Source organism: Solirhodobacter olei (assembly GCF_004010155.1).
Classification (GTDB): domain Bacteria; phylum Pseudomonadota; class Alphaproteobacteria; order Rhodobacterales; family Rhodobacteraceae; genus Solirhodobacter; species Solirhodobacter olei.
Genome location: NZ_RRYH01000003.1, coordinates 166,970 through 278,135, shown reverse-complemented (window position 1 = coordinate 278,135; position 111,166 = coordinate 166,970). Strand labels below are relative to the sequence as shown.

Here is a 111,166-nt window from a genome sequence, read left to right as displayed (position 1 = left end):
GAGGTCGAGCGGATCCATGTATTGCGCGTCGATCGAGGTCTCGACATAGGCGGTGATGCCGTCATAGGCGGTCATGTAATCATGGTCATCGCCCGACATGATCACGTCGAAGGCGTGCGAGGCCATCAGCTCGAAATCCTGGGTGTGCGGCGTCTGCGCCACCGCGATCACCAGGTCCGCCCCCTCCTTGCGCGCCGCCTTCGCCGCGGCGATGCCGGTGGGGACCGAGGGCAGGAACTTCAGGTCGCCCGGGCTCGACACGGTAGGCGTGTCATCCTCCGAGATCGGAATCAGCGCGATCTTCAGCCCGGCGATCGTCTTCCACATCACCCGGGAAAGGCCGGGAGGCTGCGACCCGTCAGGTTCGGTGATCGTGACCGTGGCCCAGGGGTATTTCGAGTCCTTCACCTTGGCGAAGAAATTGGCCGGACCGAAGTCGAACTCGTGGTTGCCGGGCACGGCGATGTCGAAGGGCACGATATTGGTCAGCGTGATCGTATTCTCGCCCTTGTCGAGGCCCGAAAGCAGCGAGGGCGACAGCATGTCCCCGTCAAAAACATAAAGGAAATTCGGGTTCTTCGCTTTCTCCGCCTTGGCCAGCGCATTCAGCCGGGCAAAACCGCCCCGCACCTTGCCGGCATCAAAATTGTAGAGGTCGCCGACGCCGAGAATGGTCAGCTTCACATGGCTGTCTGCGGCAAGCACGGGCGGTGCTGCGAGGCCGGAAAGCGCCGTGGCCGCGACCAGCGCCACGGCGATTCTGCTTCTACTGCGTTGCATTCCGAGTCTCCCCTCGTTGAACATCCGGTGAGCTTGCCGAGAGCGGCACCCCAAGTCAAAGCCGATCCGGGCACCGGCCCCACCCCCTCCTGACAGCGCAGGGTGACAGGGCGATGACGGCGGCACCAGGGGGCGCCGCACGCGGCGGCCGCCCATTCTTTCAGCACCTTCCGCCTGGGCGCGGCCGCTCCGCCCGGCGGGCCAATATTGACCCGGCCCCCCGGATCGGGCATCCAAACCGGGCACATTCGGCCGGCCGGGCCGCGAAGAGAAGGGCCGCCATGATCGTGAGCATCAGAAAAGAGCTGCCGGGCCGTCGGGTCGCGGGCATCCCCGGCCTGTGGCGCCGCGCAGCGCCGCCGTCGCACAGCGGGGTGAAGTGGCAGCCAGCGGAGGGGCCGGCATGCTGATCTACAAGATCTTTCGCCGCCCGGAATGGGACGATTTCCGCGACGCGGGCGAGACTGCGGGCGCCCCGATCGACCTGGCCGACGGCTTCATCCACTTCTCCACCCTTGGCCAGGTGGCCGAGACGGCGGCGAAGCATTTCGCCACCGAAAGCGACCTCGTCCTCGTCGCGGTGGAGGCCGACGGCCTTGGCCCGATGCTGAAATGGGAACCCTCGCGCGGCGGCGCGCTCTTCCCCCATCTCTACCGGACGCTGCGGATCACCGAGGTGGTCTGGGACAAATCGCTGCCGCTGGGCGCGACCGGCCATATCTTCCCGGCGGGCATGCCGTGAGCCTGATCGAATGCGCGGGCCTCGCGCTTCTGCACCGGGTCGACCCGGAGCGGGCCCATACGCTTTCGCTTATGGCCCTGCGCTCGGGCCTCGCCCCGCTGCCGAAGCCCTACGTCTCGCCCCGGCTGGCGACGACGGTCGCGGGGCTGCACCTGGCCAACCCGATCGGCCTCGCCGCGGGCTATGACAAGAACGCCGTCGCCCTCGCCCCCCTCGCCCGGGCGGGCTTCGGCTTTCTGGAGGTCGGCGCCGCCACGCCCCGGCCGCAGCCCGGCAATCCGCGCCCCCGGCTCTTCCGGCTGACCGAGGACCGTGCCGCCATCAACCGCTTCGGCTTCAACAACGACGGCGCCGCCGTCATCGCCTCCCGGCTTGCCCGGAAACCCGCGGGACTTCCGATCGGTCTCAACCTCGGCGCCAACAAGGACAGTGAGAACCGCGCCCGCGACTTCGCCGAGGTGCTGGCGACCTGCGGCCCTCATATCGATTTCGCCACCGTCAATGTCTCCTCGCCCAACACCGAGCGGCTGCGCGACCTGCAGGGCAAGGCAGCGCTCGCCGCACTCCTCGCCGGCGTGGTCGAGGCCCGCGCCGCCCTGCCCCGCGCCATCCCGATCTTCCTGAAGATCGCCCCCGACCTGGACCCGCAGGGGCTGGAGGACGTGGCCGAGGTCGCGCTGGCCTCGGGCATCGACGCGATCATCGCGACAAACACCACCTTGGCGCGTGAAGGTTTGAAAAGTGCAAATTTTGGTGAGAAGGGTGGGTTATCCGGGGCGCCATTGTTCGAAAAGTCCACGCGGATTCTCGCCCGGCTTTCCCAGCTGACGGCAGGCAAGCTGCCGCTGATCGGGGTCGGCGGCATCGCCTCCGCCGATCAGGCCTATGCCAAGATCCGTGCCGGGGCCTCTGCCGTACAGCTCTACACCGCGATGGCCTATGAGGGGCTCGGCCTCGTCCCGCGCATCGCCCGCGACCTCGACGCGCTCCTCGCCCTGGAAGGGTTCGACACCGTGGAGGAGGCTGTCGGCACCGGCCGGAGCGACTGGCTCTAGCGCCGCCTCGCCCCGCTTCAGTTTACCTGCACCACCACCTGGTTCTGGTCGCCCGGCAGCTTGTTGCGGTCGAGGATGATCTTGGAGATCGCCTGCACCCGGTCCGGCGCCATCTGCGCCATGATCTGCGCCGCATTGCGGGCCTTCATCGTTGCCAGCACCATCACCGCCACCTGCAGATCGACCGAATCCAGCATCCCCGCCGCAGCGGCGGGTTTCATCGCCTGATAGAGCTTCACCAGCCGGTCGACATCGGCGCTATGCGCCTGCTTGGCTTTGTCGAGCAGCCCCTGCACCGTCGTCTTCAGCTCGCCCAGTCGCTGTGTCTCGGCGTCGATGCCCTGCTTGGCGAGGTCCAGCTTGGCCGAGCGGGCGTCGAGAGCGGACTTCTCCTTGGCCAGAAGCGCCCGTTCCTGCCGCACCGATTGCAGCAGGCTTTCAGGGGTGTCGCAGCCGCCGGGCGCGGCCGCCGCCGGGCTGGCCGCGGGCTTGGCCGCGCCCCCCGCCGCCCCGCCCGCCGGGACGGTCGCCGAGGCCAGGATCAGCCGCGCGCGGGGCGCCGCCGCATCGGGCGCGGCGAACCCGGTCGCCGCCTTGGCCGCACCGGCCAGCGCCAGAAGCCAGAACAGCGTCCGGACTGTCGGCAGCCTCACCATTGCCGCGCGGTCTCCACCGCCCGGCCGCGCTCGAAGAAGCTCTTCACCAGCTCCGACTTGCCGGTCAGCCGCGTCATACCGGCAATCGGCTGCCGGCGGATCGAGGTGAAGGCCGCCGCCGCCGCGCTCTCGCGCAGCGCCTCGGCCTCGCGGGCCACGCCCTGCCCGGCTTCCACCGCCGCCGCCTTCATCGCGGTCACCGACTGCTCGGATTTCTCCACCGCGTCAGAGAAGGCCTTCACCGCCGGCCCCAGTTCGGCCAGCGCCGCCATCAGCCGGTTCACCCGTCGGCTGAGCAGGACGCCATAGCCCATCACGACCGCCAGAAGCACGAGGAACAGGAGGTTAATCAGGGTCGACAACATGGCTCAGTTCATCCCTTCCGTTGAGATCTTCGGTCACCCGCAGTGCGGACGACCCGTTCTGTTTCTTGCCCAGGACACCCTTGAACATCGGCACCCCGGAACAGAGCACCGTGGCCGGATGGTCTTCCTCCAGGCGCAGGTCGATCGTGTCACCCACCGCCCAGCAGAGCACCTCTGCCATCGGGTAACTGCGCTCGTGCAGCAGCGCCGTCAGCGTGACGGTGGAGGTCTCGATCCGCTCCGATAGATGCTTGCGCCAGGCGTCGTCGCCGTACCGTTCGCCGTAGAACACCTTGGTCAGCAGCGGCCGGATCGGGTCCAGAGTGCCATAGGGAATGATGATCGCCACGCTGCCCTTGGTGCCTTCGAAATCGACATCCAGCGACATCAGGACGGCGGCGCTGTTCGGCTGGGCGATGGTCGCGAAATGTGGATTGCTTTCCATGCGTTCCACGACGAAGTTCACGTCCGAGACCTGCTGCATCCCCTCGCGCAGCTCGGCCAGCGTCAGCTCCGCAAGCTTCTGGCCCATCCGCCGCTCGATCGTGGTGAAGGTATGCCCGCCGGGCTTGGTCGCGGCCTTGCCGGTGGATTTGTTCAGCTGCCCGCCCAGCATCAGCTCCAGCGCGGCGAAGAGGAACCGCGAATCCATCGCCATCAGCAGCGAATTGTCCCACGGTTCGGCATTGCAGACCGCGATCAGCCCCTGCCCGGGCAGCTCCGCCATCGCCGCGGCATAGGACATGTAATCGAAGCGGGAGAGCTTCACGTCGACGACCGAGGCCGTCTGCGTCTTCAGTGAGCTGGTGAGCGACAGCACGAAGCGCTCCGCGATCACCTCCAGCATCGGCAGCGGCTCGTAATTGAGCATCGACATCTGGATGATCTGTTCCTCGACGGGAACCACCCGATCCGTCACTGCCGCCTCTCCTTCAGATCCTGCCTTTGTCATTGCATCACCAGATCGCCGACGAGGAATTCCTGCGGCGCGTCGCTGCCGACCACCGCGCGCGCCCGCTTCAACAGCTCCGCCTTCAGCAGCAGCAGCCCGTCCGTCCCGCGCAGGTCATCCTCGGAAAGCTGCCGCAGGTAGCCCACGATCGCGTCGCGCAGATAGGGCTGCTTCTTCTCCATCAGCGCCTTGTTGGCCGCCGAGGCGGCATAGACCATGTCGAGGTCGATCTTCAGGAAGCGGGTCGTCGTCGCCCCCGTCGCCGTGCTGCCGGAGATGTTCACCACGATATCCTTGAAGGGCAGGATCTCCGTCTCCGTCGGCTGGGCCGCACCCTGCGCATCGCCACCGGCGACGCCGGCCGGGGCGTGGGCCTGGGCCTTCGCGGCGGGCTTGACGCCCACCAGCGCGGTGACCCCACGCGTGCCCATCGCCATCCAGAGGCCGCCGCCCGCCGCAAGCAGAAACAGCAGCACCGCGATGATGATGACCAGCTTCTTGCGCGCCAGAAGACGGCCCAGAAAGCCCTTGGGGGCCTCGGCTTCTGCTGTGGCGACATCACTGGTTGCGTCCGTCATGGCGCGAAACCCTGTTCTTCCATCCACGCCACCTCGGGGCGGCGTTCATCCTTCGTGAGACAAGTATATCGATACGTCCTTTACTTGCAACACAAGAATAGACTAGAGTGATCTGCAACTAATACATGAATTGGGCGCAGCAGTCGTGAAACAGATCCTGGACAATCTCCTGGCTCTCGGCCGGACGAGGCTGATAATTCTTGGTGCCGTCGGGCTCGCAGGGGTCGCGGCCCTGCTCTTCGGCCTCTCGGTGGTGACCACGCCGAACTACGCCATGCTCTACAGCCAGCTTTCGCCCGGCAGCGCCGCCAGCATGGTCGACGCGCTGCAGAAGGCCGGCATCTCCACCAAGGTCAGCCCCGACGGCAGCTCCGTCAGCGTGCCCATGCCTGACATGGCCCGCGCCCGCATGGCGCTGGCGCAGAAGGGGCTGCCGCAGGACGGCTCTCCGGGCTGGGAGCTGTTCGACAAGACCTCCGGCTTCGGCATGGATACCTTCATGCAGAAGATCAATCGCCTGCGCGCGATGGAGGGGGAACTCGCCCGCTCGATCGAGACGCTCGACGGGGTGCAGACCGCCCGCGTCCACCTCGTGCTGCCGGACCGGCAGGCGTTTTCCACCCAGGTGCCGGACCCGAGCGCCTCGGTCATCGTCCGCGCTACGCCGAATCATCAGATCTCGCGGGTCCAGGCGGTGGCGATCCGAAACCTGATCGCGGCGGCCGTCGCCAACATGTCGCCCACCCGCGTCGCCGTCCTTTCGGCCCGGGGCGACACGATCCTTGCCGAGAACTCCGGCAACGGCGGCGCCGATTCCGGCTCGCTCGACGGCACGAGGGCGGCGCTGGAAGACCGGATGTCACAGAACCTGCAGCAGATCCTGATGGCCCGCGTTGGCGCTGGCAACGCGCGGGTGCAGGTGACGGTGCAGCTCGACCATTCCAGCCAGGTCGTGGTGCAGCAGAGCTTCAACCCCGATCAGCAGGTCGTCCGCTCGACCTCCACCCGCTCCGACAAGACCCAGAACAGCCAGGCCAACGGCCAGGTCGGCGTCACCGCGAACCTGCCGCCGGCCCTGCAATCGCCGAACTCGAACAGTCCGACCAATACGAAGTCGAGCAACAGCAACAACGAATCCACCACTTACGACATCGGCAACACCCGCAGTCAGACGACCACGCAGCCCGGTGCGATCAAGCGGCTCTCGGTCGCGGTGCTGGTCAACGGCATCTACGCGAAGGGCAAGGACGGCGCCTATCACTACGAGCCCCGCACCAAGGCGGAGCTGGACCAGCTCACCAACCTGGTGAAATCGGCGATCGGCTTCGACAAAGCCCGGGGCGACGAGGTGACTGTCGAAAGCCTGCGCTTCATGGATTACTCGATGGACCTCGGCGCGCCCTCCGGGCCAACGCTGGTGCAGCGTCTGGAAAACAACGTCATCAGCATCGTGCAATGGCTCATCGGCCTTGCCATCGTCGCCATCGCCATGATCTTCGGCGTCCGCCCGGTGCTGAACCGCGTCTTCGACGCGCCGCCCGCCCTGCCCCCGGCAGAGCCGCAGGGCACCCTCGAGGGCCCCGGTGCGCCCGGGGAGGACGGCGATGCGATCTCGGCGATCTCCGGCCCCGAACCGCGCGGCACGGTGCCAAGCGCGATGCGCACACTGCCGGCCGGCCGCATGGCCGGGGGCGGCGGCGGCTATGCCGCCGGGGGCGCGGGTGGCCAGGCACCGATGCACTTCAACCCCGGCGACGAGGGGATACTGGAGGCGATCTCGGTCCAGAGCAGCGCGCTCAAGCGCCGGGTGGAGGCGGTCCGCGGCCTCGTCGACTCCGACCCGAACGAGGCGATGAAGGTGCTGCGCGGCTGGCTCAGCCATGAGGTGGAGATGCAATGACGACGCTCTACCACCGCGACTTCGACGCCGAGATCGCAGAGGAGGCCCGCGCCGCCGCCCGCGCACGTGCCTGCAAGTTCACCCAGGAAGACGTGGACGAGGCGGTGGCCGCCGCCGAGATGCGCGGCCATGCCGCCGGCCGCGCCGCGGGCCATGCCGAGGGGCTGGCCGAGGCGCGCGGCGAGATCGGCGCGCGTCAGGCCGAGGCGCTGCAGGCCATCGCGCCGCAGCTCGACCGGATGATCGAGGACCGCCTGGCCCATCACGCCGCGCTCGAACGCCAGATGGTCGGCTTCGCGCTTACGGTGGCCGAAAAGGTCTTTCCGGAATTCGTCGCCACCCGCTCCGCCACCGCCGCGGCCGAGGAAGTCCGCCGCACGCTGGCACTGGCGCTGCACAGCCCGCGCCTGCGCGTCCAGCTGTCCGCCGCCACCCGAGACCTTATCGCGCCGGAGATCGAGGCGATGGCCCGCAACCGCCTCGACGCCGGCGCGATCGAGGTCGCCGTCGATCCCGCGCTGGCCGAGGGCGAGGCCCGGGTCATCTGGGAGGACGGCTTCATGGAATACAGTTTCGAGAAGATCTGCAACGGCATCCTCGATGCCCTGCGCGCAACGGCGGGCCGCCCGGCCGCGCCGATCAGGAAGGCGATGTGATGGCTGAGAACGATACCCCCACCCCGCAGGACACCCCGCAGGCCGCCGAGCCCGGGTCCCCGTCCGCACCCCAGTCCGCGCCCACCCCCGCGCCCAGGGCGGAGACGGTGATCGAGTCCATGGTCGGCGAACAGACCGGCGAGGATGGCGCCGAGGGCCAGGGCAGCGGCCATAACATCAACGCCATGCTGAACGTGGCGCTGAACGTGCAGATCGTGCTCGGCCAAAGCCGGATGCCGATCTCGCAGCTGCTCGGCCTCTCCCGCGGCTCGGTGATCGAGCTCGACAAGAAGATCGGCGAGCCGATCGACGTGATGATCAACGACCGCCTCGTCGCCCGCGGCGATCTCGTCAAGGTCGGCGAGAACCGCGTCGGCGTCACGCTGACCGAGATCGTCAAGGATTACGTCACAAAGCGCAGCTGACCGCAGATGAGCCTGAAATCCACCGCCCGCCTCCTGCTGATCCCGGCCCTCGCCGGGGTCGTGGTGCTGGCCGTGGCGGGCGCAGTCCAGGCGCAATCGGCGGGCGATGTTCTGGGCGGGCTGTCCCAGACCTTCGGCGGCGGCGCGCCGGGCAGCGCCGGGGGGGCCACGCTCTCGGGCCGGATCATCCAGCTCATCGCGCTGATGACGGTGCTTTCGATCGCGCCGGGGCTGCTGGTCGTCATGACCAGCTTCACCCGCTTCGTCATCGTCTTCTCCATGCTGCGCTCGGCGCTCGGCCTCAACCAGACGCCGCCGAATATGGTTCTGAACGCGATGGCGCTCTTCATGACGTTCTTCGTCATGCAGCCGGTCTTCAACGATGCCTGGACCAAGGGCCTCGACCCGCTGCTGCAGAACCAGATCACCGATCAGCAGGCGCTCACCCGGATGGGGACGCCGTTCAAGGACTTCATGTTCGTCAACACCAGGCCGATCGACGTCAGCCTGTTCCAGAACCTCACCCAGCCCAAGCCCGCCACCGCCACGACCCCGGCCCCCGCGCCAGCCACGCCCAAGACCGCCCCGAAGACGCCCGACGAGGTCAGCTGGCGCGTCCTCATCCCCGCCTTCATGATTTCCGAGCTGCGCCGCGCCTTCACCATCGGCTTCCTGATCTACCTGCCCTTCCTCGCCATCGACCTGATCGTCGCCTCGGTGATGATGAGCGCGGGCATGATGATGCTGCCACCGGTGATGATCTCGCTGCCCTGCAAGGTGATCTTCTTCGTGCTGATCGACGGCTGGTATATGCTCGCCGGCAGCCTCATGCACTCCTACCTCAGCTACACAGGCGGAGGCTGAGCCCGCCATGGCCCAACCCGGAACCAGACTTGAACGAGACCCTGCCATGAAGCCCGTCAAGGACCACCGAAAGCTGCGCGGCCCGGAGAAGGCCGCCGTCCTCTTCCTCTGCCTCGGCGAGGAACGCGGCGCCGAGCTGATGAAACGTCTCGACGAATTCGACATCCACGAGATCACCCGCGCCATCTCCGGCCTCGGCACGATCCCGCAGCCGGTGATCGAGGGCGTCATCAACGAGTTTCTCGAAACCGCCAGCCACGGCGGCAGCGTCGTGGGCTCGATGGGCATGGCCGAGGCGATGCTGATGAACTTCCTGCCCGCCAACCGGGTCTCGGAGATCATGGACGATATCCAGGGTCCCCTGATGGGCCGGAACATGTGGGAGAACTTCTCCAAGCTCGACGCCCAGGTGATCGCGAACGCGGTGAAGGACGAACACGACCAGACCATCGCCGCGATCCTGTCGAAGGTCCGCCCCGAGGTCTCCGCCAAGGTCCTGCCGCTCCTCGGCAACGAGCGGATGATGGACGTGATCGAACGGATGATCGGCATCGAATCCGTACCGCGCCAGGTCCTCCAGCAGATCGAGGAGACGCTGCAGCAGGAGTTCATGACCGCCTCCGCCCGCTCTGCCGGGCCGGACCCGACCCAGCGCATGGCCGATCTCTTCAACAAGCTCGACCGGACCCTTTTCGAGGAGGTCTCCGAAACCCTCGAGGCCCGCATCCCCGAGGCCTTCGGCGCCATCAAGCAGCGCATGTTCATCTTCGACGACCTCATCAAGCTCGACCAGCAGGGCCTCGCCCGCGTCATGCGCACCGCCGAGGGCAACACCCTGCCGCTTGCACTGCGCGGCGCCCGCAAGGAGGTGCGCGACGCCTTTCTCGGCGCGCTCCCCGCCCGGTCGCGCGAGATGCTGCTGGAGGAGATGTCCTCCATGGGCCCGGTCCGCGGCCGCGACGTGCAGGCCGCGCAATCGGCCCTGGTCGACGCTGCGCTCGACCTGGCGGCCGAGGAGGTCATCCGCCTGCCCATCGACGACGACGACGTGATCATAGAATGAACCTGGACGGCCCCTCCGGCCCCGGGACGCCGCGGGTTGCGCCGGCCGGCGGCGACGGAGCGGTTCGTCAGCTTCTGGCACAGGGCGCATTGGAGGGGCGGGTAACGGCGGATCTCGGCCCCGGCGGGCTGCGCGTTGCCACCGCCTTCGGCATCCTGACGGTGACGGAAGCCGCGCTGCCCTTCCTGCCGGGCGACCTCGTCCGCCTCCGGCTCGACGTGAAGAACGGCCGCATCAAGGCCGACCCGCCGGGCAGCGCGCCAACCGCCGCAGCCCCGGGCGCCGCGGCGGCAGAGGAGGCCCTGCCGCCCCCGGTGCTTTCCACGCCGCTCGGTCGCAACCTCGCCCTGTCGTCTGCCGTTCTCGCGGGTCTGCAGCCTCTCCTGCCCGGCGCGGGCGGGCATCCGGGCCTCGCTCCCCCGCCGGGCCTGTCGCCCGAATCCCCCGCCTTCGCCTTCCTCGCGGCCCTCTTCCCCGGCGCTCAGCCGGACCGCCGCCCCGCCCGCCCCTCGCGCGCCTTGCGCCGCCAGGCCTGGCGCGCCTATCACCCCGACGAGGAGGAGGACGAACGCCCTCCGCCCGGCGCCGAGGACGGCCCGCCACCGGCCGGGACGGACGCGGACCCCGAGACGGCAGAGCTCGACCTGACCGAGATCGTCGACCCGGCAGAGCTTCTCGCCGTAACCTGGCTCGACCCGGCGCCGGGACCCGGCCTTGACGGCGAGCCAACCGAGGACGATCCAGGCAGCCGCGCAGCGGTGGAATTCCTGCTTGCGGGCGCCGGGCGCCTGAAGATCGAGGCCCATCTCGCCCCCGACCGCATCCGGCTGAGCCTCAGCGCCGCCGCGCCGCTGCCCGCGGCACTCCTCGACCGCATCCGCGCCCGCGCCGAAACGCTGGCCCGCGACTGGGCCCGTCCGCTGGAAATCGTGCTGGAAGACGGCGCCGCCCTGCCGCTGGACCCCACTGCCCCGGTTCCGTATCCGCCCGAAGAAGACCCGCTCCGTCCGGCTCAGCCGTAAAGGTTAGAGGCCGACAGCGCCGAGAAGTTGATCGAGGTAATATCCAGCGTCGCCGGGATATATTGCCCTTTTCCGCTGCCGGCAGAGACGGCGCTGCTGATCAGGGTGAGGATGGAGCTTTGCGTGCCGCTCATCGTGCCGTTCTGCGCATCCGACAGCACCGCGAACTTCTGTACCAGTGACGAGACCACCTTCGGATCCGACAGCGTGGTGATGTCGAATTTCGAGCTCAGCTCCTTGATCTGCTGATCCAGCGGCTGCCCCGACATCGCCGAGGGCAGCCCCAGCGCGGTCTGGAAGAACTGGGTCAGATTCGCATTGTCCAGCACGTCGTACCAGCTCTTGATCGACGAGGCCTTCTGCTCGAACTCCAGCGCCGTCCCGACAGCGCTGTTCTGCGAGGATTCGTCGTTGATGAACTGCTGGCTGACGTATTTCTGGACGATCGTGTTCTGCCAGTTGGTATCGGCGAAATTGCCGCCAGTGCCGCCCACCGCGAAGCCCACCGAGTTGAAGAGCGCGGTGATATTGGGGTTGCTGGTGGCCGAGATCAGCGAGCCGGTCTTGTTCGGATCGCTTTCCAGCGTCTTCTGGATCAGCGCCTTGCCGGGCGCCTCGGCCTGCAGATTGAAGGCGTCCATGACGAAATTGTAGACGTCGTAATTGTTCACGAAGTCCTTCGCCGAGGTGATCGACGCCGCTTCCTTCTTGAAATTCGTGATCGCCCGCGCGTTGGCAGGATCGTTCTGCGTCAGTGACAGCTGCTGGCTCTTGGTGGCGTCGATCAGCTGCAGCGCCAGCGTAGTGCTCATCCCGGAGATCGAGATCGACATGCGCCCCTCCCCTACCGTTCGCCCGTGGCGGCCTCTGCCGGCTCCGGCGCCGTGGCCTCGGCCGCCACCCCGGGCCCGTTGGCCGGCGGCGCGCCGTTACCGGCGGCGTAGTCGAGCACAGTCTGCTCGTAGCGCATCAGCGGGCGCAGCGCAGCCATCGCCTTGTAGTAATCCTGGGTCGCGACGAAATTTGCCGCATCAAAGACGCAGCCGGTGCGTTCGCGGCTGAACACGCCGATGATCTTCACCAGCATATCGTTGATCACCGGCATCAGCTTCTCGCGCGTCTCGGGGCTGATCAGCGCCGTCTGGATCAGGAAATAGGCCTGCTTCACCGGCGTCGCGACCGAGGCCTCCAGAAGAAGGTCCTCGCCGCGCACCACGTCGGCACGGTTCTCGATGGTCAGAACGTGACGCTTGTTGGAATTGCGGATCACGCAGCCGTTGACCACCACCCGCTCATTCGGCTTCAGCGTCAGCTTCAGGCCCATCTCACCCTCCGTGCAGCTCTTGACCCTGGGCAGCGCCCTGACCGACCGAAGGCGCCGGGCGGATCTCGCCGGCAAGCCCGCGTTCGATGTTGCGGTTGACCTCGACCAGAGCCTCGAGATTGGCCATGCCGCCGACGACCGCCCGCGTGTGACGCTCCACCCAGGCCCCGATCGACAGCAGGCCCGCCCGAAGCTCGGGCGGCAGCTGGTTGCCGGGTTCGGCCAGGTCCAACATCAAGGCCTGCCAGAACTGCTGGTTCTCCCAAAGAACCGCGTTCAGTTCGCCGGCGAGGATCGCCAGCCGGTCCGTGGGCGGCAGCCCGTCGAAATAGATCTGGTGCTGTTCCAGGTTTGCGGTGATCCGGGCCAGGATGCGGCGTTCGATCTGGCGCGGGCTCTCGGTCTGCTCGAGGATTCGCTTGTAGGCGGAAAAGCTCATTCAGTGTCTCCCAGGGGCGCCTCGGCCGCGATCTCTGCCCGGACGCCTGTGCCCGGCAACCCCGATCTTCGTGGGTCGGGCGGGCCCCGGTGAGGGGCCCGCCCTGTTCGTCATGCCGTGCCTTAGCGGAACAGAGACAGGATGCTCTGCGGCGCGTTGTTGGCGATCGACAGCGATTGCGTCGCCAGCTGCTGCTGCACCTGCAGCGACTGAAGCTTGGCGGCTTCCTGCTGCATGTTGGCATCCACCATGGCCCCAACGCCGGTATCGATCTGGTTGGTCAGCTTGCCCAGGAAGTCCTGCTGCGCAGTGATCTGGGTCTGGGCCACACCGATCGAGGTCGAGGCAGTGATAGCGGCCGTTAGCTGCGTGTTTGCGTTGCTCAACGCAAGGCTCAGAGCCGAGGAGGTCATGCCAGTAGCAGTAAACGTGCCGGCAACGGAGCTCAGCGCCGACCCGATTGCGCTCAGGTTCACCGAGTTGAAGCTCATGGTGGTGACGCTGAAGGCGCCCGTGGCCCGGCTGATGCCAGTCACAACGTTTTGCGTCGCGCTTGCGTTCACAAGGCTCACGCCGTTGAACGTGGCCTGCTGGATCGCCGTCTTGATCTGGGTCACGTAGCTTTTCAGCGTGTCCTTGACCTTGGCCAAATCAACGCCCTGACCCTGGGCAAAGGCAACCTGCGACGCGAAGCTCTGCGCGAGGTTGTTCACCGAGGACGCCCCCAGAGCGGCAGTCGCGAGCGCGTTGCCGGTCATGGTGAGCGAGTCGTTGATCTGCTTGTACATCGCGCTGTCGCCCTTCATCGACTGCGAGATGGAGAAGTAGGACGCGTTGTCCTGAGCCGACTGGATCTTCAGGCCGGTCGAGATCTGGTTCTGCGTCTTGGTGAGGTTGGTGTTGATCGATTGCAGGGTCTGAAGGGCCTGCATCGCGGAAGTGTTGGTAAGAATGGAGGACATGCGTCGCTCTCCCTATGCGTGTTCTGGACATATACTTCCGTCTTCTGACGAAAGGCGACGAATGCCGCAGAGAGGCAAATTGCGGGAATGGTTAAGGGCTGGTTAAAAATCAGATCGTTTTATCGATCCGCCGCCGCTTGTCCTCGGGTCCTGTGACCCTTTTGCCGCTCTTGCCGTAAAGCCCCTTCAGGCTGTGGCGATCGCGGATCTTTTCCAGGTCGCCCACGATCTGCGACGTGGCGGAAGACATGCGCTCCAGCAGCGCGCTGTCTTCCTGCACCGCGGCGTTGAGCGCTGCAAGCCTCTCGCGCAGCGCCTCGTCCTCGGCAAGCCGCACCTTCAGGAAGGGCTCGACCACCGGCATCAGCACTTCCATCCGCTTCAGCAGCGCGGTCTTCTGCTCGTAGAGCTCGGTCACCGCATCGAGCTTGCCGGCCTGGATCGCCGCGACTTCACGCCTGAGAAGCGCGGTCACCGCCCCGGCGTCGGCCTCGAAATTCGCGATGTTGCGGCGGTCCTCCTCGGTCATCACCGCGGTGGGCAACGCGCCCGCCTCCGGCCCCAATGCGCGCCGGGCCGCGATCCGGCGCGAGAAACGCGACATCTCACCCATTCTCAGTCCCTCCAGGGCGCCCGCCATAGGCCTTCAGCATATGCTCGACGGATTGCGCGATCCCCGTCGTACCGGTCTTGGCGATCTGGTCGGCCATCGCCTTGGCCATGAAGAAGCGCCAGGTCTCCTCGGCGTGGCCGCCGTCGAGATTGCCGACCTTCACCGTGCTCATCATCTGGTTCACCATCTCGGTGAGAAAGACAGCCTCGAACTTCTCGCCGACCTGCTTGGCCTGCGCAGATGACGGCGCGGGCGGGGTGACGGGCAGGGGCTGGGATTTTCCGATCGGATCCATTGCGCGGCCTCAGATGATTTCCAGATCGGCATGAAGCGCGCCCGCCGCCTTGATCGCCTGCAGGATCGCGATGGTCTGGCGCGCCGTCACCCCGATGGCGTTCAGCCCGTCGACCAGGTCCTGCAGGCTCACGTCCCCATCGAGCACGGTGAACTTCGTGTTCTTCTCGGTCACCTTCAGCTTGGTCTGCGGCACCACCACCGTGTTACCGACCGAGAACGGCTTCGGCTGGCTCACCTTGGCGCTTTCCTGCACCCGCACCGTCAGCCCACCCTGGCTGATCGCCACCCGGTCGATCCTGACATGTTCGCCGATCACGATCGTGCCGGTCTTCTCGTCGATCACCACCTTGGCCGGCTCGTCCGCCTTGACCGTAAGGTTCTCGATCGAGGCCATAAGCCCGGGAATATCCTCCTTGCCGCGCCGCTCGACCTCGACGGTGCCGGAATCGAGAACCCGCGAGGAGCCCGACCCGAGCTTGCCGTTGATCACGTCATGGATCCGCTCGGCCGTCGTGAAATCGGGCGTGCGCAGTGCAAGGCGCACCGAGCGCAGGCTGTTGAGGTCGAACTTGATCTCGCGTTCCACCGTGGCGCCGTTATCGATCCGCGCCACCGTCGGCACGCCACTGACCTGGCTCGCAGCCTTGCCCTGCGCCGAATAGCCCGCGACGGCCACCGGCCCCTGCGCCACCGCATAGACCTCGCCATCCGCGCCGGTCAGCGGCGTCACGATCAGCGTCCCGCCCCTCAGGCTCGACGCGTCCCCCAGAGACGACACGGTTACATCGATCGCCGAGCCCCGCCGCGCAAAGGGCGGCAGGTTCGCGGTCACCATCACCGCCGCCGTGTTCTTGGTCTTCAACGTGTCGGCAGAGAGGTTACCGACGCCCAGCCGCTCCAGCATCCCCTCCATCGACTTGCGGGTGAAGGGGCTGTTCTGCAGCGTGTCCCCGGTGCCGTCGAGCCCGACCACAAGGCCGTATCCTACAAGCTGGTTCTTGCGCACCCCCTCGAAGCTGACGAGATCCTTGATCCGCACTTCCGCCGTCGCAACCGCCGGCAGAACAACCAGCAGCGCTGCCAGCACCACCAGCACCCGGCGATAGATCCGATGGATATCCGTCATCCCGCTGCTCCCGGGCTGCATAGAACAGCCCATATCAATCTTTGTATGTCCATGTATAAATCCAGAGCAGCAGTATGTCTACTTGCTTTTCCGTTTCTGATTGACAACTATTCTTGCAGTCCTTAGCCTATCCTTACTTCGCGACTGTCGGGGCAACCTGGAGGATCCCATGTACATCTACGTCTTTGAGCCGCGGGCCGGGCGACGGGATGCGCTGCTGGCCGAGCTTCGGGGCGTCAGGATGTCTCCGATCGTGGTGGAGGAGGCATTCTTCGCCTCCGACCTCTCGATCCTGAACCGCAAGGGCAGCGATACCCGCGCGATCCTGATCGGCGAAACCCCGCACCTGGCCGAACATATCCGCGCCATCCGCGCCGCCGGCTGCCGGAACCCGGTTCTGGTGATGCGCGATTTCAAGAATTCCCGCGATGCCTCGGAGTCGCTCAACCAGGGCGCGGATGACGTGATGGTCAGCCCGATCAAGGGCATCGAGATCATCAGCCGCGTCAACTCGATCATCCGCCGCAGCTACGGCCATGCCGCCGAAAGCGTGACGGTGGGCGAGGTCACCGCCTATTTCGACGGCCGCGACCCGCAGGTCTGCGGCGAGCGGCTGCGGCTTTCGCGCCGCGAACACGCGATCTTCCAGCACCTGGCGCTGAACGCCAACCGGGTGATCTCGAAGGCGGCAATCTACGATGCGGTCTATGGCATGGACGACACCCAGCCCTTCGACAAGGTGATCGACGTCTATATCTGCAAGCTGCGCAAGAAGATCGGCACCGCCGCCGACAGCGGCCACCAGTATATCGAGACGGTCTACGGCCGCGGCTACAAGTTCGGAACCGCAGATGACGACCATGCCGAAGACCCGGCCGGCGATATCGTCGAGATGCCCCGGGGCCGCCAGGCCGAACACGCCGCGTCTGCCCGCGCCTGACGCGGGCAAACCCTAGGCGATCCGCGCCCGACGCGGATCCTCAGGCCGGGCGGAACCTCAGAGATAGTTCAGGATCGACAGCTTCGACAGCTGCGAGGTCGCGGCATAGGTCGCCTGCAGCTGGGTCTGCAGCGCCGACAGCGTGCTCGCCGCCTTGTAGGGGTCGACCGCCTCGTAGCCGAGGATGCGGGTGTTGTAGACCTTCTGCATGTCGCCCTGCCGCGTCGCCGTGTCGGCGACCAGCTGCTGCTGGCTCCCCAGCGCCGCCTGCGCGGCAGTCACCCCGGTCACCCCGCCCGACAGCAGCGAGACCGCGCTCTTCATCCAGGACTGGTAGGCCCCGCTGTCGGAGATCTTGCTGACATCGGTGGAGGCGAGCATCGACAGCCCCTGCATCACCTTCCGGATTTCCGAATCGTTGGCCTGCACGCCGTAGCTGATCACCTGCCCCTGCGCGATCTGCGCGGTCACCCTCGGGCTCGGGTTGCCGGAGGCGTCGGTCGCCGGCGTGCCGTTGTAGAAGGTGCCCTGGAAATTCTGCGTCGGATCGGTGGCGGTGGAGCTGAACATGGCGTTGAGCTGCGCGATCATGGTGCTGGCGTCCGCGGCGCTGGCCGGCCCGCTGCCGACGACGGCGTTCACCGCCTGCTCGGGCGACTTGCCGGTCGCGGCGCTGACCTGCGAGTAGCCCTGCACCGCCGGCTTGTCGGTCGCCGTGCCCGAGAAGAGATAGGACCCGGCATAGCTGGTGTTGAGCGCCTGCGTCAGCGTCGCCAGCGCCGCCTTCGCGGTCTGCTGCAACGTCGCCGCCGTGGGGGTGGGCGAGTTCACGTTGCTCACCGCGGCCGACAGCACGCTTTGCGCCGTCGTCTCGATGCTGCCAAGCGCGGTGGACATCACGTCCATCTTGTTGCCCAGAAGCGTGTTCGACGTCGACAGCGCATCGGCCTGGTCCATCTGCGAGCGCAGTTCCAGCGTGATCGAGGCGGTCTGGCCCAGGTCGGCATAGACATTCGCCCTCAGCCCGGTGGAGACCTCCTGGTTCGCCTGCTGCAGCTGCGAGTTCAGCTTCTCGGCATTGAGCTGCTGCTGCTGCAGCACGCCCAGCGTCGATGCCGGCCCAAAGATCGTCGAGGTCATCTTCGCTCTCCCGTCATACCGCCTGGATCAGCGAATCCATCATGCTGGAGATGGTGCTCATCATCTTGGCGTTGGCCGCGTAGGAATGCTGGATCACGATCAGCTTCTGCAGTTCGTTGTCCAGATTGACGCCCTCGATCCCCTGGCGCGAACTGTTGATCGTCTGGGCCGAGGTCTGCAGGGCGTTGTACTTGGCCTGCGCATTTGTCCCGGCGACCTGCTGATAGGTCACCATGTTGGAGGCGTAATCCGTCAGCGTCATCGCCCCCGAAAGCGCCGTGTTCGCCCCCGGCGTCACCGTGCCGGAAAAGGCGTTGAGGAAGGCGTTTACCTGCGTCGCGTCGCCCGCGGCCAGCGGCGTCGTGGCCCCCAGCCCGTCCTTGATGAGCGACAGCGAACCGCCCTGCGTCGGATCGGCGGCGGCGTTTACGGTGATCCGCCCCGCCAGCCCCTGCTCGTTTGCGGCGTTGTAGGCAGAGCCCGCATCGGTGAACAGCCCCGCCTGCCCCGGCGCAAGCGAGGCGTCGGCGGATTGGAAGCTCTTCATCAGGTTGCCGGCGAAATTGTCGAGCTGCGACTGGAAGGTCGGCAGGATCGAGTCCTTCAGCTGGAAGAGCCCGGCCAGGCTGCCGCTCTCGAAACCGCGCACTCCGGTGGTGCCCGGCGTGATCTCCTGCGTGCCGGAGTATAGCTTGCCGGTGCTCTCGTTATAGCTGACGTCGTTGACCGTCTGCCCATCGACCAGCGCGGTCCCGCCCGGGGTGAAGAGCGAGATCTGCCCGTTCGAGCCGGTGCTCACCTGCACGTCCATCGCCTGCGACACGCTCTGCACCGCCTGCTGCATCTGGTCCTGCAGATTGGCCGCCGCCGCCGATCCCGGCTGCGCCGCCACGATCTGCTTGTTCAGCCCGGCGATCTGGTAAAGCGAGGTGTTGAGATCGGTGACGTTGTACTTGATCTCCGTCGTCACCTCGCCCTTCACCTCGCTCAGGGTGGAATTGGCCTGGTTGAGCGAACTTGTCACCTGCTGCGCCGCGGTCAGCACCCCCTGCTGCGCCGCAGGGTCGCCGGGCGAGTTGGCCAGCGTGCCGAAGGCCGTCTGCAGGTTGGTCAGCTTCGCCACCACTGAGGTGCCATCGCTCGGCTGACCGATGATCGCGGTATAGGCCTGCACCCCTTCGTAGATCGCCTGCTGGGTCGACATCTGGCTCGACTGCAGCCGGTACATCGCATCGAGCGAGGCGTCGACCTCGCGCTTGATGTCGCTGACCTGCACCCCCCCGCTGTCGCCAGAGGCCGTGGTGGAGAATGCTACCTCCTTGGCGTTGTAACCCTGGGTGTTGACGTTGGCGATGTTGTTCGAGGTGACATCCGACCACACCTGGGTGGCCTGAAGGCCACTCTGTGCGGTGGCAAGCGCGCTTGTCAGCGACATTCAGTCAGTCCTCAGTATCCCGCCGGATTACTGCTTCAGCTGCGTGGTGACGCTCAGCATCTGGTCCATGGTGGTGACGATCTTCGCATCCGTCGAATAGGCCCGCTGCACGACGATCAGGTTGCTCAGCTCCTGGGCGATATCGACGTTCGAAGCCTCAAGCGACTTCGAGGCGATCGTGCCGACCGAACCGGTGCCCGCGGGCTGGTTCGAATAGGCGCCCGAGTCGGTCGACAGCTTGTAGGCGTTACCGTTGTTCAGCGTCAGCCCGTCGGGGTTGGTCACGTTGCCGAGCGGGATCTGGTAGAGCTTCTTCTGGTCGCCGTTGTCGAAGACGCCGATCAGGTTGCCGCTGCTGTCCACCTCGACCCGGCTGAGGTTGCTGGAGGGCGAGCCGTCCTTGTCGAAGGTCTGCGGCGTGAAGTCCCCGGCAAACTGGGTGATGCCGGAGGAGCTGTTCGGCGCGCCGAGCTTCAGCGTCACCGACTGCGGCGTGGCGCCGTTGTTGATCGAGAGCGTCGCGATCCCGGTGGTCGGGTCCAGGCTGAAGGCCGCGGGCGCCGTCGCCAGGTTCTGCACGTTGGAATAGCTCACCGGCGAGCCGGCATTGGCGCCCGAGTCGTTGAAGGCGATATCGACGCTGCCGTAGGTGTTGCCGCTGTTGTCCGAGACGGTCATCGTCCATTTGTTCGCGGTGCTCGTCGGCTGCCAGGAGAATTGCAGCTGCCCGCTCTGGCCCAGCGGCGAAAAGAAGGCGGTGGACGAGGTGAAGGGCGCGCCGGGCGTGGTGAGGCCCGTCTGCTGCGACGGCAGGTTGCCCTGCACCGAGATCGTCGTCGTCGCCGCCGGCGGCAGCGATGCGTTCCGCACGTTCACCGTACTCATCCCGCTGAAGCCGCTGCGGTCGACCGGGCCCAGCGTGCCGTCCGACTTGTAGGCGTAACCGGCGAGGTAATAGCCCGCCGCGTTCACCAGGTTGCCGTTCGCGTCCGGCTTGAAGCTGCCCGCGCGCGTCAGCATGTAATCCGATTCGACCGCGTCGTTCGCCGAAGGCGTGACGACGAAGAAACCGTTGCCGTTCACCGCCAGGTCGGTCGGCGAGCTGGTCGATTGCATGGTGCCGCCCAGCGAGACGTCGGCCGTGTTCACCGCCTCCACGCCCGAGGGCGCGTTGCCGTTGGCCCCCGAGGCCGTCGTCGTCACCATCTGCGAGAACTGACGCTTGTAGCCGTCGGTATTCGCGTTGGCGATATTTTCAGAAATCTTGCCGACGGCGGTCGAGTTCGCATAGAGGCCGCTCACCCCGGTCTGCATCGCGCTCGATATGCTCATGCCAGAAGTCCTTCCCACGCAAAGACGGATGTCGTTCGAGCAAGAAATACGTTCGGCTTCTTTAGCCTGAGTTAAAGAATTCGCACTTTTCGGTGCTAGCCCATGCGAATCACAAGGAAAACGCGAGCGCATTTTCCTTCGCGGCTGGCAAAATTACTTCTTCGCGGCCCCGCCGAGATCCGCCGCAGCGGCCCCGAGACCCTGGATCAGTCCTTGTGCATTGTTCAGCCGCGCATCTGCGGCAGAGAGCTTCAGCGGGTCGATCGACGCCGGCGCCTTCACCAGCCCCGCCGCCAGCCGCGTCCATTCCGGCGAGTTGCCGAGCTTGGGAAAGGCCGCCGCCACCTTGTCGGCCGTGGCCCCGTCGCCGGCCTTGAAGGCCGCAATCAGCAGCCGGATCGCGTCCACTCCGCCGAAATCCTTGGCATGGGCGGCCCAGAGCTTCCGATAGGCCGCGTCCGCGCCCTGCCAGTCCTTGCGGTCGAAATGCGCCTCGGCGACCAGCCGCAGATAGGCCGGGCCCGGATCCGCCACGCTCAGGTCCAGCACCTTGGCCTGATCGCCCAGCGCCGCGTAGATCTGCGCCTTCAGCGTGCCGAGCTTGTCTTTCTGGGCCGGCGTCATCCCGTCGATCCCGGCCAGCGCCTGCGCCGCCGCCTTCATCTGCCCGCCCTGCGCCAGCGCGCCCGCCTCCTTCAGCCGCAACCGCGCCAGACGCTCCAGCGCGACTTTCCAGAGGCCAAGATCCTTGACCACGCCCAGCGTCTCGGCGATCCGGCGGTATTCCTGCGCCGCCATCCCGGTCGCCCCCAGCGCCAGAAGGTGATCGGCCAGCGCCTCGGCCTGGGTCTCGAACACGTCGTCGAAGCGGAAGTAGGGGGTGATGGCGTGATGCGTGGCCAGAAGCTGCGCCAGCGGCACCTTGTCGGAAATCGCGAAGGGATAGTAGCCCGCGATCAGGCTTTCGGCCTGCCGCTTCGCGGGCGCCGCATCGGGGCTTTTCGGAAAGTCCCGCAGGATCCGCCCGAGCACCTTCAGCAGCCCCGGCCAGTCCCCCAGCTCGCGGTCGACCACCGCCAGCCGCCGCAGGGCACCCAGCTCGATCTCGCCCCCCGACCAATGGGCCAGCCCCGCCTCCAGCATCTTGCGCGCCTGCGCCGGGGTGACCGAATGATCCTGCTGGCCGAGATCGACCAGCGCCAGCATCGCCCGCATTGCGTAGGGCCCCGTGCCCGCGGCCGCCTCCGACAGCGCCTGATGCGCCTGCTCGGGTCGGTTCACCCCCAGCGCCGCCTGGCCGAGAAGGTATTTGTAGACCGGCTTCGCTTTCAGCTCCGGATAGGCGTCGAAGCGCATCGCGATGTGCTTGGCCAGCGTCCAGTCCTGAATGTCGATCGCGGCGGCCAGGAACAGCGGCAGGCAGGTCCTGCCATAGACCCGCGGATAGGCAGAGAGCCGCGCGAAGGCGCCGGGCAGATCCGTCTTGATCCCCTTGGCGTCCTGCGCGCGGATCGCCTGCATGGCGGCCCAGAAGTCGTAATCCGGCCAACCCTTGTTGGCCGGCGTCAGGGGCGAGCCCGCCGCATCCGGCGCCAGCGCCTTGCCCCCCATCAGCGTGAAGCCCGCCGAAAGCGCCCCCCAGCGCGCCTTGCCCGCCGCGTCCAGATCCCCCTTCGAGACAGCGTTCAGGACAGACCGCCCCTCCGGCAGCATCAGATGCGCCAGGTAAAGCTCCGCCAGGTCCATCCGCGCCGCCTGCAGCTGCGGCCGCGTCTGCGCCGCCGAGAGCGTCTGGATTCCGTCGCGCAGATCCTCGCTGAAGCGGGCGTCGGTATGGCGCGCGAAGTCGAAGGCCCTCAGCGGGGCGGCGGGTGCCTCGGCTTTCGGCGCGGCAGGCGTCGCCGTCGCGGAAGAGGCGGCGGGTGCCGCCGGCGCGGGCGTGGCAGCGGCGGGCACGGGGGCAGCGGGCGCGGCGGCCGCCGCGCCGGTCAGGGCCAGCACCATAAGCCCCGCCGCAGCGCCAGTGATGCGCCCTCTTCCCGCCATCGCCCGTCTGTGACCTCGAATTCACTTGATCTTTGCCGACTATCAAGGATATTAAGGATAAAAGCAAGGACAGTAAGATCATCCGTCGCAACACCTCAAGCAAAGCGAAAAAACAGGCACCAAGGACAGTCAGGCAGACCAAAGATGGACAACTCGACCTTCGTCGCCCTGTCGCTGGCTCGCACCATGGAGCAGAGCCTCGACATCACCGCGAACAATATCGCCAACGCGAATACCGCGGGCTTCAAGGCCGAGCGTGCCGATTTCCAGAGCCTCGTCTCCAAGAGCCTCGGTAACAACGGCACGACTGACGTGAACTTCGTCCTGAACTCCGGCTTCCACCTCGACACCAGCTCCGGCCCGCTCCTGAAGACCGGCAACCCGCTCGACGTGGCGATCACCGGCGACGGCTGGTTCGGCTACCAGACCGCGACCGGCCAGACCGCCTATGGCCGCGACGGCCGCCTCGCCGTCGACGCCAACGGGATGCTGGTGACGACGACCGGCGCCCGCATCCTCGACGCCTCCGGCTCGGCGATCGCGATCCCGCCCAATGCCGGCCGGCTCGACATCGCGTCCGACGGCACGATCACCGACGCGCGGAACCAGACGCTGGGGCAGATCGGCGTCTTCTCGGTGCCCGACATCGCCACCTACCAGCGCATCGGCGACGGCATGATGCAGCCGCCTGCGGGCACCGGCGCCTCCACCGCGCTCGCGACGGACGCCAAGGTCTCACAGGGCTTCATCGAGCAATCCAACGTCCAGCCCGTGCTCGAACTCACCCGCATGATGCAGATCCAGCGGGCCTACGAACGGGCGATGTCGCTGATGACCGACCAGAACACGCTGAGCCAGCAGACGCTGACCCAACTCGGCCAGACGCCCGCCTGAAGGAGTTAAGTGATGAGAGCGCTCGGAATCGCCGCGACCGGCATGCTGGCCCAGCAGACCAACGTGGACGTCATCTCGAACAATATCGCCAACGCCAACACGACCGGCTTCAAGGCCGGCCGCGCGGCGTTCGAGGACCTCGTCTACCAGTCCGAGCACCGCGAGGGCGCGACCACATCGCAGGCCGGCACGACCCGCCCGGTGGGCCTCGACATCGGCCTCGGCGTGCAGGCGACCGGCGTGGTGCGGCTCAACACCCAGGGCGGGCTGACCCAGACCGGCAACGACCTCGACCTCGCCATCGACGGGCAGGGCTATTTCACCGTCAACATGCCCGACGGCAGCCAGGCCTACACCCGCGCAGGCAACTTCCAGATCAGCTCGACCGGCCAGATCGTTACGCTGGAGGGCTACGAGGTCTCCCCCGGCATCAACGTGCCCGCCAACACCACGAAGGTCGAGATCAACCAGCAGGGCCTGGTGCAGGCCTATGTCGGCTCCTCCACCACGCCGGTGAACCTCGGCCAGATTACCATGGCCACCTTCATCAACGAGGCGGGCATGAACCCGATCGGCAACAACCTGCTGCAGGCCACCACCGCCTCCGGCCCCGCCACCACCGCCAACCCGGGCGATCCCGGCGTGGGCGTGCTGCGGCAGGGCTATCTCGAAAGCTCCAACGTCAACATCATCCAGCAGATCACCGATCTGATCTCCGCCCAGCGCGCCTACGAGATGAACTCCAAGGCCGTGCAGACCGCCGATCAGATGATGAGCAGCACCAACCAGATGAAGTAACCCCGAACAGGTGACGCCATGTCCCGTCTCGTCCTCGCCACGCTGCTGAGCCTCTGCCTCGCGCCACTCGCGCCCCGCGCCGAGGCCACTCAGGTGACAACGCTCATCGCCGAGAAGGCCGCGGCCAACGCCGACGGCGCGATGCCGGCCAACGCCAGCTACGACGTGACGCTGCAGACCACCTCGCCCACCCAGGCAGAGTTGGTCAGCGCCTTCTGGATGGATCCCGCCACTGGCCAGTTCGCCGCCAACGTGGTGACCTCGGACGGCGAGACCCGGCGCGTCTATGGCATGGCGGTCCTGACCGTGCCGGTACCGATCCCGACCCATCGCCTGATGCCCGACACGATCCTCAACAAGGCCGACTTCCGCGTCGTGCCCCTGCCTTACCAGAGGCTCAGCCGCTTCACGATCACCGATATCAAGCAGCTGGCCGGCATGCAGGTGCGCCAGGTCCTGTCCGCCGACCGGCCGGTGCTGACCCAGCAGGTCTCGCCCCCGCTCGTCGTCGACCGCGGCGCGCGGGTTTCGATCAGCTACAACCACGGCCGGCTGACGCTGACCGCGCCGGGCCGCGCCATCACCGGGGCCGAGGCCGGCCAGACGGTCCGCGTCGTAAATCTCGCCTCCAACCGCACCGTCACCGGCATCGCCCGGCCCGGTGGCATCGTCGAGGTCACGCAATGAACCGCGCCCCCCTCCTCCGCTCCGCCGCGCTGGCGGGCCTCGCCGCCGTCGTGGCGCTGGCCGGCTGCGCCCAGATCCGCGACGCCCGCAACCCGCAGATGGAGGGCATGGACCTCAACGCCAAGACCATGCCCGAGACCGCCAACGTCCAGGTCCCGATGCCGCCACCGCAGGCCAGGCACCGGCCGGTCCGGGCCGAGGCTGCCTCGCTCTGGCAGAACGGCTCGCGCGGGTTCTTCGGCGACCAGCGCGCCTCCAAGGTCGGCGACCTGCTGACGGTGGACATCGACATCGCCGACAACGCCAAGCTCTCCAACGAAAGCAAGCGCTCGCGCAGCGGCAGCCAGCAGCTCGGCAACCCGACCTTCTTCGGCTACGGCAAGAAGCTCTACAAGCTGCTGCCCGGCATCGGCAAGAACGACTACCCGACCGGCAGCAATGCCGTCGATCTCGGCTCGAACTCTTCCTATGACGGCTCCGGCTCGATCGCGCGGGGGGAGACGATCAACCTCAAGGTCGCCGCGATGGTGATCCGAAAGCTTCCCAACGGCGAGATGGTGATCGCCGGCCGGCAGGAGGTGAAGGTCAACCAGGAGCTGCGCGAGCTGCGCGTGGCCGGCATCATCCGGCCCTCCGACATCACCACCGACAACACGATCCCCTACCAGAAGATCGCCGAGGCCCGCATCACCTACGGCGGCAAGGGCCAGATCAGCTCGGTGCAGGAGGCGCCCTACGGCCAGGACTTCCTGAACGTCGTGCTGCCCTACTGATGAAGCTTGCGCCGATCCTGCTGGTGGTGCTGCCGCTGCTGGGCGGCGGGGCCGGCTATGGCGCCGGCGTGATGCTGAAGGCCCAGAGCGGCGCCAAGGCGGCGCAGGCCGCGGTCCCGCAGGAGGTGAGCCTCGGCAAGCTGGTGGTTCAGATCTACCACGTCCGCCAGATCGGCACGTTGATCACCGAGGTCTCGCTGAAGGTCAAGAACGCGGATGCTGCGGCGAGCCTCGAAAGCCCCGAGGGCAAGGCCAGGGTCCGCGACGCCGCCTACCGCGTGCTCCTCGCCGCGGCCGAGACGCCGCTTTTCCACGCCGGCCCGGTGACCGCCGACCAGGTCGCCGCCGCCCTGCAATCCGGCCTTACGGGCCAGGTCCCCGGGCTACTCGCCGTCCAGGTCAAATCCGCCCTCACCCAGACCTCCCCCCGCACCTGAGCCGCCAAGCCGCCCCTTTGGGGCGAAGCCCCGCCCGATGCGCGGCACGCAGTGACGCCGGGCAGCGCCCCGCCCTACTGGATCGAGACGATCTGCGACACCGGCACCTGGTCGCCATTAGCCAGCTCCACTGTGTCACCGGTGGCGGAGAAATCCACCTTGCTCACCGTGGTGGTGGGATAGGTGCTGTAGCTCACCGTCTGGCCGCTGGCGTCCTTTGCGTTGATGGCGACGTGATAGGTCCCCCCCGCCACTTTCTGGCCATTGTCGTCGATACCGTCCCAGCTCAGCGGCGTGTTCACCCCGCCGGTGGTCGGCAACCCCGTCAGGGTCTTGATCACGTTGCCGCTGCCATCGGTGATCGTCGCCGACACACTTGAGGCGTCCGAGGACAGCTTGTAGCTCGTCGCGGCCGACCCGTTCGCCAGCACCATCTTGTCAGAGGCCACCGTGACCGTCCGCCCCACCAGCCCCAGGCTCACCAGGCCCGAGATCGAGCCCGCCGTGGTCTTCAGCGACTCCAGGTTGGAGTTGGTCTGCACCGCCTGCTCCACCTGGCTCAGCTGCGCCAGCTGCGACACGAACTGGGTGGAGTCCATTGGCTGCAGCGGATCCTGGTTCTGGATCTGCGCCGTCAGGAGCGTCAGAAAGTTGTTGTAGTCGACGCCCAGCTGGTTTGCCGCAGTCTGCGCATTCGAACTCGAGGACCCGCTGGAGGACGTGCCCGAGGTCTGTCCCGTCGTCCCTGCCGCCGCCTGGCTGGCTGCCGTGGTATCGATCGTCATCGTCCCCTCACGTCTTGATGTCGAGCCGGCCCGACCCGATGGTTTGCTGCCAATCCGCCGCGGCCTCGGCCTCGTCGAGGCCGGCCGCGGCATCGATCGCCCCGGCCCGCCCGCGCTGCTGCTGGCGCGCGGCGGCGCCGTCGCCGTTACCCATGTCCTGGAAGTCGAGCGTGCTGCCCGCCGCCGCGAAGCCATTGCTGGCAAGGATATTGGCCAGCGTCGACTGGTCGTTGCGCAGAGCGGCGAGAACCATCGGATTCGCCGCCCGCACCACGACCTGCAGATGCCCGCTGTCGTCGCGCTTCATGTCGATCTGCACCTCGCCCAGGCCCGCGGGCTTCAGCGCGATCACGGTCTGGTCGCCGGTAAAGCTCGCGCTGCGGATCTGGCCCGTCACCATGGCCGAGAACCGCGCCGCATCCTGCGCCGCCGCCCCCGCCCCCCCGGCCGCGCCCGCGCTGGCCGAGGCACCGGAGGCGGTGGAGGATCCCCCATGCAGGCCCGGGGACGGCTGCGCCGCCATCAGCCCGAAGAAATCGATCGCATCGGCGGCCGGCCGCCCGCTGCCGTCGCCCCGCCCCGTGCCCGCCGCGCCAGCCTGGGTCCCGGCCGCCGCCGCCCCTGCCAGAAGCGCCCCGGCCAGCGCCGGCAGCGCCGGAGGGGCCGCCACCGCGTTATCGGAGCTCTGCGCCGGCTGTCCCGCCGCCTGCGTCGCGGCACCGGCGGTCGCGCCCGCCCCTCCGCCGCGCCGCCCAAGGGCCAGCCCCGGCGCGATGAAGCCCTTTGCCGAAAGCGCCGCCGCCTCTGCCGCAAGCGGCAGGGATGGGGCCGCGGCCGGCGCCGTGCCCGATGCCCGGGACTGCGCCTGATCCGTTGCGGCCGCGCCCCGCGTCGCCGCCTGCGCGCCGGTCTCTGCCCCGCGCCCGGCCGTCGCCGCCAGCGCACGCAGCACCGCCGCCAGACCGCCCGCAGTGGGGGGCATGTCGGCCGCCCCGCCAATGGCCCCTCCGGCGGATCCCGCCGCCGCACCGCCCGGAGCGCCGTTGCCGGTGCCCGCACCCTGCGCCTCGTCGGCCGCCGCCCCGCCGGTCGCCGCCAGGGCCCGCAGAACCGCCGCCAGCCCGCCCGCCGTCGGCCCCTGGCTCGCTGCCCCAGCCGCCGCGCCCGGATGGGCCACCAGCGCCTGAGAGCTTTGCTCCGCCAGCGTGCTCAGCATCTGCACCAGATCGGCGGCAGGCCCCGTCGCGCGGCCGGCCCCGGCCCCGGTCGCGGCGCCCGCGCTGCCGCCCGCCGTCCCATGACCCTCCAGCCCCGGAACCCCGCCCTCGGCCGAGGCCATGGCCTGCAGCGCCGCCGCCAGCCCGCCGGCCAACGCCACCGCGGCCTGGCTGCCCTCCGCGCCCTGGGCCCCAGCCACGCCGCCCGATGCGCTGATCGCCTGCAGCGCCCGGGTAAGCCCGGCCACATCCACCGGCGCGTTCGGATCCGTGGAGGCCGCGGCCCCTGTGGCGCCAAGCTGACCGGGATCGGCCGACGCCAGCAGCACCTGGCTGCCGGTCATCTGCAGCTTCGGCGCCGGCCGGTCGATCCCCAGCACATTCGCCATCCAGCCGAAAAGCGCCTCGAGCTGTTGCAGGGCCGCGCCGCCGGACCCGTCCGCGCCCGTCGCATTGCCCGAACCCCCAGCCGAACCCGCCGCCGCGCCGGAGCCCGGGCCCTTGACGCCCGCAACACCCTGGCCGTCCGCCTGCAACTGCGCCACCACCGCCTGCCTGAGGGCTGCGATGGTGTTGGTGCCGGCCACCGCGTCGGCCTCCGACAGCAGCGCGCCGACGGCCTTCGCCGCCCCGGCCACGATCGCCTGCGCCCCGGCGCTGTCGCCCCGGGCATTGGCCGCCTGCACCGCGGCCTTCACCTCAGCCTCGACCTGCCGCAGCCCGGCGGCGAAGCGCACCCTGGTGAAAAGAAGCTGCTGCCCGCTCGCCCCCGCCTGGCTCAGCCCCGAGGCCACCTTTGCCCCGTCGCCCGAAACCGTGCCCGGGTTCCCCGCCGTCCCCGGCGCGGTCGCGGCCAGCGCGCTCAGAAGCGAGGCGAACCCGTCCGCCGCACCATCGGCGCCCCCGGCTGCCGCCGAACGCGCGGCCGAAAGGCCCACTGCCGAGACACCATCGGTCTGGCTCGAAACTGGCGTAATCGTCATCGGGTCCTTGGCCATCTCGTCTCTCACCGGCCAGGGGAGGTCGCCTGCGGCGCCTCCCGGCCGGTCCCGTTTTCCCCACCCCGGCGGCGCCCCGCGGCGCCCGCCGCACTCAATGCAGCATGGCCGGCGTGAAGCCGAGCCGCTGCAGCGACAGCTTCAGCCGCGCCATCGCCCGCCGCTCGATCATCCGCACACGGTCGCGGGTGATGCCCAGCGAACTGGCCACCTCCTCCGCCGTCTCGGGCGTGGCCTGCAGCTTGCGGCGCACCAGCACCTCGCGGTCCGGCTCGGCCAGATCCTCCAGCGCCTCGGCAATGGTCCGGCGCAGCAGCTCATGCGCGGAATCCGCCGCGAAGCGTTCCTCCGGCGTCATATCCGGGCTCTCCAGCTCCTGTCCGCGTGGGCTGTCCTGGTCGCCTGCCATCGCGTCGATGTTCACGTAGCCCCGGATCGCCTGCAGCGCGAAATCCTTGTCCGCCCCCGACAACCGCCCCATCCGCGCGTCGAGGTAGGTCCTGGGCGGCATGTCGACGAGCGACCGGATCCGCGCCACGGCGGTGGAGACCGAGGTCATCACCCACCAATGCGCATAGGTCGAGAAGCGAACTTTGTGGGCCAGATCGAACTGGTCGGCGGCGCGCATCAGCCCGATCATCCCCTCGGCCACCAGATCCTCCAGCTCAACCGGGTTCGAGGTCCAGCGCTGCGCCTGGGAATAGACCTGCCGGGCATGGGTGCGCACCAGCAGCTCCAGCGCGGCCCGGTCGCCCTTGCGCTGCCAGTTCTGGATCGCCTCGCGTTCGGCCTGCTCATCCAGAAGGGGTGCATTCAGCGCTTCTCTGTAGTTGAGCGCCATGTCGACCTGCCTCGAGTTGTTCTTTGCTGTTGCAAGAACCAAAGCATATATCGGCCAACCGGGAAAGATTTACTTGATTAACACAAAGTAAAAGTTGGGTTTTCCTTTTGGGCCGCCCGAGGACAGTCCCCGAAACGCGAAAGCGGCCGCACGGATGTGCGGCCGCCTCATTCAACCTGCCGGAGAGCGGGCGGGCTCAGCCTGCCGCGCGGTGTCTTTCCGCGTCCCGGGGCTGTCCCTTCGGCCGCTGGAAGAACCGCGCGTTCAGCCCCGGGTCGCGAAACAGCCCGCGCGGGGTGAAAAGCTGCCCCTCGCCCGCTTCCGCCGCGCTGCGCGCCGCGCCCGCCTCTGGGCTGACCACGAAATGCTGCATCGCCCGGTCGATCAGCGCCTCGATCTCGCGCAGGTCCATCCGCCCGGCCGCGGCGCCCTCCGTGGCCTCGACCACCACCAGCGCGCCGTAGGGCACATCGAGGCCAAGCTCCTCGGCCAGAACGTCGCCCAGGGTGACCCCCGGCATCAGCTCCAGCGCCTCCGGCCAGACCCGCAGATCGCCCATCGGCCGCGAGGCCCCCAAACTCAGCACCGGCACCCGCACCAGACGCGTGATCTCGCGAGCGATCCGGCAGTCGGCCCCGGCCGGCAGCGCCGTGATCGACCCGTCCCAAATGCTCTCGAGCAAACTTTTTCTGACCATGACCCGCCACATCCTCGCCTCATTCCCCTCTCAAAATCTAGCGGTTCTCCGCCCATCCGATAACAATATGTTTGTTAAACATTGACCGAGCGCCGGAACCGCCACGAGGCAGGTTTCGCTCTGGTTGTGTGGATTCCGGCGAAAGCGCCGGCGAGGCGAGGCCGTTAACTATTCCTGAAATTTAAGGCGAAATCGTATGTACGCCCACAATGGGTGGCGTGTCGCGAAGGGGGCCCCACTAGGTATGGGGGATAACTTTGCGCCTTCTGTGGATAAGATTCGTAAACGATTTCTTAACAAACGCCAGCTTGACTCAATCGGGTCCAGAGGCACTCCGGGCTGTCCGGGAGTCGTCCACAGCCCGCCCGCCGCGCGGCCCCGCCGGGTCAGCCCTTCGGGTTCGAATCGCGCGGAGCGGAGGCTGCAGGGGCCGCATCAGGCAGCTCGCAGAAGGCATAGCCCTCGGCCCGGATCGTGCGCACGACATAGCGCCCGCCGAAGGCGCGCTTCAGCTTCTTGCGGATGTTGGTGACATGCACGTCGAACTTGCGGTCGCCATAGCTCCACTCGCAATTGTCGATCGCCTGTGAAAGCTCGTCTCGCGTGACCAGCGCGCCGCCGCGGCGGATCAGCACCGTCATCACCTCGGCCTCGGCCCGCGTCAGGCTGGCATGCGCGCTGGTGCCCGCCGCCATCAGCCGGTTCTCCCCGTCCAGCATGACCAGGGGCACCGGCTGGCTCGCGCCCCGGGCCGTCAGCGCCAGGCGCGTACCGCGCCCGTCGCGCTTGCGCAGCCGAAGCCCGAATTCGCGCATGGTGAAGGGCAGCCGGATCACGTCGTCGGCCCCTGCCGCGAAGGCGTCGCCCGCCTCGTCGGGATGGCCGTTGCGGTCGAGGTAAAGCACGAAGGTCTCCAGCCCCCGCTCGCGGATCAGCCGGATCAGCCGCAGCCCGGCGCCGTCCTCTTCCGCGAAGCCCGAGGTCACCACCAGCTTCGGCGCGGCCCCCGGCTGCGGATCGAACCCCCGCACCAGCGCGCGCTCGGCCACGTCGATACCGTAATGGCGGACGAGGAAGATCTCGATGTCCCGCCGCAACCCGGCATCGGGATCCAGCACGACGGCCTCGGGCCCAGAGTTTCCCTTGTGTTGCATGCGCCCCGCCGCCCTGCCCCATTCAAGCCGAAGCTTGCCCATCCCCGGGTCCGGCACGCTCCCCAGCGCAGCCAGGCCCGGCCCATTCGAAAAAAGACACCAAGTTTCCGCGCGCATCAACACGTTATCGCCCCGGCGAGGACCGATTCACCTCGCCGCCCACGGCCTGGGCGGGTAGAATTCGGGCGATCTGCGGCAGGAAACCGGCGGCACACGAAACTTTGGCAGGAAAAAGACAGGAATGTCCGTTTCTTTGGTGATCCTTTAACCACCAAGCACAATCTTGTTACGTGAACCTTGGTAACCGTGGCCGTTCATGTCCCGCTTCCCGACGCCATCGACCCAGCCGGACAAGGCGTTCCGGGCCCTTCGCCGGAAGCTCCTGCTTCTTGTGGAGGCCGCAGGCCGCTGGGGCGGGCCGCGGTCGGGCGCGCCGGTCAGCTTCGCCACCGCGGAAACCAGCGTTCATCCCGATTATCTGGTCTGCCTCGAAACCGGCCAGAGGGTCGTGCTCCTGATCCGGCATCTGCAGGGACTGGGGCTGACCTTCGAGGATTATCGCCTGAAATGGGGCCTCGGCCCCGATTACCCCTCCGCGGCGCCCCGCTACCTGGCTGCCCGCGACAGGGTTCGGGCTGGGACAGGGGCGGACGATGCGCCAATCCTTGCCCATCGGGAAGTCCAGGGTAGCGCCCGCGAAGAATCCGGGCCAAGATCAATCCAACAACAGGCAAAGAAAAAGCCTGCGGGTCGCGCAAGACAATCCTAGGATTTCTTGACGCAACATGAGGCATTCCTTAGTATTTCTCCAGAGTTGGAGAGCGTAACGAGTGCAGAGCACAGGACGTCAACAATGACAAAAACGCCTAACACCACCGCGTTCGACGCGATTGCCCATATCGCCGCGGCCTATGCCGCGCGCCCCGACGTCACCCAGGACGACATTCTCCGCCTCGTCGCCCGGCTCTCGGCCGAACTGAAGGTTCCGAACAACCCCGCCCTCGCCGGCCTGCCGGCAACGGCAGAGGGTGAAACGGGCGAGGGCCTGGCCACGGCCGCCGCGGCGCCCGCTGGAACCGGCATCCGCCCGACCCCGGCGCTGCCCATCGACCGGGCGGTGGCCGATGACAAGGTCTACTGCCTGTGCTGCGGCAAGGGCTTCAAGATGCTCAAGCGCCATCTCGGCGCCGAGCACGGGCTGACCGAGGACGAGTACCGCGCCCTCTTCGACCTGCCAGCCGAAATGCCCCTCGTCGCGCCCAGCTATTCCGAGCGCAAGGCAGCCTATGCCCGCAAGGTTGGCCTTGGAAAATACAGCCGCGAGGGCGCCAACGCCTAGGCGCACGCCTGTGAAACAAGGCCGCGCCGGCAAGGCGCGGCTCAAAACTTCCCGCAATATGAACCAAACGCGCCGCATTCCGGGCGGGTTTGACGGCGATACCGGCTCCAATTGGGGGCCGCCGCCGAAGAATCGAGCGGGCGTCGCACGTTCTCCGGAACCGGTCGCAGAATGCGGATCCGTCCCCCCCGAATATCCGGCCGCGAAGCGGTCGGGGGTGGGAGTTGAAGATGCCTCGTTCGAACGCACCGGCGATCATTATCCGCAAGGTCGAGGACGGCCATGACCACGGCCATCACGGGGGCGCCTGGAAGGTTGCCTACGCCGACTTCATGACCGCGATGATGGCCTTCTTCCTTCTGATGTGGATCGTCTCCAACGCCAGCAAGGCCCAGCTGAACGGCATCTCGGACTATTTCGCGCCGGCCAAGATCTCGATGACGGCCAAGGGCGGAACCGGCGCGCTCGGCGGCACCACGCTGGGCCCGAAGGGCACGATGAGCGCCTCCAACGGTATCAACAAGCCCAAGGGGATGGACAGCGGCAAGCCGGTGAAGCCGGTGCCCGACACCCATCCGCTGCCGCAGATGACAATGCAGAAATCCCCCGCCGCCGCGGTGACCCCGATGAAGACCGCCGCACTCACCCCCGGCAAGGATGCCGGAAAGAACCCGGCAACCAGGGTCGTCACCAAGCTGGTGTCCGATCACGCGCTCGACAAGGCCCGCTTCAAGGCGGTCGAGAAGGAGATCGTCGACACCATGAAGGCCGACAAGGGTCTGCGCCCGCTCCTGAAGAACGTCCTCTTCAAGCAGACGCCCGAGGGCCTCAAGATCGAGGTGGTCGACCAGAAGGGCCGCGCCATGTTCGCCTCTGGCAGCTCCAAGGTCGAAGGGCCGACGCTGCTGCTGATGCAGCGGCTGGCAAAGGCGATCTCGACGCTGCCGAACAAGATCCGCATCTCCGGCCATACCGACTCGGTGCCCTATGCCGAGGGCGCGAACCGCGACAACTGGAGCCTTTCGTCCGACCGCGCCAACGCCACCCGCCGGGTCTTCACGGCATCGGGCGTGGCGGCGGACCGGATCACCTCGATCTCCGGCGTGGCCGATACCGAACCGCTGAAGCCCGCCGATCCGACCGATCCCTCCAACCGCCGGATCACCGTGCTGCTGGCCTATGGCCCTGATGCCCCGGCGGCGGCGACCCAGTCGGCGGTGAAGGTCCTCAACAAGGCCGCCCAGGCGGCCGAGGCCGGGGTCAGCGTCCGCGCCGTGCCCGACGCCAGCGGCACCGCCCCGGCCGGCGCCGCGGCGGCCAGCACCCCCGGCCGGTCGGCCGAGGCGAGCCCAGCCCCGGCGGCCAAGCCGCTCTCGCCGCTGGAACAGCAATATTCGCTGATCACCGCGGCCGATCTTATGAAGAAGCGCTAAGCCCGCTCGAGGGATTGGCGGGGGCTTATCCCCCCGCCCGCAGCACCGGCGGCGGCAGCGCCCCGATCTCTTCCAGCGGGCGCACCCAGTCCCCCACGACCGCCTGGCGGTGCAGGTGGAGGCAGCCGTACCACGGATCGAGCGTGGGCTCGCGCCGCCAGAACCACATGCAATCGGCCCCCCTCGGCAGCAGCACATGCGCGTCTTCGTGGCCAAGCGCGCCGCAGGCATGGGCGGTGGTGTTGTCGATCGTCACCACCCGATCCATCGCCGCAACCTGCGCCAGCATCGCCGAGAGATCGGCAACATGGTCCACCTCCGGGTCGCTGAAGAGCGTCAGATCCGGCCGCAGCGCCGCCGCCTCCGCGATCTCCTCTTTCGTCGCGCGATATTGCAGGTTCACCACGAAGCTGCCCTCGGGCAGCCGCGCCACCAGCTCGCTTAGCGCGACCGAGCGGCCCTTGCCGTTCAGGTGGTTACCGCTGCGCCAGGCGACGCCGGTCACCGGCCGCCCCTCCGAAAGCGCACGGTAGCGCGCCCGCAGCGCAGCCACCCGCCCGGGGTCGGCGCTCAGATAGCCGCCGAAGCCCGGCAGCGGATCGGACAGGTAACGGACAAGATCGGCCATGTAGACCAGCTCGTCGCTCATCAGCCCGACGGCCTTCGGGTCGAAATCGGCCTGCGAGCGGTGGCTGATGCCCAGAGTATTGCCTTCCAGCGCTGGCCCCAACCGCGGCCCGGCGAGCAGCACCACCTCGGCGTCTTCGGCCAGTGGAGCCAGCCGGATCAGCGGCAGGAAGGCGAAATGATCGCCAACCCCCTGCTCGCCAATCAAGAACAACCGCTTGCGCCCTGCCAGCGCCTCTGGCGCGGAATTTTCGTAGGGCGCACGCCGACGATCCTTTGGCTCGACCCGGCCGGCATAGGCTGGCGCCCCCTCGGTGTAACGGCCAAGACTGAGGCAGAAGGTGCCATAGACCTTGCCGCCCCAGGTCCCATCCTGGTCGGTCAGGAAATAGGCGGTACGCAGCAGTTTCCGCGCCGCCTCGTAATTGCCGCGGTCGATCTCCATCTGGCCGATCATTCCCAAAGCACGCTGGTAGAAGACAGCGTGCTGGAACGGCCTTTCGAATAGCGCCATGGCCTCGTCGTAGCGGCCAAGTTTCTTCAGCGCGCCGATCCGCAGGTAGGTCATCTCCTCCAGCTCGGGATGCTCGGCGATCAGCTCCCCCGCAAGCTCGGCGACCTTCGCGTAATCCTGGCGGAATTGATAGGCCCGCACTCGGGCCGAGCGGGTCTCCAGCTGGTCCGGCGCCAAAGCGTAGGCGGCCTCGAAACACGCGATCGCCCGGTCATAGCGCTCGATGCCTGAACAGATGTTGCCGATGGTGAGGTAAAGAGGCACCTCCTCCATCCGCCGCGCGGCGGGCTCCAGAACCTCGACCGCCTCGTCGCCGCGATCCATCTCCAGCATCAGATCCTTGTAGAGCCCAATCATCGACAGGTCTTCGCTGCCCCCCTCGATCGCCTTGCCCAGAAACTCCACCCCGCCGAAGGGATCGTTCTGCAGCACCAGTGCCTTGCCCACGCCCGAGAGCGCATCCGCCGCCCCCGGCGCGACCCGTAGCGCCTCGCGGAAGAACGTCTCGGCGGTCTGCCCCTCCAGCCGGTCGAGCGCGATCATCCCGAGGATCTGCCAGGGATGCGGGTTCGCCGGCAAGCGCTGGGTCAGGTCCTGCGCCAGGCTCGCCGCCCGCGCCACGTCCTGCGCACGCAGCGCCTGATAGGCCTCGTAGATCTGAAGCGCCTCCGCCTCCGGCGCGCCGAAGACCTGCGCCGACCGGGCAGCGCGCAGCGCCAGGGCGGCCGGATCCGTGGTCTCGATATTCATGCGCGCTCCATCGGCAGGACGAAGTAGTCCATGGTGTTCACATAGGCCACGCTGTCGGCGATGCAGTAGTCGTTTCTACGGCACCAGCCTTGGGCAAAAGGCACGATGTTTTCACGCCGGGCCTCCACCCAGATCACGGGTCGCTCGCGCGCGATCAGGGCCGAGGCCCCATCGAGCACGTCAAGTTCCATCCCCTCGGCGTCAATCTTGATAAAGTCGACCCGCTCCTCGCCCACCAGGTCGTCGAGCGCGACCACCGTCAGCCCGCCCCCCGGATCCTCGACCAGCCGGGTCGCGCCAAGGTTGTCGCGATCGTCCAGAACCGCCCGGAACCGCCCCTGTGCGCGCCCCGCGCCAAGGCCGATCCCGCGCCTGTCGACCACGCCCTCCAGCCGGTTCTCGGCGATATTCGCGTCGAGGATCGCGATCGCCTCGGGGTTCGGCTCCACCGGCAGGATCACCTCGGGCGCCAGGTGCTGGGCGTACCAGACCACGTGATTTCCGACATTCGCGCCGACCTCGACGATCCGCGCGCCTTCCGGCACTAACGTCTTCAGCCGCGCCAGCGATCCCGCCTCGAAGAACCGCCCCGCCAGATGCTCGGCCTGGATCAGGTCTCGTGGGTTGGTCACCCGCATCCGCGCCGGGATGCCTGCGTCCGAGACCTCGGCCCAGAGCGGATGCGCCGCCACCTGCTCCGCCCAGAGACGGCCGACGACCGCGCTCCAGTCGCTGCCGCTGGCGCTCCGCGGCCCCGAGGAGGACTGAAACCGCCGGATCACGTAGAAGATCTCGGGCCGCTTCACGCAGCGAAACCGCTGCCAGAGCGCGTAGTAATAGGTGTAGTCCTCGCCGGTATCCATCGTCTCGTCGAAGCCGATTTGGGCGGCGGCCTCGGTGCGGACGAAATGTCCCATCTCCAGCGCCACGAACGGGTCCCAGGCAATCAGTTCGCCGTAGCTGTCCAGCCGTTCCGGCTGCCCCTCGCGCAGGCCGGGGTTGCCGTCCTCGTCGAAATGACAGAGCAGGCCGAAAGCCGCGTCGAGATCCGGCGTCTCGGCCAGCACGCGGCCGAAGGCTTCGAAGGCGTTCGGGGTCAGCTCGTCGTCGGCGTCGAGGAAGAAGAGCCAGTCCACACCCTCCTCCGCCGCCTGACGGATCGCGGCATTACGGCGGTTGGACCGGCCGTGCCGCCCCTCGCCGTCATCCATCCGGTAAAGCGTGATCTCCTCGAACGGCCCCTTCGAATAGGCCACGGCGCGCTCGACAGAGGGCAGGCAGCGGTCCTCGAACAGCGTGCGATGGCCCGGCCCGATGGGCGTGATAACTCCGCATTTCATGCGTCTTGTCTCTTCCCTTCGATCACGGCTTGCTTGGCGCCGGCGTGAAGATCGCGGCACGGAGCGCGCCGCTGTCGGTATGCGCGTCGGCCGAGCCGAACGTCGGCGCGAAGCCGATCTTCAGCGCCAGCAGCACGGCAAGCGCCAGAACCCCGCCGCTGACACCCGTGCGCAGCGCACGCAGAACACCCCGCGGCCGCACCGGGGGCACTGCCGGTCCGGGCGCCGGGACCGTCGCCGATGCCGGCGGCATGTCGGATTTCGCGGGCGCGGCCAGCACCGGATAGCGCGCCTGGTTCAGCGTGACGTAAAGGAACTCGCCGCTCGCCGTCACCTGCGCGCCCTGCCCGGCCTCTTCCAGCGCCACAAGCATCGAGGCCGGGAACAGCCCCGCCTCGAAGATCAGCCGCCCCGGCATCCCGCCAAACCCCTCCGGCGGCGTCCAGGGCACCGCGAAGGCCAGAAGATCGTCGCGAAAATAGGCCTGCTCGGCGCCCAGCGCGAAGCCGTCGCCCGTCGCATCGCCGATGGTCAGAACCACCCGGCCCGCCTGCCCGAGCGACAGCACGCCCGCCGCGAAAAGCCCGCCGCGCCGCTCCGTCTCCGACAGCTGCCGAAAGCCGATCGGCCCCGCCCCCGCCGGTACCCGCAGCGGCACCGAAGGCGCCTCCGCCGGAAGCGGCAGGAACCTGCGCCGCGCCTCGTAAGGCGCCTCGTCCAGCGGCCCCAGCGCACCCTCCGTCGCCGCCAGCGCCCGGGCCATCACCCGCGCGCCGATCTCGTCCTCCGCCTCGGCCCCGCCCGGGCCCGCGATCGCGTACCCCTCCGGCTGCGCCTCGGCCAGCCGCCGCGCGGCAGAGGCCACCGCACTGCCCACCGGCCCCGGCAGGTGGCGTTCTGGCTGTGCCCCGGCCGGCGCCTCTGATCGCCGGCCGGGGCTGACCGCCGTGGGGGAACCCGTCGTCAGAAACTCCGGATCGAGTCCCTCCTCGGCCGCAAAGGAATAGTTGATCGCGTAATCTTCCGCCGTCTCCAGCAGCCCCTCGGAAGAGGCCACCAGCGCCAGCAGCCGCTGCTCCTCGGAAAACAGCATCCGCCGCGTCGGGCAGCCCGGCTGTCCCGGCACCACGCAGAACGTGCCCACCGGCTGCTGAATCGCCTCGGCGATCCGCTCCAGGATTCGCCCCGCCTCATCGGCATGATGCACCAGCATCATGCAGCCGCCGTCCTGATCGAGGCAGACGGCCAGGCGCAGACGCGCCGGCCAGCCCGGAACGATCTGGCCCAGTTCGGCCTCTTCCAGAAGGAAGGCGAGGGCATCTGGTTGCGACATCATGACTGTGACCCGGAATAGCAGGATGACCTACCGTAACTATCCATGATTTTCGTGTCAATTAATCCTTGTATTTTTTGCACCCGATGGATGGGTCCGCGGGAAACAGCAAGGAGTTTGCGCGGGGTCCTTGACTTTGGCCATGAATATTTCGAAGATTTGCCGCGCCGGGATCTGCCCGGCAGACTACAGGGTGCGGGGAATAATGACGGTTCTGATCGGCTTCGGCCTGGTGATCTCGCTGGTCTTCGGCGGGTTCGTTCTTTCCGGCGGCAAGTTCGGGGTCCTGATCCATGCGGTTCCCTTCGAAGGCATGATGATCGTCGGCGCCGCCGTCGGCTCCTTCGTCATTGCCAACTCCTTCGGGCTGATCCGCCGTTCCGGCAAATCCGTGATGCGCGTCTTCAAGGGCACCAAGTGGAAGGAGAAGGATTACAACGACATCCTCGCTCTGATGTTCGAGCTGACGCGCCTCTACCGCGTCAAGGGCATCCTCGCGCTCGACGACCATGTCGAGAAGCCCGAGGACAGCGACATCTTCCAGAAGTATCCCAAGCTCATGAAGGATCACTTCGTGATCGAGCTTATTACCGATTCATTCCGCATGCTCGCCATGCAGTTCGACGACCAGTACCAGACCGAGGACGTGATCAACCGGAAGCTCAAGAAGCACCACCACGAGGCGCTGGCTCCGGCCAACTCGATCCAGACCGTGGCCGACGCCCTGCCCGCCATCGGCATCGTCGTCGCGGTTCTTGGCGTCATCAAGACCATGGGCGCCATCAACGAGAAGCCGGAAATCCTGGGCGAGATGATCGGCGGCGCGCTCGCCGGCACCATGCTCGGCGTGTTCCTGGCCTATTGCCTCGTCGCCCCGATCGCCGCCCGCCTGCGCCAGATCGAGGAGGAGGACGCCTCGCTCTATTCCGTCATCCGCGACATCTTCGTCGCCATGGTCGCGGGCCACCCGCCGAACATCTGCATCGAGATCGGCCGCGGCAACATCCCCACCGCGATGCAGCCGAACTTCTACGAGGTCGAAGAGGCCCAGAAGGCACTGCAGGCGGCCTGAGCCATGCCCAGCCGCAAGGTCCAGGCCCTGACGCTGATCGGCCGGATCACCCAGCAGGCGCTGGAGGAGGAGGCCGCGGCCCTCGGCCGCCTCCACGCCCGGATGCGGGAACTGGCGGCCGAGAAGGCCGCCCTCCGCGCCGACCTGCAGGCGCAGGCCGAGGTCCGCAGCCTCGAAGCCAGCGCCTACCTGCCCGGCTACATCCGCGCCGTCCGGGGCGAAGAGGGGCGCATCGACGCCGAACTCGTGAAGCTGGCAGAGGAGGCCCGGGCCCTGGAAGAGGCGCTCCGCGCCCGGTTCCTGGAAAAGAAGCGGACCGAGAAGGTACTCGACGACGCCACCGCCGCAGAAGCCGCCGAGGCCGCGCGGGCAGAGGCCAGGGCGCTCGACGATCTCGCCGTCATGCGTCACGCCCGGGGCCGGCCCGGACCCGGGTGAGAGCCAGTGGCCGTGGAGGGCCAGCGCCCGTCCGCGGGTGGGCGCTAGCGGCGCTGCGGATCTGTCCGTTTACGGTTTAAGGAACCACGTCGGCTTGCCGGGATCCGGACTCACCGAAAAGCGCCCGCTCACCAAAAGCGCCCGCCCCCCGGGGGCGGACAGGCACTGGCCCGGCGGCACTGCGTGCCGCTGTTTCGGGCCGAAGAAGGGGAGCGTAGGGTGCGCATTCATTGCGCACCACCGCCCCGGACGCCCGGCCGGATCACACCAGCCGGCTGGCCTCCACCGCGGCCCGCACGAAATCGGCGAACAGCGGATGCGGCGCGAAGGGCTTGGACTTCAGCTCCGGATGGAACTGCACGCCGATGAACCAGGGATGCTCCGGGATCTCCACGATCTCCGGCAGCCGCCCGTCCGGGCTCATGCCCGAGAACTTCAGCCCGCAGGTCTCCAGCTTGTCGCGGTATTTCAGGTCGACTTCGTAGCGGTGCCGGTGGCGCTCCTCGATCGAGGTCGCCCCGTAGATCTGCGCCACCCGGCTGCCCTCGGCCAGCACGGCGGTATAGGCGCCAAGCCGCATCGTGCCGCCCTTGTCGTCAGAGACCTTGCGCTCCACCATCCGGTTGCCCTGCACCCATTCCTTCAGGTGGTAGACGACCGGCGTGAAACGCCGCTTGCCGGCCTCGTGGTCGAATTCCTCGGACCCCGCGTCGGCCACGCCCGCCAGATCCCGCGCCGCCTCGATCACCGCCATCTGCATGCCCAGGCAGATGCCGAGATAGGGCACGCCCTTCTCGCGCGCGAATTGCGCCGCCTTGATCTTGCCCTCGGTCCCGCGCTCGCCGAAGCCGCCGGGGACGAGGATCGCGTCATAGGGTTCCAGATAGGCCGCCGGATCCTCCTGCTCGAAGATCTCGGCATCGATCCATTCCGCCTTCACCCGCGTCCGGTTCGCCATGCCGCCATGGGTCAGCGCCTCGGCGATCGACTTGTAGGCGTCTTCCAGCTGCGTGTACTTGCCGACAATGGCGACCCGCACCTCGCCCTCGGCATTCTCCATCCGGTCCATCACGTCGGTCCAGCGGTCGAGGTTCGGCCGCGGCGCCGGGCTGATCTGGAACGCATCGAGCACCGCCCGGTCCAGCCCCTCGCGATGATAGGCCAGCGGCGCCTCGTAGATCGTCTTGAGGTCCGGCGCCGCGATCACCGCATCGGGGCGCACGTTGCAGAACAGCGCGATCTTCTCGCGCTCCTTCTCCGGCACCGCCCGGTCGGAGCGCAAGAGCAGCACGTCGGGCGCGATCCCGATGGCGCGCAGCTCCTTCACCGAATGCTGCGTCGGCTTGGTCTTCAGCTCGCCCGAGGCCGAGATGTAGGGAACCAGCGTCAGGTGCATGAAGATGCATTCGCCCCGCGGCCGTTCCTGCGCGAACTGGCGGATCGCCTCGAAGAACGGCAGGCCCTCGATGTCGCCCACCGTGCCGCCGATCTCGCACAGCATGAAATCGACCTCGTCATCGCCGATGCCGATGAAATCCTTGATCTCGTTGGTGACGTGCGGGATCACCTGGATCGTCTTTCCTAGGTAGTCGCCGCGGCGTTCCTTCTCCAGCACGTTCGAATAGATCCGCCCGGAGGAGACCGAATCCGTCCGCCGCGCGGAAACGCCCGTGAAACGCTCGTAATGGCCGAGGTCGAGGTCCGTCTCCGCCCCGTCGTCGGTCACGAAGACCTCGCCATGCTCGAACGGGCTCATCGTGCCGGGGTCGACGTTCAGGTAGGGGTCGAGCTTTCTCAGCCGCACCGTGTAGCCGCGGGCCTGCAGAAGCGCGCCCAGAGCGGCCGAGGCAAGGCCCTTTCCAAGCGAAGACACCACCCCGCCGGTGATGAAGACATAGCGCGCCATGCAGGAACTCCCGTGATTTCCGTCGTCTTGATTTCGCGTCTTGATTTCGGCGATTCGAGAGCTCTGACGAGCCCCATCACGGGATTTGAGAAATAGCGCAAATCCCGCCGGCCCGCAAGCCGACCGCTAGATGCAGTTGTAATTAGTCGCAAACCTGCAACCGATTGTGGGTTGATGGGGGGCGCGGATCCGCGGGCCGGCCTCATGCGCCCGGCCCATGACCGTCCTTGCGGGGCCCGCCCTGCGCGGGCCGGCTCAGTTCCCCGCGCGCGGCGGCGCGGTGGGCGCGGCCGGGGCAGAGGTGCCGCCCGAGGTCGTGCCCGGGGTCCCGGTGGTCCCCGATGTCCCGGTAGAGCCCGTCGGGCTCGGCGGCAGCAGATCCTTGGCCGAGGGCAGCGTGGACTTCGACACCGGCGCCGGGCCGGTGCCGGAGGTGGAGGAGTTCGTGGTCTGGTCCATCACCGAGGTGGTCGAGGCGTTGCGCGCCGCGATGATCGTCAGCGCCAGCGAGGTGCAGAAGAAGCCCGCCGCGAAAACCCAGGTCAGCTTGGCCAGCGCCGTTGCCGCCTGCCGCCCGGTCATCACCGATCCGCCCCCGCCGATGCCGAGGCCGCCGCCCTCCGAGCGCTGCAGCAGCACGACACCGATCAGGCAGAGCGCCAGGATCAGATGAATGATGAGGACGACATTTTCCATACGGTGGGCTCCGGCTTCGGACGGGGCTATTTAGGCCCACGGGCGGGCTGTCGCAACCCCTGACTTGTGCCCGGCCCCGCCCTGACTTGTGCCCGCCCCCGCCCGGCCGGCCCATCCCCCGCGCCAATCCGCCGCGCCACTGGCATCATATATGGCCCACCCGCGCGCCGCCCTCCGCCCGCGCGCCCGATTTAGCGGTTTCGCACACCCGCGCCGCCCGCTATACCGCACCCGTTTGCGAACGGAGCGAGGCTCGAAGACCGATGGCCAATGTGGTGGTGGTAGGCGCCCAATGGGGCGACGAGGGCAAGGGCAAGATCGTCGACTGGCTGTCCGAGCGGGCCGATGTCATCGCCCGCTTCCAGGGCGGCCATAACGCCGGCCACACGCTGGTGATCGACGGCGTCACCTACAAGCTTTCGCTGCTGCCCTCCGGCATCGTGCGCGAAGGCAAGCTCTCCGTCATCGGCAACGGTGTCGTGCTCGATCCCTGGGCGCTCATGGCGGAAATCGAGCGCCTCGCCGAGCTTGGCGTCTCCGTCACGCCCGAGAACCTGATGATCGCAGAGAACACGCCGCTCATCCTGCCGATCCACGGAGAGCTCGACCGCGCCCGCGAAATCCAGAACTCGCTGGCCAAGATCGGCACCACCGGCCGCGGCATCGGCCCGGCCTACGAAGACAAGGTCGGCCGCCGCGTCGTCCGCGTCGCCGACCTCGCCGACGCCCCGACGCTCGATCTGCGCCTCGACCGGCTGATGACCCACCACAACGCGCTGCGCAGCGGCCTCGGCCTCGGCCCGATCGACCGCGAGGCGCTGAAGGCCCAGCTACTGGAGATCGCACCCAAGGTCCTGCCTTTCGCCGCCCCGGTCTGGAAGCACCTGACCGAGGCGCGCCGCGCCGGCCGACGCATCCTGTTCGAGGGCGCCCAGGGCGCGCTGCTCGACGTCGACTTCGGCACCTACCCCTTCGTGACCTCCTCGAACACCACGGCGGGGATGGCGGCCTCCGGCACCGGCCTCGGGCCGACGGCGATCGATTTCGTCCTCGGCATCGTGAAGGCCTATACCACCCGCGTCGGCGAAGGCCCCTTCCCGACCGAGCTTTTCGACGAGGACGGCACGCGGCTCGGTGAGCGCGGGCACGAGTTCGGCACCGTGACGGGCCGCAAGCGCCGCTGCGGCTGGTTCGACGCGGTTCTGGTGCGCCAGACCTGCGCCACCTCCGGCGTCTCCGGCATCGCGCTGACCAAGCTCGACGTGCTCGACGGCTTCGAGGAGCTGAAGATCTGCACGGGCTACGAGCTCGACGGTCAGCCCTATGACTACCTGCCGACCGCCGCCGACCTTCAGGGCCGGATCAAGCCGGTCTACGAGACTCACGAGGGCTGGCAGGAAAGTACCGCCGGCGCGCGCAGCTGGGCCGACCTGCCGGCGGCGGCGATCAAGTACGTCCGCCGGATCGAGGAGCTGATCCAGTGCCCGGTGGCGCTGCTCTCCACCTCGCCCGAGCGCGACGACACGATCCTCGTCACCGATCCTTTCGCGGATTGATGCAATGGCGCTGAGCTACCGCGCCCGGAAACGCTGGTCTCTGCTGATCCTGCTGGTCGGCCTGCCGGTCTATATCATCCTGGCGGTGACGCTCATCGACCTCTTCGACCGGCCCGAGGTCTGGGTGGAGATGGTGATCTACATCGGCCTCGGCGTGGTCTGGGCGCTGCCGCTGCGTTTCGTCTTCACCGGCATCGGCCAGCCGGATCCCGACGCGCCGAGCGAAGACGACCGCAACCGCTGACCCGGCCCGGAACAGCGTCGCGCAGCCCCCCGTAGGGTGCGCATTCATTGCGCACCGTTCACCCACACCCGCGGCCGGTCCCTGCCCCCCTCCGCTCGCAACCGCCCCCCGGAAATGAAGAAAGGCGCTCCCGATCTGGGCAGCGCCTTTCCCCCTTTCCCGTCGACCGGCCGCCCTCTCGGTTGGCCCCGGGAACCGTGCCCGGCCCTTAGTGGCCGATCTTGCGCGCCTCCGGCAGGTAGCGGGAGGTTTCGGCGATGGCGAACTGGCCGCGCTTCACCTTGGTGATCTTGCCCTGGCGCAGCAGCATCCCGAAGCTGCGCAGCGACTGCTCGCGGCTCACCGGCATCTCGGCCGCCTCGACCGCGGATTTCAGGATCTGCGGGCGGGAGAAATGCGGCCGGCCCTCGACGCAGGCGGCATAGGCGGCGGCGGCTTCCAGCAGGTCCGGCAGCTCGGTCGCCCCGATCCGCTCGGCGAACTCGGCGAAGCTCTTCGAATTGGCGAAGATGCTCTGCGTGTCGTCGATCTGTTCCATCTCGTCCGCTTCCTCGATGGCCAGCGCGTTGCTGGTCACCCGGCGCGGGCGGATCACCACCCGGTCGGAATGCGAGGGCGCGTCGACCCGCTGTTCAGAGACCAGCATCAGCGGCGCCGGGCGGTCCTGGGTCATCGGCCGGGCGGTGCCGGCCTGGCCCGCCACCGGGCGGCGCGGCCGCACGACATGGGCCAGATCGTCGCGGTAGCGGTCGAGGTCGGCGGCTTCCTTGCGCGCAGCTTCGGCGCCCGCGTCCTTGTCGGCCTGGGTCGCGACCACAGCGGCCTTGAGATGGGCAAGCGTGGCCTGGCGGCGCTTCGCCGCCGGCTCGTCCAGCTCGTTGGCGGTCTGCCGCATCAGCCGCTCCAGCGCGGCCTCGTCGTCGACCCGGTCGGTCAGCGTCAGCCGCGAGCGGTCCGTGCCGGCCACCGGCGCGAAGAGATCTTCATCCTCCGCGGCGGTCCCCTGCGCTTCGGCCTCATCCTCTTCCTCGGCTTCGGCGACGGTCTCTTCCCCGGCCTCCTCGGCGGCCAGCACCGGCTCGTCTTCGGGCGCCCAGTCCTCGGCTTCCTCAGCCTCCTCGGCAAGCTCGGCTTCCGGCTGCCAGTCTTCCTCGGCGGCCGCCTCGATCTCTTCGGCCTCCGCCTCGGGGATCTCTTCGGCCTCGGCCTCGGGGGCCTCCGCTTCCAGGTCCTCGGTCCCGGCACCCTCGGCCGCCGCCATCTCGCGTTCGACCTCGGCCAGTTCCGCCTGCAGTTCGGCCTCGGCCTCCGGTGCCAGGGTCGACGCGGGGGCCTCGGCCTCCGCCGCATCCTCTTCGTCGGAGTCGTAGGAGGTCTCGAAGACGGTCTTGCCGCCCGGCTCCACCGGCTCGATCCGGCGCACCTTGATGACCCGGCCGGTGCCGCGCGGGGCGGGCAGGTCCTCGGCCGGCTCGGCCTCGGCGGTCTCTTCCGCTTCGGCTTCCGCTTCGGTTTCGACCTCGGCTTCAGCTTCAGCTTCGACCTCGTCCCCGGCCGGCTCTTCGGCGTGCCCGGCAGAGACCGCCTGGATCAGCGCGGCCAGCGCGCCGTCGTCCCCGGCCACCTCTTCCGCAACCTCTTCCTCGGTCTCGTCCGCAGCCATCTCCGGCGCGGCCATTTCTTCTTCGGCCGGCTCCTCGGCCCCGGCTTCCGCCGCGGCCTCTTCCTCGGACGCCAGCTCCGCCGGCTCTTCCTCGGCATCCTCGAAGACGGCGGGCATCGCCGCGGCGGGAACCAGGTCGCCAGCGTTCTCGCCGTCGTCGTAGTTCTCCGCCTCCTCGGCCTCTTCGGCCACCGGCACCTCGGCCACGGCGGCCTCGCTGCGGGCGTTCTCTACGGCCGCACGGATCCGCTTCAGCTTCGCCGCGATGCTTTCCGGCGCGGCCGAGGCCGCCACCGCGGCAGCCGCCGCCGGGGCCACGGCCGGGGCGGGTTTCGCCGCCGGAGCCTCCGCCGCCGGGGCGGGCGCTGCCTCGGGCGCCGCCGCCGGGGCTGTCACGGGCGCCCCCTCGGGGGCCGCCAGCGCGCCGGCCTTCAACACCACGCCATTGTCCTGTACCTTGGCCTCGACCCGGCGCTGGATCTCGCGCTCGGCGATCCGGTGGAGCATCTCCGCATCCGGCTGCGGAGGTTCGGCACCGAAGTACCTGTCGTCCGCGGCCAGATCCCGGAAGTACTCCGCGATCGCCTTCATCGTCGAGAACGGCTCGTCGAACCCTTCGAGGGTACACGAGAACGTCCCGTAGGACACCGTGAGGATCTTGCTAGCACCGACCATGAGGTTGCCTGCCTTTTGTCAAACCCTTTGACCGGACCATGACTACCTGCCAGTTCAATTCCGTGCACAGATGCAGGTAATTTCAAGGATTGATTGTGGCCGTGGTTAAGGGCATGTGCCTTATTCGAGAACAATGATTCCATGAATCGCGCGATTGTCCAATCCCAGTCTGGCGTAACGCTTGTGGGCGGCGGCCCTGCCGGCCCTACGGTCCTGCGCCGCGCGTTAACGCTGGCGCCGCGGCTCGTCGCGGCCGACGGCGGTGCGAACCGGGCGCTGGTCGCCGGTCACCCCCCGGACTGCGTGATCGGCGATCTCGATTCGCTCAGCCCCGCCGCCGCCGCGCGCCTGCCGGCCGCCAGCCTGCACCATATCGCCGAGCAGGAAACTACGGATTTCGACAAGGCGCTGAGGAATATCGACGCGCCCTTCATCCTGGCCGTCGGCTTCACCGGGGCCCGGCTCGATCACGCGCTCGGGGTGATGAACGTGCTGGCCCGGCACCCGCAGAAGCGCTGCCTGCTGGTCTCGCCCCATGATGTCTGCTTCCTCGCCCCCCGCGCGCTGACGCTGTCGCTCCGCCCCGGCACGCGGCTGTCACTCTTCCCGATGGCGCCGGTCACCGGAACCTCCTCGGGCCTGCGCTGGCCGATCGACGGGCTGGACTTCGCGCCCGACGGCAGGACAGGCACCTCCAACGAGGTTAGCGCGCCCGAGGTCCGCCTCAGTTTCTCTGCGCCGTCGATGCTGGTGATGCTTCCGCCGGCAGCGCTGCCTCGGGCAATAGAGTCGCTGGTCCCGGGATCGGCCGGCGCGCGATGACCCGCTCGCGGTGAATGATGTAGAGGCCGGAGGCGCAGATCACCGCAATCCCGGCCCAGGTCAGAAGATCCGGGAAATTGCCGAAGACGAGGTAGCCGAAGGTCGTGGCCGTCACCAGCTCCAGGTAATGCAGCGGCGCAAGCGCGGTCGCCGGGGCGAGTCGCAACCCGAAGCTCATCGACATATGCGAGATCGTGGCCATCAGCCCGACGCCGAACAGCCAGACCCAGACCACGCCCGACGGCCAGCCGAAGGCCATCGAGGGGATACGGAGCGGCCCGACCAGCAGCATCGCCGGAAGCCAGATCAGTGCCGCGACGATGGCGGTATGGGCCTGCATCGCCACCGGGTGCTGCAGCGGCGCCAGCTGGCGGGTGACGAGGATATAGAGCGCGAAGCCCAGCGCCGTGCCGAGCGGGAACAGCGCCACCGGCCCGAAGGCGCTGAAGCTCGGCTGGATGACGAGGAGCGAGCCGAGGAACCCCACGGCCGCCGCCCCCAGCCGCCGCGGCCCGACCGGCTCGCCGTAGAAGGTCCAGCCGAGCAGCAGGATGATGAAGGGCTCGACGAAGACGATCGCCAGCGCATCGGCCAGCGGCATCACGTGAATCGCCGCGACGAAGCAGTAGGTGGAGAGAAGCGAGACCACGGCCCGCACGACCGTCAGCCAGAGCGCGCGGCCGGTCAGCCGGAAGCTCTGCCCCATCAGGGCGACCATGGGGATCATCAGCGCCGCCTGCACGATATATCGCGCCAGCGTCACCTCGCCGACCGAAAGGGTCTCGGCGGCAAGCTTCGAGAAGACGTCGATCAGCGGGGCAAGCGCACAGAACCCCAGCATGAAGGCGACGCCGAGGGGGATGCGATCGGCGGGCTTGGACATGGACCAGCCCTAGCTTGGCGCCCGTCCCCCGGTCCATCCCGTTCGCGACATGAAGAAGGACGGCGCGACACGAGGGCCGGCCCGTAGGGTGCGCATTCATTGCGCACCGTTCACCCGCACCCGCGGCGATCCCTGCCCCTCCTCACCGCAAAAAAATCTGGCCTCCTGCCCCCCCGTTGCGCAAACCCGCCCCCCACCGTCCCGATTTACGGTATGTTGCGGTGCGAAAGCGGTGCCAAAACGGTGCTGAATCGGTACCCGGATTTTCCAGCCCGACCAAAGCCTTGCGGGCATAAGCCCGCCCTCGCCCCGGCACAGCCGGACCGCCCCGCTAACCTCCAGCTAATCGAAAAAAGCGGCCGCTCAGCCCTCGCGCGGCTGCGGCCTGACGGGGATTTCCTTCAGAAGCCCCCCAACGCCCATCGCCGCCATATCGGCGGCCGAGATCTCGATCCCGCAGGCGATCCGCTCCAGTACCCAATCCGCCCCGTTGAGCGCCGGCGAGCGCGCGCACCCCGGCAGGCCGATCACCGGCCGCTCTCCCAACCGCCCGAGAAACAACAGGTTTCCCGGATCGACCGGGATCCCGAAACGGATCACCTCGCCCCCCGCCTGCCGCACTCCCTGCGGCCCGACGTCAAGCGGGTCCGACGTGGCCGATCCGGTCAGGATCAGCGCGATGTCGCCCGGCAGGGCCTCCAGCGCCGCGGCGATGGCCCCCGCCTCGTGCGGCACGACGACCGAGTCCGCCAGTTCCATTCCAAGGGCCCGGAGCCGCCGCCCCGTCACCTCCCGCGCTTTGGCGTTCAGCTTCTCGGTCTGCCCCTCGACCTCGGTCAGTATCAGCCCCGCCGAGCGCCGCATCACCGGCCTCACCCGTATCGCCCCGCGCGCCACCGCCTCGGCCTCGGAAAGCCGTTTTTCGTCAACGCCATAGGCGATGATCTTGACGGTCCCGACCAGGGTTCCCCGGGCCACCCGGACAAGCGGCGCCACCGTCGCCAGCGTGATCGCCGGGTCGACTGCGTTCAGCGCATTGATGGCCGACGCGTCGATATCCACGACCCCCGGCCCGGTGGCATGGAGGTTGACCCGCCCCGTGAACGCCTCCGCGATCCGAAGCCGCGCAACCGCGGGATCGGGCACCAGCGCCGCCGCCAGCCGGCCCGCCGCCGCATCCTCGCCCACGTCGCCGGGGCCAAGCCGCGCGATCACCAGCCGCTCCACCCCGGCCGCCCGGAGCGCCGCGACATCTCCCGCAGCCAGCACATGCCCCTTCCCGAGCTTACGCCCGCCAACCTTATGGGAATGCGCGAGAATCCCGCCCTCCGCCTCGGCAATCGCCACCGGGCCGAAGAACATCTAGCCCTGCCTCAGCACTTGGGTAATCTGCGCCAGCACCGAAACGGCAATCTCCGCCGGGCTCTTGGCACCGATGTCGAGACCGACCGGCGCGTGGATCCGTGCGATCTCGCCTTCGGTGAACCCGGCCGCCGCGAGCCGTTCCACCCGCTTTCCGTGGGTCCGCTTGGAGCCGAGGCAGCCTAGATAGAACACCTCCGAACGCAGCGCAGCGACGATCGCCGGATCGTCGATCTTCGGGTCATGCGTCAGCGTCACCACGGCCGTCCGGGCATCCAGCCCGAAGGCCGCAATCGCCTCGTCGGGCCAGTCGTTGCTGATCGTCTCGCCCGGGAACCGCTCGGCGGCGCCGAAGGCCTCGCGCGGATCGATCAGCAGCGGGTCGTAGCCCGTCAGGCGCGCCATCTGCAGCAGCGGCTGGGCGATATGCACCGCCCCCACCACCACCATCCGAAGCGGCGGGTTGTGGATCGCGACGAACCAGCCGCCCTCCTCCATCCCCGAGCGGTCAGAGCGGAAACGGGCCTGCAGCGCTTCCCCAAGCGGGTCGCCCGCGCCGGAGGCCAGCCGGCTTTCCCAACTCTCGAGGTTCACCAGATGCGCCACCTGCCGCCGCGCCGCACGGGCCTCGACCAACTCCTCTAGCAGCACCAGCGGCAGGGCGCCGCCTATCGGCTGGACCAGAACCCGGATCGTGCCGCCGCAGGCGAGGCCCACTGCGAAGGCCTCGTCATCCGAAACTCCGAAGGTCAGAAGCCGCGCCTTGCCGTCCTCCAGCGCATCGATCGCCTCGGCCACCACCGCGCCCTCGACACAGCCGCCGGAGACGGAGCCCATGATCTGCGCGTCGCCCGAGATGGCAAGCTGGCTGCCCGCCTGTCGCGGCGCGGAGCCCCAGGTCTCCACCACCGTGGCGAGCGCCGCGCCGCGCCCCTCCCGGGCCCAGCGAAGGGCGATTTCGGGGATCTGGTCATGCTGAGCTGTCGTGTTTGTCATGCCGGGGAATATGGAGCGCCAATAGCCCGCCCGCCAGTCCCTTCGCACGGGAAGCGGCGGGCGGGGGCGGCGGCCCGGACGTCAGTTCTGCACCGTGCCCCGCGTCGCCCTCGGCAGCAGCGGCGTGATCCGCCGAACGATGACGCGGCGGTTGATCTGGTCAGGGCCTTGCACCGGCACCTTCAGATCAGCCTCGCCGTAGCCCTGCACGATCAGGTTCTGGGGCGGCACGCCGTAGTTTTCGGTCAGCGCCAGCGCCGTCGCCTCTGCCCGGGCGTCGGACAGCGCGAGGTTCTGCGCCGCACCGCCGGTGGTGTCGGTATGCCCCTCGATCAGGAAGACCTCGGCGGGGTTGCGGGCGATCATCCGATGCATCGCGCGACCGAGCGGCGCCAGCGAGCGCGCCCGCGCCGGCGTCACCGCAGCGGAACCGGAGGCGAAATTCAGCGTCCCCAACTCGACCTCGGGCACGAGGTCCCGTACCGCGCGGTTCTGCAGGATCTGGCCCAGCGAGAAGTGCCGCCCCGGCCGCTGGAGCGGCCGGATCTCGAAGGTCCGTTTCAGCACCGCGGGGCCGGTCTGGGCGCTCAGGACCAGGTCCACCGGCGAGGGCGGTGGCAGACGGCCTATCGTTTGTGCAGGGGCTGCGTTGGCCCCACCGAAGAGGATCCACGGCCGCTGCCCCGGCCGATAGAAGCGGCGGCTGAGGATGCGGCCATAAGGGTTCGTTCGGGTCAGGATGACAAGGCCGTCCGGCTCCTCAACCCGGGTCAGCACCGTGCCGTCGCGGGCGCGCCGGGTCGTGACCGTGGCGCCGGGCCGGCGCAGCAGCGTATTCGGGTCGTGGTAGAGGCCGTAAGTCCCGCGCGGCGTGCGGTAGACCACGCGGTTGCCGTAGTTATGCACCACCCGGTCGCCATGGTTGAGAACCTGACCGATCACCGCGCCGGCCAGGAGAGCGAGGCCAAATTTCGCGAAATCCTCGCCGCCGCCGGACTGGCCGAGATGGTGGCGGTAGCTGTAATCGCTGCTCCGCGGCACGTCTGAACGGCCAATATGATGGACCCGGCGTTCCGCCTGCGGCTGGGCCTGGATCTGTTGGGCTTGGGCGTGGTCAGCACGGGTCTGGTTGGCATGGGTCTGATCGGTATGGGTCCGCGTGCTCGGTTGAGGGGCGGGGCGCGGCTGGGCCAAGGGCATTTGTTGCTGCGGCCGGGCCTGGGGCCGTTGCCGCGATTGTGGCTGCGCCTGATGCTGGGGCCGGGCCTGGGGTTGCGTCTCCGACCGGCGCTTGTGCTGGGACTGGTCCTGATGCTCGGCCTGGTGATGCGGGGGATGGTCCTTGTGATGCTGCGGCGGGGCGTGCTGCGGCGGCCGGGCGCGATCATGCCGCGCCTGCGGATGGCGGTGATCTGCCTTTTTCGCGCCGGACCTCCGCGGCGGTGGCTTGCAGCTCGGGTCGTGGGGATCGCAGCTCGTCTGGGGCGCGGCGACGGCTGGAACGGGCGGAAGCTGCACGACCGCGAGGGTCATGCACAGGGCGGTTGAGATGCGCAGTGCGCGATTGGTCATGATCTCTCCTCCAAATCCGGGCCCGGGCACGAAACGACCCCTGGGCGGGACGAGCAGCCTTGCGGCCCTGATCCCGATATGGGTGGCCGCGCGGCGCGCTGCCGGCGGCCGGGATCACGCGCACTCACCTCTGCGTCAGTGGCAAAAGCCGGCCGGGCCAGATCGGCGGAAAATGGAAAACGCCGCGGGAGGGAGACCCGCGGCGTTCCACTAGGCCCGCGAAAGGGAGATGCATCGGGCCAGAGCTGCCGCAACGGAAGGGGAGTTCGCTTTGCGGCGCTTGAAAAGACCCTACGCCATGCTGCACCGCGGCAGTTTGATCCAGGTCAAACCGGGTGCGCGGCGTTCCGACGCAACCCCCCGGAAAGCGCCGCCATCAGGCGGGCCTTCTCGCCGCCATCCTCCGCCGTGCCGAGCGCGTGGGCCAGATCCTCCAGCGAGGCGATGTTGTGGCCGGCGCGGAAGCTGTCGACATGCGGCAGCATCGCTGCGATGCCACGGGCGCGCGGCGCGAAGCCCTCCCAGCGCAGAAGCGGGTTGATCCAGACGAGGCGGCGGGCCGAGAGATGCAGCCGCTCCATCTCGCGCGCCAGATCCTCTGGCGCGCCGCGGTCGAGCCCGTCTGTGATCAACAGCACCACCGCGCCCTGCCCAAGGACCCGGCGCGACCAGTCGCGGTTGAAGCGGTGCAGGCAGTCACCGATGCGGGTGCCGCCTTCCCAGTCCTGCGCCTCCGCCCCCGCGCCGGCGAGGGCCGCATCGACATCACGGGCGGCCATCTGGCGGGTGATGTTGGTCAGCCTTGTGCCGAAGGTGAAGGCGTGAACCCGGGCCCAGCCCGCGCCCTTGTGGTTCGTAACCGCATGCACGAACTGCAGCACGATCCGCGAATAGGCCGACATCGAACCCGAGATATCGCAGAGCACGACGAGGTTCGGCCAGCGGGTCCGCCGGGCACGCCGGGCCACGGCGCGGATCTCGCCGCCGCTGCGCAGGCTCGCACGAAGCGTGCGCCGCCAGTCGGCCCGCGCCCCGCGCGCGGCCGGCCCCGTCCGGCGCGACAGCATTGGCCGCACTGGGAGGGAGAGCCGCGCCAGCATTCGGCGCGCCTCGGCCATCTCGGCCAGCGACATCTGCTCGAAATCGAGGCTCTTCAGCCGTTCGTCGGCCGCCGCCGTGAGGCTCGCGTCTATCTCGACCTCGGGCGCATCCTCCGCCTCCGGGCGCTCAGGGGCCTCGCGCGCGACCTCGCCCAGAAGCGCCTCGGCCGCGCGCCGCTCCGCCGCCCCTGGGCGGCGCTCGTCCTGCAGCCCGCGCATGGCCGGGACGAGAAGGCCCATCATCTCCTCCAGGACCCGCGGATCGCGCCAGTAGAGCTGGAAGAGCTGGGCGAAGATCGCCCCGTGCTCGGGCCGGGAGACGAAGCAGGCGTGAAGCGTCCAGTAGAAATCCTGTCGCTCCGAAAACCCGGCCGCCGCTACTGCCCGGATTGCCTCGACCACCCGGCCGGGGCCGATCGGCAGGCCCGCCCGGCGCAGCGCACGGGCGAAATGGGTGATGTTGACAGTGAGCTTGCCGTTTTCCGGAAGCGCCAGGGCGGAGAGGTCGATCATCGGCGGGACCGGGGGCGCTGCCCCCGAAACCCCGGGATATTCGGGCCAGGATGAAATGGGGCCACGGAACGGGTCATGCTGTCGCGAGCTCTCTTCGGACCTCTTCGAGCAGTCTCTTGGCCTCTTCGCCCTGAATGCGGGCGATGTCGTCCTGGTATTTCAGCAACGCGCCCAGGGTGTCGGCGATCACCTCGGGGGTGAGGTCGATCACGTCGAGCGCAAGGAGGCATTTCGCCCAGTCGATCGTCTCGGCCACGCCGGGGCGCTTGAAGAGATCCTCGGAGCGCAGGCGCTGGACGAAAGCCACCACTTCGCGCGACAGCGCTTCCGCCGCTTCGGGGGCGCGGGCGTGAAGAATCTCCGTCTCGCGCGCGAAGCTCGGGTAATCGACCCAATGGTAGAGGCAGCGGCGCTTCAGCGCGTCGTGGACCTCCCGGGTGCGGTTTGAGGTAAGGATGACGATCGGCGGCTCCGGCGCTCGGATGGTGCCGAGCTCGGGGATGGTGACCTGGAAATCCGACAGCGCCTCCAGCAGGAAGGCCTCGAAGGGTTCATCGGTGCGGTCGATCTCGTCGATCAGCAGCACCGGGGGGCCGCCGGACTGGGGGCGCATCGCCTCCAGCAGCGGGCGGGCGATCAGGTAGCGCTCGGAGAACAGCTCCGACTCCAGCGCCTCGCGATTGGCAGTGCCACCGGCCTCGGCGGTGCGGATGGCGATCATCTGCGCGGCGAAGTTCCAGTCGCAGACGGCCGAGGCGGCATCGAGCCCCTCGTAGCATTGCAGCCGGATCAGCCGGCGGCCGAGTGCCATGGCCAGCGCCTTCGCGATCTCGGTCTTGCCGGTGCCGGCCTCGCCCTCGAGGAAAAGCGGACGGCCGAGCTTCAGCGCAAGGAAGACGACGGTGGCAAGCGGCCGGCCGCAGACGTAATCCTCGCCCGCCAGCAGCGATTGCACGGCATCGATTGATGCTGGGATCTCGGTCACGATGTGCTCCTCCCCGACGGGATGCTCTGCGGGCGGGGCCGAGCCGTCAAGGCACCCGTTGGTCGTGGTTGACGCCTGACGCCCCTGCCCCCGCCTCCACCGTCGCCCAGGCCCGGAAGGAGGCGAGCGGTGCGCGCTCCGGCCGCTGCTTCGGCCAGACGAGGTAATAGCTGCCGAGCGCGCGGACCGGCCCGCCGAAGGCCGGGACCAGCCGTCCCTCGGCGAGTTCCCGGCCGATCAGGAACATCGGCAGCAGCGCGAGGCCAAGGCCATGGATCGCCCCCTGCATCATCGTCGCGAACTGGTCGAACAGCATTCCCGGCGGCCGCAGCCCGGTAAGCCCGTGCTGCGCAAGCCATCGCCCCCAGTCCCCGGTGCGGCTGTCGAGTTGGAGGAGGGGCAGCCCCATCACTTCCTCTGCCCGCGAGAGCGGCTTCGGCAGCAGCCCCGGCGCACCGACGGCCAGGATCTCCTCGTCCATCAGCCTGAGGTAATCGACGCCGGGCCAGTCCTGCCGGCCGTAATGGATCGCCGCGTCGAACCGGCTTTCGGCGAAATCGAAGGGGCGCAGGCGGGTGGAGAGGTTCACCGTCACCTCCGGATGTGCCTCGGCAAAGCGAGAAAGGCGCGGGGCGAGCCAGTGCATCCCGAAGGCCGGCAGGATGGCGAGCGAGAGGCTGCCGCCGGTCGGGTTGGCGCGCAGCGTAAGGGAGGCCGCCGAGAGGATGGAAAGCGCATGGCGGGCCTCGCGAACATAATCCTGCGCCGCTGGGGTCAGCCGCAGCCGCTGGCGCTCGCGGATCAGGAGGGGAATGCCGAGCTGCTCCTCCAGCACCTTCAACTGGCGACTGACGGCGCCCTGGGTCAGCGCAAGCTCCGCCGCGGCGGCAGAGGCGGTGCCGAGCCGGTCGACGGCCTCCAGCGCCAGGAGCGAGGGCAGAGAAGGCAGGTAGCGGCGGGCGAAGGTCATGAGTTTTCCTCATGAAATACGGATGGAGTTTCGATAGCCCCGGGGCGGCTTTCATGCAATACCGCGGGCCAGTTTCACCCTGCCCCGACCAGCCACCGAAGGAGGATGCGATGACCGATCGCCCCGCGCTGAAGCCCAAGGACGCCCCCGACCTCGCGCGCTTCGACTGGGAGGATCCGTTCCGGCTGGAAGACCAGCTTTCCGAGGACGAGCGGATGATGCGCGATGCGGCGCGCGCCTATGCGGCCGAGAAGCTCGCTCCCCGCGTCACCGCCGCCTTCCGCGATGAGGCGACCGACCCCGCGATCTTCCGCGAGATGGGCGAGATGGGGCTTCTGGGCGTGACCGTGCCCGAGGAATACGGCGGGCTCGGCGCGGGCTACGTGGCCTACGGCCTGATAGCGCGCGAGATCGAGCGGATCGATTCCGGTTATCGCTCGATGATGTCGGTGCAGAGCTCGCTGGTGATGTACCCGATCTACGCCTACGGATCGGAGGAGCAGCGCCGGCGATACCTGCCGAAGCTCGCGTCCGGCGAATGGATCGGCTGCTTCGGGCTGACCGAACCCGATGCCGGATCGGACCCCGCCGGGATGAAGACGAAGGCGGAGAAGACCGCCACCGGCTACCGGCTGAACGGCGCAAAGATGTGGATCTCCAACGCGCCGATCGCCGATGTCTTCGTAGTCTGGGCGAAGTCCGACGCGCATGGCGGCAAGATCCGGGGCTTCGTGCTCGAAAAGGGGATGAAGGGTCTCTCGGCGCCGAAGATCGGCGGCAAGCTCTCGCTTCGCGCCTCGATCACCGGGGAGATCGTGCTGAAGGACGTGGAGGTGGGCGAGGACGCCCTGCTGCCCCATGTCGAGGGGTTGAAGGGGCCGTTCGGCTGCCTCAACCGCGCGCGCTTCGGCATCTCCTGGGGTGTCATGGGCGCGGCGGAGGCCTGCTTTCATGCCGCCCGTCAGTACGGCCTCGACCGCAAGCAGTTCAGCCGGCCGCTCGCCAATACCCAGCTGTTCCAGAAGAAGCTTGCCGACATGATGACCGAGATCTCGCTGGGTCTTCAGGCCAGCCTGCAGGTCGGGCGTCTGATGGATGCCGGACAGGCCGCGCCGGAGATGATCTCCATCGTCAAGCGCAACAACTGCGGCAAGGCGCTCGATATCGCCAGGACGGCGCGCGACATGCACGGCGGCAACGGCATTCAGGAAGATTTCCAGGTCTTCCGCCACATGGCGAACCTCGAGACGGTGAACACCTACGAGGGGACGCACGATGTCCACGCCCTGATCCTCGGCCGGGCGATCACCGGGCTGCAGGCGTTCTTCTAAGGCGCCTCAGACAGCCGTGCGCAGCCGGTAGCCCGGCGCGTAGGAAAGCCGGACCCAGGTGACCGGCGCCGCGCCGAGCCAGGTCGCCCGCTCGATGACGAAGAGCGCGGCGCCTTCCGGCACGGCGAGGCGGCGGGCTTCCTCCGTCCCGGCGCTGGCGGCGGAAAAGGAAATCTCGCCCGCAGTGTAGGCGACGGTCTTCACCAACCACTCGTTGACCGACAGCTCTGGCCCCGGCAGATCCTCGGGCAGCACGTCAGGGTTCAGCCAGCGGTCCTCGTAGAGGAACGGCTGCCCGTCGGCGAAATGAAGCGTGGTGAGGTGAAGAAGCTGCGCCCCCTCCGCCAGCCCAAGATGCGAGGCGATGACGGGCGGCGGCTCGGCCTCGCTCCGCCCAAGCAGGCGGAAGGAATAGGACTGGCCGCGGCCCTCGACCTCCAGCCGGATGACGGAAATGTCGAGCGTCGCCTTGCGAACCGGATGCGTGGCGACCCGGGTACCGGCGCGACGGCGGCGTTCCAGCACCCCGGCGCGGGCCAGTTCGGACAGCGCGCGATTCACGGTGGCCCGGGCGCAGCCGAATTCGGCAGCGAGTTCGGCCTCCGTCGGGATCACCGCGCCCGGCGCCCAGTCCCGCCGCTCGATCCGGCGGAGGACCTCGGCGCGGATATCCTCCCAGCCCTGAGGCGCGGTCACAACCGATCCCTCAACCGCGCGAGGGTCGTGCGGTAACGCGCGGTGATCGCATCATGTTTCGCGTGCCGCCCGTCGCGGACGAGCGCCCGGCCCGCGGACCAGACAAAACGCACCATCCGGTCATCACCCGCAAAGATCCAGGCGTCGAGGAGGGCGTCCCCAATCCGCCCCTCAAGATCGACATGTCCGCCGTCGAGGGCCAGCAGATCCGCCCATTGGCCTGGCGCGATCGCACCCGATGGACGGCCCGCAGCCTGCGCCCCGCCTGCCACGGCGCCTTCGAAAAGTAGCCGGCCGGTGGAGCGTGCCGGCTCTGCCAGCATTGCCCGCCCCCGGTCGCGCAGGCGCTGCGAATATTCCAGGCTGCGAAGCTCCTCGGCAAGGGAGATGCGGATGTTGCTGTCAGAGCCCACGCCGAACCGCCCGCCCGCGGCAAGGAAGCGGATGCCATCGAAAATGCCGTCGCCCAGGCTCGCCTCGGTGATCGGGCAGAGGCCCGCGACCGCGCCGGTCGCGGCCAGTCGCGCGGTCTCCCCGGGCAGCATCTGGGTGCAATGGATCAGGCACCAGCGCGCATCGACCTCTGCATGGTCCAGAAGCCAGTCGACCGGTCGCGCGCCCCAGGCGGCGGAGACCTCATCGACCTCGGCCACCTGCTCGGCCAGATGCATGTGGATCGGCGCGCCCGGGCGAAGGTGGGCGGTGCCGGCCAGCCCCTCGCGGCTGACCGCGCGCAGGGAGTGGGGGGCGAGGCCCAGCGCCGTATCCTCCGGCAGGCCGGCAAGCGCCCGCTCCGCCCCCTCAAGAAGCGTCGAGAAGCGGTTGAGGTCATTTCCGAATCTCACCTGCCCCGGCGCAAGCGCCCGGCCGTCGCATCCTCCATGCTGGTAGAGGACGGGCAGCAGCGTCAGCCCGATCCCCGTCTCGGCCGCCGCCGCGGCGATTCGCGCCGACATCTCCGCCAGGTCGTCATAGGCCGCACCGCCGGGGCGGTGGTGAAGGTAGTGGAACTCCGCCACCCCGGCGTATCCGGCCTCCAGCATCTCCATCTGCACGAAGGCCGCGATCGCCTCCACATCCTCCGGCGTCAGGCGGTCGAGGAAGCGGAACATAAGCTGCCGCCAGGTCCAGAAGCTGTCGCGCGGATCGGGGCCGCGGCGCTCCGTCATCCCGGCCATGGCACGCTGGAAGGCGTGGGAGTGCAGGTTCACCGGCGCGGGCAGAAGCACCGCCACCCGCTCGCCCTCGGGCGCCGCGCCTGCCGCGACGGAGGTGATCCGCCCCTGATCAATCCCCACCGCGACATCCGAGGCCCACCCCTCGGGTAGCAGCGCCTGGGCGGCATGAATGAGATGGGGCATCGGGAACTCCGCTTGACAGGCGCCATTATGTATAGACATATTACTCAAAAGCACAGACATAAGCAAGCGAAATGCCGACGATTCTCCACAATGCAGTGCTGGCCACGATGCGCGGCGGCTACAGCCTGATCGACCGCGGCGCGCTCGTGATCGAGGGCGGGCGGATCCTTTGGGCCGGGCCGGAGGCAGAGCTTTCGGCGACGGGCGAGCGCCATGACCTAGGCGGACGCCTCGTGACCCCGGCGCTGATCGACTGCCACACCCATGTCGTCTTCGGCGGCGAGCGGGCGCGCGAGTTCGAGATGCGTCTGAACGGCGCCTCCTATGAAGAGGTCGCCCGCGCCGGCGGCGGCATCGTCTCCACCGTCGCGGCCACCCGCGCGGCGAGTGAGGATGACCTGGTGGCGCAGGCGCTGCCTCGGGTCGACCGGATGCTGGCCGAGGGCGTCGGCACGGTGGAGATCAAATCGGGCTACGGCCTCGACGTGGAGACCGAGCTGCGGATGCTCCGCGCTGCCCGGCGCATCGCATCTGCGCGAGGGATCACGGTGCGCACCAGCTTCCTCGGCGCCCATGCGGTGCCGCCGGAATACAAGGGTCGGGCCGACGATTACATCGCCGAGCAGGTTCTCCCCGCCCTGCGCGCGGCGGCGGACGAAGGCCTCGTCGATGCGGTCGATGGCTTCTGCGAGGGCATCGCCTTTTCGCCCACGCAGATCGAGCGCGTCTTTGCCGAGGCTAAAGCCCTCGGCCTGCCCGTGAAACTCCATGCCGAACAGCTCTCGAACCTCGGTGGTGCGGCGCTCGCGGCGCGCTATGGCGCCCTCTCGGCCGACCACCTGGAATATCTGGACGAAGCCGGTGTTGGCGCCATGGCGAAGGCCGGCAGCGTCGCGGTCATCCTGCCGGGTGCCTTTTACACGCTGCGCGAAACCCAGGCCCCGCCGATCGAGCTGTTCCGCAAGGCCAGGGTGCCGATGGCGGTCGCGACCGACTGCAACCCCGGCTCCGCGCCGATGACCTCGCTGACGCTGGCGATGAACATGGCCTGCACCTTCTTCCGGATGACGCCGGAGGAGGCCCTTATGGGCGCCACCGCCCATGCCGCCCGCGCGCTCGGGCTTACGGATCGCGGCGCGATCGCCCCGGGCCTCGTCGCCGACCTCGCCGTCTGGGAGGCGGCGCATCCGGCCGAACTCTCCTACCGGATCGGGGCCACCCCCCTTCACACCCGCATCATCGGAGGCCGGTTTGACGCCTGAGACCCTCACCCCCGGCGCCACCCCCCTGGCCCAACTTGAACGCCTCTGGCGAGAGGGCCGGCCCGCCCGTCTCGACCGCACCTGCCGCCCGGCCGTCGAGGCCGCCGCCGGCGCCATCGCCGCCGCCGCGGCGGGCTCGGCCGCCGTGTACGGCGTCAACACCGGCTTCGGCAAGCTTGCGAGCCTGAAGATCGCCGCCGAGGACACCGCAACGCTGCAGCGCAATCTGATCCTGTCGCATTGCTGCGGCGTGGGAGAGGCCTGCCCGACCGCGATCACCCGCCTGATGATGGCGTTGAAGCTGCTGTCCCTCGGCCGCGGCGCCTCCGGCGTGCGCTGGGAGTTGGTCGAGCTGCTGGAGGAGATGCTCGCCCGCGGCGTCACACCCGTCGTGCCCGCGCAGGGCTCCGTCGGCGCCTCGGGCGACCTCGCCCCCCTCGCCCATATGACCGCCGTGATGATCGGCGCGGGAGAGGCGGAAATCGGGGGGCGGATCCTGCCGGGCACAGAGGCGCTCGCCGCCGCCGGTCTTGTCCCGGTCGATTTCGGCCCGAAGGAGGGTCTCGCCTTCATCAACGGCACTCAGTTCTCCACGGCCTGGGCGCTTGCCGGGCTCTTCGGCGCTTGGCGTGCGGCGCAGGCGGCGCTGGTGACCTCGGCGCTTTCGACCGACGCGATCATGGGGTCTACCGCGCCCTTGCAGCCCGAGATTCACGCGCTGCGCGGTCATGCCGGCCAGATCGAGGCGGCGGCGGTCATGCGCGCGCTTCTCGACGGTTCCGAGATTCGCGAGAGCCACCGCGAGGGCGATACCCGCGTTCAGGATCCCTACTGCATCCGCTGCCAGCCGCAGGTCACAGGCGCCGCGATGGACGTGCTGCGCATGGCCGCCCGCACGCTGGAGACGGAGGCCAATGCCGCCACCGACAATCCGCTGGTGCTGACCGGCGCGGGGATGATCGTCTCCGGCGGCAATTTCCATGCCGAGCCAGTGGGCTTCGCCGCCGACATGACGGCGCTCGCCATCTCCGAGATCGGCGCGATCGCGCAGCGCCGCGTGGCGCTGATGGTGGACCCGACGCTCAGTTTCGACCTGCCGCCGTTCCTCACCCCCGATCCCGGCCTCAACTCCGGCCTGATGATCGCGGAGGTGACGACTGCCGCGCTGATGAGCGAGAACAAGCACCTCGCCCATCCGACGGTGACGGACTCGACGCCCACCTCCGCCAACCAGGAGGATCACGTCTCCATGGCCGCCCACGGCGCCCGGCGGCTGACGAAGATGGTCGAGAACCTGAACGTGATCCTCGGGGTGGAAGCGCTCTGCGCCGCTCAGGGCATCGCCTTCCGCGCGCCGCTCGCGACCTCCGCCCCCCTCGCCCGCACCGTCGCGCGCCTGCGGGAGCATGTCCCCGCCCTCGGCCCGGACCGCTACCTCGCCCCTGATATCGCCAAGGCATCCGCCCTCGTCGCCTCCGGCGCGCTCTCCGACGCTGCCGCCCTACCCCTCCCCGTTCTTCTGTCCTGAAATATCCCGGGGTCCGGGGCAGCGCCCTGGCCTCGCGCCCATCCGAAAGGCCCGCCCATGACCAACCCGCGCCACAACCTCCGCGACGTCTTCCCCGCCACCGGCACCGAGATCACCGCCAAGTCCTGGCTGACCGAGGCACCGATGCGGATGCTGATGAACAACCTTCACCCCGATGTGGCCGAGAACCCGCACGAGCTGGTGGTCTATGGCGGCATCGGCCGCGCCGCCCGTACCTGGGAGGATTTCGACCGCATCGTCGCAAGCCTGAGGTCGCTGGAAGAGGATGAAACGCTGCTGGTCCAATCCGGCAAGCCGGTGGGTATCTTCCGCACCCACAAGGACGCGCCGCGGGTGCTGATCGCCAACTCTAACCTTGTGCCGCACTGGGCCAACTGGGACCATTTCAACGAGCTCGATAAGAAGGGCCTTGCGATGTATGGCCAGATGACGGCCGGCTCCTGGATCTACATCGGAACGCAGGGCATCGTTCAGGGCACCTACGAGACCTTCGCCGAGGCCGGCCGCCAGCACTACGGCGGTGATCTCAAGGGCAAATGGATCCTCACCGGTGGCCTCGGCGGCATGGGCGGCGCGCAACCGCTCGCGGCGGTCATGGCCGGGGCCTGCTGCCTCGCCGTCGAATGCGACGAGACGCGCATCGATTTCCGCCTGCGCACCCGCTACCTCGACGAAAAGGCCACGACGCTGGACGAGGCCCTGGAAAAGATCGCCGAGTGGACCGCGAAGGACGAAGCGAAATCCGTGGGCCTTCTCGGCAACGCGGCCGAGATCTTCCCCGAGCTTGTCGCCCGCATGAAGGCCGGCGGCCCCCGCCCCAATATCGTGACAGACCAGACCTCCGCCCACGATCCGCTGCACGGGTACCTGCCCGCCGGCTGGTCCGTCGCCGAATGGCGCGCGAAGCAGGAGAGCGATCCCAAGGCGGTAGAAAAGGCCGCCCGCGCCGCGATGAAGATCCATGTCGCCGCGATGGTCGATTTCTGGAACGCCGGCGTGCCGACGCTCGATTACGGCAACAACATCCGCCAGGTCGCGAAGGACGAGGGGCTGGAGAACGCCTTCGCCTTCCCGGGCTTCGTGCCCGCCTACATCCGCCCGTTGTTCTGCCGGGGTGTGGGGCCGTTCCGCTGGGCCGCGCTCTCGGGCGACCCGCAGGACATCTACGCGACCGACGCGGCAATGAAGAAGCTGTTCCCCGACAACGCCCACCTCCACCGCTGGCTCGACATGGCGCGCGAACGCATTGCCTTTCAGGGCCTGCCGGCGCGGATCTGCTGGATCGGCCTTGGCGAGCGCCACAAGGCGGGGCTGATGTTCAACGAGATGGTTCGCTCGGGCGAGCTGAAGGCCCCCGTCGTGATCGGCCGGGACCACCTCGATTCCGGCTCTGTCGCCTCCCCCAACCGCGAGACCGAGGCCATGAAGGACGGCTCTGACGCGGTCTCCGACTGGCCGCTTCTCAATGCGCTTCTGAACACCGCCTCGGGTGCGACCTGGGTCAGCCTGCACCATGGCGGCGGCGTCGGCATGGGCTTCTCGCAGCATTCAGGCATGGTCGTGGTCTGCGACGGCTCGGAGGATGCCGACCGCCGCCTCGCCCGCGTTCTGTGGAATGATCCGGCGACCGGCGTCATGCGCCATGCCGATGCGGGCTACGAGATCGCGCTCGACTGCGCCCGCGAGAATGGCCTGCGCCTGCCGGGCATCCTCGGAAGCTAAAAGGAAGGCGGCCGAAGCCGCCTCCCTCTGCGTCATTAGGCATCCCGGGGCGCCAGTCCCGGCCGGCCTCAGCCGGCGTGGCTGCCCCAGGGCCCATGGTGGCTGTCCGCGCCGTCGAGCCGGTCGAAGCCATGCGCGCCGAAGAAATCGCGCTGGCCCTGGATCAGGTTCGCGGTGGAGCGCGCCGTCCGCATCATGTCGAAATACGAAAGCCCCGCCCCGAGCGCCGGCATCGGCAGCCCGTTGAGCGCCGCGACGGAGACCGCCTTGCGCAGCGCCCCATGCGTCGTCTTGAGCTTCTCGGCAAAGGCCGGCGCGAACATCAGGTTCTGGTCGGGATTGCCGGTCAGTGCCGTCGCCATGTCGTTGAGCATCGACGAACGGATGATACAGCCCTCCCGCCAGACCCGCGCGATTTCCGGCAGCGGTAGCGGCCAGTCGAAGGCATTGGCCGCTGCGCCGATCATCGTGAAGCCCTGCGCGTAGCAGAGGATCTTGCCGCAGATCAGTGCTTTTTCCAGCGTGTCGACATCCAGTGCGGCGGGCTCCAGCCGCCGCGGCGCCGCACCGAAGAGCGCCTCGCCCGCCTTCCTCTCTTCGAGTCGGGCAGAGACGTTGCGCGCCGCCACCGCGGCTTCGATCACCGTGATCGGCGCGGCCAGGTGCTGCGCCTCGATCGCAGTCCAGCGGCCGGTGCCCTTCTGGCCCGCCTGGTCCAGGATCGCATCGAGCATCGGCCCGCCACCGATCGGATCCTTGGCGGCAGCCACCTCGGCCGAGATCTCGATCAGGTAGGATTGCAGCGGCCCCTCGTTCCAGCTCTTGAACACTTCGGCGATCTCGCTCGCGGCCATGCCCATGCCGTCGCGCATCACGCCATAGACCTCGGCGATCATCTGCATGTCGGCATATTCAATGCCATTGTGGACGGCCTTGACGAAATGGCCCGCCCCGCCCGGCCCCATGTAGGTCGCGCAGGGTGTGCCCTCGTACTTTGCGGAGATCGCCTTGAGGATGTGCGCGACGCGGTCCCAATCCTGCTTTTCGCCGCCGCCCATGATCGAGGGGCCGTGGCGCGCGCCCTCCTCGCCGCCCGAGACGCCGATCCCGAGGAAGCGCGGCCCGCCCTTGGCGGCATCCGCCGCACGGCGGTCGGTGTCGTGGAAGTTCGCGTTGCCCGCGTCGATGATCAGGTCGCCCGGCTCCAGAAACGGGGTCAGGTTCGCGATCTGCTGGTCGACGATGGGCCCGGCGGGCACCATCAGGATGATCGCGCGCGGCGGACGGATAGCGGCGACGAAGGCCTCCAGCGTCTCGGTCGGCACGATCTTCTCGGCCAGCTTGCTCGCACCCGCAGCGGCGTAGAAGGCGTGGGTGGTCTCCGCGGTGCGGTTCCACACCGCGATTCCGAATCCCTTTTCGGCGATATTGAGCGCGAGGTTCGCGCCCATGGTTCCAAGCCCGATAAGGCCGATTTCGGCTTCGCTCATGGCATCCCCCTTGGCTCTTGCGTGCGGCAATTTGGCCGGAAGCGGCGGCGGGCGCAACGTCTAAGCCCCAAACGGCTGGGCGGGAACTCGCGGGTCAGGTCACGAAATATCGCGCACGACGCTGCGGATGGCGCGCAAAGCTCACCCTTTTCCATCCCCTCAACTCCCCGTTACACTCGCCGCGCCCATCGGGGAGAGATCGGTGACGCCCGCCCATCCAGCAGACCCAGCCAGCCCGACCTCGCCGCGCCCCCACCGGGCTCGGGGCCGACGTCGCGCGATCAGCTTCGGCCTCTATATCCTCGTCGTCGCGGCCGTCGCCGGTGCGGTCGGCTGGTACGCCTTTCGCGCCGGACTCGACAAGATCGCCGAGGGCGCGCGGGCCGAGCTGTCTCAGGCGTCCGACCAGCTTACCGGCCAGCTGCAGCGGTTCCGCGAGCTGGCGGTGCTCCTGACCGACCACCCGGCCCTCGCCCATCTGGCCGAAACCGGCCAGGGCGACCGCGCGGCGGCGAATGCCCTGCTCCTGCGCGCCGCCGACCGGACGGCGTCAGAGGAGATCCTGCTCCTCGACCGCGACGGCCGGGTACTGGCAAGCTCGCTCGGCTCCGATGCGGGGCGAAACGACCCTGCAGACACACCTGCCTTCGTCGCAGCGATGCATGGCACGCTCGGCTTCTCCCATGCGGTCGAGGGCGGGCGGCGAATCTTCACCTATGCCGCCCCGGTCTATTCCCCCGGCGGGCCGGTCGCCGGCGCCGTCGTCGTCCGGCTCGACGCGGCGCGGATCGAGGCGCCGAGCCGAGGCGAGGCGCAGAGCGTCTTCTTCTCCGACGCGCGCGGCGTCGTCTTCGTCTCCAACCGCTCGGAACTTCTTTTCCGCCGTCGCGCGCCGGTGCCCCGGCCCTACCCGAGCTTCGGCCTGGCCTATCCGAAGGGACTGGCCAAGCCCTTCCCCGCCTTCACCCGCTACCGGACCGGCGGGCATGACCTCTGGTGGGTCGACGGCGGGCCCTACCTGCCGCGGCTGGCGCTGCACCTCACCCAACCGCTGCCCGTGGTGGAAATGCAGGGCGAGATTCTCGTCAACGCCCTTCCGACGCTGGAGGTCGCGGGGCTGCAAGCCGCCGTCACTGCCGCCGTGGGTCTGATCTTCGGTGCGATCCTCTTCGCCCTTGGCGAGCGCCGCCGCGCCCTCACCGCCCGGCTGGAGACGGAAGCACGGCTGACCGCGCAGCTCGAACGCCGCGTCTCAGAACGCACGCGCGAGTTGTCCGAGGCCGTTGATCGTCTGCAGAGCGAGGTCGCCGAGCGGATGGAGGCCGAGGCCGCGCTGAAACGGGCGCAGGCAGAGCTTCTGCGCGCCGGCAAACTCTCCGCCCTCGGGCAGATGTCGGCCGGGATCAGCCACGAGCTGAACCAGCCGCTGATGGCAATCCGATCCTATGCCGAGAACGGCGCTGCCTTTCTCGCCCGCGGGCGGCCGGACGAGGCCGCGACGAACCTCACGCGGATCGGCGATCTCGCCCACAGGATGGGGCGCATCATCCGAAACCTGCGCGCCTTCACCCGGCCCGATGCCGAGGGCACCTCGGATGTCGACCTCGCCGCCGTCACCAGCGCGGCCTTGGAGATCACCGAGCCGCGGTTGCGCCAGGAGGACGTGAGCCTCGACTACGTCCCGCCCACCCTTCCGGTTCACGTCCGCGGCGGCGAGGTGCGGCTCCAGCAGGTGATCATCAACCTTGTCGCCAATGCGCTCGACGCCATGGCCGGGCGGGCGCAGCGCCGCCTGACGATCCGTATCGAGGCCGGGCGCACCGTCCGCCTCACCGTGCAGGACACCGGCCCCGGCATCGCCGAGCCCGAGCGCGTCTTCGACCCGTTCTACTCCACCAAGGAGGTCGGCCAGGCCGAGGGCATGGGCCTTGGCCTTGCGATCTCCGACCGCATCATCCAGAGCTTTGGCGGCACCATCGCCGCCCGCAACCTCGCCTCGGGCGGCGCAGAATTCACGGTGGAACTGCCCGCCGCCCCGGCACGGGAGGCCGCATGAGCCGCACCATCCTCCTTGTCGACGATGACCGCGCGGTGCGCGAGGCGCTTGGCCAGACCCTGGAACTCGCAGAGCTGCGGCCGATCCTCGCCGGCTCCTATATCGAGGCGAAGGACCATATCTCGCGCGATTTCCCCGGCGTCGTCGTCTCCGATATCCGCATGCCCGGCAAGGACGGCTTCGCGCTTCTGGAACATGCCCGCAGCATCGACTCCGAACTGCCGGTGATCCTGCTGACCGGCGAAGGCGACATCCCGATGGCGGTGCGCGGTATCGCGTCAGGCGCCTTCGATTTTCTTGAAAAGCCCTGCGCACCGGCGGACCTGCTTGCGGTGATCGACAAGGCGCTGAAGACCCGTGCGCTGGTGCTGGAGAACCGCCAGCTCAAGCGCCAGCTGCAATCGGGCGATGCCGCCGCACGGATGATCTTCGGCCTCTCCCGCCAGTCAGAGGAGCTGCGCGAACGTGCCCGAATGACCGCGCGCACCTCCGCCGAGGTGCTGATCACCGGAGAGCCGGGCACCGGCATCCCCAAGGTGGCCGAGGTGATCCACCTGCTCTCCGGCGCCGCTGCGCGGCCGTTCCAGAAGCTCGCCGGTCCCTCCGCCGGGCCCGAAAGCCTGGCCCAGGCCTTCGAGCATGCCGAGGGCGGCACGATCTTCATCGACGAGGTCGCGGGCCTGTCTCCGGCTGCGCAATTCGCGCTTCTCGACCTGCTCGACGGCACCGGCGGCGCCCGCGTCATCGCCGGCACCTACCGCGACCTCGCCGCCGAGGCCCGCGCCGGGCGGTTCCATGCGGATCTCTACTACAAGCTCGACGCGATGCCGATCCGGATGCCGGCGCTGCGCGAGCACCCCGAGGACATCCCGGTGATGTTCCGCCATTACCTCAGCCAGGCCTGCGAACAGGCCGGCCTGCCGGAGCCGGAGGTGACCCCTGCCGTCACTGCCCGGCTGATGGCGCAGGACTGGCCGGGCAACGCGCGGGCGCTGATGAACGCGGCCATGCGCTTTGCCATGGGTCTGCCCGACGGCGAGGAGGACACGGGCACGGGGCTGGCCGAGCAGATGGCACAGGTCGAGCGCTCGCTCCTGCAGGACGCGCTTCGGCGGCAAAACGGCAATGCGACGCTTGCGGCCCAGGCGCTGCGCTTGCCTCGCAAGACCTTCTACGACAAGCTCACGCGCCATGGTATCCGGCCGGAGGATTACCGCGCCTGAACCTGAACCGTGCGGCTCCCCGCCCGTTTGCGCCAACATCTGTGCGGTTTTCCGCATACGTTGTTACAGCTGCGCCGCAGAAATTCAGGCGGAAATCCGCTAAGGACATGCAAAACATAGATTAAAGCGGATCACGATAGCGTGTGCTGTTTTCCCATTGCCAGATGCCGCGCGCCGTCCATGCTCTCTTTCCAAGCTCGGGACCAACCCGGCAGCGACAAGGTTTTTGGGAGGGGATGTGATGAAGGCTCTGGCCGCGGCATTGGTGCTGGCGCTCTCCGCCGCACTGCCTGCGTTCGCCGGGCCCTGCACGCCCTCTGACATCGTCGTCAAGTTCGCCACCGTCGTATCGGCCACGGATAACCCGAAAGGCATCGCCGCCCAGATCTTCGCCGACCGCGTGAACCGTGAGATGGCGGGCAAGGTCTGCGTCATCGTCTACCCGGATTCGACGCTCTACGACGACGACACGGTGCTGCAGGCCATGCTGCAGGGGGACGTGCAGCTCGCCGCGCCATCACTCTCGAAATTCGAGGCCTTCACCAAGGTCTTCCGCCTCTTCGACCTGCCCTTCCTCTTCACCAACCTCGCAGCCGTCAGCGCCTTCGAGGCTTCACCTGCCGGGGCGAAGATGAAGAACGCGATGCTTTCGCGCGGACTGACGGGGCTGGAGTTCTGGCATTCGGGAATGAAGCAGTTCTCGGCCAATCGCCCGCTGGTCTGGCCGGCGGATGCCAAGGGGCTGAAGTTCCGCATTCAGCCCTCCGACGTGATCGCCGCCGAGATCCGCGCGCTTGGTGCGCAGCCGCAGTCGATCGCCTTTTCGGACGTCTATTCCGCGCTGAAGACTGGCGTGGTCGACGGACAGGAGAACACCTGGTCGAACATCTACGCCCAGAAGTTCTACAAGGTTCAGGACGGCATCACCGAAACGAACCACGGCGTACTCGAATACCTCGTCGTGACGTCGACCGACTTCCTCAACAGCCTGCCGCCGGCGATCCGCCGCCAGTTCCTCTCGATCCTGCACCAGGTGACGGTCGAGCGGAATGCGGCGGTAACGCAGGTGGAGGCGAAGTCCCGCGCCGCGATCCTCGCGGCTGGCGGGCACATAAGGCAACTGACACCGGCCGAGCGCGCCGCCTGGGTGAAGGCGATGCAACCGGTCTGGGCCGAATTCCGCGCCGATGTCGGCCCGGAAAACATTGCGGCGGCGCAGGCGATCGACAAGCGCCTCGCCGCCCAAACCCGCGGGGACGGCGAATGAGCCGCGCCCCTGAAAACATCCAAAACGGAGGAGACCTGATGAAAAAATCCCTGGCCCTGTCCGCGGCGCTGCTCGCGGCGACGGCGCTCTCTGCCCTGCCTGCGGCGGCGGAGAACGTCATCACCCTTGGCGCCTCGGTCCAGATGACCGGCGCCACGGCCAACACCGGCCGCTACTACAAGGACGCCTACGCGCTTGCGGTCGAAAAGATCAACGCGGCCGGCGGCGTCAAGGTCGGTGGCAAGACCTACAAGCTGAAGCTCGACATGCTCGACAACCAGTCGGACGTGAACCTCTCCGTGCGCCAGTACGTGCAGCTCGTCAGCTCGGACAAGGTAAACTTCCTGCTCGGGCCGTTCGCCTCGAACTTCGTGATCTCCGACAGCTCGGTGGCCGAAAAGTACCAGATCCCGATGGTCGAGGGCGGCGGTTCCTCGGGTCAGATCTTCTCGCGCGGTTACAAGTACGTCTTCGGCACCCTGCCGCCGGCAGGCAACTACTACGGCTCGACGCTGGAGATGATGGGCAAGCTGAAGCCCACCGCGAAGACCGTCGCGCTCGTCGCCGCCGATGACAGCTTCGACGTCTCGGTCGCCAAGGGCACGCGCAAGCTGATCAAGAAGGCCGGCATGAAGATTGCCGTGGACGAGAGCTACGCCGAGAACAGCAGCGACTTCTCGTCGATCCTGACCAAGATCAAGGCGGCCAAGGTCGACAGCATCCTGTGGAGCGGCCATGAGACCGAGGCGCTGAACTTCCTGCGCCAGATGAAGCAGCTGAACGTCTCTCCGGCGGACATGTACGCCTTCACCGTGGGTGTTCCGACCGCCGACTTCCGCAACGCGCTCGGCAAGGACGCCAACTATGCCTTCGGCATGACGACCTGGTTGCCGGACGCCTCGCTGAAGGACAAGTGGTTCGGCGACGCCGCCGAATTCGCCAAGGAATACAAGGCGAAATACGGCTATGACCCGGACTACCACGCAGCCTCGGGCGCGGCCGACGTGGAAACCTACGTCTACGCGATCGAGAAGGCCGGTTCGCTGAACCCGAAGAAGGTGCGCGACGCCATCGCCTCCAGCAACTTCGACAGCCTCTACGCCAAGGTGAAGTATGGCTCGAACGGCCAGATCAACCTGCCGCAGATCGTCGTGCAGATCCAGGACGGCCAGCTGAAGCCGGTCTACACCGACCACTTCATCAACAAGCCCATGTACCCGGCCCCGGCCTGGGACAAGCGTTGATGTGACCAATCTCCCGGGCGCCGATCCCCGGCGCCCGGGACATATCGGAGGAACGGGACAGTGGTTCTCGCGCAAATCCTGCTCAACGGCGTGCTCCTGGGCGGCCTTTACGGGCTCATGGCCCTCGGCATGGCGCTGGTCTGGGGGGTTCTGAACATCGTGAACCTCAGCCATGGCGCCCTGATCATGCTGGGCGGCTATGTCACCTATTATCTGTTCACGCTGGCGGGGATCGACCCGTTCGTGGCCCTGCCGATCGCCATGGTGATCATGTTCTGCTTCGGCTTCGCACTGCAATGGGGGGTGCTGAACCTCATCGTGCGCTCGAAGATGCTGAACACGCTGCTGATCACCTTCGGCCTGCAGGTCGTGCTGACCTTCACGGCGCAGCTTCTGTTCACCGCGGACTTCCGCACCATCAACCCCACCTACGCCGGGAACAACTTCCCCGTCGGCGGGCTGACTGTCTCGGTCGTGCGGTTGGCCGCCTTCCTCGTCGCCATCGCGCTGGCATCGATCCTGTGGTTCGTACTGAACCGCCTGCCGCTCGGCCGCGCGATCCGGGCGACCGCGCAGAACCTTACTGCGGCGCGGCTCTACGGCGTCAACCCGCGCGTCCTTTACGCCGTGACCTTCGGCATCGGCACCGCCCTTGCCGGGGCCGCCGGTGGGCTCTACGGCATGATCTCGAACCTGACGCCCTATATCGGCGCCAGCCTGACGGCCAAGAGCTTCGTCATAGCCATCATCGGGGGACTTTCAAACCCCTTCTACGTCATCTTCGGCGGCATCTTCGTCGGCATCGCGGAGTCGCTGACCGCGCTCTACATCGGGCCGACCTATACCGACGTGATCAGCTTCGGCCTTCTGGTCGTCGTGCTCGTCGTCCGCCCCAGCCGCGCCGTGAGGGCCGCCTGATGAAACGCTTCATCCTTCCCGCAGCCATCGTGATCGCCGTCTTCATGGCCTTCATTCCCGGTTTCGCCTCCGACACGATGATCCAGTTCTGGATCAACGCCCTGCTTCTGGCCACGCTGGCTCAAGCCTGGAACATCCTGGGCGGCTTCGGGGGCTATGTCTCCTTCGGCAACTCGGTCTTCTACGGGCTCGGCACCTACGGGACCGGCATTGCGATGGCGACCTATCACTTGCCCTTCGGTGTCGGTCTCGCCATCGGCGTCGTGCTTGCCGTGATCGGGGCGGCGGTGGTCGGCCTGCCGATCCTGCGGCTGCGCGGACCCTATTTCGCGATCGCCACGCTGGGGCTGAACGGCGCCATGCTGGCGATTTTCTCGAACCTCTCCATCGCCAACAAGAACATCGGCCTTGTCCTGCCGCTGACGCGCAACGACACGATGTTCTACGAGCTCTCGCTGGGCCTTCTGGTCCTTTGCACCGCAACGGTCTGGTGGGTCAGCCGCTCGCGCTATGGCATGGGCCTGATCGCCATCCGCGAGGACGAGGACGCCGCCGGCACGATGGGCGTGAACGCCACGCTCTACAAGGTGACGGCGCTGATCCTCGCCTCCGTCTTCACGGCAGTCGCGGGCGGGATCCACGCCTATTGGTTCACCTTCGTCGATCCAGCCTCGGCCTTCGATTCCACGCTGAACGTCCGGATGGTCATCATGTGCGTCTTTGGCGGGCCGGGCACCGTCTTCGGCCCAGTGGTCGGCTCGTTCGTCCTGTCGGCGGTCTACGAGATCCTGGCTGCCCAGATCTCCACCGCAGCGGCGCTGCTCTTCGGCCTCGTCATCGTTCTGGCGGTGATCTTCATGCCGCGGGGCCTTGCCGATGTCGTCGGCCGCGGCCGCGCCCTCTCCTGGCGCTATTTCGTCCGCAACATCACGGAGAACCGGCTGTGAGCGCGCAACCCATCCCCCATGACGCGGCCCCCAAGGCCGGCCGGACCGTCATCGAGACCCGCGGCCTGACCCGGCGCTTCGGCGGCCTCGTCTCGGTCAACAACGTCGACCTCGTGATCGCCGAGAACGAGACGCTGGGCCTTATCGGCCCGAACGGTGCCGGCAAGACGACGCTCGTCAACATGATCTCCGGCACCCTCGCCCCGTCGGAGGGCGAGGTCCTCTTCGAAGGCCAGGTGATCAACGACGTGCCAGCCTTCCGGCGCGCTCATCTCGGCATCGCCCGTACGTTCCAGGTGATGAAGCCGTTCCACGGCATGACCGTGCTGGAGAACGTCACCGTCGGCGCCCTTTTCGGGCGCAACGGCGGCCAGAAGAACATGGCCGACGCGCGCGAGAAGGCGCGCGAGTGGCTGGAGTTCACCGGGCTTGGCGGCAAGATCGAGATCAACGCCGACAGCCTCGGCGGGCCAGACCGCAAGCGTCTCGAATTCGCCAAGGCGCTGGCGATGGAGCCCCGGCTGCTGCTGCTAGACGAGGTGATGGCCGGCCTCAACCCGGTCGAGGTGACCGAGGTCGTGGAACTGATCAAGAAGATCCGCGGCCAGGGCCGGGCGCTTCTGATCATCGAGCATGTCGTCGCCGCGATCCGCAGCCTGTCGGACCGGATCATGGTCCTGCATCACGGCGAGAAGATCGCCGACGACGACCCCGCGACGGTCCTCGAGGATCCGCGCGTCATCGAAGCCTATCTCGGAAAGCGCCGGCAATGAGTGAACCCCTTCTGAACATCCAGGGCATGAACGCGGGCTACGGCCCTGTGCCCGTCCTCTTCGACCTGACACTCTCGGTCATGCCGGGCGAGATCGTCGCCATGGTCGGCTCCAACGGCGCCGGCAAGACGACGCTGCTGCGCGCCATCTCGCGCATCATCCCGGCCCAGGGCACGCTGCGTTTCAACGGCGAGGACCTGGCCCCCCTGCCGCCGGAGGCCGCCTTCACCCGCGGCCTCGTCCAGGTACCGGAGGGCCGCCAGCTCTTCCCCCGCATGACGGTGGAGGAGAACCTGCTGATGGGCGCGCATCTCAGGCGCGACAAGGGCGTGGAGGCCAGCTTCGAGCAGGTCTACACACTCTTCCCGAAGCTGAAGGAACGCCGCCGCCAGCTTGCAGGCAACATGTCGGGCGGCGAGCAGCAGATGTGCGCCATGGGCCGCGCGCTGATGGCGAACCCGAAGCTGCTGATGATCGACGAGATGAGCCTGGGCCTTGCCCCCGTCATCGTCGACCAGCTTTTGGCGATCCTCAATGACATCCGCGCCGAGGGCATCCCCGTGCTGCTGGTGGAGCAGGACGTCTTCGCGGCCTTCTCCGTGGCCGACCGGGCCTATGTGATGGAAACGGGCCGCGTCGTGCGCGAAGGGCCCGTCTCTGAGTTGCAGAACGACCAGTCGGTGATCGACGCCTATCTCGGCGCGGCGCACTAGCCCCCCACCCTCTCCCGCCCGGGGCTCAGGCTTCGGGCGGGACGTCCCTCAGCGCCTCCGGCGCGCTGTCGTGGAAGCGGGTGTAGTCGAGCACGCGCCGCCCGCCACTTTCGAAGCTGACGATATCGACGAACGCATGGCCCCAGCGGATCGCGTCATGGGTCCAGCTGTTCCGCGCGTGGATGTCCTGCGCCATGGTCATGTCGAAGCCCGACATTACCACCACAAGCTCCACGTCATCCGCCTCCGCCTGCGCCGCGTCGAGACCGAAAAGCGGACTCGTCTCGTCGATCCGGTGCATCACCAGCCAGGAAAGCGAGAAGACGGGGTTGCGCGCCCGCACGAGCGGCAGGTCGTGGTAGCGCCGTATCACCTGGCTACCGTGGACCTCCTGCCGGATCACGCTCAGCCGCGCGCCCGCCTCCAGCACGTAGTTGCGCCGGAGGTTGGCGGCGCGGAACATCAGATGGGGCGCGCCATCGAACTCCGTGATCACCGCGACGCGCGAGAACAATATCCGCGCCGAAGGTCGCGAGAAGCGCGCGAACATCAGGCCGGAGGTGACCGCGATCAGCAGGATACCGCAGCCGATTTCAACCGTGACCAGAAGATTGCCGAGAAGCGAACTCGGCACGACATTGCCGTAACCGACAGTCGCGAGCGTGTGGACCGAGAAGAAGAAATCCCTCGCGAAGGTGGGCAGGCCCTCGGTCTTCCCGGCAAGCTCCCCCGGCGCCAGCATGTAGAGGCCGGCGAAGATCGCGTTGATCCCGGCGAAGACCAGCGCGAAGGTCAGGAAGAACCGCGGCCAGCTCATCCCGACCAGGCTGTGGTAGATGTCGGTGGAGAACCGGCTGCGCCTACCGAGGGTGTGGATATGGCGGTCGTCGCGCCGCGTCTCGGCCTCGAAGCCGCCCCGGGGGCGCTGAGGGCCCCTCATCCCGGCGCCACAGCGAGGCCCCGGGCAGGCATCGCTCAGAGGTGCTCCGCCTGCGGCATGCCGAGGACGTGGTAGCCGCCGTCGACGCGCACGATCTCGCCCGAGGTGCAGGCCCCGTAGTCGGAGGCGAGGTAGACCGCCGTGCCGCCTACCGTCTCCAGCGTCGCGTTGACGCGCAGGGGCGCGTTCGCCTCGGTGTGGCGGAAGGTGGCACGCGCGCCACCGATCGCGGCGCCGGCCAGCGTCTTCATCGGGCCGGGAGAGATCGCGTTGACGCGGATCTTCTGCGGGCCCAGGTCGTTGGCGAGATACCGAACCGTCGATTCCAGCGCCGCCTTGGCGACCCCCATGACGTTGTAATTCGGCGTCACCCGGTTCGAGCCCTGGAAGGTCAGCGTGATCAGCGTGCCGCCCTCGGGCATCAGCTCCGCCGCGCGGCGGGCCACGTCGATGAAGCTGTAGCAGGAGATCGAGAGCGAGGTCTTGAAGTTCTCGCGGCTGGTATTGATGAACCGGCCGGTCAGCTCGTGCTTGTCAGAGAACGCGATGGCGTGGACGACGAAGTCGAGCGTGCCCCATGCCGCCTTCAGCCGCGCGAAACAGGCGTCGAGCGAGGCATCGTCCATCACGTCGACATCGACCAGAAGCGACGAGCCGAGCGAGGCCGCAAGGGGCTCCACCCGCTTGCCGAAGGCCTCACCCTGGTAGGAGAAAGCCAGCTCCGCCCCCTCCGCGGCCATCGCCTTGGCGATACCCCAGGCGATCGAGCGGTCATTGGCGACCCCCATGATCAGGCCCCGCTTGCCTTTCATAAGATCGGCCATTCCGGCGCCCTCCCCCTCAGCCCTGGTACTTGCTGAAGACCAGCGTGGCATTGGTGCCGCCGAAGCCGAAGCTGTTCGACAGGACCGAGTCGAGCGCCACGCCCTCGCGAAGGCTCGTCACGATCTCCTCCGGCTTCAGCGCCGGGTCGAGCTCCGTGACGTTGGCAGAGGCGGCGATGAAATCGCCGTTCATCATCAGGAGCGAGTAGATCGCCTCATGGACCCCGGTTGCGCCCAGGGAATGGCCCGTCAGCGACTTGGTCGAGGCGATCGGCGGGGTCGAGCCCATGCCGAAGACGCGGCGGATCGCCTCCACCTCGCCGATGTCGCCCACGGGGGTCGAGGTGCCATGCGCGTTGATATAGTCGATGCGGCGGCCTTCGGGCAGGCTCGCCAAAGCCACCCGCATCGCCCGCTCGCCACCCTCGCCCGAGGGCGCGACCATGTCGTAACCGTCCGAGGTGGCGCCGTAGCCCGTGACCTCGCCATAGATCTTGGCGCCGCGCGCCAGCGCGTGGGACAATTCCTCCAGCACCACCACGCCGGCCCCGCCGGCGATGACGAAGCCGTCGCGCGTCGCGTCATAGGGGCGCGAGGCGGTGGCAGGGGTGTCGTTGTACTTGGAGCTCATTGCGCCCATCGCATCGAAGAGGCAGGAGAGCGTCCAGTCCAGTTCTTCCCCGCCGCCGGCAAAGACGATGTCCTGCTTGCCCATCTGGATCTGTTCCACGCCATTGCCGATGCAATGCGCCGAGGTCGAACAGGCCGAGGTGATGGAATAGTTCACGCCCTTGATCTTGAAGGGCGTGGCAAGGCAGGCCGAGTTGGTCGAGGACATGCAGCGTGTGACCATGAACGGCCCCATCCGCTTCGGGCTGCCCTTCTCGATCACCGTCTCGAAGGCCTTGAAGAAGTTCGAGGTCGAGGGCCCGCCGGAACCCATGACAAGGCCGGTGCGCTCGTTGGAAACGTCGGTCTCCTCCAGCCCGGCATCGGCGATCGCCTGCTCCATGGCCAGGAAGTTGTAGGCCGCGCCCGGCCCCATGAAGCGCAGGTTGCGCTTGTCGATATGGTCCTCCAGCACGATCTGCGGCTGGCCCTTCACCTGGCTGCGGAAGCCGTGTTCGGCATAATCCTCGGCGAAGACGATGCCGGACCGGCCGGCGCGCAGGCTGGCCTCGACCTCGGCGGAATTGTTGCCGATGGGCGAGATGATCCCGATCCCGGTGACGACGACGCGACGCATGGGGCTCTCCTAAAGGCGTGGGTCAGGCGACCGCGAGGCCGACCTTCATGTCCTTGACCACGTATATCTCCTCGCCATCAGCCACAACCCGGCCATCGGCGACGCCCATCTTCAGCCGCCGGTCGATGACCCGGGTGAAGTCGACATAATAGGTGATCATCTTGCGGTCCGGTCGGACCATGCCGGTCAGCTTCACCTCGCCGACGCCGAGCGCGAAACCCTGCCCCTGCCAGCCGCGCCAGCCGAGGTTGAAACCGGTGAGCTGCCAGAGCCCGTCCAGCCCGAGGCAACCCGGCATCACCGGGTTGCCGGGAAAATGGCATTCGAAGAACCAAAGGTCGGGAGTGATGTCGAACTCGGCCACGACATGGCCCTTGCCGTGCAGCCCGCCGTCAGCCGAGATGTCGGTGATCCGGTCCATCATCAGCATCGGCGGCAGCGGAAGCTGGGCATTGCCGGGCCCGAACAGCTCTCCGCGCGCACAGGCCAGAAGATCTTCCTTTTCAAAGCGCGTCGGATACACCGCCATACGGCCCCTTCCCCCGTCTATCCTGTTTGTAACATCCTTGCTGATCCTCTATCACCCGGGTCCGAGCACTGGCAAGGGCGCGAAGCCCTGCCGTCGCAATCGCCGCAGCTTTGCCGCCCGCAGGTTTTCGTTTGAAAACCCTCACTGCGGCCTTCTATATTGGGCCCATGCAGGATGAACTCTCCCCCGTCGTTCCCGCGGCGCTTACGGTCGGCCGGCGCTGGCTCGACCGCGCCGGGCTGAGGCCGACGCGCCAGCGGCTCGCTCTGGCTGCGCTTTTGGTCGGCGACGGCATGAACCGGCATGCGACGGCGGAAAGCCTCTTCACCGCGGCCTGCGAGGCCGGCGAACGGGTGTCGCTCGCCACCGTCTACAACACGCTGCGCGCCTTCTGCGACGCGGGCCTTCTGGCCGAGATCACCGTCGACGGCACCCGCAGCTATTTCGACACGCGGGTCGAGGATCACCCGCATTACTACTGGGAAGACAGCCACGCCCTGACCGATGCGCCTGGCGATAGCCTGCGCCTCGTCGGCCTGCCCGAAGCACCCGAGGGTACCGAGATCTCCCGCGTCGACGTGGTGATCCGCCTCAAGCGCCCCTGAGCCGCGCCTGGGCCCATCCCCCCGCCCGCCTCACCAGAAAAGACGCCACCAGGACGGGCGGACGGGTAAGGCTCAATCCTCCTCCGCCTCGACTTCGCCGATCAGCCCGACGAGCCGCGGATCGCGCAAGGCCTGCAGCCGCAGGGCCGCATGACGGGCGAATTTCTGCATCATCGCCTTCCGGCGCGCCGGGGCGAGCTTTGCCTCCGGCCCGATCCGAAGGATCTCCGCATCATAGCCGTCGGCGATGATCAGGCCGCTGTCGTCGGGCAGAAGCTCAGTCGGGAAATCGGCATCCACGGCCCAGAAAAACCTGTCGCAGAACTCGAGGTAGCCCTGCCACTTGTGATCCGACATGTAATCGGCCCGGCTCGACTTGCATTCCACGACCCAGATCTCGCCCTTCGGCCCCACCGCCATTACGTCGACGCGCAGCCCCGAAGCCGGCACCAGTTCGACCACCGAGACGAAGTTATGGCTCAGCAGGTGGCGGCAGACGCCGCGGGCGAGGAGTTGTCCGGGGGCAAGATCGTCGGGCATGAGCGGAATATGAACAAGAGGTGAACAAAAGTCCAGCCTGCGCCTGCGCCCTGCCCCCTTGCCGGCCCCGGTGCGGCACACTATCTTTCGCGCTGGCGGGCTTCTGCCCGATACGTGACGGGCCCTTTTCCAGTGGCCGATAAGCACTTCCGAGGGAGCTGGCTCTGCCAAGACCGTGGTCTTGGTATCTGGCGCCCACCTGGTAATCCAGGCTCTCGGGAAATTCACGCCCGCACGGTTGCCGCGGTTCCCGCCACCCACCGCCCCTCCTGGAAGGAGCAGGTGCCCCGATCCGCTCCCCACAATTGAAGACGGCCCGCGATGCAGGCCGTCGGCGACAGGTCTCTGCCGGGTCGATCCGCGCCGTCGGTTCAGCGGCGGCGCTGCGCCGGTCGGTTCTCGACCGGGATCGCGACGGGCAGATGGGCCCGCGCGGCGCGCTCGCGGCGGCCCCCACGGGGACCATCGTTCTCCTCGGCCATCAGCATCACCGCGATCCCGAATTGCGCACCCGCGAAAAGGGCACCGTGCGAGACGAAGAGCGCGAGCGCCGCCACCCAGCCCATGTCCGTATCAAGCACCAGATGCCGCAGCCCGGCGACGTTGAGCCAGATCAGCATCGCGCAGAAGAGCGCGGCGATCCCCCAACCGATGGCAACATGGCGGATGTAGAGACGGATCAGCTTGGGCATTCAGAAGCTCCTCGCAGCGCACGGGGGTCATGGCCCCGGCCTTCCATCAGATAAGCATAGCGCCTTCGCGTTGAATGGGAACCGGAATGTGATTGGCGCGGCCAATGGCCGCCCCCGGCCCTGGCGCTTGCCCGGAGACCGGTCAAAGCCCCTCGGGATGCACCTCATGCGCCATGTGGTCCAGGACCGCATTGACGAAATTCGCCTCCTTCCCGTCGGGAAAGAAGGCTCGGGCGATATCGACGAATTCGGTGATCACAACCTTAGGCGGCGTTGTGGATTCGACCAGTTCCGCCCCGGCCACGCGGAAAAGCGCCCTCAGCGTCGGGTCGATCCGCCCGATCGGCCATTTCGCCACCAGCGCGCGATCGGTCAACTGGTCGATCCGCGCCTGCCAGTTCACCGCGTCGCCGACGAGCTTGCGGAAGAGGTCGACGTCGCCCTCTTCCATCTCGGTCTCGTCATAGATCGCACCGAAGCGATGCGTTTCGAACTCGCTCGAGACGGCCTCGACCGTCTGACCGGAGACCTCCATCTGGAACAGCGCCTGTACGGCGTAGAGCCGCGCCGCGGACCTGCGGCGGCGCTTGTCGGGCTTTCCAGTCATGCCTTGTCGGTGTCCTCTGCAATCCGGATCGTCTCCGACGGGCGGAAGCCGATCCCCTTGGACGCGCCGGACCAGCGCCGCGCGATCGCGATCAGGTGCAGCGCCGCCGCGGCGGCACCACCCCCCTTGTTCTGGCCCGCCGGTTCCGCCCGGACGACCGCCTGTTGGCGGTTCTCGACCGTCAGAATGCCGTTTCCGATGCAGGCGCCGTTCAGCCCGAGCAGCGTCAGCGCGCGGCTCGAGTCGTTGCAGACCGTGTCGTAATGCGTGGTCTCGCCTCGGATCACGCAGCCGAGCGCGACATAGCCGTCGAAATTCGAAAGCCGCTCTGCCATCGCGATCGCGGAGGGGACTTCCAGCGCCCCCGGCACCTCGATCGTCTCATGGCTCGCGCCCGCCGCCTCCAGCGTGGCACGGGCCCCGGCGACGAGGTCATCGGCGATGTCCTTGTAGTAGGGCGCCACCACGATAAGCACCTTCACCGGCGTATCGAACGTCGGCAGCGGCAGGGTGTAATGGGTTTCCGATCCGGCCATCTCTCACTCCATCGGAATGCGTCGGGTGCCGGTGATCGACAGGCCATAGGCCTCGAGCCCGACCACCTTCGGCGTCGGCGAATTCGTCAGCAGAACCAGCCGCGAAATCCCAAGCGAGGTCAGGATCTGCGCCCCCACCCCGTATTGCCGCAATGTCTGGGGCGAGACGGCATCCTCAGTCGCGATCTTCATATGGGTGTCGCGCAGCAGAACCAGCGCGCCGCGGCCCTCCTTCGCGATCAGCTGCATGGCATGTCCGAACTCCGTCGCGCGGCCCGCGCCTCCCAGACCCACCACGTCCAGCAGCGGGTCGAGCGTGTGCATCCGCACCAGCACCGGCGCGTCGCCCTTCAGATCGCCCTTGATCAGGGCGATATGCTCCGCCCCCTGGGTATCGTCTGTGAAGATCCGCATCTGCCATTCGCCGCCGAACTCGGATTGCACGATCTTCTCGCGCGTCACCTTCACCAAGTTGTCGTGCCGGCGGCGATAGGCGATCAGGTCCGAGATCGTGCCGATCTTCAACCCGTGCATCTGCGCGAAACCGACCAGATCGGGCAGCCGCGCCATGGTGCCGTCCTCGTTCATCACCTCGCAGATGACGCCCGAAGGGTTCAGCCCGGCGAGGCGGGAGATGTCGACCGCCGCCTCGGTATGCCCGGCGCGGACAAGAACCCCGCCGTCGCGGGCCCGCAGCGGGAAGACATGGCCGGGCGTCGCGATATCCTGCGCGCCCTTGCTCGGGTCGATGGCGACCGAGACGGTGCGCGCCCGGTCCTGGGCAGAGATGCCGGTGGTCACCCCCTCGCGCGCCTCGATAGAGGTGGTGAAGGCGGTCTCGTGGCGCGAGGAGTTCTTCGGGCTCATCAGCGGCAGTCCGAGCGCGTCGAGCCGCGCCGCCTCCAGCGCCAGACAGATCAGCCCGCGGCCGTGCTTGGCCATGAAATTGATCGCATCCGGCGTACACATCTGGGCCGGGATGACCAGGTCGCCCTCGTTCTCCCGGTCCTCGTGATCGATGAGGATGAACATGCGCCCGTTGCGGGCATCTTCGATGATCTCCTCGACCGAGGAAATCGCGTCTGAGTAGTCGGATTTGCTGTTGTCGGTCATGGTCTCACCCTTTGCTGGGCAGCACCTAGCGCAAGGTGGACGCGATGACCAGAGGCGGGTTGCGCGCGCGGGCGAAGACGGGCTGTGCAGGAGCGCGGCCTTGCGCCCCTGCGGGACGGCGCCTAGACCCGAAGGGTCCCCCGGGGCCTGCCGCTGCGCGGGCCGGGCCGCACCAAAGGAGCCGCCTCATGACCGACACCCCCAAGGATGCCACCGCCCCTGACCCCGCGGTCCTCGACGGGGCCTGCCACTGCGGGGCGGTGCGGTTCCGTATCCGCCTCAGCGACGGACTCGCCAGCGCCCGGCGCTGCACCTGCTCCTATTGCCGGATGCGCGGCGCCGTCGCCGTCTCCGCGCCCCTCGACGGGCTGGAGATCACATCGGGCGCCGAGAGCCTGACGCTCTACACGTTCAACACCCACGCCGCTCAGCATCATTTCTGCAAGATCTGCGGGATCTACACCCATCACAGGCGGCGCTCGAACCCGAACGAGCTGGGCGTGAACGCGGCCTGCCTCGCGGGCGTCAGCCCCTTCGATTTCCACGCGGTCAAGGTCATGGACGGGGTGAACCACCCCAACGACGGCGCGGGACCGCGCGTGGCGGGGATCCTGCGCTTCGATCCGGCCTGAGCCCGCGCGGGGCCGTCAAACCGCGCCGAAATAACGCTCCGCCGGCAGGTAGCCGGCAAGGCCGCCCGCCGCACACCAGTCGCGCTCCAGTCCCATGTCGCCGACCAGCAGAACCCGGTCGCCCGGCAGCCCGCGCGCGCCGAGCGCCGCCCGGATCGCCGCCCGCGCCGCGCTCCAGGGCGCCAGCGCGTCGGGGGCGGAATGGGCCTCGTCCAGCGACGCGGCTTCGGCGAGAACGGCCGGGTCGAGTCGCCCGCTCGCCAGCCCCAGCTTCAGTGCGTCGCAGATTCGGCCCAGCTTCTCGGCCCGCGCCTCGGGCAATGCCGGGGCAGCGGGAAAGACCCTCAGCGCGTTTGATGAAAAGAGGAACGCCACCACGTCATGCCCGGTCGCGGCGCGGACCGAGGCATAGGTGCGGTAGTCGAGCCCCAGCTCTGCCGCGCGTTTCACCCGGCCGCGCAGAACCTCGATCGGCAGATGCGGCAGCAGGTCGGCCCGCGCCTTGCCCCAGCAATGCTTGCGCCAGGAGAAGCCCGGCTCCATCGACGGCCCGCCGTTGTGCCCCAGGCGCGCGGTCATCCGCCCCAATCCTGCAGCCGGGCAACGTAACGCGCCAGCGTGTCGACCTCCAGGTTCACAACATCGCCCTCGCGCACGTCGCCCCAGGTCGTCACCTGCTGGGTATGCGGGATCAGGTTGACGCCGAACTCCGCCCCCTCGACCTCGTTGACGGTCAGCGAGGTGCCGTTCAGCGCCACCGAGCCCTTGGGCGCGATGTACCCGGCAAGCGCCTTCGGCGCGCGGAAGCGAATCCGCGTGCTCTCCCCCTCCGGCCGGATCGAGATCACCTCGGCCACATCATCGACATGGCCCGAGACGATGTGCCCGCCCAGTTCGTCGCCCACCTTCAGCGCGCGCTCGAGGTTGATGCGCCGCCCGGCGTGCCAGCCGTTCCGCCCGATATTGGTCTTGGAGACGGTCTCGCCCGAGATCACCACATCGAACCAACCGCCCGGCGAGGCGGTCGAGTCGACGCCGGTCGCGACCGCCGTCAAGCAGACCCCATCGCAGGCGATCGAGGCGCCGATCTCGATCGTATCGACGTCGTAATGGGTGGCGATGCGGGCATGCAGGTCGCCCCGGTTCTCCAGCGAGATGACGCGGCCGATATCGGTGATGATCCCGGTGAACATGGCGGTCTCCTTTGCGACTGACGTAGCCGCCCGCCGCGGCGCTGACAAGGCCGCCCTCCATCGCACCCCAGCTAAGCGATCATGGCGCGATCAGTGCTTGTTTCCGCACAATATCCGCAATTCGCCCAAATTGGGTCCCCGTGCCGACATAGTGGGAGAGCATTCCGATCCTGAGCCTTTACCGCACCACTCTGCCGTGAAGGGATGACTGCAAGGCCAGGAGACCATGCCACGATGACCGACGCAACCGGCACCGGGCGCCGCTTTCTCTTCCTGCAAGGGCCTCACGGGCCCTTCTTCCGGCAGCTTGCCGCGATGCTGCGCGCCGCCGGGGCCGAGGTCCGCCGTGTCGGCTTCAACGCGGGCGACCGCGCCTTCTGGCCGAACGATGCCAGCTACATCCCCTACCAGGACCGCCCCGAGGCCTGGTCCAGCACCTTCCGCCGCCTGATCGAGGCACACAGGATCACCGATATCGCGCTTTACGGCGACACCCGCCCGATCCATGCCGATGCCATCGCCATTGCCCGCAAGGCCGGGCTGACGGTGCATGTCTTCGAAGAGGGCTACCTGCGTCCGTTCTGGGTCACCTACGAACGTGGCGGCGCCAACGGCCATTCCCGCATCATGTCCATGACCGTGGCCGAGATGCAGGCCGCCCTCGACCATCTCGACATGGACCTGCCGGACGCCCCCGCCCGGTGGGGCGACATGCGCGAGCATGTGTTCTACGGCGCCCTCTACCATTTCCACGTGCTCGTCCGGAACCGCGCCTATGCCAATTTCCGGCCCCATCGCGAGATTTCGGTGCGGGCAGAGTTCCAGCTCTACCTCAAGCGTCTCCTTCTGATGCCGATCCACAAGATCGAGCGGGTGGCGGAGACCCAGCGCATCAAGTTCGGCGGCTTCCCCTACCACCTGGTCCTGATGCAGCTCGAGCATGATGCGAGCTTCCGCCACCACGGGCCGTTCCGCTCGATGACGGATTTCCTGACGGTCTGCGTCGAAGGCTTCGCCAAGGGCGCGCCACCCCATCATCACCTCGTCATCAAGGCCCATCCGCTTGAGGACGACCGCGTTCCGGTCCGGCAGTTTCTGGGCGAGCTTGGCGACCGCTTCGGGGTCAGCTCGCGCATCCACTACGTCCGCGGCGGCAAGCTGGCGGCACTTCTGAACCACGCCCGCTCGGCGGTCACGGTAAACTCCACCGCCGGCCAGCAGGTGCTCTGGCGCGGGCTGCCGCTGAAGGCGTTCGGCCGCGCGGTCTATTCCAAGCCGGAATTCATCTCCACCCAGCCCCTGACGGAGTTCTTCTCCCGCCCGACACGGCCCGACAGCCGCGCCTACCGCGACTACCGTCATTTCCTGCTGGAAACCTCGCAGGTTCCGGGCGGTTTCTACTCCATCCGCGGCCGGCGCGAACTGCTGCGCCAGGTCGTGGACATGATTCTTGCCCCGGAGGACCCCTACGAGGCGCTGCTCCAGGGAATCGCGGCCCCAAGGCAACAGTTGCGGGTCGTTCCCTGAGGCGGGACAAACCGCCTAGCCTTTTTTCTCGGGATTCTGTAGGTTTGCCCAAAAAACTTGAGGCAGTTCCGAGCAAGGAGCCCGAGCAGTGAACCCGATGATAGTAAAAGGGGGCCGTTGGCTGGCCCTCGCAGTCCTTGTTGCGGCTACCGCATCCTGCGGAATTCCGCGCTCTGGCCCCAGCAAGCGCGAGATCTTCTCAAGCTCGGTTCAGCGGCAGGGCGACGCCTTCGTCGTCCAGGTGAATGACCGGGTGACGCGCGCTACCTCCGTCACCCCGGCGCTCGGATTTTCCAAGAGCTTCGAGAACGCGGGCCTCGTCGGCCCCGACACGATCCGCCCGGGCGACAAGCTCTCCGTGACCGTGTTCGAGAACGTCGCCAACCCGCTCCTCGGCGTGCCCGGCCAGAAATCGACCGTGCTTCCGGATGTCGAGGTCGACGGCAACGGCTTCATCTTCATCCCCTATGCCGGCCGCATCAAGGCCGCGGGGCTGAGCCCGGAGGCGCTGCGCGCCGCCATCGCCCGCAAGCTCGGCGCCCAGACGCCGGATCCGCAGGTCCAGGTCGCCCGCACCCCGGGCGACGGCGCCTCGGTGACGGTGGAAGGCGCGGTGGCGACCCAGGGCGTCTACCCGATCCAGCAATCCACGCGGACGCTCACATCGATGATCGCGCGCGCCGGCGGCGTACAGGTGCCGGTCCAAAGCGCGGATGTAATCGTGACCCGCGGCCACAAGACCGAGAAGGTCTGGCTGAACGATCTCTACACCAATCCTAAGCTCGACATCGCGCTTAGGAACGGCGACACGATTTACGTGCAGCGCGACCTGCGCGCCTTCACCGTGCTCGGCGCCACCGGCAGCCAGAACCGCGTGCCCTTCAACACGCCGACCGTCTCGGCGATCGAGGCACTGGCGCAGGTCGGCGGCCTGAACACCTCGCTTGCCGATCCGACCGGTGTCTTCGTCTTCCGCAATGAACCGGCCGCAATCGCCAATCAGGTGCTGGGCAGGACCGACCTCGTCGGGCCGCAGCGGATGATCTACGTGCTGAACCTCACCGCACCGGATGGCATGTTCGAGGCAAGGGACTTCCTGATCCGCGACGGCGACACCGTGTTCGTCACCGAAGCGCCGTTCGTCCAGTGGCAGAAGGCCCTGTCGGTCTTCACTGGCACGCTGAACGGAGCCAATGCCGTCTCTACGGCGGCGACGGGCACTTCGATTACCGGAAAATAGGGGCCCGATGGCCCCGACCGATCCCAATCACGCCGCCGGGGAGCCCTCTCCCCGGCGGCTTTTCTGTTACACCGGCCGGATGATCCGCCCTGGCCGGATCCGCCGGATCCTGACACTCGCGGGCCTCACCCCCACCTTCGCCATCCCCAAGTCCGCGGATCTCGTCGGCACCTGGGGCCGCTCCCCCCTCGCCTGGCGGGGAGAGCGGATGTCGGAGCTGACCGGCGCAGAGCTGGTGCGAGTCGAGGATGCCTTCCTCCGCTCTGTCCGCCCGGGCCGCGCGGGCGACCCGCCGCTCGGGCTGATGATCGACCGGAGCGGGGGCGTACATTACGATGCTTCGAAACCCTCCGCGCTGGAGCGGCTGCTGGGGACCCACCCGCTCGACGACAGTGCGCTGATGGTTCGCGCCCGAGAGGGCATCGCCCGGCTGATCGCGGCGGATCTGTCGAAATACAACACCCACGACCCTGACCTGCCCGCACCCGACCCGGGCTACGTGCTTGTCGTCGACCAGACCCGTGGCGACGGCTCTGTTACATATGGCGGCGCCACCCCCGCCACCTTCCGCGAGATGCTGGTCTTCGCGCAGGAGGAGAACCCCGGCGCCCGCATCCTCATCCGCGCCCATCCCGAGACGGTGGCGGGCCTGCGCCCCGGCCACTACGGCCCCGAGGATGCCCAGGGCCGGATCAGCCGGCTGAGCACCCCCGTCTCGCCCTGGAAGCTCCTCGAAGGGGCGGTGGCGGTCTATACCGTCTCCTCCCAGCTCGGATTCGAGGCGATCCTGGCCGGCCACCGCCCGCAGGTCTTCGGCCAGCCTTTCTACGCCGGCTGGGGCCTGACCGAAGATCGCAACCCGCTGCCGCGCCGGACCCGGAAGCTGACCCGCGCGCAGCTCTTCGCCGGCGCGATGCTGCTCGCCCCGACGTGGTACGACCCCTGCCGCGACCGGCTCTGCGCCTTCGAGGAGGTGCTCGCCCAGCTCGAGGCCCAGACCCGCGCCTTTCGCGAGGACCGCCGGGGACACATCGCTTTTGGTATGCGGATGTGGAAAAGGCGGCATCTCATGCATGTCTTCGGCCGCCCGAAGCGGCTGCGCTTCGTCGACCGGCCCGGCCGTGCCCTCGCCCTTGCCCGCCGCTCCGGCCGCTCGCTGCTGGTCTGGGCCGGCAAGGAGGTCGCCGCGCTGCATGGCGACGTTCCGATCCTCAGGGTCGAGGACGGCTTCCTGCGCTCCCGCGGCCTCGGCGCCGATCTGATCCCGCCCCTCTCGCTGGTGGCGGACGACCTCGGCATCTACTACGACCCCGCGCGGGAGAGCCGGCTGGAACGCCTGATCGCCGAGGGACCGCCCCCGGGCGGCGAGGCGCGGGCGGAACGGCTGATCGCCCGGATTCTCCGCGACGGGATCAGCAAGTACAACCTCGGCGGCCAGTCCCTGCCCGCCCTGCCCGAGGGGCACCGCATCCTTGTGCCGGGGCAGGTAGAGGACGACGCCTCGATCCGGCGCGGCGCAGGCGCGATCGCGACCAACCTCGGCCTTCTCCGCCGCGCCCGGCTGGAAAACCCCGACGCGGTGATCCTCTACAAGCCCCATCCGGACGTCGAGGCCGGCCTGCGCAAGGGGGCCGTGCCGGAGGCGGAGCTACGGCGGCTGGCCGATCTCACCCTCTCCCACGCTGACCCCGCGGTGCTTCTCGGCCAGGTCGACGAGGTGTGGACCATGACCTCTGCGCTTGGCTTCGAGGCGCTGCTGCGCGGGGTGAAGGTGACCTGCCTCGGCACGCCCTTCTACGCCGGCTGGGGGCTGACGCGGGACCTCGGGCTGGTGCCCGCGCGCAGGCAGGCGCGGCCTTCGCTCGCGGCCCTCGCCCACGCCGCCCTGATCGCATACCCGCGCTATTTCGACCCGGTGTCGCGCCTGCCCTGCCCGCCCGAGGTCGCCATCGACCGGCTTGCCACCGGCTGCCTGCCGCGCCCCGGCCCGCTCAACCGGAGCCTTGCCAAGCTGCAGGGCCTTTTCGCCGGCGCGGCCTGGATCTGGCGCTAGATTACGGGCCAATCGGACGGCTGCGCGGCGCTGGATTCGGCCTTCTGCGAAAGAACCCCTGGATTTCCCGAAGCTAACCCAACACATTGATAAATAAAGTATAGCTATGCCCGTTATCGGATAACAGGCGGCTGATATTGGTTGCTCCGGCGGGTTTGATTAGGTGTTTCCCATCACAGCCGCCGTCCCAGTGCGGCGCAGGTTCAACGAAGGAGAAACACGATGTTCAGTGCGAAGCTGCACCCCAAGGCCATGATCGCTTCCGCCCTCGTCGCGGCCACCGCCGCCGGCACGCTTCCCACCGCCGCCCAGGCGCAGGGGGGCGACATCACCAGGGGCGTGATCCTCGGCCTCGTCACGGGCTATGCGGTCAACCAGATCATGCATGCCCAGCACCCGCAGGGCACGGTGGTCCAGTCGACCTCGAACTACCAGCCCGCCTACGTGCCGCAGCGCTATGTCGAGGAACCGGCCCCGGTCCGCTACCAGCCTGCTCCGACCTACACCCCGGACCCGGTCTATGCCCCGTCCACGATCTCGCCGCAGCAAACCGCCTTCGTCAGCCAGGAGCGGAAGGTCCGTCTGTCGATCCAGTACCAACTGATGCGGGACGGCTACTATTCCGGCGCCATCGACGGCCTCTGGGGCCCGGGCACCGAGGATGCGCTCTACCATTACGCGCAGGCAAACAACCAGGTCTCGATGCTGACCACGAAGCACTCGACCGAGCGGCTGTTCTCGCAGATCCTCCGCTAAGAGGGCTGCGAGGCGCGCCCCTGGCTAGGGGCGCTCCCAGACCTGCATGACATCACCGCCCAGGGCGCGGTGATCGACAAGCCGGAAATGCGGGGCCTCCGCCAGGGGGCCTCGCGGCAGCGCACCGAGCGCCGGACGCCCCTCCGACCCGAGCGCGAGCCCGGCCGAGAAAACCACCAGCCGATCGACAAGCCCCGCCCCGAGAAGCGAGGCGGCAAGCGCCCCGCCCCCCTCGCAGAACACCCGGGTAAGACCTGCGGCACCAAGCCCCCGCAGCGTTGCCAGCGGATCGAGTCCGCCACCGGCGGACCCGACCGGCACCAGCCGCGCGCCAAGCGCCTCCCAGCCCTCCGCGTCTGCCGGTTCCGTCGCCTCCGGATCGTGCAGCAGCCAGAGCGGCACCTCCCGCGCGCTTGCCGCTAGGCGGCCCTCTCGCGAGAGATTCAGACCGCGGCTCGCCACCAGGCGAACGGGCTGCGGGACGTCCCCCATTCCGCGCACATTCAGCATCGGATCATCGGCCCGCGCCGTGCCACCACCGACCATCACGGCGTCATGCTGAAGACGCATCGCATGGACGGCGCGCCGCGCCTCCGGCCCGGTGATCCAGCGGCTCTCGCCCGAGGCTGTGGCGATGCGGCCGTCGAGGCTCAGCGCCAGCTTCAGCGTCAGCATCGGCCGGCCCTTGGTGATGCGGGTCAGGAAACCGATCTGCGCCCGCCGCGCCACCTCTGCCTCCACGCCTTCGGTGACGGCGATCCCGGCGGCGCGCAGGATGGCATGCCCGCCGCCCGCGACGCGCGGATCGGGATCGGTAAGCGCGGTGACGACCCGGGCCACGCCGGCGGCCACCAGCGCCTCGGCGCAGGGCGGTGTCTTTCCGTGATGGGCGCAGGGTTCGAGCGTGACATAGGCCGTGGCCCCGCGCGCCGCCGTGCCGGCCTGGGCCAGGGCCACCACCTCGGCATGGGGCCGCCCGCCCGGCTGGGTCCAGCCCCGGCCGACGACGCGGCCGTCCTTGACCAGCACACAGCCCACCGCCGGGTTGGGCCACGTCCGCCCAAGCCCCCGAGCGCCCAGCCCGAGGGCGTGGCGCATGTGGCGGGCGTCTTCGGGGGTCACTCTTCCGCGCCGGCCTGCGGGCGCAGCTCCTGCACGAACTTGTCGAAGTCGTCCACGGCCTGGAAGTTGCGGTAGACCGAGGCGAAGCGGACGTAGGCGACGGTGTCGATCCGCGCCAGCGTCTCCATCACGATCTCGCCGATGGTCTTCGACGGAATGTCGGTCTCGCCCATGCTCTCCAGCCGCCGCACGATGCCGGAGATCATCTGGTCAATCCGCTCCGGCTCGATCGGGCGCTTCTGCATCGCGATGCGGATCGAGCGTTCCAGCTTGTCGCGGTCGAAGTCCTCGCGCTTGCCGGAGGTCTTGATAACCACGAGGTCGCGCAGCTGCACCCGCTCATAGGTGGTGAAGCGCCCCCCGCAGGCCGGGCAGAAGCGCCGGCGACGGATGGCCACATGGTCCTCGGCGGGACGCGAGTCCTTCACCTGGGTGTCGATACTTCCGCAAAACGGGCAGCGCATAACCTCTCCCTCGGGGGCGATCCGTGGATTTCCACAGGGACTATAGGCGACCCTCCACAGTTTGGGTAGAGGCTTGAGGGGGCTACAACATGCCACGGGCCAGCGTGTCGCGCCCGGCACACGCCCGGACGCATTCCGAGACGCGCGGGCGGCGGTCCCCGGGCAGGATGCGCCGGACTGGAGGAAAGATGAGCGAACCGAACACCCCCGCCTCCTCGCCCTGCCTTCTGGGCGAGCTTCCACCCGAGGCCGGCGGCCTGCCGGACGCGGAGACGCGGCGCGACGTGATGCGCTGGCGCAAGGCAGAGCGCGCGCGGCTGATCGCGCTCCGGCAGGCGCTGCCGGTGGCGGCCCGCGTTGCGGCGGACCGGGCGCTGGCGGCAGAGCTCGACGCGCGGCTTGGCACGCCGGGCGGCGCCACGATCGCGATCACGTGGCCGTTCAAGGGCGAGCCGGACCTCCGCGCGTGGGCCGCCGCCCGCAGGGAGGGTGGCGACCGGATCGTCCTGCCGGTGGTCGTCGAGAAGGGCGCGCCTCTGATCTTCCGGCTGTGGGAGGAAGGCGCCAGGCTCGCCCGCGGCGTCTGGGACATCCCCGTACCGCCACCCGAGGCACCGGAGGTGACGCCGGATGTCGTCCTCTCCCCCGTCGTGGGCCTCGGTGCGGGCACCTACCGCCTCGGCTATGGCGGCGGCTTCTACGACAGGACGCTGGCGAGGCTCCACGCCCGCGGCCACAACCCTCGGACCATCGCCATCGGCTACGCCTTCCAGGAGATTCCGACGATCTTTCCCCTGCCGCACGATGTGGCCCTGGGCGAGGCGCTCCTGGTTCCCTGCTCCTGACCCCGCCTCTCAGATCCCGGCGACGATCCGCGCCATGATGACGATGATCGCCACCTGCATGAGGCCCTGCGCGGCCACGGCATAGAAATAGCCGCTCATCAGCCGGCCGATCTTCGCCCCATCGGGCTGCTGCTTCTGCAGCTCGAAGCAGACCCGCAGGTTGGTCGGCAGCAGATAGCCCAGCCCCTGGATCGTCATCAGCGTCACCAGCACCAGCGCGCCGTAGATCCAGCCGATCTGCGGCCAGGCAAGATCCGTGTAGCCGAGGTCGGAAGCAAGGAACCACCCTGCCGTGCCGGTGATGATCGCCAGCGTCGGCATCGCGAAAAGCATCTTCGGCGTCAGCCTGAGCAAGACCTGCTTGCGCGCGGCCACATCCATGCTCCTGAGGATCGGCCCCAGAACGAAGCCCATGAACAGGTCGATCCCCGTCCAGAGGACGCCGCTCATCACATGAACCCAGTTGAGAAACCAGATATCCTGGCTGACGATGGCGGCGACCATCACCGCCAGCGCCAGCGCCACATACCAGAGGTATTCCAGACGGATCAGCCGCACCGGTGCGGCCGGCGCTTCCGCAATGCTCGCCATATCGGCGCCCCCCTTCTTTCCCGCGGCCACGATACACCGGGTCCGCCGCAATACAACGGAATGGGTCTGCAGGCCGGCCGCGCGACTTGTCGCCGATCCCCTCCGGCTTGCGCGGGATCACCGGGGCCGCAGGGGCTTCCATGATATCCTGTGGCCTCCCGAAGGAGGACGAAGCGATGACCCGTCTGACTGCGAAGGACTTCGATCAGGATCTTCTCGACCTCTACGATTATTACGCCCACGGCCTGATCACCAAGCGCGAGTTCCTCGACCGCGCCGGCAAATGGGCCGTCGGCGGGCTGACCGCAGCGGCGATCCTGAAGATGTTGAGCCCGGATTACGCCCTGGCCGAGCAGGTGTCCTTCACCGACCCGGCGATCCATGCGACCTACGAGACCTACGACTCCCCGAACGGCAACGGCGCGGTGCGCGCCTACCGGGTGAAGCCCACCGCCGGCGGGCCGAAATACCCCGCCGTGGTGGTGGTTCATGAGAACCGCGGCCTCAATCCCTACATCAAGGATGTGGCCCGGCGCGTCGCCAAGGCGGGGTTTCTCGCGCTGGCGCCGGACGGGCTGAGCTCTCTCGGTGGCTACCCCGGCAATGACGAGGACGGCGTGGCGCTGCAGAAGCAGGTCGACCCGGTGAAGCTGATGAACGACTTCTTCGCCGCGGTAGAGGTCCTGATGAAGGATCCGGAGTCGACCGGCAAGGTCGGCATCGTCGGCTTCTGCTACGGCGGCGGGGTCTGCAATGCCGCCGCGGTCGCCTACCCCGAACTTGCAGCCGCGGTCCCCTTCTATGGCCGTCAGCCGAAGACGGAGGACGTTGCCCGGATCCGGGCCCCGCTGCTTCTGCACTACGCCGCGCTCGACCAGCGGATCAACGACGGCTGGCCCGCCTACAAGGCCGCCCTCGACGCCGGCCACAAGACCTACGAGGCCTTCATCTACGAGGGCGTGAACCACGGCTTTCACAACGACACCACACCGCGCTACGACCGCGCAGCGGCGGAACTCGCCTGGGGGCGCACCACGGCCTGGTTCAGGAAATACCTGACCTGAGGGGATGAGAGGCCGGCGGCAGCGGCCGCCTGCCCTCAGGTCCGCAAGGGGAAGCGTGGGAAAAGGAAGACACACACCGGATCAAAGCGCGATCACCATCCTCGGCAGGCGGCGGCCCGGCGTCGCCTCCGAGAGGGCCCAGCCCTGTTGCTGGCCACCCATCGCCTCGTAGAAGGGCACGGCGTTGGGGTCGGCCAGGGCCTCCAGCCGCGTCGCGCCATGCGCTCGGGCACAGTCCATCACCCAGGCCATCAGCGCCCGCCCGATCCCGTGGCCGAGCGCCTCCGGCGCGACGAAGATCTTGTCGAGATCCGCCACCGTCCCGGCCACCGTCACCTCAGCAGTGCCGAGTGGCAGATCCCCCGTCTCGGCCAGCACCACCCATCCGGCGCCGAGACTGGTTTCGGAGATCGTCAGATACGGACGGCAGCGCGCCATGAAATCGGCATCATAGCCCCAATGCGCCTTGGAGCGCAGGCAGAGCGTGGTCAGGCCGGGACAGTCTTCCGGCCTCGCGGGGCGCAGGGCGAAATCCATGGCGAAAGCCTGCCACGTCCGCCCTGATCCGCCAAGCCTCAGCCGGCGAAATGCGCCGCGATCTGGCGCCGGTGCGGCGCGGCGCGATGCTCCCAGAGATAGATCCCCTGCCAGGTGCCAAGCGCCATCCGCCCCGCAAGGACCGGGATAGACAGGCTGACCGGCAAGAGCGCCGCCTTGATATGGGCCGGCATGTCGTCCGGCCCTTCGGCCCGATGCGTCAGGTAGCGCATCGCCGGGTCATCGGCGGGTGGCGCCAGCCGGCCAAGGAAGGCCGCAAGGTCGCGCTGCACCGAGGGGTCGGCATTCTCCTGGATCAGGAGCGAGCAGGAGGTGTGGCGCAGGAAGAGCGTCACCAGCCCGTCCCCCCCGCCGGAAAGCCAGCCCGCGACCTCGTCGGTGACCTCGTATAACCCCGCCCCGCGGGTCGCGATGGTGAATTGGGTCTGCATGGAGCGACCCTACCCCGCCACGCGCCCGGGCGCGAGGGGGTGGGCCGGAAGGTCCGGCGCCATCGCTTACATAACGCGGTGAACCGCAACTTCGCCCGACCAGGGTTCGGTCACCCCGCGCCCGCCGCCGAGATCTTCCAGCAGCGGCCGCAGCCGGTCGAGATTGCCGATCATCACCGGCCGCGCGGCCACCATCGCCTCATGGCTCGCCCATTCCCCGACGACGATATAGTCACGCTCGCCAGAACGGACGATCCAGAAGTTGGAACAACCCTTCATGCCTTTGGTGTCGAATTCCCTGTGCAGCTTCAGGAACTCGGCATCCTTGCCGGGCTTCACGCGCATATGCACCACGTTCATCGCAGTCATCGCAGCCTCCCTGCGCTCACGATGTCGTGATCATAGCATGAGCCGGCCCGAGTCGTCGCAGGCAGGCGCAAGCGAGCGGGCCCGCGCGCACCCGGCCTCAGCGGAGAATGGCTTGCTGGAGGTCTGCGGCCCCGGGCGAGATCTTCCGCCCTAGCGAAAGATACTTTCGCCCTGCTCGTCGATCATCTGGCGTGCCTTGCGCAGCGACATGCTGCAGGCCTCGTCATGGCTTTCGACAACATCGGCGCGGATCAGCTGGTGCTGCTTGATCTCGCCGCCCACTTCCTTCTCGATCCGCGCGGCAATGCGCCAGCGTCCGCCGTCCTTGACCGGCTCGGGATAGATCGCGAAGCCCTCATACTCCTCGGGCTTCGCTTCGGGGGTTTCGGACGGCTTGCTGCCGAGAAGGCGGGAAAGCAGGGACATCGCGCTATTGGTCCAGGAATGACCGCAGCTTGCGCGACCGGCTCGGGTGCTTCAGCTTGCGCAGCGCCTTGGCCTCGATCTGCCGGATCCGCTCGCGGGTGACGGAGAACTGCTGGCCAACTTCTTCCAGCGTGTGGTCGGTGTTCATGCCGATGCCGAAGCGCATCCGCAGAACCCGCTCCTCGCGCGGCGTCAGGCTTGCCAGAACCCGCGTCGTCGTCTCCTTCAGGTTTTCCTGAATGGCGCTGTCGAGCGGCAGGACGGCGTTCTTGTCCTCGATGAAATCGCCGAGCTGGCTGTCCTCCTCGTCGCCGATGGGCGTCTCAAGGCTGATCGGCTCCTTGGCGATCTTCATCACCTTGCGGACCTTCTCGAGCGGCATCTGCAGTTTCTCGGCCAGCTCTTCGGGCGTCGGCTCGCGGCCGATCTCGTGCAGCATCTGGCGACCGGTGCGGACCAGCTTGTTGATCGTCTCGATCATGTGGACCGGGATGCGGATGGTCCGCGCCTGGTCCGCGATCGAGCGGGTGATCGCCTGGCGGATCCACCACGTCGCGTAGGTCGAGAACTTGTAGCCGCGGCGATACTCGAACTTGTCCACGGCCTTCATCAGGCCGATGTTGCCTTCCTGAATGAGATCAAGGAATTGCAGCCCGCGGTTCGTGTATTTCTTGGCGATGGAGATGACGAGGCGAAGGTTGGCTTCCACCATCTCCTTCTTGGCCTGCCGGGCCTCCTTCTCGCCCTTCTGCACCTGGTTCACGATGCGGCGGAATTCGGAGATGTCGACGCCAACGTATTGGCCGACCTGCGCCATCTCGGCGCGCAGGTCCTCGACCTTGGAGGCGGATTTCTCGATGAAGGCCTGCCAGCCGCGGCCGTCCTTCTCGCCCATCCGGTCAAGCCAGGTCGGGTCGAGCTCGTAGCCGCGGTATTCATCGATGAACTCGCGGCGGTTGATGCGGGCCTGGTCGGCCAGCTTCACCATCGAGCTGTCAATCGACATGATCCGGCGGTTGATCCCGTAGAGCTGATCGATCAGCGCCTCGATCCGGTTGTTGTGGAGGTGCAGCGAATTCACCAGCTCCACGATCTCGCTGCGAAGCTTCTGATAAGCCGCCTCCGCCTCGATCGAGAAGGTGCCGTCCTCGTTCAGCGTGGCCGACATCCGCAGGTCCTGCATCTCGGCCAGCTTGGAATAGTCGCGCGCGACCACCTCCAGCGTCTCAAGCACGCGCGGCTTCAGCGCCGTCTCCATCGCGGCAAGAGACATGTTGGACTGGTCGTCGTCCTCCTCGTCGTCGTCGCTGCGGGCAAGCGGGTTGCCGTCGGCGTCGAGCTCCGGCTCGGAAGAGGCGTTCTTGCGATTGGCGGATTGCTGCGAGGAGGAGACATCGACCCCCTCAAGCCCCCCGGCACCCTCCATCTCCTCGTCCTCGTCCATCGAGCGGCCGAAGGTCGTCTCGAGGTCGATGACGTCGCGAAGCAGGATGTCTTCGCTCAGAAGCTCGTCGCGCCAGATGGTGATGGCCTGGAAGGTCAGCGGGCTTTCGCAGAGCCCGGCGATCATGGTGTTGCGGCCGGCCTCGATCCGCTTGGCGATCGCGATCTCGCCCTCGCGGCTCAGAAGCTCGACCGAGCCCATCTCGCGCAGGTACATCCGCACCGGATCGTCGGTCCGGTCGAGCGTTTCGGAGGTCGTGGTGGCCACCGCCACCTCGCGCGAGGTCGAGACCTCGACGAGCTCGCTGGAGCCCGAGTCCTCGCCCTCCTCGGCCTCCTCGTTCTCGATGACGTTGATGCCCATCTCCGAAAGCATCGACATCACGTCCTCGATCTGCTCGGACGACACCTGTTCCGGCGGCAGAACCGCGTTAAGCTGATCGTAGGTGATATAGCCCCGCTCGCGCGCCTCGGCGATCATGCGCTTGATCGCGGTCTGGCTCATGTCGAGAGAGGTTTCCTGCTCCTGCTCCTCGGTCTTCACGTCGTCGGTGTCTTTGGCAGCCATGGATACTCCTCGCGAAGGGCCGAATCAGCGCGCGCATTTCAGCCGGTTTAGCGAATCATTAGTGCGAATCACAGGGGCGGAAAGGCGTCAGCCCTTTTTCTTTACCCAAACTTCGGCATCGATCAGGCTCTGAAGGTGCGCAGACAGCGCCGCACGGTCCTCGCCCAGATCGCTTGCGTCCTCCTGTTGCGCCCGTCCGGCGCGGTTTCTGGCTTCGGCGGCCTGACTCAGCCGCCAGGTCACGCCCTCGTCCGCCAAACCGGCCAAGTCCTCGGCCGCATGGGCAATCTCACGCTGCGCGCCGCGCGCGGCGGCGAGCTTTGCAATCTCCTCGGTCAGACATTCGGCAGCCGTTTCGCTACTGACAGAGGCGCGGAGGGGCGGCGCGATCTGCACATGGGGAAGCGCGAAGAGCCGATCAAGCTCCGCACCGGCCTCTGCCGTGATTTTTTGCCGCAAGACCTCCGGATCGGCCAGATCGGCGTGACGCAAGAGCGCGTCGCGCAGCCGATCATGGCCGGGGCCGGCAAAGTCGAGCCGGTCGATCTTGTCCTCGAAGCGGTGGATGAGGTCCGGATGGCGAATGAGCGTCGCGAGGATCACCGCCTCGAGCAGTATCTCGCCCACGGTATCGGCGCCCGCGGCCAGGAGCGAGCCGCGGGTGCTCGCCAGCGGCGCGATCTGCACCGGCTCCATCCCCCGCCCGCCGCCGCGGCGTCCGGTTCCTCCCTGCCGGCCCTGTCGCGGGGCCGAAGGGCCGCGTGACTGGCCGAACAGCTCGAAGCGCAGCCTCTTGAACTCTTCGCCGTAATGTCCGCGGATCGACGGGTCGCGGATTGTCTTCAGCGCCGCGCGCAGCCGCTTGTCGAGCGCCGCGCGCCGTTCCGGGCTGTCGAACACCTGGCCTTCCGTCTCGCGCCGCCAGAGCAGCGCCGCCATCGGTTCAGCCGAATCGAACGCCTTCTGCAGCGCAGCCCGCCCGCCGGGGCCGCGCAGGATCTCGTCGGGGTCCTTGCCCCCCTCCATGATCGCGAAGCGCAGCCCCTGCCCCGCCTCGATCAGCGGCAGTGCCAGATCGACCACGCGCTGCGCGGCCCTGAGCCCGGCCGCGTCGCCGTCGAGCGCGATCACCGGCTCCGGATGCATCCGCCAGATCAGCCGCAGCTGATCCTCGGTCACCGCGGTGCCGAGCGGGGCCACGGCCGCCTCGAACCCGCCCTCCACCAGCGCGATCACGTCCATGTAGCCCTCGGCCACGATCAGCTGCTGGCCCTTGCCGGCTGCGTCCCGCGCGGGGCCGTGGTTGTAAAGGCTGCGGCCCTTGTCGAAGAGGGCCGTCTCTGGTCCGTTAAGGTATTTCGCCCGCGCGTTCGGGTCGAGCGCCCGGCCACCGAGGCTGATCGCCCGGCCCCGCTGGTCGCGGATAGGGAAGATCACGCGGCCCCGGAAGCGGTCGAACGGATCGCCGCCGTCGTCGGGCTTGATGGCGAGGCCTGCCTCCACGATCAGCGTGCCATCGACGCCCTTGCCGCGCAGATGCTGCCAAAGCGCGTGGCGGTTGTCGGGCGCATAGCCGATCTCGAAGGCCTCGCGCGAGGCCTCGGGCAGGCGGCGGCGGTCGAGGTAGTCGCGCGCCACGGCGCCGGCGTTGGAGCGGAGCTGGAGCCGGTAGAACTGCACCGCCTGCTCCACCACATCGGCGAGGCGCGTGCGCCGATCGGCCTTCTCGGCGGCCTTCGGGTCCTGCGCCGGCACCGGCAGCCCGGCCTCGCGGGCCAGCAGTTCCACCGCCTCCATGAAGGACATGTTCTCGCTGTCCTTAAGGAAGGTCAGCGCATCGCCCTTCGCATGGCAGCCGAAGCAGTAATAAAACCCTTTGCGGTCATCGACATGGAAGCTCGCCGTCTTTTCCTGATGGAACGGGCACGGCGCCCAGTAGTCGCCCTTCGCCTGGTTCGAGCGGCGCATGTCCCATGTCACCTTGCGCCCCACCACGTGGCTGAGGCTGACGCGGGCGCGCAATTCGTCGAGGAAACCGTTCGGGAGACTCATGGGGGAAATATCCCCCCCGGGGCCGCGCAAGTCCAGCCGCTCAATCCGCCCTCCGCACCGGCCCGGCGGTCAGCCGAGCAGATCGCGGATGGTGCGCAGGAAGACGCGGGTCGCGGGCTCGATCAGCGCGTCGGGGAAATCATAGTCGGGATTGTGCAGCGCCGGCGTCCCCTCGCCCGCGCCGAGGTAGAACATCGCGCTCTTCGCCACCGCACCGAAGCGGCCGAAATCCTCCGATGCCCGGAACGGCAGATCGCCCGAGACCCGCGCCAGCCCCTCGTCTGCGATCGCCGCGGAAAGGCGGTCGGTGGCCTCGGCATCGTTATCGCAGGCCGCGAAGTCGTCATGCAGCGAGATCGAAAGGCCAAGCCCGTCCTCCGCGGCAGCATCCCGCGCCGCGGACTCCGCCCCGGCCATCAGATCAGCCATCGCGGCGTCGGTCTGGGTGCGCAGCGTGGCCCAGACCTCGGCCTCGCCCGGGCTGATGCCGTGGGCCGGCTCGCCGATACGTGCATGGGTGACGGTCACCAGCCGGAAGTCCGGCCCCAGCGCCCCGCCCGGCCCGAGTGCCGTCAGCGCCGGGATCAGCCGCGTGACGGCCCGCGCCGGGCTGACACCGGCCTCCGGCTCCGCTGCGTGCGAGGTCCGTCCGGTAAGCCGGATCCTCAGCCCGCGAGAAGCGCAGTTGCAGGCCCCGGGCCCCAGCAGGACCGCGCCAAGCGGCAGCCCCGGCATATTGTGAAGCGAAAACGCCCAATCCGGCCTGAGATCCGCGAAAGCAGGATCAGCCAGCACCGCTGCTGCGCCCGATCCATCCTCCTCCGCCGGCTGGAACATCAGCACGACCCGTCCCCGCGCCGGCCGCTCCCGCGCCAGCGCGCGGGCGAGGCCGATCAGGATCACGGAATGCCCGTCATGCCCGCAGAGATGGCCGACGCCGGGCACTTCGGAGCGGTGAGGGCTGTCCGAAAGCTCCTCGATCGGCAGGGCGTCCAGCTCGGAGCGGATAAGGACGGTCGGCCCCGCCTCCGCCCCCTCGAAGACCGCCGCCACGCCATGCCCGCCGAGCCCGGTGACGACCCGGTCCGGCCCGTCACCCAGCGCGGCGACCACGCGGCGCGCGGTCTCCGCCTCGGCGCCAGAGACCTCGGGGTGGCGGTGCAGATCGTGACGCAGTCCGACCAGCTCTCCCAGATCGCTGTTGGTAAGCCTCATGTCAGCCCCGCGCCGCCACGGCACGCATCGCCTCGCCGATCTCATGCACGGCTGTATGGGCCATCGAGCGGAAGACGAAGATCTCGAATCCCGCGCCGGCGCGCAGGATGACCGACATCATATGGCCAAGCGCGGTGCGCACCACCGCCCCCTCGCCGAAGACCGCGGGCCGCAGGTCCACCGCGACCTTCCGCGCAAGCACCCGCTCCGCCTCTGGCCCGTCAAGCCGAAGGACGGCCCAGCCATCGCTCTGATCCGTCAGCGCCGCGATGCCCGCCAGCGGCGCGGGATCGGCGCCGATCAGGAAAGCCTGCCCCCGCCCGGTCCAGACGATCCGCGCCTCACCCTTGGAGATAACGGTATTGGGCGCCGGGAAGGCCAGCCCATGCGCCTTCTTCAGCGCCGCGCTCACCGCCTTCTCCTTGCCCGCAAAGGGCGCGACAGAGGTGATCCGCGCCACGCCGGCGTCCGAAAGCGTGAACGGCCCCGCGCTCAACGGAACCAGCCCCTCGAGCGGGGATGTTGCCAGAAGCTCAGCCACGCACCTTCTCCCCTTCCGGATCGAAGAACACCGGGTCGGTGATCTCGCACAACACCTCGGTCTTCCGCATGTGGTCGACGAGGCGGATGGTCTCGCCATGCCGCGCCCGGCCGTTCACCACGAAGGCGAGACCCAGCCACGACCTCAGCGTGGCCGAGTAGCAGGCCGAGGTGACATAGCCCTGGTCGAACTCACGCTTGGCCGGGTCGGACTTGCGGAAGAGATGCGCGCCCGCCCCGATCTCGCGCTCCGCATCGAGCGGGCGGAGGCCGACCAATTGCTCGCGTCCTGCCCCCAGCAGCCCCGGTCGCGCCGCCGCCGCCTTGCCGATGAAGTCCTTCTTCTTGCTCATCATCTTCTCGAGGCCGACATCGAACGCAGTGGTGCGGCCATGGATCTCCGCGTGGGTCAGAAGCCCCTTCTCAACGCGCAGCACGTTGAGCGCCTCCATCCCGTAGGCGCCGCCCCCCATCGTCTCCGCCCGCGCGACGAGGTCGCGGAAAAGCGCCGCGCCGTAGCGCGCCGGCACCGCGATCTCATAGGCATGCTCGCCCGAGAACGAGATACGGAACAGCCGCCCCGCCACGCCGGAAACCGAGACCGCGCCACAAGCCATGAAGGGCCAGGCGGCCGGGTCGAGCTTCTGGTCGAGGACCGAGTTCAGCAGGTCCCGCGACCTTGGACCCGCCACGGCGAACTGCGCCCATTGCTCGGTGACCGAGATGAAGCGCACGTCCCAGGACGGCCGCAGCGCCTGATGCACGAATTCCAGATGCCGCATCACGAGGCCCGCGGCCGCCGTCGTCGTGGTCATCAGGTAGTGGTTCTCGGCCAGGCAGGCGGTCGTACCATCGTCCATCACATGCCCGTCCTCGCGCAGCATGAGGCCGTAGCGCACCCGCCCCGGCTGCAGCGTGGAGAAGGTGTTGGTGTAAACGAAATCGAGGAAGCGCGCGGCGTCCTTGCCCTGGATGTCGATCTTGCCCAGCGTCGAGACATCGCAGACCCCGACCCGGCCGCGCACGTTGTGAACCTCGCGGTTGCAGGCGCGGCGCCAGTCCGTCTCGCCCATCCGCGGGAAATAGGAGGGGCGGTACCAGAGCCCGGCCTCGATCATCGGCGCGCCACGCTCAACGCTGGCCTCGTGGCTGGTGGTGAAGCGCTGCGGCGCGAAACCCGCGGCCCGCCCGCCCGCGCCCATCGCGGCGATGGAGACCGGGACATAGGGCGGCCGGAAGGTCGTCGTTCCGGTCTCGGGGATGCCGCGCCCGGTCGCATCGGCCAGCACCGCCAGCGCGCCGACGTTGGAGTTTTTGCCCTGGTCCGGCGCCATGCCTTGCGTGGTGTAGCGCTTCATGTGCTCGACACTGCGGAAGTTCTCCTGCGCCGAAAGCCGGACGTCCTTCGCCGTCACGTCATTGGCGAAGTCGAGCCAGGCCCGCCTCTCGCCCGGCACCACCCAGAGGGGGGAGATATCATAGGCGCCGTCCTCGGCTTTGGGTGCCGCGATCTTCGGCGCCTTCTGCCCGATGGCCTCCAGCGCCGCGCCGGCCGCGCGCAGCCCGTCCTCAAGGCAGCCGGCGGTCGAAAAGACCCCCGCCGCCGCGCCGCAGGCATGGAGCCCCGGCACCGCGCCATCGACCGGCACGAAAGCCGCGATCTCCGGCCGCCAGACCGGGCGGGAGTTCATGTGGCAGGTCAGATGCAGCGTCGGATTCCAGCCGCCGGAGACGGCGAGGCAGTCCGCCTCCACACGCCGCTCGCCGTTCTGGTCGCGGACCGAGATCCATTCGAGCCCCCGGCGCCCGTGCGTTCCGGTCACCTGCGCCCCGCGGTAGAGCCTGTAATCCCCGAGCGCCGGCGCATCCGGCCGGCTGTCGATCACGGCGGCGACCTCTATGCCCGCCGCGGTCAGTTCGTCCGCCGTCTTCCGCGCGTCGCCGTTGTTGGTGAAGATGGCGACCGACTTTCCCGACGCCACGCCCCAGCGGTTGAGATAGGCGCGCACCGCGCCCGCCATCATCACGCCCGGCCGGTCGTTGTCGGCGAAAGCAATGGGCCGCTCCAGCGCGCCCGCCGCCAGCACCGCCTGCTTTGCCGCGATCCGCCAGAAGCATTCCCGCGGCCGCTCGCCCGGCTGGGCCAGATGCAGCCCCACCCGCTCCAGCGCGCCAAATGTGCCGTGGTCATAGGCCCCGGTCACAGCGGTGCGGGTCATCAGCCGCACGTTGGGCATGGCGTCAAGCTCTGCCAGAACGCCCTCCGCCCAGTCGCGCCCGGGCCGGCCGTCGATCTCCACCGTATCGGCCAGAAGGCGGCCGCCCATCCGGCTGTCTTCCTCGGCAAGGATCACATCCGCCCCCGCCCGCGCGGCCTCCAGTGCCGCCATCAGGCCCGCCGGGCCGGAGCCGATCACGAGGAGATCACAGAAGGCAAAGGCCTTCTCGTAGATCCCCTCGTCATGCTTGCCCGACAGGCTGCCGAGCCCCGCCGCGCGGCGGATCGCGGGCTCGTAAAGCCGCTCCCAGAAGGCGCGCGGCCACATGAAGGTCTTGTAATAGAACCCCGCGCCGAAGAAAGGCGCGAAGAGGTCGTTCATGGCCAGAAGGTCATAGCGCAGCGAGGGCCAGCGGTTCTGGCTGCGCGCCTCGAGCCCCTCGTGCAACTCCTGCACCGTGGCGCGGACGTTCGGCGTCTGCTGGCCGCGCTCGATGACCTCGACCAGCGCGCTCGGCTCCTCCGAGCCCGCCGTCATCACCCCGCGCGGGCGGTGATACTTGAAGCTGCGCCCGACCATGCGCACGCCGTTCGCCAGCAGCGCAGAGGCCAGCGTGTCGCCCTGAAAGCCGGTATAGGACCGTCCGTCGAAGCGGAAGTTCAGCGCCGTCTTGCGGTCGATCAGCCCCTTGCCATCGATCCTCACTTGCCGCCCTCCTGCACGTCGGAGACCAGCTTTACCGATCGGATCTCATGGGTGATCGTCGAGCGCTCCACCACCAGCCAGGCCGAACAGCCCATCTCGTGATGCCACAGGTCGCGGGTGATCCCAGCCGGGTTGTCGCGCAGGTGAAGGTAGCTGTCCCAGGCCTCGGGCGCCGCGCCCTCGCCGGGACGGCGCAGATAGTCGTCGGCGCCGTAATAATAGAACTCGCGCCGGTCGCGTTCGCCGCAGAGGGGGCAGGTTATCCGCATCTCGGCCTCCTCAATGCAGGTTGTGCTGGCTTCCGGTGCCTTCCTCGTCGAGGAGGTGTCCGGTCGCGAAACGGTCGAGCGTGAAGCGGCGGGCGACGGCATGGCTCTCGCCGGTGGCCACCAGATGGGCCATGCACCAGCCCGAGGCCGGAACCGCCTTGAACCCGCCGTAGTTCCAGCCGCAATCGAGGAAGAGCCCCTCGACCGGCGTCTTGTCGATGATGGGAGAGCCGTCCGGCGTCATGTCCATGATCCCGCCCCAGGAGCGCAGAACCTTGGCGCGGCCGATCATCGGCATCAGCGTCATGCCGGCCTCCATCACATGCTCGACCATCGGCAGGTTCCCGCGCTGCGCGTAGGAGGCGTAGAAGTCCAGATCGCCACCGAAGACGAGCCCGCCCTTGTCCGACTGGCTGATGTAGAAATGGCCCATCCCGAAGCTGATCACATGGTCGATGCAGGGCTTGAGACCCTCGGTCACGAAGGCCTGCAGGATATGGCTCTCGACCGGCAGCCGCATCCCCGCCATGGCAGCGACCTGGCCGGACCGGCCGGCGACGATCATCGCGACCTTCTTGGCACGGATCGGCCCGCGCGAGGTCTGCACCCCGCGCACGCGCCCGTGCTCGATGTCGATCCCGGTGACCTCGCAGTTCTGGATCAGGTCGACGCCGCGGCTGTCGGCCCCGCGCGCGTAGCCCCAGGCCACCGCGTCATGCCGCGCTGTCCCGCCGCGCGGATGGTAGAGGCCGCCGTAGATCGGGAAGCGCGTCTGCTCGAAATCGAGATAGGGCAGATGCTCGCGCACCCCCTCGCGGTCCAGCAGGATGGCGTCGTCACCCTGGTTCACCATCGAGTTGCCGCGCCGCACGAAGGCGTCGCGCTGGCCGTCGGAATGGAAGAGGTTGATCAGCCCGCGCTGCGAATGCATCACGTTGTAGTTGAGTTCCGCCTCCAGCCCCTCCCAGAGCTTCAGGGAATGGCTGTAGAACTCGGAATTGCCCTGCAGGAAGTAGTTCGCGCGCACGATGGTGGTGTTGCGCCCCACGTTGCCGCCGCCGAGATAGCCCTTCTCCAGCACCGCGACATTCGTGATCCCGTGGTTCTTGGCGAGGTAATAGGCCGTCGAGAGACCGTGCCCGCCGCCGCCGATTATGACCACGTCATACTCTGCCTTCGGCTCAGGCTCGCGCCAGGCGGGCCGCCAGCCCTTGTTGCCGAAGAGCCCCTCCCGGATCACCCGAAGGCCCGAATATCGCATTCCGCCGCTCCCTCTTTCGGGGCCAGTCAACCGCTCCGGCGTCCGGTTTACAAGCCGTCCCGAGCCGAAACCTCGCCCGGCTGCGACAGATTGGGTCGTTTCCGCTCCGAGACCACAGCGGAGGCTCCCCGCGACGAAACCTTCTGTTAACCTTGGCGCCCGCATCCGCAGGCTTGGTCGCGAAATAAATGTTTGCTCAAAAAACTTAGGATCGGGACGAGGCGAAGCGCCGCCTCAACGGCGAAATGCACGGCCTCGGCTTCGCCGATCTGGCGGCGTTCGACTGGGTGCCGGCCGTCGTGGCAGAGGCCCTGCGCCGGGCGCTCGGGCTCTGATCACTTCGCCGGGGCCTGCAGATGCTCGACATAATCGGCCAGCGCGACGAGCTGGATCGGCGTCGGCGTCACCACGCCATTGCCGGTATCCACCAGGACGTTGGGCCCGGTCAGCAGCGGGTCGAAAACTGGCATCACCTGGCCGCCGTGCTTGCCCGATCGGGTGAAGCCGTCGATCCAGTCCATCACCTTCACCCTCGGGAAGACGCCGCCGTTCCGCGCCGCGATCCGGCTCAGATCTGCCGGCTTCCGCGCCAGCCCCACGGCCGCAGGTCCGTCGCCCCGGCCATCCGCACCATGGCATCCAGCGCAGAAATCGTGGTATAGACGCGCCCCGTCCGCCTGCGGCACGGGTTGGCAGGCAACCAGCCCGGCAACCGCCGCCATTGCCGCCGCAACGCCCAGCACCCTCAGCATCCAAGCCTCCCAAGCCACCACGAACTCATCCTCGCCCAACTCCCCGCAACCCACGTTGATCCATGTCATGCCGCCGTCAGCCGTTCCCGTTAGACAGGAGGGCGCCGGCCCATCCCACAGGAGGATCCCATGAACTACACGATCACCCGCCGCATCCCCGCCAGTCTCCCCGCCGTGGAGCCCCGCGTCCGCGATGCGCTGAAAGCCAAGGGCTTCGGCGTTCTGACCGAGATCGACGTCGCCGCCACCATGAAGGCCAAGCTCGGCGAGGACATGCCCGGCTACCGCATCCTCGGCGCCTGCAACCCGAAGATGGCCTTTGCCGCCATCGGGATGGAGCCGCAGATCGGCGCCATGCTGCCCTGCAACGTCATCCTGCGCGAGGTCGAGGGCGAAACCGAGATCGCCGCCATCGACCCGGTCGCCTCGATGCAGGCGGTGCCCAACGACAAGCTGAAGACGCTCGCGGCCCAGGTCCGGGACCTCCTGGCAGAGGCGGTCGCGGCGGTCTGACGCCCCGCCGGGGGTTGAATTCCGAACGAAACGGTTCATCTGTTGCGCCGGACGTGCCGGACCCGGCACGCGACACTCGAAGACCCCAAGACCGCAGGATACAGGAAACAGAATGACCGCTGCCAAACTGTTCACCCCCGCCCGCTTCGGCGCGCTGGAGCTTGCCAACCGCGTCGTCATGGCGCCGCTGACGCGCAACCGCGCCCGCAAGGAAGACGACGTGCCGGGCCCGCTCGCCGCCCGCTACTACGCCCAGCGCGCCTCCGCCGGGCTGATCATCACCGAGGCATCGCAGATCATGCCGGAGGGCAAGGGCTACGCCTGGACGCCCGGCATCTACAGCCCCGCCCAGATCGAGGGCTGGAAGAAGGTGACCGAGGCCGTCCACGCCGAGGGTGGCAGGATCGTGATCCAGCTCTGGCACGTCGGCCGGATCTCGCACACCCTCCTGCAGCCGAACGGGCAGGCGCCTGTCGCCCCCTCGGCCATCGCCGCCGAAAGCCGCACCTTTACCGGCGAGGGCTTCACCGCGACCTCCACGCCGCGCGCTCTGGAGCTTGAAGAGATCCCTGGCATCGTCGAGGCCTATGCACAGGCCGCCCGGAACGCCATCGAGGCCGGCTTTGACGGGGTCGAGATCCATGGAGCCAACGGCTACCTGATCGACCAGTTCCTGCGCGACGGCTCCAACCACCGGACCGATGCCTATGGCGGATCGCTCGAGAACCGCTGCCGCTTCCTCTTCGAGGTGGTCGAGGCGGTGACCGCGGCCATCGGCGCCGACCGCACCGGGCTGCGCCTCTCGCCGATGTCGCCCGCAAACGGCATCCACGACAGCGACGCGATGGCGCTCTTCACCCATGCGATCAAGGGGCTGAACCGCTTCGGCCTCGCCTATCTCCACATGGTCGAGGGTGCGACGCAGGGCAGCCGCGAAACCCCGAACGGCACCGAGATGGCCGATCTGCGCGCCCTGTTCGAAGGCCCCTACATCGCCAACAACGGGTACACCCGCGAGATGGCGATCGAGGCGGTTGAAGACGGCCGCGCCGACGCCGTGGCCTTTGGCCGCCCGTTCATCGCCAACCCCGACCTCGTCGCCCGGCTGAAGGCCGACGCCGCCCTCGCCGAAGGCGACCGCGCCACCTACTACGGCGGTGCGGCGGAAGGCTACACCGACTACCCGACGATGGCGGAAACCGCCCCGGCGTAAGCCATCATCCGGCCCGGCCCTCGACAGACCGGGGGCCGGGCCGCTTCCAGGGCCGTACCCGTCCGCGCGCCGGGACGGCCCCTACCCGCGCCACAGCCCGTCGCGGGTCAGATCGTCCATCGTCGCGCGGATCGAAGCGTCCAGGATCTCCACCATCCGGTCGATCTGGTCCGTGGTGATCGTCAGCGGCGGCGACATCACGCACATCTGGATCAAGGGCCGCACCAGCAGCCCCCGCTCCTGGCAGTGCCTGTCGATCCGCTTGCCGACCTCCAGATCCAGCTTCAGCGGCGTCCGCCCCGCCTTCTCGGCCACGCATTCGATGCAGGCCATCAGCCCCATCCCGCGCACCTCGCCGACCAGCGCATGATCCTCCAGCCGCTTCAGCGCCGTCTGGAAGTAGACCGCCTTCTCCTTCACCTCGTCGAGCAGCCCGCCCTCGAGGATATCCAGCGTCTTCTGCGCCACCGCGCAGCCGATTGGATGCGAGGAATAGGTCAGGCCATGGGCAAAAGCCGCCTCGGGGTGGTTCGAAGCCCTCAGATCTTCCAGAAGCCGGGCCGAGATCATGGCGCCGCCAAGCGGGAAATAGCCCGATGTGACCCCCTTGGCGAAAGTGATCATGTCGGGCTCGATCCCGAAGACCTCGCCCGAGGCGAAGACGCTGCCAAGCCGCCCGAAGCCGGTCACCACCTCGTCGGAGATGAAGAGGATGTCGTTCTGCCGGCAAAGCGCCTGCATCCGCTTCAGGTAGCCCTCAGGCGGCACCACCACCCCGCCCGAGGCGAGCACAGGCTCGGCCACGAAGGCGCCGATCTTCTCGGCCCCATGGCGCTCGATGGCGGCGCGGAACTCCTCGATCAGACCGTCGGTGAACGCCTCGACGCTCATGCCCGCAGGGCGGCGGAACGGATCCGGGCAGGACAGGCGGATCACTCGGCCGGTCTCGGAATCCATCCAGTCCTGATCCCGCGGCCGGCCGTTCAGCGAGCCCGCGAGATAGGTCGATCCGTGATAGGCACGGTCCCGCGTGACGATCATCTTCTTCTCGGGCCGGCCCTTCACGTTGTTGTAGAAAAACATGAAGCGCAAAGCCGTCTCCACCGCAGAGGAGCCGCCGGTGGTGAAGAAGACATGGCTCAGGTCCCCCGGCGCATGACCGGCAAGCCGGCCCGCCAGCTCCACCGCGGGGGCAGAGCTGGTGTACCAGGGCGAGTTGTAGTCGAGCGCCATCGCCTGGTCCGCCATCGCCTGGGTAAGCTCGCGGTTGCGGTGGCCGAGGTTGACGCACCACATCCCCGCCGGCCCGTCGATCAGCCGCCGTCCGGCCTCGTCAGTGACGTAGATCCCTTCGCCGTCGCCGATCATGTCGAGCGCGGCGGTGCCGATCTTTCCCGCGCTCGCCCAGGGCGCCAGCAGATGCGCCCCGGCCTCCTGCCGCAGCTCCGCCATCTCCTGCCCGAAGGCCTCCGCCGGTTGCCGGTTCGCCGCCATGTCGCGCTCCATCATCAGATTTGATTCGGAAATGCGCCAAACAAGCGCATGATATATCTTATCTTTGAGACATAGCATTGAACGCACGTTCAATCAATGGCGGGTGCCAGCGCCTACTCCCGGCCCGAAACCGCGAGGCAAAGCCCCACCGGGCCAGCGCCCGTCTGCCCCCAAGGGCGGGCACCGCTCCTCGGCCGCAGATAGCCCTCCCGTAGGGTGCGCATTCATGGCGCACCTTCCTGCCGGCTCCTACCCCGCCAGCGGCCCCTCGTAGCCGAAATGCTTGGGAAAGGTGGCCACCAGATCGTCCACCGCCGCCGCCCAGGCCGCCTCGCGCCGGGTGCCGCCCATCATCAGCCGCACCCAGAGCCCCTCCAGCATCGCGCAAAGTGACAGCGCCATTGCCTCCGGCGCATAGCCATAGCCGGCCTCGGCCTTCAGCTCGGCCAGGATCCCCTGCACCACCTGCTGGTACTTGTCGTCCCGCGCGCCGCAGAGCGCCTGGTAGGTCGGCCGCGACTTCGCCTCGCCCCAGAAGGCGCACCAGGCCGCGATCTTGCGCCGGGTGCAGACCCGCCGATCGAAATCCGCCGCCACGACAGCCCAAAGCCGGTCGGCCGCCCGCGGCCCCGCCTTCGTCACCGCCGCCTCCCAATGGCCGACATACTCGTCCGCCAGGTGCTGA

General features: G+C 68.1%; 110 protein-coding genes and 1 other RNA gene (2 of these 111 cut by a window edge). 46 read left to right on the top strand and 65 right to left on the bottom strand.

Going from position 1 to position 111,166, the window contains the following annotated elements; all coding sequences use genetic code 11:
• Positions 1–780, bottom strand: partial view of a bifunctional metallophosphatase/5'-nucleotidase gene (locus EIP85_RS03585; protein ID WP_164871634.1) — the 5' portion only. The gene continues 747 nt to the left of window position 1, outside the view; only the first 780 of its 1,527 coding nucleotides appear in the window; it begins with the start codon at positions 778–780; the stop codon falls past the left edge of the window.
• Positions 781–1,183: 403 nt separating this feature from the next.
• On the opposite strand from EIP85_RS03585, the gene EIP85_RS03580 reads away from it, so the two are divergent.
• Together EIP85_RS03580 and EIP85_RS03575 are read left to right on the top strand one after the other, a co-directional pair.
• On the top strand, positions 1,184–1,522 hold the full coding sequence (locus EIP85_RS03580; RefSeq protein ID WP_127900774.1) for a DUF952 domain-containing protein: 339 nt from the start codon (positions 1,184–1,186) through the stop codon (positions 1,520–1,522).
• Positions 1,519–2,577: a quinone-dependent dihydroorotate dehydrogenase gene (locus tag EIP85_RS03575; protein ID WP_127900773.1), complete on the top strand. Its 1,059-nt coding sequence runs from the start codon at positions 1,519–1,521 to the stop codon at positions 2,575–2,577. The genes EIP85_RS03580 and EIP85_RS03575 overlap by 4 nt, the downstream gene beginning before the upstream one ends.
• A 17-nt stretch (positions 2,578–2,594) precedes the next feature.
• Here the strand turns inward: EIP85_RS03575 and EIP85_RS03570 are convergent, their stop codons facing one another.
• The 4 genes from EIP85_RS03570 to EIP85_RS03555 are packed head-to-tail and all read right to left on the bottom strand — an operon-like array spanning position 2,595 to position 5,128.
• Positions 2,595–3,233 (bottom strand): MotE family protein, encoded by a 639-nt coding sequence (locus EIP85_RS03570; RefSeq protein WP_127900772.1) that lies wholly within the window; start codon positions 3,231–3,233, stop codon positions 2,595–2,597.
• The gene (locus EIP85_RS03565) at positions 3,227–3,598 is read right to left on the bottom strand and encodes a flagellar motor switch protein (RefSeq protein WP_127900771.1); all 372 of its coding nucleotides are present in this window, start codon (positions 3,596–3,598) and stop codon (positions 3,227–3,229) included. The genes EIP85_RS03570 and EIP85_RS03565 overlap by 7 nt, the downstream gene beginning before the upstream one ends.
• The gene (locus tag EIP85_RS03560) at positions 3,579–4,517 is read right to left on the bottom strand and encodes a FliM/FliN family flagellar motor switch protein (RefSeq protein ID WP_164871633.1); all 939 of its coding nucleotides are present in this window, start codon (positions 4,515–4,517) and stop codon (positions 3,579–3,581) included. The genes EIP85_RS03565 and EIP85_RS03560 overlap by 20 nt, the downstream gene beginning before the upstream one ends.
• A 29-nt stretch (positions 4,518–4,546) precedes the next feature.
• Positions 4,547–5,128, bottom strand: a complete 582-nt coding sequence (locus EIP85_RS03555) for a flagellar basal body-associated FliL family protein (RefSeq protein WP_127900769.1) — start codon at positions 5,126–5,128, stop codon at positions 4,547–4,549.
• A 145-nt stretch (positions 5,129–5,273) separates the two neighbouring features.
• Here EIP85_RS03555 and fliF point away from each other — a divergent pair, with 145 nt between their 5' ends.
• Genes fliF through EIP85_RS03525 form a run of 6 tightly spaced genes read left to right on the top strand, consistent with a single transcriptional unit; the run spans position 5,274 to position 11,058 of the window.
• Positions 5,274–7,028 carry a flagellar basal-body MS-ring/collar protein FliF gene (gene fliF / locus EIP85_RS03550; protein ID WP_127900768.1) on the top strand — a complete coding sequence of 585 codons (1,755 nt, stop codon included), beginning with the start codon at positions 5,274–5,276 and terminating at the stop codon, positions 7,026–7,028.
• Positions 7,025–7,684 (top strand): FliH/SctL family protein, encoded by a 660-nt coding sequence (locus tag EIP85_RS03545; RefSeq protein WP_127900767.1) that lies wholly within the window; start codon positions 7,025–7,027, stop codon positions 7,682–7,684. The genes fliF and EIP85_RS03545 overlap by 4 nt, the downstream gene beginning before the upstream one ends.
• Positions 7,684–8,109, top strand: a complete 426-nt coding sequence (gene fliN, locus EIP85_RS03540) for a flagellar motor switch protein FliN (RefSeq protein ID WP_127900766.1) — start codon at positions 7,684–7,686, stop codon at positions 8,107–8,109. The genes EIP85_RS03545 and fliN overlap by 1 nt, the downstream gene beginning before the upstream one ends.
• A 6-nt stretch (positions 8,110–8,115) precedes the next feature.
• Positions 8,116–8,973 (top strand): flagellar type III secretion system pore protein FliP, encoded by an 858-nt coding sequence (fliP, locus tag EIP85_RS03535; protein ID WP_127900765.1) that lies wholly within the window; start codon positions 8,116–8,118, stop codon positions 8,971–8,973.
• Between the two features lie 46 nt (positions 8,974–9,019).
• On the top strand, positions 9,020–10,036 hold the full coding sequence (locus EIP85_RS03530; protein ID WP_241559877.1) for a flagellar motor switch protein FliG: 1,017 nt from the start codon (positions 9,020–9,022) through the stop codon (positions 10,034–10,036).
• A complete protein-coding gene (locus tag EIP85_RS03525; protein ID WP_127900763.1) occupies positions 10,033–11,058 on the top strand; it encodes a hypothetical protein in 1,026 nt (341 codons plus the stop codon). Before EIP85_RS03530 ends, EIP85_RS03525 begins: the two co-directional genes overlap by 4 nt.
• On the opposite strand, the gene EIP85_RS03520 is transcribed toward EIP85_RS03525, so the two are convergent.
• From EIP85_RS03520 to EIP85_RS03490, 7 genes are all read right to left on the bottom strand, one after another.
• Positions 11,049–11,891, bottom strand: coding sequence for a DUF1217 domain-containing protein (locus EIP85_RS03520; RefSeq protein ID WP_127900762.1), 843 nt, complete (start codon positions 11,889–11,891; stop codon positions 11,049–11,051). The two genes, EIP85_RS03525 and EIP85_RS03520, sit on opposite strands and share 10 nt — an antisense overlap.
• Before the next feature lie 11 nt (positions 11,892–11,902).
• The gene (locus tag EIP85_RS03515; protein WP_127900761.1) at positions 11,903–12,382 is read right to left on the bottom strand and encodes a flagellar biosynthesis repressor FlbT; all 480 of its coding nucleotides are present in this window, start codon (positions 12,380–12,382) and stop codon (positions 11,903–11,905) included.
• A 1-nt stretch (position 12,383) separates the two neighbouring features.
• Positions 12,384–12,821, bottom strand: a complete 438-nt coding sequence (locus EIP85_RS03510; protein ID WP_127900760.1) for a flagellar biosynthesis regulator FlaF — start codon at positions 12,819–12,821, stop codon at positions 12,384–12,386.
• A 122-nt stretch (positions 12,822–12,943) separates the two neighbouring features.
• A complete protein-coding gene (locus tag EIP85_RS03505) occupies positions 12,944–13,783 on the bottom strand; it encodes a flagellin N-terminal helical domain-containing protein (RefSeq protein ID WP_127900759.1) in 840 nt (279 codons plus the stop codon).
• A 109-nt stretch (positions 13,784–13,892) separates the two neighbouring features.
• On the bottom strand, positions 13,893–14,396 hold the full coding sequence (locus EIP85_RS03500) for a hypothetical protein (RefSeq protein WP_127900758.1): 504 nt from the start codon (positions 14,394–14,396) through the stop codon (positions 13,893–13,895).
• Positions 14,389–14,691 carry a rod-binding protein gene (locus EIP85_RS03495; protein ID WP_127900757.1) on the bottom strand — a complete coding sequence of 101 codons (303 nt, stop codon included), beginning with the start codon at positions 14,689–14,691 and terminating at the stop codon, positions 14,389–14,391. The genes EIP85_RS03500 and EIP85_RS03495 overlap by 8 nt, the downstream gene beginning before the upstream one ends.
• A 9-nt stretch (positions 14,692–14,700) precedes the next feature.
• Positions 14,701–15,819: a flagellar basal body P-ring protein FlgI gene (locus tag EIP85_RS03490; protein WP_127900756.1), complete on the bottom strand. Its 1,119-nt coding sequence runs from the start codon at positions 15,817–15,819 to the stop codon at positions 14,701–14,703.
• A 169-nt stretch (positions 15,820–15,988) separates the two neighbouring features.
• Between EIP85_RS03490 and EIP85_RS03485 the strand changes: the two genes are divergently transcribed.
• Positions 15,989–16,759 carry a winged helix-turn-helix transcriptional regulator gene (locus tag EIP85_RS03485; protein ID WP_127900755.1) on the top strand — a complete coding sequence of 257 codons (771 nt, stop codon included), beginning with the start codon at positions 15,989–15,991 and terminating at the stop codon, positions 16,757–16,759.
• A 57-nt stretch (positions 16,760–16,816) separates the two neighbouring features.
• Here the strand turns inward: EIP85_RS03485 and EIP85_RS03480 are convergent, their stop codons facing one another.
• The 4 genes from EIP85_RS03480 to EIP85_RS22990 form a co-directional block, all read right to left on the bottom strand.
• Positions 16,817–17,899 (bottom strand): flagellin N-terminal helical domain-containing protein, encoded by a 1,083-nt coding sequence (locus EIP85_RS03480; protein ID WP_127900754.1) that lies wholly within the window; start codon positions 17,897–17,899, stop codon positions 16,817–16,819.
• 13 nt (positions 17,900–17,912) lie between these two features.
• Positions 17,913–19,334 (bottom strand): flagellar hook-associated protein FlgK, encoded by a 1,422-nt coding sequence (gene flgK, locus EIP85_RS03475; RefSeq protein WP_127900753.1) that lies wholly within the window; start codon positions 19,332–19,334, stop codon positions 17,913–17,915.
• A gap of 27 nt (positions 19,335–19,361) precedes the next feature.
• On the bottom strand, positions 19,362–20,666 hold the full coding sequence (locus EIP85_RS03470; protein ID WP_127900752.1) for a flagellar hook protein FlgE: 1,305 nt from the start codon (positions 20,664–20,666) through the stop codon (positions 19,362–19,364).
• A gap of 153 nt (positions 20,667–20,819) precedes the next feature.
• Positions 20,820–22,712, bottom strand: coding sequence for a hypothetical protein (locus tag EIP85_RS22990; protein WP_206615441.1), 1,893 nt, complete (start codon positions 22,710–22,712; stop codon positions 20,820–20,822).
• 144 nt (positions 22,713–22,856) lie between these two features.
• On the opposite strand from EIP85_RS22990, the gene flgF reads away from it, so the two are divergent.
• The 5 genes from flgF to EIP85_RS03440 are packed head-to-tail and all read left to right on the top strand — an operon-like array spanning position 22,857 to position 26,301.
• Positions 22,857–23,606 (top strand): flagellar basal-body rod protein FlgF, encoded by a 750-nt coding sequence (gene flgF, locus EIP85_RS03460; protein ID WP_127900751.1) that lies wholly within the window; start codon positions 22,857–22,859, stop codon positions 23,604–23,606.
• Between the two features lie 12 nt (positions 23,607–23,618).
• Complete coding sequence (gene flgG, locus EIP85_RS03455; protein ID WP_127900750.1) at positions 23,619–24,404, top strand: flagellar basal-body rod protein FlgG; 786 nt, start codon at positions 23,619–23,621, stop codon at positions 24,402–24,404.
• 18 nt (positions 24,405–24,422) lie between these two features.
• Entirely contained in the window at positions 24,423–25,091 is a 669-nt protein-coding gene (gene flgA, locus EIP85_RS03450) for a flagellar basal body P-ring formation chaperone FlgA (RefSeq protein WP_127900749.1), read from the top strand.
• Positions 25,088–25,864, top strand: a complete 777-nt coding sequence (gene flgH, locus EIP85_RS03445) for a flagellar basal body L-ring protein FlgH (protein WP_127900748.1) — start codon at positions 25,088–25,090, stop codon at positions 25,862–25,864. The genes flgA and flgH overlap by 4 nt, the downstream gene beginning before the upstream one ends.
• Positions 25,864–26,301: a hypothetical protein gene (locus EIP85_RS03440; RefSeq protein WP_127900747.1), complete on the top strand. Its 438-nt coding sequence runs from the start codon at positions 25,864–25,866 to the stop codon at positions 26,299–26,301. Before flgH ends, EIP85_RS03440 begins: the two co-directional genes overlap by 1 nt.
• A gap of 74 nt (positions 26,302–26,375) precedes the next feature.
• Here EIP85_RS03440 and EIP85_RS03435 read toward each other — a convergent pair whose 3' ends face one another.
• From EIP85_RS03435 to EIP85_RS03415, 5 genes are all read right to left on the bottom strand, one after another.
• The gene (locus EIP85_RS03435) at positions 26,376–27,086 is read right to left on the bottom strand and encodes a flagellar hook assembly protein FlgD (protein ID WP_164871632.1); all 711 of its coding nucleotides are present in this window, start codon (positions 27,084–27,086) and stop codon (positions 26,376–26,378) included.
• Positions 27,087–27,093: 7 nt separating this feature from the next.
• A complete protein-coding gene (locus EIP85_RS03430; RefSeq protein ID WP_127900745.1) occupies positions 27,094–29,301 on the bottom strand; it encodes a flagellar hook-length control protein FliK in 2,208 nt (735 codons plus the stop codon).
• A 94-nt stretch (positions 29,302–29,395) separates the two neighbouring features.
• A complete protein-coding gene (locus EIP85_RS03425) occupies positions 29,396–30,142 on the bottom strand; it encodes a sigma-70 family RNA polymerase sigma factor (RefSeq protein WP_127900744.1) in 747 nt (248 codons plus the stop codon).
• 196 nt (positions 30,143–30,338) lie between these two features.
• The gene (locus EIP85_RS03420) at positions 30,339–30,839 is read right to left on the bottom strand and encodes a hypothetical protein (RefSeq protein WP_127900743.1); all 501 of its coding nucleotides are present in this window, start codon (positions 30,837–30,839) and stop codon (positions 30,339–30,341) included.
• 386 nt (positions 30,840–31,225) lie between these two features.
• Positions 31,226–31,993, bottom strand: coding sequence for a winged helix-turn-helix domain-containing protein (locus tag EIP85_RS03415; RefSeq protein ID WP_164871631.1), 768 nt, complete (start codon positions 31,991–31,993; stop codon positions 31,226–31,228).
• Positions 31,994–32,309: 316 nt separating this feature from the next.
• On the opposite strand from EIP85_RS03415, the gene EIP85_RS03410 reads away from it, so the two are divergent.
• From EIP85_RS03410 to EIP85_RS03400, 3 genes are all read left to right on the top strand, one after another.
• A complete protein-coding gene (locus EIP85_RS03410; protein WP_127900741.1) occupies positions 32,310–32,762 on the top strand; it encodes a MucR family transcriptional regulator in 453 nt (150 codons plus the stop codon).
• Positions 32,763–32,846: 84 nt separating this feature from the next.
• A complete protein-coding gene (locus EIP85_RS03405; protein WP_127900740.1) occupies positions 32,847–33,332 on the top strand; it encodes a Ros/MucR family transcriptional regulator in 486 nt (161 codons plus the stop codon).
• Positions 33,333–33,562: 230 nt separating this feature from the next.
• Positions 33,563–34,765, top strand: a complete 1,203-nt coding sequence (locus EIP85_RS03400; RefSeq protein WP_127900739.1) for a flagellar motor protein MotB — start codon at positions 33,563–33,565, stop codon at positions 34,763–34,765.
• A gap of 25 nt (positions 34,766–34,790) precedes the next feature.
• On the opposite strand, the gene EIP85_RS03395 is transcribed toward EIP85_RS03400, so the two are convergent.
• From EIP85_RS03395 to EIP85_RS03385, 3 genes are read right to left on the bottom strand one after another with little or no spacing between them, the layout of a single operon-like run.
• A complete protein-coding gene (locus EIP85_RS03395) occupies positions 34,791–36,656 on the bottom strand; it encodes a tetratricopeptide repeat protein (RefSeq protein ID WP_127900738.1) in 1,866 nt (621 codons plus the stop codon).
• On the bottom strand, positions 36,653–37,996 hold the full coding sequence (locus EIP85_RS03390; RefSeq protein ID WP_127900737.1) for an FkbM family methyltransferase: 1,344 nt from the start codon (positions 37,994–37,996) through the stop codon (positions 36,653–36,655). The genes EIP85_RS03395 and EIP85_RS03390 overlap by 4 nt, the downstream gene beginning before the upstream one ends.
• Positions 37,997–38,018: 22 nt before the next feature.
• Positions 38,019–39,329: a hypothetical protein gene (locus tag EIP85_RS03385; RefSeq protein WP_127900736.1), complete on the bottom strand. Its 1,311-nt coding sequence runs from the start codon at positions 39,327–39,329 to the stop codon at positions 38,019–38,021.
• Positions 39,330–39,534: 205 nt separating this feature from the next.
• Between EIP85_RS03385 and motA the strand changes: the two genes are divergently transcribed.
• Positions 39,535–40,401, top strand: a complete 867-nt coding sequence (gene motA, locus EIP85_RS03380) for a flagellar motor stator protein MotA (RefSeq protein WP_127900735.1) — start codon at positions 39,535–39,537, stop codon at positions 40,399–40,401.
• Between the two features lie 3 nt (positions 40,402–40,404).
• Positions 40,405–40,839: a hypothetical protein gene (locus tag EIP85_RS03375; RefSeq protein WP_127900734.1), complete on the top strand. Its 435-nt coding sequence runs from the start codon at positions 40,405–40,407 to the stop codon at positions 40,837–40,839.
• Positions 40,840–41,101: 262 nt separating this feature from the next.
• On the opposite strand, the gene EIP85_RS03370 is transcribed toward EIP85_RS03375, so the two are convergent.
• Both EIP85_RS03370 and secG read right to left on the bottom strand, forming a co-directional pair.
• Positions 41,102–42,745 carry a CTP synthase gene (locus EIP85_RS03370; RefSeq protein WP_127900733.1) on the bottom strand — a complete coding sequence of 548 codons (1,644 nt, stop codon included), beginning with the start codon at positions 42,743–42,745 and terminating at the stop codon, positions 41,102–41,104.
• 255 nt (positions 42,746–43,000) lie between these two features.
• Positions 43,001–43,441 carry a preprotein translocase subunit SecG gene (secG, locus tag EIP85_RS03365; RefSeq protein ID WP_127900732.1) on the bottom strand — a complete coding sequence of 147 codons (441 nt, stop codon included), beginning with the start codon at positions 43,439–43,441 and terminating at the stop codon, positions 43,001–43,003.
• Positions 43,442–43,704: 263 nt separating this feature from the next.
• Here secG and EIP85_RS03360 point away from each other — a divergent pair, with 263 nt between their 5' ends.
• Positions 43,705–44,997 carry an adenylosuccinate synthase gene (locus tag EIP85_RS03360; protein WP_127900731.1) on the top strand — a complete coding sequence of 431 codons (1,293 nt, stop codon included), beginning with the start codon at positions 43,705–43,707 and terminating at the stop codon, positions 44,995–44,997.
• A 4-nt stretch (positions 44,998–45,001) separates the two neighbouring features.
• Positions 45,002–45,241, top strand: a complete 240-nt coding sequence (locus EIP85_RS03355) for a DUF2842 domain-containing protein (protein ID WP_127900730.1) — start codon at positions 45,002–45,004, stop codon at positions 45,239–45,241.
• Positions 45,242–45,449: 208 nt separating this feature from the next.
• Here the strand turns inward: EIP85_RS03355 and EIP85_RS03350 are convergent, their stop codons facing one another.
• Positions 45,450–47,579: a hypothetical protein gene (locus tag EIP85_RS03350; RefSeq protein ID WP_127900729.1), complete on the bottom strand. Its 2,130-nt coding sequence runs from the start codon at positions 47,577–47,579 to the stop codon at positions 45,450–45,452.
• A 141-nt stretch (positions 47,580–47,720) separates the two neighbouring features.
• Between EIP85_RS03350 and EIP85_RS03345 the strand changes: the two genes are divergently transcribed.
• Entirely contained in the window at positions 47,721–48,401 is a 681-nt protein-coding gene (locus EIP85_RS03345) for a thiamine diphosphokinase (RefSeq protein ID WP_127900728.1), read from the top strand.
• On the opposite strand, the gene EIP85_RS03340 is transcribed toward EIP85_RS03345, so the two are convergent.
• From EIP85_RS03340 to EIP85_RS03325, 4 genes are all read right to left on the bottom strand, one after another.
• On the bottom strand, positions 48,304–49,284 hold the full coding sequence (locus tag EIP85_RS03340; RefSeq protein WP_127900727.1) for a DMT family transporter: 981 nt from the start codon (positions 49,282–49,284) through the stop codon (positions 48,304–48,306). The genes EIP85_RS03345 and EIP85_RS03340 overlap by 98 nt on opposite strands.
• Positions 49,285–49,647: 363 nt before the next feature.
• Positions 49,648–50,646 carry a molybdopterin-binding protein gene (locus tag EIP85_RS03335; protein WP_127900726.1) on the bottom strand — a complete coding sequence of 333 codons (999 nt, stop codon included), beginning with the start codon at positions 50,644–50,646 and terminating at the stop codon, positions 49,648–49,650.
• On the bottom strand, positions 50,647–51,642 hold the full coding sequence (locus EIP85_RS03330) for an XdhC family protein (protein WP_127900725.1): 996 nt from the start codon (positions 51,640–51,642) through the stop codon (positions 50,647–50,649). It abuts the gene before it with no gap.
• Positions 51,643–51,723: 81 nt separating this feature from the next.
• Positions 51,724–52,683, bottom strand: coding sequence for an OmpA family protein (locus EIP85_RS03325; RefSeq protein ID WP_164871630.1), 960 nt, complete (start codon positions 52,681–52,683; stop codon positions 51,724–51,726).
• Between the two features lie 18 nt (positions 52,684–52,701).
• On the opposite strand from EIP85_RS03325, the gene EIP85_RS22730 reads away from it, so the two are divergent.
• Entirely contained in the window at positions 52,702–53,190 is a 489-nt protein-coding gene (locus EIP85_RS22730; protein WP_164871629.1) for a hypothetical protein, read from the top strand.
• 350 nt (positions 53,191–53,540) lie between these two features.
• Here EIP85_RS22730 and EIP85_RS03315 read toward each other — a convergent pair whose 3' ends face one another.
• The 3 genes from EIP85_RS03315 to EIP85_RS03305 form a co-directional block, all read right to left on the bottom strand.
• Complete coding sequence (locus tag EIP85_RS03315) at positions 53,541–54,827, bottom strand: vWA domain-containing protein (protein ID WP_127900722.1); 1,287 nt, start codon at positions 54,825–54,827, stop codon at positions 53,541–53,543.
• A 73-nt stretch (positions 54,828–54,900) separates the two neighbouring features.
• Positions 54,901–55,812 (bottom strand): AAA family ATPase, encoded by a 912-nt coding sequence (locus EIP85_RS03310; RefSeq protein ID WP_422067202.1) that lies wholly within the window; start codon positions 55,810–55,812, stop codon positions 54,901–54,903.
• A gap of 46 nt (positions 55,813–55,858) precedes the next feature.
• Positions 55,859–56,782, bottom strand: coding sequence for a LysR substrate-binding domain-containing protein (locus tag EIP85_RS03305; protein ID WP_127900720.1), 924 nt, complete (start codon positions 56,780–56,782; stop codon positions 55,859–55,861).
• A 110-nt stretch (positions 56,783–56,892) separates the two neighbouring features.
• Here EIP85_RS03305 and EIP85_RS03300 point away from each other — a divergent pair, with 110 nt between their 5' ends.
• Entirely contained in the window at positions 56,893–58,113 is a 1,221-nt protein-coding gene (locus EIP85_RS03300) for an acyl-CoA dehydrogenase (protein ID WP_127900719.1), read from the top strand.
• Positions 58,114–58,119: 6 nt separating this feature from the next.
• Here EIP85_RS03300 and EIP85_RS03295 read toward each other — a convergent pair whose 3' ends face one another.
• Positions 58,120–58,809 carry a GntR family transcriptional regulator gene (locus EIP85_RS03295; RefSeq protein ID WP_127900718.1) on the bottom strand — a complete coding sequence of 230 codons (690 nt, stop codon included), beginning with the start codon at positions 58,807–58,809 and terminating at the stop codon, positions 58,120–58,122.
• A complete protein-coding gene (locus tag EIP85_RS03290; RefSeq protein WP_127900717.1) occupies positions 58,806–60,170 on the bottom strand; it encodes a formimidoylglutamate deiminase in 1,365 nt (454 codons plus the stop codon). The genes EIP85_RS03295 and EIP85_RS03290 overlap by 4 nt, the downstream gene beginning before the upstream one ends.
• Before the next feature lie 71 nt (positions 60,171–60,241).
• On the opposite strand from EIP85_RS03290, the gene hutI reads away from it, so the two are divergent.
• From hutI to hutU, 3 genes are read left to right on the top strand one after another with little or no spacing between them, the layout of a single operon-like run.
• A complete protein-coding gene (gene hutI / locus EIP85_RS03285) occupies positions 60,242–61,432 on the top strand; it encodes an imidazolonepropionase (RefSeq protein ID WP_127900716.1) in 1,191 nt (396 codons plus the stop codon).
• Positions 61,422–62,960, top strand: a complete 1,539-nt coding sequence (gene hutH / locus EIP85_RS03280) for a histidine ammonia-lyase (protein WP_127900715.1) — start codon at positions 61,422–61,424, stop codon at positions 62,958–62,960. Before hutI ends, hutH begins: the two co-directional genes overlap by 11 nt.
• 57 nt (positions 62,961–63,017) lie before the next feature.
• Positions 63,018–64,703 carry a urocanate hydratase gene (hutU, locus tag EIP85_RS03275; protein ID WP_127900714.1) on the top strand — a complete coding sequence of 562 codons (1,686 nt, stop codon included), beginning with the start codon at positions 63,018–63,020 and terminating at the stop codon, positions 64,701–64,703.
• Between the two features lie 68 nt (positions 64,704–64,771).
• On the opposite strand, the gene gndA is transcribed toward hutU, so the two are convergent.
• Positions 64,772–66,193 carry an NADP-dependent phosphogluconate dehydrogenase gene (gndA, locus tag EIP85_RS03270; protein ID WP_127900713.1) on the bottom strand — a complete coding sequence of 474 codons (1,422 nt, stop codon included), beginning with the start codon at positions 66,191–66,193 and terminating at the stop codon, positions 64,772–64,774.
• 202 nt (positions 66,194–66,395) lie between these two features.
• Here gndA and EIP85_RS03265 point away from each other — a divergent pair, with 202 nt between their 5' ends.
• From EIP85_RS03265 to EIP85_RS03230, 8 genes are all read left to right on the top strand, one after another.
• A complete protein-coding gene (locus EIP85_RS03265) occupies positions 66,396–68,249 on the top strand; it encodes a sensor histidine kinase (protein WP_241559876.1) in 1,854 nt (617 codons plus the stop codon).
• Entirely contained in the window at positions 68,246–69,472 is a 1,227-nt protein-coding gene (locus EIP85_RS03260) for a sigma-54-dependent transcriptional regulator (protein WP_127900711.1), read from the top strand. Before EIP85_RS03265 ends, EIP85_RS03260 begins: the two co-directional genes overlap by 4 nt.
• Before the next feature lie 241 nt (positions 69,473–69,713).
• A complete protein-coding gene (locus EIP85_RS03255; protein ID WP_127900710.1) occupies positions 69,714–70,739 on the top strand; it encodes a DctP family TRAP transporter solute-binding subunit in 1,026 nt (341 codons plus the stop codon).
• Between the two features lie 38 nt (positions 70,740–70,777).
• Positions 70,778–71,983 carry an amino acid ABC transporter substrate-binding protein gene (locus EIP85_RS03250; RefSeq protein ID WP_127900709.1) on the top strand — a complete coding sequence of 402 codons (1,206 nt, stop codon included), beginning with the start codon at positions 70,778–70,780 and terminating at the stop codon, positions 71,981–71,983.
• A gap of 60 nt (positions 71,984–72,043) precedes the next feature.
• Entirely contained in the window at positions 72,044–72,901 is an 858-nt protein-coding gene (locus tag EIP85_RS03245; RefSeq protein ID WP_206615439.1) for a branched-chain amino acid ABC transporter permease, read from the top strand.
• The gene (locus EIP85_RS03240; protein WP_127900708.1) at positions 72,901–73,848 is read left to right on the top strand and encodes a branched-chain amino acid ABC transporter permease; all 948 of its coding nucleotides are present in this window, start codon (positions 72,901–72,903) and stop codon (positions 73,846–73,848) included. Before EIP85_RS03245 ends, EIP85_RS03240 begins: the two co-directional genes overlap by 1 nt.
• Entirely contained in the window at positions 73,845–74,621 is a 777-nt protein-coding gene (locus EIP85_RS03235) for an ABC transporter ATP-binding protein (protein ID WP_206615438.1), read from the top strand. The genes EIP85_RS03240 and EIP85_RS03235 overlap by 4 nt, the downstream gene beginning before the upstream one ends.
• Entirely contained in the window at positions 74,618–75,334 is a 717-nt protein-coding gene (locus EIP85_RS03230) for an ABC transporter ATP-binding protein (RefSeq protein WP_127900707.1), read from the top strand. Before EIP85_RS03235 ends, EIP85_RS03230 begins: the two co-directional genes overlap by 4 nt.
• Positions 75,335–75,359: 25 nt before the next feature.
• Here the strand turns inward: EIP85_RS03230 and EIP85_RS03225 are convergent, their stop codons facing one another.
• Genes EIP85_RS03225 through fabA form a run of 4 tightly spaced genes read right to left on the bottom strand, consistent with a single transcriptional unit; the run spans position 75,360 to position 78,873 of the window.
• Complete coding sequence (locus EIP85_RS03225; RefSeq protein WP_127900706.1) at positions 75,360–76,274, bottom strand: ion channel; 915 nt, start codon at positions 76,272–76,274, stop codon at positions 75,360–75,362.
• Between the two features lie 35 nt (positions 76,275–76,309).
• Positions 76,310–77,098, bottom strand: a complete 789-nt coding sequence (locus tag EIP85_RS03220; RefSeq protein WP_127900705.1) for an enoyl-ACP reductase FabI — start codon at positions 77,096–77,098, stop codon at positions 76,310–76,312.
• Between the two features lie 16 nt (positions 77,099–77,114).
• Positions 77,115–78,344 (bottom strand): beta-ketoacyl-ACP synthase I, encoded by a 1,230-nt coding sequence (fabB, locus tag EIP85_RS03215; RefSeq protein ID WP_127900704.1) that lies wholly within the window; start codon positions 78,342–78,344, stop codon positions 77,115–77,117.
• Positions 78,345–78,366: 22 nt separating this feature from the next.
• Positions 78,367–78,873, bottom strand: coding sequence for a bifunctional 3-hydroxydecanoyl-ACP dehydratase/trans-2-decenoyl-ACP isomerase (gene fabA / locus EIP85_RS03210; RefSeq protein ID WP_127900703.1), 507 nt, complete (start codon positions 78,871–78,873; stop codon positions 78,367–78,369).
• Positions 78,874–79,040: 167 nt separating this feature from the next.
• Between fabA and irr the strand changes: the two genes are divergently transcribed.
• On the top strand, positions 79,041–79,478 hold the full coding sequence (irr, locus tag EIP85_RS03205; protein ID WP_127900702.1) for a Fur family transcriptional regulator Irr: 438 nt from the start codon (positions 79,041–79,043) through the stop codon (positions 79,476–79,478).
• Between the two features lie 72 nt (positions 79,479–79,550).
• Here irr and EIP85_RS03200 read toward each other — a convergent pair whose 3' ends face one another.
• Positions 79,551–80,018 carry an MmcB family DNA repair protein gene (locus EIP85_RS03200; protein ID WP_127900701.1) on the bottom strand — a complete coding sequence of 156 codons (468 nt, stop codon included), beginning with the start codon at positions 80,016–80,018 and terminating at the stop codon, positions 79,551–79,553.
• A 97-nt stretch (positions 80,019–80,115) separates the two neighbouring features.
• Here EIP85_RS03200 and ssrS point away from each other — a divergent pair.
• Positions 80,116–80,272: non-coding RNA, 6S RNA (gene ssrS / locus EIP85_RS03195), on the top strand.
• A 117-nt stretch (positions 80,273–80,389) separates the two neighbouring features.
• On the opposite strand, the gene EIP85_RS03190 is transcribed toward ssrS, so the two are convergent.
• The 4 genes from EIP85_RS03190 to ribB form a co-directional block, all read right to left on the bottom strand.
• Entirely contained in the window at positions 80,390–80,710 is a 321-nt protein-coding gene (locus tag EIP85_RS03190; RefSeq protein ID WP_127900700.1) for a hypothetical protein, read from the bottom strand.
• Between the two features lie 142 nt (positions 80,711–80,852).
• Positions 80,853–81,317 carry a transcription antitermination factor NusB gene (gene nusB / locus EIP85_RS03185; protein ID WP_127900699.1) on the bottom strand — a complete coding sequence of 155 codons (465 nt, stop codon included), beginning with the start codon at positions 81,315–81,317 and terminating at the stop codon, positions 80,853–80,855.
• Positions 81,314–81,853 carry a 6,7-dimethyl-8-ribityllumazine synthase gene (locus tag EIP85_RS03180; protein ID WP_127900698.1) on the bottom strand — a complete coding sequence of 180 codons (540 nt, stop codon included), beginning with the start codon at positions 81,851–81,853 and terminating at the stop codon, positions 81,314–81,316. Before EIP85_RS03180 ends, nusB begins: the two co-directional genes overlap by 4 nt.
• Positions 81,854–81,856: 3 nt before the next feature.
• Complete coding sequence (gene ribB / locus EIP85_RS03175) at positions 81,857–82,966, bottom strand: 3,4-dihydroxy-2-butanone-4-phosphate synthase (protein ID WP_127900697.1); 1,110 nt, start codon at positions 82,964–82,966, stop codon at positions 81,857–81,859.
• Between the two features lie 188 nt (positions 82,967–83,154).
• Between ribB and EIP85_RS03170 the strand changes: the two genes are divergently transcribed.
• Positions 83,155–83,598, top strand: a complete 444-nt coding sequence (locus EIP85_RS03170; protein WP_127900696.1) for a GFA family protein — start codon at positions 83,155–83,157, stop codon at positions 83,596–83,598.
• Between the two features lie 15 nt (positions 83,599–83,613).
• Here the strand turns inward: EIP85_RS03170 and EIP85_RS03165 are convergent, their stop codons facing one another.
• Both EIP85_RS03165 and EIP85_RS03160 read right to left on the bottom strand, forming a co-directional pair.
• Positions 83,614–84,177: a hypothetical protein gene (locus tag EIP85_RS03165; RefSeq protein WP_127900695.1), complete on the bottom strand. Its 564-nt coding sequence runs from the start codon at positions 84,175–84,177 to the stop codon at positions 83,614–83,616.
• A complete protein-coding gene (locus EIP85_RS03160) occupies positions 84,174–84,791 on the bottom strand; it encodes a riboflavin synthase (RefSeq protein ID WP_127900694.1) in 618 nt (205 codons plus the stop codon). Before EIP85_RS03160 ends, EIP85_RS03165 begins: the two co-directional genes overlap by 4 nt.
• Before the next feature lie 234 nt (positions 84,792–85,025).
• Here EIP85_RS03160 and EIP85_RS03155 point away from each other — a divergent pair, with 234 nt between their 5' ends.
• The 4 genes from EIP85_RS03155 (at position 85,026) to EIP85_RS03140 (ending at position 90,367) form a co-directional block, all read left to right on the top strand.
• Positions 85,026–86,318: a capsule biosynthesis protein gene (locus EIP85_RS03155; RefSeq protein WP_127900693.1), complete on the top strand. Its 1,293-nt coding sequence runs from the start codon at positions 85,026–85,028 to the stop codon at positions 86,316–86,318.
• 97 nt (positions 86,319–86,415) lie between these two features.
• On the top strand, positions 86,416–87,558 hold the full coding sequence (locus EIP85_RS03150; RefSeq protein ID WP_127900862.1) for a polysaccharide biosynthesis/export family protein: 1,143 nt from the start codon (positions 86,416–86,418) through the stop codon (positions 87,556–87,558).
• A 7-nt stretch (positions 87,559–87,565) separates the two neighbouring features.
• Complete coding sequence (locus EIP85_RS03145; RefSeq protein ID WP_127900692.1) at positions 87,566–89,611, top strand: capsular polysaccharide biosynthesis protein; 2,046 nt, start codon at positions 87,566–87,568, stop codon at positions 89,609–89,611.
• A 222-nt stretch (positions 89,612–89,833) separates the two neighbouring features.
• On the top strand, positions 89,834–90,367 hold the full coding sequence (locus EIP85_RS03140) for a hypothetical protein (RefSeq protein ID WP_127900691.1): 534 nt from the start codon (positions 89,834–89,836) through the stop codon (positions 90,365–90,367).
• A gap of 24 nt (positions 90,368–90,391) precedes the next feature.
• Here EIP85_RS03140 and ribD read toward each other — a convergent pair whose 3' ends face one another.
• Positions 90,392–91,465: a bifunctional diaminohydroxyphosphoribosylaminopyrimidine deaminase/5-amino-6-(5-phosphoribosylamino)uracil reductase RibD gene (gene ribD / locus EIP85_RS03135; protein WP_127900861.1), complete on the bottom strand. Its 1,074-nt coding sequence runs from the start codon at positions 91,463–91,465 to the stop codon at positions 90,392–90,394.
• A gap of 20 nt (positions 91,466–91,485) precedes the next feature.
• The gene (gene nrdR, locus EIP85_RS03130; RefSeq protein WP_127900690.1) at positions 91,486–91,953 is read right to left on the bottom strand and encodes a transcriptional regulator NrdR; all 468 of its coding nucleotides are present in this window, start codon (positions 91,951–91,953) and stop codon (positions 91,486–91,488) included.
• A 188-nt stretch (positions 91,954–92,141) separates the two neighbouring features.
• Here nrdR and EIP85_RS03125 point away from each other — a divergent pair, with 188 nt between their 5' ends.
• Positions 92,142–92,798: a 5-formyltetrahydrofolate cyclo-ligase gene (locus EIP85_RS03125; RefSeq protein WP_206615436.1), complete on the top strand. Its 657-nt coding sequence runs from the start codon at positions 92,142–92,144 to the stop codon at positions 92,796–92,798.
• A 9-nt stretch (positions 92,799–92,807) separates the two neighbouring features.
• On the opposite strand, the gene EIP85_RS03120 is transcribed toward EIP85_RS03125, so the two are convergent.
• On the bottom strand, positions 92,808–93,389 hold the full coding sequence (locus EIP85_RS03120; RefSeq protein WP_127900688.1) for a hypothetical protein: 582 nt from the start codon (positions 93,387–93,389) through the stop codon (positions 92,808–92,810).
• 176 nt (positions 93,390–93,565) lie between these two features.
• Between EIP85_RS03120 and yghX the strand changes: the two genes are divergently transcribed.
• Complete coding sequence (gene yghX, locus EIP85_RS03115; protein ID WP_127900687.1) at positions 93,566–94,453, top strand: YghX family hydrolase; 888 nt, start codon at positions 93,566–93,568, stop codon at positions 94,451–94,453.
• A gap of 81 nt (positions 94,454–94,534) precedes the next feature.
• Here yghX and EIP85_RS03110 read toward each other — a convergent pair whose 3' ends face one another.
• From EIP85_RS03110 to EIP85_RS03055, 12 genes are all read right to left on the bottom strand, one after another.
• Positions 94,535–94,990 (bottom strand): GNAT family N-acetyltransferase, encoded by a 456-nt coding sequence (locus EIP85_RS03110; protein ID WP_127900686.1) that lies wholly within the window; start codon positions 94,988–94,990, stop codon positions 94,535–94,537.
• 38 nt (positions 94,991–95,028) lie between these two features.
• Complete coding sequence (locus tag EIP85_RS03105; RefSeq protein ID WP_127900685.1) at positions 95,029–95,442, bottom strand: secondary thiamine-phosphate synthase enzyme YjbQ; 414 nt, start codon at positions 95,440–95,442, stop codon at positions 95,029–95,031.
• Positions 95,443–95,508: 66 nt separating this feature from the next.
• On the bottom strand, positions 95,509–95,811 hold the full coding sequence (locus EIP85_RS03100) for a putative quinol monooxygenase (protein ID WP_127900684.1): 303 nt from the start codon (positions 95,809–95,811) through the stop codon (positions 95,509–95,511).
• 150 nt (positions 95,812–95,961) lie between these two features.
• Positions 95,962–96,237, bottom strand: coding sequence for an HlyU family transcriptional regulator (locus tag EIP85_RS03095; protein ID WP_127900683.1), 276 nt, complete (start codon positions 96,235–96,237; stop codon positions 95,962–95,964).
• A 4-nt stretch (positions 96,238–96,241) separates the two neighbouring features.
• The gene (gene rpoD, locus EIP85_RS03090) at positions 96,242–98,248 is read right to left on the bottom strand and encodes an RNA polymerase sigma factor RpoD (RefSeq protein WP_127900682.1); all 2,007 of its coding nucleotides are present in this window, start codon (positions 98,246–98,248) and stop codon (positions 96,242–96,244) included.
• Positions 98,249–98,335: 87 nt separating this feature from the next.
• Positions 98,336–100,300 carry a DNA primase gene (gene dnaG / locus EIP85_RS03085; protein ID WP_127900681.1) on the bottom strand — a complete coding sequence of 655 codons (1,965 nt, stop codon included), beginning with the start codon at positions 100,298–100,300 and terminating at the stop codon, positions 98,336–98,338.
• Between the two features lie 69 nt (positions 100,301–100,369).
• On the bottom strand, positions 100,370–101,515 hold the full coding sequence (locus EIP85_RS03080; RefSeq protein WP_127900680.1) for an amidohydrolase: 1,146 nt from the start codon (positions 101,513–101,515) through the stop codon (positions 100,370–100,372).
• A 1-nt stretch (position 101,516) separates the two neighbouring features.
• On the bottom strand, positions 101,517–102,056 hold the full coding sequence (locus EIP85_RS03075; protein ID WP_241559875.1) for a sarcosine oxidase subunit gamma: 540 nt from the start codon (positions 102,054–102,056) through the stop codon (positions 101,517–101,519).
• The gene (locus EIP85_RS03070; protein WP_127900678.1) at positions 102,049–104,979 is read right to left on the bottom strand and encodes a sarcosine oxidase subunit alpha family protein; all 2,931 of its coding nucleotides are present in this window, start codon (positions 104,977–104,979) and stop codon (positions 102,049–102,051) included. The genes EIP85_RS03075 and EIP85_RS03070 overlap by 8 nt, the downstream gene beginning before the upstream one ends.
• On the bottom strand, positions 104,976–105,248 hold the full coding sequence (locus EIP85_RS03065; RefSeq protein WP_127900677.1) for a sarcosine oxidase subunit delta: 273 nt from the start codon (positions 105,246–105,248) through the stop codon (positions 104,976–104,978). Before EIP85_RS03065 ends, EIP85_RS03070 begins: the two co-directional genes overlap by 4 nt.
• 10 nt (positions 105,249–105,258) lie before the next feature.
• Entirely contained in the window at positions 105,259–106,509 is a 1,251-nt protein-coding gene (locus EIP85_RS03060; protein WP_127900676.1) for a sarcosine oxidase subunit beta family protein, read from the bottom strand.
• Between the two features lie 335 nt (positions 106,510–106,844).
• Complete coding sequence (locus EIP85_RS03055; protein WP_241559874.1) at positions 106,845–107,330, bottom strand: c-type cytochrome; 486 nt, start codon at positions 107,328–107,330, stop codon at positions 106,845–106,847.
• Between the two features lie 60 nt (positions 107,331–107,390).
• Here EIP85_RS03055 and EIP85_RS03050 point away from each other — a divergent pair, with 60 nt between their 5' ends.
• Entirely contained in the window at positions 107,391–107,774 is a 384-nt protein-coding gene (locus tag EIP85_RS03050; protein WP_127900675.1) for a DUF302 domain-containing protein, read from the top strand.
• Between the two features lie 112 nt (positions 107,775–107,886).
• On the top strand, positions 107,887–108,987 hold the full coding sequence (locus tag EIP85_RS03045; RefSeq protein WP_127900674.1) for an alkene reductase: 1,101 nt from the start codon (positions 107,887–107,889) through the stop codon (positions 108,985–108,987).
• 81 nt (positions 108,988–109,068) lie between these two features.
• On the opposite strand, the gene EIP85_RS03040 is transcribed toward EIP85_RS03045, so the two are convergent.
• Positions 109,069–110,496 carry an aminotransferase gene (locus EIP85_RS03040; RefSeq protein ID WP_241559873.1) on the bottom strand — a complete coding sequence of 476 codons (1,428 nt, stop codon included), beginning with the start codon at positions 110,494–110,496 and terminating at the stop codon, positions 109,069–109,071.
• Between the two features lie 234 nt (positions 110,497–110,730).
• On the bottom strand, positions 110,731–111,166 hold the 3' portion of the coding sequence (locus EIP85_RS03035; protein WP_127900673.1) for a TetR family transcriptional regulator C-terminal domain-containing protein. The gene runs 239 nt beyond the window's last position; 436 of the gene's 675 nt are visible here — the last part of the coding sequence; its start codon lies beyond the right edge, outside the window; the stop codon is at positions 110,731–110,733.

Bases quoted from the DNA above. Each gene is read 5' to 3' on its own strand.
- EIP85_RS03580 (WP_127900774.1), top strand. From the start codon at position 1,184: ATGCTGATCTACAAGATCTTTCGCCGCCCGGAATGGGACGATTTCCGC.
- EIP85_RS03570 (WP_127900772.1), bottom strand. From the start codon at position 3,233: ATGGTGAGGCTGCCGACAGTCCGGACGCTGTTCTGGCTTCTGGCGCTG.
- EIP85_RS03565 (WP_127900771.1), bottom strand. From the start codon at position 3,598: ATGTTGTCGACCCTGATTAACCTCCTGTTCCTCGTGCTTCTGGCGGTC.
- EIP85_RS03555 (WP_127900769.1), bottom strand. From the start codon at position 5,128: ATGACGGACGCAACCAGTGATGTCGCCACAGCAGAAGCCGAGGCCCCC.
- EIP85_RS03545 (WP_127900767.1), top strand. From the start codon at position 7,025: ATGACGACGCTCTACCACCGCGACTTCGACGCCGAGATCGCAGAGGAG.
- fliN (WP_127900766.1), top strand. From the start codon at position 7,684: ATGGCTGAGAACGATACCCCCACCCCGCAGGACACCCCGCAGGCCGCC.
- fliP (WP_127900765.1), top strand. From the start codon at position 8,116: ATGAGCCTGAAATCCACCGCCCGCCTCCTGCTGATCCCGGCCCTCGCC.
- EIP85_RS03530 (WP_241559877.1), top strand. From the start codon at position 9,020: ATGAAGCCCGTCAAGGACCACCGAAAGCTGCGCGGCCCGGAGAAGGCC.
- EIP85_RS03525 (WP_127900763.1), top strand. From the start codon at position 10,033: ATGAACCTGGACGGCCCCTCCGGCCCCGGGACGCCGCGGGTTGCGCCG.
- EIP85_RS03520 (WP_127900762.1), bottom strand. From the start codon at position 11,891: ATGTCGATCTCGATCTCCGGGATGAGCACTACGCTGGCGCTGCAGCTG.
- EIP85_RS03515 (WP_127900761.1), bottom strand. From the start codon at position 12,382: ATGGGCCTGAAGCTGACGCTGAAGCCGAATGAGCGGGTGGTGGTCAAC.
- EIP85_RS03510 (WP_127900760.1), bottom strand. From the start codon at position 12,821: ATGAGCTTTTCCGCCTACAAGCGAATCCTCGAGCAGACCGAGAGCCCG.
- EIP85_RS03505 (WP_127900759.1), bottom strand. From the start codon at position 13,783: ATGTCCTCCATTCTTACCAACACTTCCGCGATGCAGGCCCTTCAGACC.
- EIP85_RS03500 (WP_127900758.1), bottom strand. From the start codon at position 14,396: ATGGGTGAGATGTCGCGTTTCTCGCGCCGGATCGCGGCCCGGCGCGCA.
- EIP85_RS03495 (WP_127900757.1), bottom strand. From the start codon at position 14,691: ATGGATCCGATCGGAAAATCCCAGCCCCTGCCCGTCACCCCGCCCGCG.
- EIP85_RS03490 (WP_127900756.1), bottom strand. From the start codon at position 15,819: ATGACGGATATCCATCGGATCTATCGCCGGGTGCTGGTGGTGCTGGCA.
- EIP85_RS03485 (WP_127900755.1), top strand. From the start codon at position 15,989: ATGTACATCTACGTCTTTGAGCCGCGGGCCGGGCGACGGGATGCGCTG.
- EIP85_RS03480 (WP_127900754.1), bottom strand. From the start codon at position 17,899: ATGACCTCGACGATCTTTGGGCCGGCATCGACGCTGGGCGTGCTGCAG.
- flgK (WP_127900753.1), bottom strand. From the start codon at position 19,334: ATGTCGCTGACAAGCGCGCTTGCCACCGCACAGAGTGGCCTTCAGGCC.
- EIP85_RS03470 (WP_127900752.1), bottom strand. From the start codon at position 20,666: ATGAGCATATCGAGCGCGATGCAGACCGGGGTGAGCGGCCTCTATGCG.
- EIP85_RS22990 (WP_206615441.1), bottom strand. From the start codon at position 22,712: ATGGCGGGAAGAGGGCGCATCACTGGCGCTGCGGCGGGGCTTATGGTG.
- flgF (WP_127900751.1), top strand. From the start codon at position 22,857: ATGGACAACTCGACCTTCGTCGCCCTGTCGCTGGCTCGCACCATGGAG.
- flgG (WP_127900750.1), top strand. From the start codon at position 23,619: ATGAGAGCGCTCGGAATCGCCGCGACCGGCATGCTGGCCCAGCAGACC.
- flgA (WP_127900749.1), top strand. From the start codon at position 24,423: ATGTCCCGTCTCGTCCTCGCCACGCTGCTGAGCCTCTGCCTCGCGCCA.
- flgH (WP_127900748.1), top strand. From the start codon at position 25,088: ATGAACCGCGCCCCCCTCCTCCGCTCCGCCGCGCTGGCGGGCCTCGCC.
- EIP85_RS03440 (WP_127900747.1), top strand. From the start codon at position 25,864: ATGAAGCTTGCGCCGATCCTGCTGGTGGTGCTGCCGCTGCTGGGCGGC.
- EIP85_RS03435 (WP_164871632.1), bottom strand. From the start codon at position 27,086: ATGACGATCGATACCACGGCAGCCAGCCAGGCGGCGGCAGGGACGACG.
- EIP85_RS03430 (WP_127900745.1), bottom strand. From the start codon at position 29,301: ATGGCCAAGGACCCGATGACGATTACGCCAGTTTCGAGCCAGACCGAT.
- EIP85_RS03425 (WP_127900744.1), bottom strand. From the start codon at position 30,142: ATGGCGCTCAACTACAGAGAAGCGCTGAATGCACCCCTTCTGGATGAG.
- EIP85_RS03420 (WP_127900743.1), bottom strand. From the start codon at position 30,839: ATGGTCAGAAAAAGTTTGCTCGAGAGCATTTGGGACGGGTCGATCACG.
- EIP85_RS03415 (WP_164871631.1), bottom strand. From the start codon at position 31,993: ATGCAACACAAGGGAAACTCTGGGCCCGAGGCCGTCGTGCTGGATCCC.
- EIP85_RS03410 (WP_127900741.1), top strand. From the start codon at position 32,310: ATGTCCCGCTTCCCGACGCCATCGACCCAGCCGGACAAGGCGTTCCGG.
- EIP85_RS03405 (WP_127900740.1), top strand. From the start codon at position 32,847: ATGACAAAAACGCCTAACACCACCGCGTTCGACGCGATTGCCCATATC.
- EIP85_RS03400 (WP_127900739.1), top strand. From the start codon at position 33,563: ATGCCTCGTTCGAACGCACCGGCGATCATTATCCGCAAGGTCGAGGAC.
- EIP85_RS03395 (WP_127900738.1), bottom strand. From the start codon at position 36,656: ATGAATATCGAGACCACGGATCCGGCCGCCCTGGCGCTGCGCGCTGCC.
- EIP85_RS03390 (WP_127900737.1), bottom strand. From the start codon at position 37,996: ATGAAATGCGGAGTTATCACGCCCATCGGGCCGGGCCATCGCACGCTG.
- EIP85_RS03385 (WP_127900736.1), bottom strand. From the start codon at position 39,329: ATGTCGCAACCAGATGCCCTCGCCTTCCTTCTGGAAGAGGCCGAACTG.
- motA (WP_127900735.1), top strand. From the start codon at position 39,535: ATGACGGTTCTGATCGGCTTCGGCCTGGTGATCTCGCTGGTCTTCGGC.
- EIP85_RS03375 (WP_127900734.1), top strand. From the start codon at position 40,405: ATGCCCAGCCGCAAGGTCCAGGCCCTGACGCTGATCGGCCGGATCACC.
- EIP85_RS03370 (WP_127900733.1), bottom strand. From the start codon at position 42,745: ATGGCGCGCTATGTCTTCATCACCGGCGGGGTGGTGTCTTCGCTTGGA.
- secG (WP_127900732.1), bottom strand. From the start codon at position 43,441: ATGGAAAATGTCGTCCTCATCATTCATCTGATCCTGGCGCTCTGCCTG.
- EIP85_RS03360 (WP_127900731.1), top strand. From the start codon at position 43,705: ATGGCCAATGTGGTGGTGGTAGGCGCCCAATGGGGCGACGAGGGCAAG.
- EIP85_RS03355 (WP_127900730.1), top strand. From the start codon at position 45,002: ATGGCGCTGAGCTACCGCGCCCGGAAACGCTGGTCTCTGCTGATCCTG.
- EIP85_RS03350 (WP_127900729.1), bottom strand. From the start codon at position 47,579: ATGGTCGGTGCTAGCAAGATCCTCACGGTGTCCTACGGGACGTTCTCG.
- EIP85_RS03345 (WP_127900728.1), top strand. From the start codon at position 47,721: ATGAATCGCGCGATTGTCCAATCCCAGTCTGGCGTAACGCTTGTGGGC.
- EIP85_RS03340 (WP_127900727.1), bottom strand. From the start codon at position 49,284: ATGTCCAAGCCCGCCGATCGCATCCCCCTCGGCGTCGCCTTCATGCTG.
- EIP85_RS03335 (WP_127900726.1), bottom strand. From the start codon at position 50,646: ATGTTCTTCGGCCCGGTGGCGATTGCCGAGGCGGAGGGCGGGATTCTC.
- EIP85_RS03330 (WP_127900725.1), bottom strand. From the start codon at position 51,642: ATGACAAACACGACAGCTCAGCATGACCAGATCCCCGAAATCGCCCTT.
- EIP85_RS22730 (WP_164871629.1), top strand. From the start codon at position 52,702: ATGGACCCGGCGTTCCGCCTGCGGCTGGGCCTGGATCTGTTGGGCTTG.
- EIP85_RS03315 (WP_127900722.1), bottom strand. From the start codon at position 54,827: ATGATCGACCTCTCCGCCCTGGCGCTTCCGGAAAACGGCAAGCTCACT.
- EIP85_RS03305 (WP_127900720.1), bottom strand. From the start codon at position 56,782: ATGACCTTCGCCCGCCGCTACCTGCCTTCTCTGCCCTCGCTCCTGGCG.
- EIP85_RS03300 (WP_127900719.1), top strand. From the start codon at position 56,893: ATGACCGATCGCCCCGCGCTGAAGCCCAAGGACGCCCCCGACCTCGCG.
- EIP85_RS03290 (WP_127900717.1), bottom strand. From the start codon at position 60,170: ATGCCCCATCTCATTCATGCCGCCCAGGCGCTGCTACCCGAGGGGTGG.
- hutI (WP_127900716.1), top strand. From the start codon at position 60,242: ATGCCGACGATTCTCCACAATGCAGTGCTGGCCACGATGCGCGGCGGC.
- hutU (WP_127900714.1), top strand. From the start codon at position 63,018: ATGACCAACCCGCGCCACAACCTCCGCGACGTCTTCCCCGCCACCGGC.
- gndA (WP_127900713.1), bottom strand. From the start codon at position 66,193: ATGAGCGAAGCCGAAATCGGCCTTATCGGGCTTGGAACCATGGGCGCG.
- EIP85_RS03260 (WP_127900711.1), top strand. From the start codon at position 68,246: ATGAGCCGCACCATCCTCCTTGTCGACGATGACCGCGCGGTGCGCGAG.
- EIP85_RS03255 (WP_127900710.1), top strand. From the start codon at position 69,714: ATGAAGGCTCTGGCCGCGGCATTGGTGCTGGCGCTCTCCGCCGCACTG.
- EIP85_RS03250 (WP_127900709.1), top strand. From the start codon at position 70,778: ATGAAAAAATCCCTGGCCCTGTCCGCGGCGCTGCTCGCGGCGACGGCG.
- EIP85_RS03240 (WP_127900708.1), top strand. From the start codon at position 72,901: ATGAAACGCTTCATCCTTCCCGCAGCCATCGTGATCGCCGTCTTCATG.
- EIP85_RS03230 (WP_127900707.1), top strand. From the start codon at position 74,618: ATGAGTGAACCCCTTCTGAACATCCAGGGCATGAACGCGGGCTACGGC.
- EIP85_RS03225 (WP_127900706.1), bottom strand. From the start codon at position 76,274: ATGAGGGGCCCTCAGCGCCCCCGGGGCGGCTTCGAGGCCGAGACGCGG.
- EIP85_RS03220 (WP_127900705.1), bottom strand. From the start codon at position 77,098: ATGGCCGATCTTATGAAAGGCAAGCGGGGCCTGATCATGGGGGTCGCC.
- fabB (WP_127900704.1), bottom strand. From the start codon at position 78,344: ATGCGTCGCGTCGTCGTCACCGGGATCGGGATCATCTCGCCCATCGGC.
- fabA (WP_127900703.1), bottom strand. From the start codon at position 78,873: ATGGCGGTGTATCCGACGCGCTTTGAAAAGGAAGATCTTCTGGCCTGT.
- irr (WP_127900702.1), top strand. From the start codon at position 79,041: ATGCAGGATGAACTCTCCCCCGTCGTTCCCGCGGCGCTTACGGTCGGC.
- EIP85_RS03200 (WP_127900701.1), bottom strand. From the start codon at position 80,018: ATGCCCGACGATCTTGCCCCCGGACAACTCCTCGCCCGCGGCGTCTGC.
- EIP85_RS03190 (WP_127900700.1), bottom strand. From the start codon at position 80,710: ATGCCCAAGCTGATCCGTCTCTACATCCGCCATGTTGCCATCGGTTGG.
- nusB (WP_127900699.1), bottom strand. From the start codon at position 81,317: ATGACTGGAAAGCCCGACAAGCGCCGCCGCAGGTCCGCGGCGCGGCTC.
- EIP85_RS03180 (WP_127900698.1), bottom strand. From the start codon at position 81,853: ATGGCCGGATCGGAAACCCATTACACCCTGCCGCTGCCGACGTTCGAT.
- ribB (WP_127900697.1), bottom strand. From the start codon at position 82,966: ATGACCGACAACAGCAAATCCGACTACTCAGACGCGATTTCCTCGGTC.
- EIP85_RS03170 (WP_127900696.1), top strand. From the start codon at position 83,155: ATGACCGACACCCCCAAGGATGCCACCGCCCCTGACCCCGCGGTCCTC.
- EIP85_RS03165 (WP_127900695.1), bottom strand. From the start codon at position 84,177: ATGACCGCGCGCCTGGGGCACAACGGCGGGCCGTCGATGGAGCCGGGC.
- EIP85_RS03160 (WP_127900694.1), bottom strand. From the start codon at position 84,791: ATGTTCACCGGGATCATCACCGATATCGGCCGCGTCATCTCGCTGGAG.
- EIP85_RS03155 (WP_127900693.1), top strand. From the start codon at position 85,026: ATGACCGACGCAACCGGCACCGGGCGCCGCTTTCTCTTCCTGCAAGGG.
- EIP85_RS03150 (WP_127900862.1), top strand. From the start codon at position 86,416: ATGATAGTAAAAGGGGGCCGTTGGCTGGCCCTCGCAGTCCTTGTTGCG.
- EIP85_RS03145 (WP_127900692.1), top strand. From the start codon at position 87,566: ATGGCCCCGACCGATCCCAATCACGCCGCCGGGGAGCCCTCTCCCCGG.
- EIP85_RS03140 (WP_127900691.1), top strand. From the start codon at position 89,834: ATGTTCAGTGCGAAGCTGCACCCCAAGGCCATGATCGCTTCCGCCCTC.
- ribD (WP_127900861.1), bottom strand. From the start codon at position 91,465: ATGCGCCACGCCCTCGGGCTGGGCGCTCGGGGGCTTGGGCGGACGTGG.
- nrdR (WP_127900690.1), bottom strand. From the start codon at position 91,953: ATGCGCTGCCCGTTTTGCGGAAGTATCGACACCCAGGTGAAGGACTCG.
- EIP85_RS03125 (WP_206615436.1), top strand. From the start codon at position 92,142: ATGAGCGAACCGAACACCCCCGCCTCCTCGCCCTGCCTTCTGGGCGAG.
- EIP85_RS03120 (WP_127900688.1), bottom strand. From the start codon at position 93,389: ATGGCGAGCATTGCGGAAGCGCCGGCCGCACCGGTGCGGCTGATCCGT.
- yghX (WP_127900687.1), top strand. From the start codon at position 93,566: ATGACCCGTCTGACTGCGAAGGACTTCGATCAGGATCTTCTCGACCTC.
- EIP85_RS03110 (WP_127900686.1), bottom strand. From the start codon at position 94,990: ATGGATTTCGCCCTGCGCCCCGCGAGGCCGGAAGACTGTCCCGGCCTG.
- EIP85_RS03105 (WP_127900685.1), bottom strand. From the start codon at position 95,442: ATGCAGACCCAATTCACCATCGCGACCCGCGGGGCGGGGTTATACGAG.
- EIP85_RS03100 (WP_127900684.1), bottom strand. From the start codon at position 95,811: ATGACTGCGATGAACGTGGTGCATATGCGCGTGAAGCCCGGCAAGGAT.
- EIP85_RS03095 (WP_127900683.1), bottom strand. From the start codon at position 96,237: ATGTCCCTGCTTTCCCGCCTTCTCGGCAGCAAGCCGTCCGAAACCCCC.
- rpoD (WP_127900682.1), bottom strand. From the start codon at position 98,248: ATGGCTGCCAAAGACACCGACGACGTGAAGACCGAGGAGCAGGAGCAG.
- dnaG (WP_127900681.1), bottom strand. From the start codon at position 100,300: ATGAGTCTCCCGAACGGTTTCCTCGACGAATTGCGCGCCCGCGTCAGC.
- EIP85_RS03080 (WP_127900680.1), bottom strand. From the start codon at position 101,515: ATGAGGCTTACCAACAGCGATCTGGGAGAGCTGGTCGGACTGCGTCAC.
- EIP85_RS03065 (WP_127900677.1), bottom strand. From the start codon at position 105,248: ATGCGGATAACCTGCCCCCTCTGCGGCGAACGCGACCGGCGCGAGTTC.
- EIP85_RS03060 (WP_127900676.1), bottom strand. From the start codon at position 106,509: ATGCGATATTCGGGCCTTCGGGTGATCCGGGAGGGGCTCTTCGGCAAC.
- EIP85_RS03055 (WP_241559874.1), bottom strand. From the start codon at position 107,330: ATGACATGGATCAACGTGGGTTGCGGGGAGTTGGGCGAGGATGAGTTC.
- EIP85_RS03050 (WP_127900675.1), top strand. From the start codon at position 107,391: ATGAACTACACGATCACCCGCCGCATCCCCGCCAGTCTCCCCGCCGTG.
- EIP85_RS03045 (WP_127900674.1), top strand. From the start codon at position 107,887: ATGACCGCTGCCAAACTGTTCACCCCCGCCCGCTTCGGCGCGCTGGAG.
- EIP85_RS03040 (WP_241559873.1), bottom strand. From the start codon at position 110,496: ATGATGGAGCGCGACATGGCGGCGAACCGGCAACCGGCGGAGGCCTTC.